Below are 87316 nucleotides of genomic sequence, written 5' to 3'. Positions count from 1 at the left end.
TCCTGGATCAGCTACAGATACAGCAATATTTTCCTTTGACACGTCTAAGCCTACGTATTTTATGGTATCCTTCATAGTACAGACTCTCCTTTGCAATTTAGCTCTGATTTTGGTTTTGGTTTAGCTTCTGCTACACCATTATTCCCAAAATTAACCTAAGATGTTGCAATTACGGGGAGTCTGTCTCGTTCATGATAACTGTTGCCCCCAGATTTCCTTTGAATCACGATATTACATCGTTGAAATCCGGGGGCAAAGGCGACCACTTTCGTTTCTCCAGAACAATTCCGCCTGCTCCGTTGGAGCATTTCTTGTAAGCCATGAATAGAACTTTATAACTTGTACCGTCCGACGGCTCCATAGGGAGCGTTACCCCCTACGGAGTTGCATCTTATTGTTCCGTCAAGATCACCGGGCCATCCTTTGTGATGGCGAGCGTATGCTCATACTGCGCGGACCATTTGCCGTCCACGGTTCTCGCGGTCCATCCGTCTGAATCGATCTTGCATTGATATGTGCCAAGATTCAGCATCGGTTCAATAGTGATGACCATGCCCTCTTTAAGTCGTGTCCCGCGATTAGGCGGGCCGTAATGGGGTACTTGCGGCTCCTCATGCATATTTTCGCCGATGGCGTGCCCCACGAAGTGGCGGACGACCGATAAATTTTGGGATTCCGCATAGGTTTGAATCGCATGGGAGATGTCTCCGATTCGATTGCCGATCACCGCTTGCTCAATGCCGAGATACAGGGATTTCTTCGTTACGTCCAGCAGATGCTGCGCTTCCTCGGACACGTTTCCGACCGGATAGGACCAGGCGGAATCGGCGAGCCAGCCATCATACTTCACCACCATATCAATGGTAACGATATCCCCGTCCTTCAATGGCTCATGGCTCGGAAAACCATGGCAAATTACGTCATTAACCGACGCGCAGGTGGCAAATGGATATCCGTGATAGCCCTTCTGCTCCGGTGTCGCGCCGCGCTCTGCCAGAAACCGCTCGACAAATTGATCAATCTCCAGTGTCGTCACGCCCGGTTTAATCATCTTGGCAATCTGCCGGTGGCATTCGGCGAGAATGTCCCCCGCCTTATTCATCTTGGCGATTTGTTCTTGTGTTTTGAGGATTATCAATCCTGCTCACTCCTTCTCAATTGGCTGTTATCTCCTATTCAAATCAAAAAGCCTTAGCTGATCGAAGATTCTTGGGGACAGGCATCTGCCTCTCCCCACTCCCCGGCCAATAAGGCTGATTCACAATCACAAGGTGTATCTGCTTTCTTCTTGTCTTGTATCCCAAAAAAAGGAAAGCTAAAAGCGCCCTACATCATCTTATTCTACTCCTAAGCCAAGGGAACCTCAATCATTTCCGTTAGGAATGTCTGCCTTCTGTTTATACGCGGGCGCGCACGGGAACGGTAGCGTATGCTTGCTGTATCCTCGGAGGCAGCTTCAGCTCGGCTGTAACCCAGAAAGTCATATGACTCTCCATAACCATAAACAGAATCAGGGCAGGCAGCATTTTATCTAACTTCGAACTTCATTTATTCAATGACAATCGTTTCTCCTCGTATCATAAATTATAATGTAAGGTTGCACAGAAACGATAATTTTACACGCGAGATCACAATTCCTCTCTTTTTTCCTATGTTCATTATTCGCCGTCCATGTCCCCGATATTCGTGAGGCCTGGTTCCGGCAGCGTGAGAACAAGGGCAACGGCAGCCAAAATCACCTCAACCGCAACCGCAAACGCAATATTGCAAGCTCTACCATACATACGTATCAAAAGACCAAAGGAAACAAAAAAACTTTACCCCGACAATCGGCGATAAAGTTTCAACTCGGGAAATAGGTTAAAGGAGTAAATATTTTACATTCTCTTTATATTTCTCTTATTCTTCCTCCAAAAATAAAGCCATACCCCCGCTACCAGCAGCACTACTGCGGCTCCCCACAAGGTGGGCTTCTGTAAGAATGGAGATTGACCTGCATTCTCGCCTTCAGTTGGAGGTACGCCCTCGGCAAGCGTATCGGGCCCTGATTCACCCGGAGCAGATGCATCTTCTGGAGGATATCCATCTCCAAGCTCGGTTAGCTCTTTGCCTGCGGTGGAGAGGAGCTTCGTACCATCACACATCCCTGTTCTCAGCTCACCCGATTCTGCAGACGCGAACACCAGGAATTCGCTTCCTACGGCAAACTGATCATAACCGCAGCTGGCTGATGACATAGCCGTTGTAAGCTCCGTCATTCCAGCTAATCCGCCCTTCCATACTTCCGTTACCTCTAACATAACATGGACCGGATCTGCGGATGACATCACCAGTTTCGGCTTCGGGCCAATCAGCTTGGTCACTTTGCCTGCAAATACCGCTGCACTCCGTTCCAAGCTTTCCTCAACCGTAAGCGACCCCGCACAGGAACAAGCAAATACGTCGGCTGGTTTGACCTTGTACAGGCTCACGAGCAGCAACAAGCAGCTAAGCAGGATCATAACCATGGATTTTCTCATCAATGAATCACCTCATTCCTTAGACGGCCCTCCCCCCCAAAATGTTCCAGCTGTATCAATAAATGCACCGATCTGGGATCTACCTCCACAAAACGTGGTGAGGCAGAACTGGATGGCGGTCGATCAAGGGGGAGAGGGATCCCAGCAAGAGGCTTCATCGTCATTGGCTATTTACTGACGATGATCAGATAATGACGCTCTGTAGGATACTCGATGCCTTCCACATGCAGCCCTGCTTGCTCCAACAAAACCTTCATCACATGCGGATCAACCCGGTTCGGGCGGGGAACCCGCTTCTCAGCCGGATCCTCTTGCCACTCCAGACACAAGCATCGTCCCCCTGGTCGCAGCACTCTTGCCATCTGGCGGATGGACTCTTCCAACTGATCGGTGATATGAAGGATCAGGGAAGCGATGACTCGATCCACAGCTTCTTGCTGAAAAGGAAGCTTTTCCAACTTCCCTTCCATCACCTTAATATTCGTGAGTCCCTGTTCCTGTGCACGCCCCCGCATCATGTCCAGCATGGCTGGCTCGGTATCCAGCGCGTAAACCGTGCCTGTCGTTAACTCGGCTGCCGGTATGGAAAAATAGCCGGTGCCTGCCCCGATGTCAAGGACATCCACCCCGCCGCTCACTTGGAGCTTCTCTAGCAGCGAAGATGCCGGTAACTCCTTCTTCCTTTCCGGACTTTCCAATCGGTCTATGAGTGACGGATCAAAGCTCTCTTTCATGGTATCGCTCTCCTCCTCGCATGATTGCATTTTTGCTTATACGTACTAATGTGAACCCAGTGAGGGAGAACTCCCCTCATCGGTCTACCATACCTTTGATAGGAACCGATGTAAACCGGTTCGTTGCCTTATATCACTGTATCGTATCCATCCTTATATCACTTTACCGATCCCTATATCACTATATCGATCCTTATATCATAGTACTGATAAGATTAATGCTGGTTCGGAACCATTATATATAATAAATGGCCGCAACAGACACCCTGAATTATGATAATCAGGCTAAAAAGGGCATCCCCACGATCATAATGACCATGAAGTTGCCCCAATTTGTACAATTAGTCACGCTTATCCTCAATCAGCACCTGCTCAGCCAGAAAATCCACAAGATGAACGGCCTCTACGCCATTTTGTTTACCGGCACGCTCGATCCCCCACTTCATCTGCAGCAGGCATCCCGGGTTCGAAGTCACGATGACCTTGGCTCCGGTAGCCTCCACATGTTCCATCTTGTGATCCAGAAGCGTGGTCGACATTTCCGTCTGGGTCAAATTATAAATGCCGGCGGAACCGCAGCATACCTCGGCCCCCTGAAGCTCGCACATCTGTACAGCCGGAAGCAGCTCCATCAGCTGTCGCGGCTCGCCTTGCACCCTCATCACATTGCGCAAGTGGCAAGAGTCCTGATAGGTGACGGTTATGGCCTCGTTCTGCGGGTTTTCCGCCTGAATCGGCGTAAGCGGCCGACCGAGGCTGTGCAGCAGCTCGGAGATGTCCTTCACCTGATCTGCAAAACGAATCGCCGCTTGCTGAAGCCGCTCATCCGGTTCTGCATGCATCAGATGATCGTATTCCTTCAGCAGTGCGCCACAGCCTCCTGCATTGCTTGCAATGTAATCCACGTCCGCTTCCCCGAAAGCCCATATGTTCTGACCGGCCAGCTGCTTGGCATCGCCCATCTCACCAGCATGCGCATGCAGCGCTCCGCAGCATACCTGCTCCTCCGGAATGACAATTTCGAACCCGGCCTGCCGCAGCAGCCGTACGGTGTTCACGTTCGTGGATGCAAACATGACATCCATAATGCAGCCACGGAACATGCCGACCCGGCCGACCTTAGAGCCGGTCGCAGGGATGACCATAAGCCTTGAACCGCTATCTGTCGTCTCGTGGCGGTGGGGCAAGCCAGCCTTGCTCCACAGTTCTTCCAGGCCATCACCCGTTACAGGAGGCAGCGCCTTCTCCAGCTGCTGAAGATGGTCGGGAAACAGCTTCATGGCTCCGGAACTCCGCGCAAACTTTTGAAGGCCGGATTTCTGATAGAAGGAAAGTGTCTTGCCGATCAGCTTCAGTCTTCCGCGATGCGGGAATATCCCTTGCAGGAACGTCTTACGGACGACTCGTACCGGCATCGAATAAGGCTTCTCGGCCGCAATCGCCGCACGGGTCTGCTCGATCAGCTGGCCGTATTTTACATCGGAAGGACAAGCAGGCTCACAGGCTCTGCAGCCCAGACAGAGATCCATCTGGCTTCGAAAGCTCTCATCCGGCTCCATCAAACCATCCACAACCGCTTTCATAAGCGCGATCCGCCCGCGGGGGGAGGCAGCTTCGAGCCCTGTCTCGAGGAAGGTCGGACAGGCGGTCTGGCAAAACCCGCAGCGCATACAGTTCGTCAATTGATCCTCATCCAGCGTCAGCTTCAGCGATTGTGCAAGCTTCTCATGGGTTGAATTCATGCGCGTTCGCCTCCTCTCACGATGTTTCGATCTTCTGATCCTGATCCGAAGCTGAGTCCCGCTCTGCCTGCTCTGTCCGCTCCTGGAAGACAATTCGCTTCCGGGTTTCCGCAAACAACTTGCCGGGATTCATGATCTGGTGCGGATCAATCGCATCCTTAATGGATTTCATCATCTTGATGCCGGCTTCGCCCACCTTCCATTCCAGGTAAGGAGCCTTCACGATACCGACGCCATGCTCACCGGTAATGGTGCCCCCCATGGCAATCGCCACCTCAAAGATTTCGGCGAATGCCTGCTCCACGCGGTGAATCTCTTCCGGGTCACGGGCATCCGTCATCGCGGTCGGATGCAGATTGCCATCCCCGGCATGGCCGAATGTGCAAATCTGCACATCATATTTCTGGGCGATACGCTGAACTTCAAGCACCATGTCCGCAATTTTGGAACGCGGAACCGTCGCGTCCTCCAAGATCGTGGTTGGCCGCAATCGGGATAGCGCGGCAAGCGCGCTCCGTCTCGCCTCCATAACCTTCGCCCCTTCTTCCGGTGTCTTGGCGATGTTAAGCTGAACCGCGCCAGAAGCGAGACATATCTCCTCCAGCTTCTTCAGATCCCGCTCCACATCATCGACGTTGCCGTCCTGCTCGATCGCCAGCATCGCTTTGGCGTGAACCGGCAGTCCGATTTTGGCAAATTCCTCAACCACCTGGAGGGTCGGCTGATCCATGAATTCCAAGGTACACGGGAAAATATGATTCGCTATAATATTCGAAACCGTTCGGGCCGCCGCGTTAAGATCGTCGTAGACAGCAACCATCGCCTTCCTGTATGAAGGCTTAGGAATCAACTTAACCGTGGCCTCGGTCAGAACGGCTAGCGTACCACCCGACCCTACCAACAGTCGGGTCAAATCATACCCTGCCGCGTCCTTCACCAGCTTGCCGCCCGTGCGCAGGATGCTGCCATCCGGCAATACGGCTTCCAGGCCAAGGACATAATCCTTGGTCGTTCCATACTTCAAGCCGCGCAGCCCGCCAGCTCCCAGAGCGATATTACCGCCCATCGTGCAGATGATCATGCTGCTTGGATCCGGAGGATAGAACAGTCCTGTCTGTTCAACCGCCAGATGAAACTGCTTTGTATTCAGACCGGTCTGGAAGGTCGCGGTCAGGTTATCCGCATCGATCTCCAGCAGCTTATTCATTCGGGTCATGACCACGATCAGACCGCCCTGAAGCGGAATGGTTCCGCCGCACAGATTGCTGCCAGCCCCCCGCGTAATAACGGGTATGCGGTGTTTTGAGCAAATTTTGACGATGTCGGATACTTCCTGCGTGCTTCCAGGAAAGATAACCCCGTCCGGCATCGCTTGATATAGCGGCGTAGCATCATAACTGTAAGAGACGAGATTTTCCGGATCGTCCTTGAACCACTTCCCGCCAACCACGGCGGCCAGCTGCTCGCGAATAACAGATTCCAGCACGTTGTTTCCCCCTCCCCTATTACGGGTTTGACTACAATAAAGATAATCATTACTTACCTAATCGGTCTTTAACATTATTTGGCACTACCGTCCCGCGGTCTTTTATGCACGGTTTATGCTCGAGCTAAGCACAGGTTTATGCACGGTTTATGCTTACTCCGCTATGGCAGGGCTAGCTTCCCCATAACGGTTGGGCGATCGGCTCCCATGCTGCAGGCAAATTGTTAGGAACACCGAGCATGTTATGCACGTTTGCTTCCTCCGCTATGGCAGGGCCAGCTTCCCCATAACGGTTGGGCGATCGGCTCCCGTCGCCGCAGGCAAATTGTTAGGAACACCGAGCATGAAGTCATTGCCTAAGAGTGCAAAAATGACGGCTTCTTTGGCATCGTCATCAAAGCCCAGTGCCTTGGAGGTCATGACTTTCTGTTCCGGCAGCAGCTCGCTTAACATGGAGAGCAGCGTCTTGTTGTGGGCTCCTCCGCCAGTCACGATCACTTCATCGATCTTGTAACGAGGAAACACATATCTCACATAGCTGTCCGCAATAGTATGCGCGGTGAACGCCGTAGCCGTTGCCATCACGTCCTCATCTGAAAGCTTCCTGAGCCTGGCTTGTTCCAGAAATGAAACCGCATAATTATGACCAAACCATTCCCTTCCCGTTGATTTGGGCGGCTCCGCGTGAAAATAAGGATGTTCCATCATCTCGCTTAACAAGGCCTGATCCGGGTTACCTCGGGCAGCCCATGTTCCGCTGTCGTCATACGAAAGCTGCCCTCCGGACAGCATGTGGGCTACGGCATCCATGATCATATTGCCGGGCCCGGTATCAAAGGCCAGCACATCCGCAGGATCCGCCCCTGCGGGCAGCGCCGTGCAATTGCCGATCCCGCCGATGTTCTGCAGCAGCCTTCCCCGCTGCGGGTGCCGAAACAGGATCAAATCTCCGTAAGGAGCAAACGGGGCCCCTTGCCCCCCAACCGCCATATCCGCGGGACGGAAGTCTCCTACCGCAAGTTTGCCGGTGTGCTTGGCGATAACGGAAATATCACCGATCTGTAGAGTCGAAGCGACAGCATAGGGATCACCTTGTTCGGGTACAGGCTGATGCCAGATCGTCTGTCCATGTGAGCTTACCAAATCCACCTCATCGATTCGCATGCCAGCATCGGCAACCGCTTCCAGGACAGCCACCCCAAACTGATGCCCCAGGTATGCATTCATACTGCATACAGCAGCGCTATTGGAATTCTCTTCACTGCACAAATCGCGCAGCCGCTGACGGAGCTCCGGTTCGTATGGCTTACTATAGTAATGCAGCAGTTCAACCGATGCCTCGAGGCCGCTTCCGTGTATGCGGACGATGGCCGCATCGATGCCGTCAAGCGAAGTGCCCGACATCAGGCCGACCACAACGGTCGGCCCTCCATCCTTCCATGGTGAGAACATCATACTTTACACCTCCCCATACAGCAGATAAGGGGTCCGCATCGTTCTCCACAACTCCGCATCCTTGCCCCACTCGGCAACAATGCGCTGGAGTCCGGCTTCTTCGTGGATGTGCCGCCGGACATCTTCGCTGCCCGTTAGCAAATCAATAAAATACCGGTTGCGTCCCTTCGGTGGGGTAAGCCACTGGAACTGATCCGGGTACATTCGGCTGACCAGGTGCAACAGCACAAGCCCTGTACGCACAGCTTCCACTTTTGCCGGATTCGTTACAAACAACATCACCCCGCCGCATCCTTCGCCCTGATGCTTCGAGAAGGTGGGTGTCATGTACATGGAATGGGCAAACACACCCGGCAGTCCGTACGCGTTGAATGCCTTCGCCAGCTCTTCGCCATCGACCCATGGAGCACCGATCCATTCGAATGGCCGGGTCGTTCCCCTTCCTTCCGAAAGATTGGTCCCTTCGAAGAAACAAGTCCCGCTGTACAGCCGAACCGTATCCATCGTGGGAATGTTCGGCGAAGGCAGCACCCACGGAAGACCCGTGTCGTTATAAACCATGTCGCGCGTCCATCCTTCGAGCTGAATCACATCCAGATCACATCCGATCCCCCGCAAGTCATTGGCCATGCGCGCGAATTCTCCAATGGTCATCCCGGTGCTAATCGGAATCTGCCATCCGCCCACCATGGATTCATATCCCGGCTGCAGCAAACCGCCTTCACAGCGCTCACCGCCAAGCGGATTCGGCCGGTCCAGAACAAGCAAGCTCTTGCCTTGCTCAGCGCATGCCTCCATGACATAGAGGAGCGTGGTCAAATACGTGTAAAAACGGACACCGAGGTCTTGAATATCGAAGATGACCGTGTCCACGTTCTTCAGCATATCGGCATCCGGTTTACGCCGCGAACCATACAGGCTGTACACCGGCACGCCGAATACCGGGTCCACTTCATCATCAACGTGCTTGCCTGCCTGCAGCTGACCTCGCAGCCCATGCTCGCAAGCAAACAAAGCCGTCAATTCGGATTCGGGTAAACCTGCAATCACCTCGATAGATGAACGAAAATCCGACGTGAGCCCCGTCGGATTCGTGATGACGCCAAGGCGACGACCCGTAATTTTCTCATGCTTGATGTTCGGCAGCATATCAATTCCACTCCGCACGTTGCTTCTCGTCATATGCTTACACCTCTCGCTTCCGAGGCTACCACACCGTCTTCCACCGGTTTGGCCTCTTCCGGATTCAGTACATTATACGTAACCTTATGCTGGTATATAGCCCACATGCCATTAAACAAAAATCCAAAGCCAACAACCGTAACCATCAGCGGAATCGCGACGCAGAAGGCTTGAAAGCATGCGCCCAGTGTATAGGCCGGAAACTTCAGGAACAGCTTGACACTGTGGGCCATGGCCTTGAAGATGCCCATCCCTTCCTGAATGACAAGCTGAAAGGTGTAGAATTGGGAGATGAGCGCCATGACAACAAAATAGGTTTGGAACACGCCAATCGCAAGATAGCCGATCCCCTCTTTGCCTCCGTAATACCACCAGGTGGACCATAGAATCAATGTCATCACCACGAAGAAGAAGCCCATGACAACGGCGGGTCCAAGCCCTTTAAGCGCACCTTGAAACACGTCTTTCAGCCTGGACTTGCCCCGCTCCGTTTTGCGGTGATAGGCATAACAAACACCATAGAACAGCGGCATATACAGAACCGGCAGCACCACCAGCGCTACCCATAGCGGAACAAACATGACCACCGTTACGAGCACCAGCGAGGTAATCATGCTGTATAAGGCCACCGCCGTAATCTCACGGTAAATCTCAACCCCGGTCTTCTTTAACACATCATTCAGCTTGCGCATAGCTTTCCTCTCCTCTTCGTCGTTGTTTACCAATCGATACGCTGCTCCGTCTCAGGATCGAAGAAATGTACTTTATCGAAATTGAAAATGAAGGTTTTGTCCATGCCCGGATAACCCGTCGTTTCCGGATGAACCTTCGCAGTAACGGTCCGGTTTCCTACGCGGAAGTACACCAGGTTCTCAGAACCGAGATGTTCAACGACCTGAACCTTGGTGGAATACTTGTAATCCAGATTGGTTGTGCCTGGCATATCCTCGCCAGTAATATGCTCAGGGCGAATCCCTAGAATAAGATGCCCATTGTCGTATTTGCTCAACGCACCCGCCATCGCGTCCGGAATGGTAAATGCCCCGCCTTCCATGCGGAGGACATTTCCTTCCTTCTGCACATCGATGAAGTTCATCGGCGGGGAGCCGATAAAGCCAGCCACGAACATATTCTGCGGATTCGCATACAGCTCGGTTGGTGATGCGATCTGCTGGATAATGCCGTTGTTCATCACGACGATCCGCTCACCGAGCGTCATCGCTTCAACCTGATCATGCGTTACATATACAATGGTGGCTTCCAGACGCTTGTGCAGCTCGGACAGCTCTACCCGCATCTGCACGCGAAGCTTCGCATCCAGGTTCGACAGCGGCTCATCAAACAGGAACACCTGCGGGTCGCGCACGATGGCCCGCCCTACCGCCACACGCTGACGCTGTCCACCGGACAGCTCGCGCGGCTTCCGGTCAATCATCGACTCCAGGCCGAGAATGGATGCCGCCTGCGCTACCTTTTGCTCAATATAAGCCTTGGGCTTCTTCAGGTTCTTCAAGCCGAAGGAGAGATTCTCGCGAATCGTCATATGGGGATACAGCGCATAATCCTGAAACACCATCGCGATATCCCGATCTTTCGGGTGAAGATTGTTCACCACCCTGTCGCCGATGACGATATCGCCAGACGTCTGACGCTCAAGGCCTGCAATCATGCGCAGCGAGGTGGTTTTGCCGCAGCCGGAAGGACCGACAAATACCACGAACTCTTTATCATTGATCACAAAGTCCGACCCCGCTACAGCGGTAAAGGTCCCTTTGTTGTCGTCTACAAATTCTTTTCGTATATTACGGAATTCTACGCGTGCCATAACTTTGCCTCCTTCTAGCCTTTAACGGCTCCAATGGTGATGCCTTGCAGGAAATAGCGCTGAAGCGAGAAGAACAGGATCATCATCGGCAATGCCGCGACGGTTGCTCCAGCCATAAGTGCGCCGAAATCGGTTGTGTCCGCATAAACGAAGGAAGCCAGACCGACTTGAATGGTCCTCATTTCCGTCGAATTCGTCACGAGGAAGGGCCAGAAGAAATCGTTCCAGGATGCAACGAACGTGAAAATCGCCAGCACGGCAAGACCCGGTTTAGCCATCGGAAGAATGACCTTCCAGAAGATGCCGAATTCCCCGCAAGCGTCGATACGTGCTGCATGAATCAGAGAGGTGGGCAGCGATGACATGTACTGCTTCATCAAGAAAATGTTGCCCACGCTTACGATGCCGGGAAGAAGAATAGCCGTGTATGTATTCCCGAGATCAAATACGTCAATCATCAAAATATAGAGCGGAATCAGCGTCACTTGCGCCGGAATCATCATCGTGCTGAGCAAAACCCAGAATACCGCTTTGTTCCCCGGGAACTTCAGCTTCGCAAAGGCATACCCTGCGAGTGAGGCCAGGAAAACGTTGGTCACCGTCAGGATGGACGAGATCAATAAGGAGTTAAAGAGCCATCTCATGACGTTGGTTTTGCCAAAAAAACGCTCGTACGGGGCCACGGAAAATACGTCCGGAATCATTTTCGGGATAAACGAAGCTGCTGATTTGGTGTCCTGCACAGAGCCAATCAACATCCAGTACATCGGAATGATCGTCAGAACGCTCCATACCACCAGGATGACCGAAGCCACAATCAGCATGATCAATTTTGATCTTGATTTCATAGGTGCACCCCCTTTTAGCTTCAGAAATATGCATTAATACTCCACGTCGGACGAGAAGTATTTGAACTGAATGATGGAAATGACAATAATCAATGCGGCCAAGACAAAAGATTGCGCTGCTGCGAGTCCAAATTCATAGAAGTTGAAGGCGGTGCTGTAAATCAGGTAGGCGATGGTAGTCGTCGCGAAGTTCGGACCGCCCTGCGTCATCAGATACACCGAGATAAACACCTGGAAGGACGTAATGACGCCCGTCACCAGCAAATACAACGTGGTTGGTTTCATTAGCGGCCACGTAATGCGCCAGAATTTGGACCAACCGCTGGCATGGTCAATATCCGCAGCTTCATAGAGCGATTTGGGAATCCCGCCCATGGCAGCCAAATAGAGAATAATGCCCGCGCCATGCGAACCGAGCCAGTTCATCAAGATGAGCGAAAAGAGTGCGGTATTCGATTTCCCTAGCCATATGACCGGGTCAAATCCGAACAATCCAATGAAACGATTCAACAGCCCCGCTTGGGTCGGATCGTAAATCGCAAGCCATACGACCGAGATGGTGACGCCGGAAGCAACGGCCGGCAAATACATTGTAGCCTTGAAGAACGTCTGCCATTTATTCTTCATCTGAAAAATAAAAAAGGATAACGCATACGTGATGACAATGTTAACCGGAACGGTACCGATCGTAAATAAAACCGTATTCCTCATGGATTTCCAGAACACTTCATCCTGTACCATCCGTGTGTAATTGTCCGTTCCAATCCATTCGGAGCCCATCACGCTATATTCCTGGAAGCTCATCAGAAAGGCGGAGGCGACCGGGTAAAGCGTAAATATCAAGAACAACAGTACGGGAGCCAAAATGAATAAATACGCCCATCCATATTCGCGTAGATAACCCTTCATTGGGGGACGCGAGGGCCGGATTTGCGCCGGGGCAGTCTGCATTTGATTTCCTCCTTTGCGCACAAGTGAAGTATTTTCATGAAGCCTCTTGAAGCCTGGAGTGGTTGGTTTAAAAAGGGAGTGACCCGTTTTGTTCCTGCTAAGGACAACGGGACACCCCCTTATAACTTCAATTACTGTCCTAAAATTTGTTTGCCTTTATCCTTGAAGTCCTGCGCGATCTGCTCCGGTGTCTTCTCTCCCGAGAACAGCGCCTGAATGTTTGGCTTCACGACTTGCTCCTTGAACTTCTTCTGGTTGCCTGAGGCATCTGCATCGAGGTTCAGGGTCACCGGAATTTCTTTGAAGTTTGCGAAAATTTCCGCTGCTTTGATTGTGGATTCCGTACCCAGTCCTTTGCCTTCATAAAACTCCGCTTGGGATTTACGAACGAAAGGCAACACCAGTTCATTCGCGGAATTGCCGGCTTTCGCGCCGCTCAGTCCTTCCATGATCAGGAACGTGTTCTTCGCATGCTCTTCGCCTTTATCCTTCTTCTGTTTGAAAGCGACATAGCCTTCACCAAACATGGATGTCTTGCGCTCCGCCCCGTCATTATGCGGAACCGGCAGCAGGACGAACTCGATTTTCGCGCCTTGGACTGTACCGCTGTCAATATCCTTCGCGCGGTTCTGGAGCATCACATCGTAGTAAGGAATCGCTTTGGACACAACCGCGGCTTCCTCTGCATAGAACAGATCCATCCGTTTCGCCGGCGTAAGCGCGGCAGTCTCGGCAGGCAAATGCCCGGCTTTCATCAGATCGGACACAAATGTCATCGTATCCAGAATCCGTTCGTCGTTCCATTGGAACTCGCCTTTATCGTTCAGAACGTCCGGCATCCCGTTGCTGCGTGTCAGCATTTCCATGAAGTCCAGGGAAGTACCGTCCGTCACCAGCGCATACTGCATATTTCCGTTCGGAAGCTTCTTGGTCAGCTTCTCGGCAGCTGCCTTAAATTCGGTCCAAGTCCAGCCGTTCTCTTGAATAGCCTTCCAGTCGATGCCTGCTTCTTCAAGAATCTTCTTGTTTCCGCCCCAAGCCCAGAGGGATTGGTACAGCGGAAGTCCATATTGTTTGCCCTGGATTTGGCCCAGCTCAAGCGTTCCCGGCAGGTAGTCGTTTTTGATCTCGTCTGTAATATAAGGGGAAAGCTCCAGTGCAAGGCCCGTATCCACATAAGCTCCATCCACCGCGTGGAAATAGAGGTCAGGCGGGTTACCGGCATTCAAGGCCACGTCGAACTTCTTCGGACCTTCAGCCCAGGAGAGCACTTCGGTTTGGACCGTAATGTGCGGATATTTTTCTTTCAGATCCGCTACATGCTCTTTCAACTCATCTTCGTATTTACCATGAACCGGATAAGTCCAGACGACAACCGTATCCTGCTTCGGTGCGGCCTCACCGTTTCCTTCCGAAGTGGTCCCGGATCCGCCTTCCGGAGTCTTCGCCCCGCCGGATCCGCCGCAAGCTGCGGTAAACACGAGCATCAAAGAAGCCAACAATGTAAGCCAACCTTTTTTCTTCATGTACTACTCCCCTTATCATTTATATATTTGTGGTTTTCGCTATCAACTACAACCGCTTGATCGCTTGCCGGCTCTCATCCAGGTATTTCACTGAATTCTCGTAATTCCGGCTGGCGACGCCAAGATATAAAATATCGATAAGATTAAGCTGCGTAATACGAGAGGACATCGCGCCACTGCGAATCTCGTTCTCCGTGGAGGAGGTGTACAAGGGAATGTCCACCGATCGGCTCAAGGTAGAATCACCATATTTGGTAATGCCAATTGTCTTGCATCCCTTCTCCTTCGCAATAGCTGCTGCGCGGATCACTTCATCCGTTTCACCGGAGTAGGAAATGCATACGGCCGCATCATCTGGAGTCAGCAGCACCGCCGAGGTGAGCTGAACATGAGGGTCCGGAAACGATATGCATACCTTATTAATCCGCAAAAATTTCTGCTGGGCATCCATCCCGATCAGATTGGAAGCCCCTACCCCGAACATGAAAATGCGCTTCGACTGATCAAGGGCCAGAACGGCTTCTTCCACCTTCCCTTCCTCCATAATCTTCATCGTATCCCGAATCGATTGAATGTTGTTGTTCGAGACGTTCTGTATAATTGCAGAAATGCTGTCATTGGGCCGGATATCCTGATACCCGGTGGCTAATGGCTCCTGCAAGTCTCCGGCTACCTTCAGCTTCAGATCCTGATAGCCTTTGAAACCCATCGTTTTGCACAGGCGTACTATGGCAGCCTGACTGGAACCGCTTCGGACTGCAAGATCCGCGACCGACATCTGTATCATCTCTGCCGGTTCCTGCAAAATGAAGGCTGCAACTTTGCGCTCGGACGGATTTAATGAATCATAGACCTCACGCAATCGAACCAATCCGCCGTTCATTTCTTGCCCCCCTTTACCAATAATCCTCTGATGATCACTTCTATGTAACATTAATTTACACAACTTGAATGAAAGCATGACTGGTATCGCTTTCAATATCAGTGGATTGAGTTCATTATAAATTGTATGAAATTATATTTCAATACATAATTCATGATTTAAAATTTTATTTTACAACACTTCTGTTTTCTCCTATACTGGTTATAGAAAGCGAAGTGGTTCAATATGGAAATTTTTATCGGTGTGGATGGTGGCGGTACCAAGACCGAAGCAACCGCTATCAACAGCGCTAGAGAAGTGTTGTCCCGGTTTACCGGAGGTTCCACCAATCCTTACATTGTAACCTTTGATAAAGCGATGGAGGAACTCCGAACGGTGTTGGATGGGCTTCTGGCACCTCTTTTTAATAAGTCATTATCATTCACATCAATATGTCTTGGGATGTCAGGTATAAGCTCTGCAGAAGAACGACGTCGTGTTCAGTCCTTCCTTCATTCCTATTTCCAGCAGCGGCCGCTCTCGATGCGTATTTACATGCGCTCGGAAGCCGAAATTTCATTAATGGCCGTACTGGAACGTCAGTATGGAATACTGGCGATCTCGGGAACCGGATCCAATACCTACGCTATAACCAAATCGGGAGACATCCACCGCGTCGGTGGCTGGGGACATCTTCTCGGAGACGAAGGCAGCGGCTATCAGATCGGACTTCAGGCTCTGAAATCTGTCATTAAGAGCCACGAGGGCATTTTGCCACCCACCATCATGAGCAGCCTGATTGTTGCAGCCTATCCTCTCCAGCATATCACTGATCTCAAATCTTACATTTACCAGCCCGCTATAACGAAACAGGATATCGCTTCCTTCGCCCGCTGCTGCATAGAAGCAGCCGAAGCCGGTGATGAAGCGGCAAACCGTATCATCCGGCAGCAGGCAGAAGAACTGGCCGATACAACAAGTGCTCTCATCAGGCAGCAAGCTGAATTCGCAGAGAGTGAACTCGTACGGATCGGCTCGATCTTCAAACATTCGCCATTGTTTCGGGAAACGTACACTAGCATTCTGCTAACGCGTTATCCCCGCCTCCGGTTCCCCGAAGGAAATCGCGAACGTACACCCGCCCATGGTGCGGCCCTGTTAGCCTGCAAGCTATTTACAGACGGCGTCTCTGACTTGCTGTAGCTTTACATCAGTACCCGTCCATATTCCAAGGCAAAAAAGGAGACCTGTCTCATGACGAATATTCTAAGTCAATTGACAACCGAACAGCCTCATGAAAATACGCAGAACATTGATCAGTTGAGCTCAGAACAAATTATGATCCTCATCAATAACGAGGATAGCCTGATCACCGATGCGATCCGCGAGCTTATTCCTCTTATAGCCAGAGCGGCAGATCTGGTCGTGGAGGCTTTCCAGAAGGGCGGCAGATTATTCTATATAGGTGCCGGGACCAGCGGTCGAATCGGGATTCTGGATGCATCCGAGTGTCCGCCTACCTACGGGACAGACCCTTCCATGGTGCAGGGATTGATCGCCGGTGGCTTTAGAGCCGTGAAGGAAGCTATCGAAGGTGCCGAGGACAGCGAGGAGTTAGGTGAACAGGATATCCATGAAAACGGGATCAACGAGAAGGATGTTGTCATCGGCATCGCTGCAAGCGGCCGCACACCCTATGTTCTTGGAGCAATGAGACGCGCCAAGGAGCTTGGAGCCGTTGTCATCGGACTCTGTAATAACTACGAATCGCCGATGCATCAGTACGCGGATTTTGTAATCGAAGCTGTTGTCGGACCGGAAGTGATTATGGGCTCCACGCGGATGAAGGCGGGTACTTCGCAAAAGCTGATTCTGAACATGCTGACAACGACCGCCATGATTCGAATCGGCAAGGTGTACAAAAACCTGATGGTCGACCTCAACCCGTCCAATAACAAGCTTGTGCATCGCGCCAAACGCATCATCACCCTGGCAACGGGAGCATCTGAGGATGCTGTGGAGAAGGCGTACCATGAATCCGGCGCCCATGTCAAAACCGCCATCGTGATGCTGCTGGCTAATGTGAGTGCCGCAGAAGCGTCCAAACTCCTTGACGGTACCAGCGGATTTGTTCGCAGCGCGATCGATATGAAAACGACGAAGTAGCATAACGTGTGCCCTTCTATGTCCTATCATATACATCGATCGTAAAATGAAACGGGATATCCCAAGATCATGTTGATCTGGAGATATCCCGTTTATTTGTTAGCCAGCATGGACCTTCATTTACTGTTAGTCGTCACCATGCTGATGGGCCGATTGGTCTCGTCGTTCCTTGTTGTCCGATCATGCCCTTATCGGAATCATTCAGCTTTAGCCCCACTCCTAGAATCGAGCCTTCTTGAAACGCATAAGTTCATCAACCCTTGTCCGACTCCCAGCCTACCTGTTGTTCACTCCATGCCCACAGACGAGCGGCAAGTTTCGGATCCCTTGCCTTCTCGGTGGTCTTGGCCGGTTTGCATTTGACGTAATATTCCCCTGTCACATGCTCTACTTCAGGGCTTGAAGCCAAATAAATCGCTGTCCGTGCACCTTCCTGAGCAGTTAAGAAGAACGGACCAAGCAGCTTGTGGACCGCTTTGCCAAAGCCTGTATCCCGGTTCACGCCAATGCTGGTACTCACTGCACCGGGATGGAGCGTATTGACCGTCACCCTTGTCGACTGCAGCCGATGGGCCAGCTCTTTCGTGAATAAAATATTCGCCAATTTGGACTGCGCATAACCTTTGACCACATTGAATCCTTTACCGAGATTAGGGTCATCCAAGTGGAGGCTGCCCACTTTGTGTGCGCCAGAGGATACGTTCACGACCCTCCCCTGGTGGGCGCGTTGAAGAGGCTCCAGGAGCTTGTTCGTCAGTAAAAAATGCCCCAGATGATTGACCCCCATCATGGCTTCATATCCGTCCTGCGTCAATTCCCGCTTGAGAGTGACCACACCCGCGTTATTCACCAAAACATCGAGCCTGTCATATTTGGCCTTAAAGTCGGAAGCAAAAACTCTGATGCTATCAAAAGATCCCAAATCCAATGTCATCAGCTCGATTTTCGAGCTGCCGCTCTCTTGCAACGCTTGCCGAAGAGCCGCTTCTCCTCTGGCTTGGCTCCGACAAGCCATGACGACGTGCGCTCCCCCTTTGGCAAGCTCCACGGTTGTCGCCAGGCCCATTCCGGAGTTCGCTCCAGTTACGATGATGATTTTCCCTGTCATGTCATTCATCCACAGACCTCCTGTTTCGTACCTTCTACCATTGTAATAAGAAAAACGACTATCGACGTACTTTCTTAGAAGACAGACCACATTTAGCGGAAGTTTTTCTTGCGAGATAAGGATGGTAAGCCTCTGAAGTTTATACTTTCTTATCTCTAAAAAAAAAGTCCCGCCACCAACATCCATTTGGAGACGAGACTTAAGTTAACGTACTGGATAAAGCTTATGTCAGGCTTAAACGCCTCAGGCGCCGCCATTCATCGCAAGTATGATGGCAGCCAGACCGAAACAGAGATTGAGCAAGCACAGAAATACTAGTGTCTGCTTCTGATTGAGTCCCGTTGCCAGCAAACGATAATGCGCCTGGGATGCATCGGCCTGATAGATCGGCTTGGACTGAAGCATTCTGCGGATGACCACGATGATGTTATCGAAGATCGGCACGCCCAGCGCGAAGATTGGAACGAATAAGGACGCAAGGGTTGCACCTTTAAACGCACCATCCAGAGCAATAATCCCAAGTATGAACCCAAGGAAGGTAGCTCCAGCATCCCCCATAAACACTCTGGCCGGCGGCTTGTTGTACTTTAGATATCCTAGCGCGGCACCTACAAGAATGACGGCGAGCAGCGCGGATTCGCCTCTGCCCAGCGTAATCGCCACAACAAATAGCGTACCTCCGGATATGGCAGAGAGCCCTCCAGCGAGGCCATCGATGCCATCGGAGAAGTTAATGACTGTCGTTACACCGAAAATCCACAGAATCGTTAAGATCAGCTGCAGCCATTCCGGCAGGTTAATATAGTGACCCGTAAACGGATTGTTGAATCCTTCGAATGCGATACCATAGCTGTATACGACAACGGCTGCGCTGACCTGTACAATAAGCTTCGGCAGCGAAGCCAGCTCCTTGCCCTGGGACTTATACCAATCGTCCACGAGGCCAATCCCGAGAATCAAGGCGCTACCGATAAAGATACCTACCGCTTCCCTTGAAATGACGCCGGTAAGTGCAAAATAAGTGATGAAAAATCCGATAAATATGGCGATTCCCGCCGTCAGTGGTATCGGCTCGCGGTGTATTTTCCGCTCGCTGTCCGGCCTTGGCTTGTCCACAAAATCAAGCTTGATCGCAAGTTTACGAAATGGTGGAATTAGTACCAATACCAGCACCATAGATATGACAAACGCTGCAAAATATAGCATAGTTTCCTCCCAATAAATGATGAATAATGGAGAACATTGCAATCTAAGTATATGACTTATATCGAACTCTATCAACCTATTAAAAGAAAAAGACTGCTGCATCAGTAGAATTTCTACTTAGCAGCAGCCCTCCCGGACTTTACAGGTTAGGACTCCTTCTTCACCGCAAGTCCGATGATCATAACGATAAGTGCCAGCAAAGCAATCAACTGATCGATGGTCATGGCCAAAAGCCTCCTTCAAGCAGGATGACTCTTGCCCGGGCTGCACATCTCCCTCTCCCGTTAAATGCCTTACGTTTTCCCCACTACCATCTTATGAGGGCTTCCACCCGTTTTATGACGGGGACCGCCAAAAAAACCTGCCCCCGTTCATAAAACACGCCGAAGGCAGGTTTCATCAGCTTAGCTTGAGAATGAGGCACTGGTATAGGGATGAGCGATTCGCACGAGCAGTGGGTGCTCACCCGGTGGTCCCCAGTACTCGTTTATGACTCGCTTGGGGTTAAGGCTTCACCTTACTCCGTCACAATGTCATAAATCAATACAGGCGCATCCGCATGATCTGCAATCCGAATGCTCTCATACAGCTTCTGCTTCACGTCATCTACGTTCTCGCGGTTAGCATGAATGGTTACAAGGGAATCGCCCTTCTTCACGGCATCGCCGACCTTCTTGTTCAGCATCAGGCCTACAGCCAAGTCAATCTCGGATTCCTTCGTTGCACGACCGGCTCCAAGCAGCATCGCTGCGGTACCGATCTCATCCGCTACCAGCTCCGCGACAACACCATCCTGCTGTGCAGGAAGCTCAATCAGATATTGCGCCTTCGGCAGTCGGTCGGGGTGATCCACCACGGACGGATCTCCGCCCTGGTTCTGGATGAATTCCTTGAATTTCTCCAATGCCTTGCCGTTGCGGATAACCTCTCTTAACATCTCTTCGGCATCTTCAAGCGAATCTGCCTTTTGAGCAAGGAAAACCATCTGCCGGCCTAGAGCCAGGCACAGCTCCTCCAGATCCTTCGGACCCTCGCCGCGAAGCGCATCGATTGCTTCCTGTACTTCCAGCGAATTGCCGATCGCAACCCCTAGCGGCTGACTCATATCGGAAATGACGGCCATCGTTTTGCGGCCGACATTGTTGCCAATGCTAACCATGGCGTGTGCCAATTCCCTGGCATCCTCCACGGTTTTCATGAACGCGCCTGCTCCGGTTTTAACATCCAGTACAATCGCATCCGAGCCTGCAGCAATCTTCTTGCTCATAATGGAGCTGGCAATCAGCGGAATGGAATTGACGGTAGCCGTGACATCCCGAAGCGCATACAGTTTTTTGTCCGCCGGGGTGAGGTTCCCGGTTTGGCCGATGACGGCGATTTTATGTTGATTCACTAGGTTCACAAATTCGTCTTTGCTGATCTCCACATGAAATCCTTCAATGGACTCCAGCTTGTCAATCGTTCCTCCGGTATGGCCGAGGCCGCGTCCGGACATCTTCGCTACGGGAATATCCAGTGCCGCTACAAGCGGAGCCAGAACGAGTGTCGTGGTGTCGCCTACGCCCCCGGTGGAGTGCTTATCAACCTTGATTCCCTCAATTGCGGACAGATCAATCGTTTCTCCGGAGTTTACCATTGCCATCGTCAGGTCCGCCCGCTCCCGGTCGGTCATGTCCTGGAAATAAATCGCCATGTTCATGGCGCTCACCTGATAGTCGGGAATATCTCCCTTGGTATATCCGTCGATGAAGAAATTGATCTCTTCTGTTGTCAGTTCCTTGCCGTCTCGTTTCTTCGCAATTAAATCAACCATTCTCATCGTACATTCTCCTCACTGTTTGCGATGATTGTATTCCTTCCACGGGCATCACTACAAATGCGGATTGTTCTTCCGATCGCTGTTGCCCCGCTTCACTTCTCCAAAACAATTCCGCCTTCTTCGTTGGGACAGTTTCCTTACAACGAAATCGCCGTATCCAACGCGACTTCCATCATCTCGTTAAACGTTGTTTGGCGCTCCTCGGACGAAGTCTCTTCCCCTGTCAGCAAGTGGTCACTTACAGTCAGGATCGTCAGGGCATTTACGCCGAATCGTGCGGCAATCGTGTAGAGGGCCGTTGTCTCCATCTCCACGCCCAGCACGCCATGCTGCATCAGCTTCTCAACCACTGATTTGTCCTCACGGTAGAATACATCGGACGTGAACACGTTACCGACATGCATCTGTAGGCCCTTCTCCTTGCCGCGCTCATACGCGCCGAGCAGCAGCGGGAAGCTGGCGATCGGGGAGAAATCATAACCGTTAAAGTGGTGACGGTTCATGCCGGAATCCGAGCAAGCCGCCTGGGCCAGTATGACGTCACGTACACGAACATGCTCCTGCATCGCACCGCAAGTTCCGACACGGAACAAATTTTTGACGCCATAATCCCGGATGAGTTCATTGACATAAATCCCGATGGAAGGCACGCCCATGCCCGAACCTTGCACGGAGATGCGTTTTCCTTTGTAGGTTCCCGTAAATCCTAGCATGCCCCGCACTTCGTTGTAGCAGGTCACATCCTCCAGATACGTCTCGGCAATAAATTTAGCCCGCAGCGGGTCGCCTGGCAGCAGAATCGACTCCGCAATATCTCCTGGTTTCGCTCCAATATGTGTACTCATGTCCTATTCCTCCACGTTTTCGATTATTTCAAATCATTCAAAAAGCTTGTTCCGTGCTCTGGCAGCTTCACGCCGAAGTTGTCGGCAACCGTGGCGCCCAGGTCAGCAAAGGTCTTGCGAAGCGGCAGTTCCTTACCCTCCGCAAAACGTGGAGAATAAACAAGCAGCGGTACGTATTCACGCGTATGGTCCGTTCCTTTGTAAGTCGGGTCATTCCCGTGGTCGGCCGTGATGATCAGTAGATCCTTTTCCGTCATTTTCTCAAATACCTCGGGCAGGCGCTGATCGTAATCCTCCAACGCTTGGCCATATCCTTTTGGATCGCGCCGGTGTCCGTATACCGCATCGAAATCCACGAGGTTCAGGAAGCTCAGTCCCTTGAAGGATTCACCCAGGGTTTGCACCATTTTATCCATGCCGTCCATATTCGATACGGTTCTGACTGCCTTCGTAATGCCTTCGCCATCATAAATATCGGAGATTTTACCAAGGGCAATGACGTCTAGACCAGCATCTTTCATTTCGTTCATCGTGGTACGTCCGAAAGGCTTCAAGGCATAGTCATGCCGATTCGCCGTACGCTTGAAGCTCCCCACCTCGCCAATGAACGGACGGGCGATGATCCGGCCGAGCATATAAGGATCTTCCAGCGTAATTTCGCGGCAGAACTCACAGATTTCATACAGCTCTTTCAGTGGAACGATATCTTCATGCGCAGCGATTTGAAGCACGGAATCCGCCGAAGTATAGATGATCAAAGCCCCCGTTTTTACGTGCTCTTCGCCAAGCTCTTCGATAATCTCCGTTCCGCTGGCAGGCTTGTTGCCGATGACCTTACGTCCGGTCTTCTCTTCAATGCGCTGGATCAGCTCGTCCGGGAACCCGTCCGGGAACACGCGGAAAGGCGTATCGATATACAAGCCCATGATCTCCCAGTGACCCGTCATGGTGTCTTTCCCATTCGAAGCTTCCTGCATCTTCGTATAGTACGCCCGCGGTTTATCCGCTGCAGGGACTCCTTCGATCTGCCGAATGTTGGACAGCCCGAGCGCTGCCATATTCGGCATGTTGAGCCCGCCGCATTCGCGGGCGATATGGCCTAGCGTGTCGGATCCGATATCGTCAAAATCAGCCGCATCCGGTGCTTCACCGATACCTACAGAGTCCAATACGATTAAGTGAATTCGGTCAAAACGTTCCATATCCAAGTGTTCCCCCTCATATATGAGTTTTTCATTTAAACTATCCATAAGGCTCGCTTGTAGTAGTCCTTCAAACCTGGCTTACAGGAACAGTCCGGTAATCGTGGCCGACAGCACGCTCACCAGCGTTGCGCCGTACAACAGCTTGAGACCGAAACGTGCAACCACGTTCCCCTGCTTCTCGTTCAGGCCTTTGACCGCACCGGCAATGATGCCAATCGAGGAGAAGTTGGCGAAGGACACCAGGAATACCGATACGATACCCACGGTGCGTTCGGACATATTCGTGAAGTTAGCCAGATCGAGCATCGCTACGAACTCATTCGATACCAGCTTGGTAGCCATGATGCTGCCTGCATCCACTGCCTCTTTCCAAGGCACGCCCATGACAAAGGCAAATGGAGCAAAAATGAATCCTAACAGCTCCTGGAAGGTGATTCCGAAAATAATATCAAAAATGCCGTTGATCATCGCGATTAAAGCAACGAAACCAAGGAGCATCGCTGCAACGGTAATCGCTACCTTGAAACCGTCCATGATGTACTCGCCCAGCATCTCGAAGAAGGATTGCTTCTCCTCTTCTTGCACCTCCAGGATATCCTCTTCCTTATCCACCTTGTAAGGATTGACGATGGAAGCAATGATAAATCCGCCAAACAGGTTCAGTACAAGCGCGGTCACCACGTACCGTGGCTCGATCATGCTCATGTAAGCACCGACGATCGACATCGATACCGTGGACATCGCGGAAGCACAGAGCGTATACATACGGTGCTTCGGAATTAACGCGATCTGTTTTTTTACCGAAATAAACACTTCGGATTGCCCCAGGATCGCTGAAGCTACCGCGTTGTAAGACTCCAGCTTACCCATCCCGTTGACTTTACTCAAGACGAGACCGATATATCTTACGATAAACGGCAGTACCTTAATATATTGAAGTATACCAATCAACGCGGAAATAAACACGATTGGCAGCAGGACATTCAAGAAGAACGGACCATCACCTTCAATGGCAAAGCCGCCAAATACAAACCCGATTCCGGCTCCGGCGTAGTCAAGCAGCGCTTTAAACGTATTCGCTATCCCTTTAACAAGATACTCGCCGACATTGGTGTTCAGCAGTATAAATCCAAGGATCAACTGCAGCCCAATCATAACAGCCAACGGACGATAACGAATTTTGCGCTTATTGTTACTGATAAGGAACGCAAGACCGAATACGACCAGCAAACCTAGTATGGCGATTAAATATTTCATCGTCGTTGTTCCCCCATAGGTGAATTTTTTTGATATTAATCGGCTACCGAATCATCGACAATCGAAAATGGCCAAGACATTAGTAGGATGAGCTGGATTGGCCGCCCTCCATGATTTTCACGCCGCAGCTCGCACCGATACGCGTTGCACCCGCTTCAATCATGCGGTCCATATCTTCCTTGCTGCGTACGCCGCCGGAAGCCTTCACACCGGTGTTCTCGCCAACGGTCTTGCGCATTAGGGCAACGTCTTCCGGCGTCGCTCCGCCCGTGGAGAACCCTGTTGACGTTTTCACGAAATCGGCTCCCGCTTGCACAGACAGCTTGCTTGCACGCACCTTTTCTTCCTCCGTCAGAAGGCTTGTCTCAATGATGACTTTAACCAGAGCTTTGCCTTTCGCCGCGTCCACTACAGCCTGAATATCGTTCAGTACAAACTCATCGTTACGATCTTTAAGCGCTCCAATGTTGATTACCATATCAACCTCTTTGGCCCCGTTAGCGATAGCGTCCTTCGCTTCAAAAGCTTTTACCGCGGATGTCGCAGCTCCCAGTGGGAAACCGATGACCGTGCATACTTTGACGTTGGTGTCCGCTAGCTGCTCAGCACAGTAAGATACCCAAGTCGGGTTCACACAAACCGAAGCAAATCCGTACTTTTTGGCCTCATCCGTAATTTTCGTAATCTCGGCTTGGGTTGCATCCGCCTTCAAGAGCGTGTGGTCGATCATTCCTGCTATATTCATCTGGTTAAAACACTCCTTAATCTGTTTTTTTTGCAATCTTGTAAAAGCGCTATCATAACGCTTAATCCTTTAGACGGGACCATCATATCACAGACCTGAACATATGTAAAATGCATATTGAAAATATGTTCATTTCCATTTATTGCAATGATATATATCATTGTTCGCTGATCGACAATTCATCATTCAGGAATAATCTAACAATCCACTCCGTTTACTATGCTCTATACCCGATCAGGGTAAACATAAACAGAAAATAAGCCCCTCCTCCTGTACAGAGAGCTAATTTCAACGCATTAAAAAACACCTCATCCAGGCGAGCGCGAAGCTGTAATGGCTTCAAATCTCCCTAAAACGAGGTGTCTATTTCATTATCCACATCAAGTTGAGCATTTCATGATAACAAGGCTTGCGCCGTGAACTGGTCCGTCACCAGAATGTTTGCATATTTACCGACCAGCGCAGCTCGAATGGCATCTACCTTTCGCTGCCCGCCTGCGACGAGAATGGATTTTTCCTTGTGCCGAAGATCATCCAAATCGATGCCCACCGTTCGATTGTTAATATTCTCGCTGCACACCCTGCCCTCCGCATCAAAAAACCGGGAGCAAATATCGCCCGCGCCGATCTTCTGCAGAAGTTTCTGTTCTTCCTTGCTAAGATAGCCGAGCCTAAACAGAAGCGCGTCCTCATGAACAGTACCGACCGTGAACATGGCGATGTTGGCTTGTTTGCCTAATTGGATAATCCGCTGGATATGCCGGTCCCGCTCCACCATTTCTTTCAGCTCGGTGGTGTCAAAGATGACGGGCAGCGGCAAATATCTCGCCATCGTGTGGTACGCCTCGGCAAACAGATTGACAATCTCTGCGGCATACGTGTTCACATGCGAGTGGCTGACGCCGCCCTTCAACTGCACGACCTCAACGCCCCGAACGGGCTTCTGCTGCAGCTGAAGTGCCACGGCATGCATGGTCGTTCCCCAGGTCACGCCGATAATATCGGCATCCTGAACTGTTTCATGCAGGTAATCGGCTGCCCTTTTGCTGATATGCTTCTGGATTTCGCGGTATTCATTGATGGGGGAATAACTCACCAGCACCTGTTCCAGTTCGTACTTCTTCTTCACTCCTTCGCCCAAAGCGTCCAGGTCCTCGAGAGGGTCAACAATGCTGATCTGCACATAGCCCTGCTCCTTGGCGTGCTGAAGCAGCCTGGAGACCGTAGGACGTGAAACGCCGAGTCTTGTCGCGATATCCTGCTGGCTGTAATCCGACATATAATACAATCTTGCCGCCTCAATGCTAAGGCGCTGTTTATCCTGATCCATGATCCAACCTACTTTTATTTATGTCGTAACCGAATTGGGTACATTATAACGTGATCTGACACAAAATTCGATAGCGAGTTGGAGCTGGCATGAACTAAGGTTACCCCAGTCTGATCAAAACCGCCGATTTATCGTCAGACAATTTAAATCGTGGATAGGTAATACATTCCGGATCGCTATGTTCCAACCCCACCAGCCAATCGGCATACTCTTTCAGTCCCCGAGACTTAATATTGCGGAACAAAATTTCCTCGGAGGTCCGTCTGCCCCCATTCACCAATTTTTCAGGATAATAGAGTCCGTCGGTATGCAGCAGCAGCTCCTCAAGCTGAATCCGGTTAATCTTGCCGTACTCAATAAAATCCTCCGCGTCCGAGCGTCCATTCAGGACGGAGTAGCCTCTGGCCGTATTCATTTTTTCTTTATTCTTGAGAATGCGGGGCTTCACCAACTCCCATAACTGATCCTTCGACTGGACTCCGGCCAGGACGGCCTGTTCCCAGATTAGCTTGGATTCATAATCAATATGCGCCACATGGTCCCGTGTCACCATGCGCACAGACCCGTCAGCATAGGCACCCATAATCATGCAGTCGCCTGATTGAGCATATTCGATATAATGGTCAGTAATCCGGATCACTGCAATTCCCGCCGTCCATAACTGATCCTTGGAATCGGTCGGTATATCGTGCGCCTGCATTTCCACTCCCAATATGCGATTGGCCTCACGGGTCAACTGCTCCAGATTACGCTTTTCTTCCGGTGAAATCTGCTCAAAGTATCGCTTTAACAACTGCGAGGCAATCCGTCCGCCAGTCTCCCCCTCTGAGCCTCGAAACGGCACCAACGAAGTGGCACCGTCTATAACGCCGTATATCTGCAGCTGATCGTTGATAATAAGCGCATCCTCGTTCCAGATACCGCTCCCCTGTATCGACAAATTTTGCACTTTCATCATGTTTTCATATCCCTCCCACGGAGCTCTCCCGCATATGATCTCGTTCTCCAATATCTGTATGACAGATCAGGGAAGAAGGGGCAGCAGATCGGCCGCCTTCTGCTCCAGATCCGGTCTACGCTCTATCTCCAAGGCTTTCAGTGTTTCATCGATTCGGTTCCAACGTCTGTAATCGTCAGACATTGGTGCAATCCCGTCATCATTCCCGACCAGCCGTAACAATATGTTATAACGGGTCCCCTCCGCTGTTTGCCGCGCCAGCGAGTCCAGGCTGTCTTGACGGACCGGCATATAGCCTGTCGCATCCAGCAAAGTGTCCTGTATATACGGGGAAGCGATGTGGTTAACAAGCTCCTGCGCCAGTTCTCTGTTGCCTCCCCCGGCAAGCACGGCGAAAGCGCTAAAGCCCGGCGAGACCCCTTGGTCCACTGCTCCCGGCAGAGGAACTACGCCATAATTGAACTTGCCTGCAATATACTTATCCATCCACTGCATATGTTGCGAGCTTGATACCAGAAGCAGAATCTGTCCGTCCATGAATTCACTCAGAGCCAGTCGGTGCTCCAGAGGAAACATCACACCGGAATCAAACACCAGCCTGTTCCATGCCCCGAGAAGTTCAAGCAGCCGCTCCCCCCTCTCCTCTTCTGCCGGATGGCCCCACATATTCAAAAAAACAAAGGCCAAATTCTCATCCACCGCCATTACCTGCTTCCACTTGATGGACGCATTGCGATGGTTCAGACCTCTCACCCAGCCTGAAATCTCTTCATTTAATTGCTCAAGATCCGCAAATTCCAGTTCTCTCTGAAAACTTGCGTTCCGAAGCTTGTCTTGATTATAGTAAAGTACCGGAATCGATGCACCGGCAGGCATCGCCCACAGCTTACCTTGAAACGTGAACGCATTGCGGGCTGAAGCCGTTAGGTCCGTTGTCTCACCTGGCAGTTTGATGGGCACGAGCGCCCCGTCTTCTGCCCATTCCGCCAGACCGTAGGCATTGTTCAATTCCGCAATTTGCGGAGCACGTCCTGCAGAGATGGCAGCTGACAATTCCGAATGCAGCGCCTCATACGATTGGAAGGTGCGCACATTCATCTCCACTTCATGATAACGAGCCTGCAAGGACTTAAGTATCGGTTCCCATTCACTGCTGTAAATCCAGCATTCCATTCGCTCGATTTCCTTGATCCTCTGCTCCGGCGGATGCCCGAGCCGCCGGAAATAAGTCGAGTAAACGACCAGACTTCCGGCAATAATCAGTACAAAGACAATCCAGATCAGCCCATTCTTGCTCCAAATCCGATTTTTCCGCTCCAGCATGCACCCCTCCTTTTTTTACATTATAAAAGGAAGCAATATTGAAGGAGAACTACCAAATCGAGCATCGCAAGCATAAGTTACAAGGACAACCCCTTGCTGCCTGACAACTTGTTCGCAATCAGCAGCGATATAAGCGTAGTCACCGTAAGAATAGAGGCAAGTGCGGCGCCGGTGCCGTAATTGGAGGTAAAAACCTCACTGTAGATCGTGACGGATATGGTCGCCGTTGCTCCATAATACAGAACAAGCGTGGAGCTTAATTCATTAATCGTTGTAATCCAGCTGAGGATGGCTCCGGATATAACGCCTGGCGCCATCAGCCGGCCCGTCGTTTTGAAGAAAGTTTTCATCGGCGGCACGCCAAGGCTGATCGAAGCCTCTTCCACGCTTCGGTCCAGCTGGTGAAGAACCGCCGTACTCGACCTGATCGTGTATGGGATTTTTCGTATCACGTAGGCAATGACAAGGATGATCCATGTTCCGGTCAGCACTATCGGCGGCTTGTTAAAGGCAATGATCAGACTTATACCAAGCACGGTGCCCGGCATGATATAGGGAATCATAATGATGCCGTCGATAAAAGCCGTGAATTTGGACCTTCGCCGCACGAGAATATAAGCGATGAGCATGCCCGCAATAACCATGACGATGATGGACAACACAGAGTAAGAGTACGTATTCATGATCGCTTTGGGCACACGGAAGAACACTTCTTTATAGCTGTCTAGACTGAATCCGCTATGGAACACCGGTCCCTTTTTCGCAAGGAAGGAGGTCACAAGCACGGTCAGCTGGGGCATAATGGATATACAGGCTGGAATAAATGCCAGCACGGTCAACAGAACCTTCGGCATCCGCTTCAGCTTCTTCACGGTCGGCGTTCGCATCCCGGTCATGGAATAATTTTTCCGGGATACAAAATACCGCTGACCAAACAAAACGGCCGTTGAGAAAAAGATCATGACCACACTCAGCGTGCTGGCCATTGCGGGATTACCGCCCATCTCACTGATAAATTGCTCGTAGGCCAGAATCGGCAGCACTTTATAGCCCTGCCCAAGCAGCATTGGCGTGCCGAAATCGGCAAATGAAGCCATAAATACCATCAGTGCCCCTGCCGACAGCGTAGGAAATATGAGCGGCAGCGTCACGGTTCGCAAACGATTCCATGCTGTCATTCCCAGACTCTCGGATGCTTCTTCCAACGAAGTATCGATCGTCTTGAGTGCACCGGATACATACAGGAAAATATGAGGGTAGAATTGCAGGGCAAATACAATGACAATCCCGTGCCAGCCGTAGATGGAAGGAATATCAATCCCCAACTCCCGGATGAACCTCGTAACAAAGCCGTTATTGCCCATCAATAAAATCCATGAATACGCTCCGATAAATGGCGGAGATAGCAGAGACATAATAACCATCATCTGCATCAAGCCTTTGCATTTGATGTCGTATCTTGTTGCGATGTAGGCTAGCGGGGTGCCGATCAGAATCGCCAGCACGGTTGCCAACGCGGATACAAGAAAGCTGTTCAGCAGAGCCTGATGGTAATACTTGAGCTGAAAGAAATCCAGGTAGTTCTGCAGGGTTATGCTCCCGTCCTTGCCGATAAAGCTGTTTAACAGCAGGGACACCAGCGGGTAAATAATGAACACCAGCATGAAGATATACACACATACGGTTACAAACGTCCAGAAATCCCATCTTCTGAGCAGCAGACGCTGTCCAACGGTCGGAGACCCGACGGGCTTAAGCTTCGCCTGCACGATAGATCACCTCCAGGCCAACGCTGTCATACATAACGGACCGTTGAAGCTGAAAATCCAGAAACAACCGTTGCTTCTCCTGAAACAGACTTAGGGTTTTGCCCGGATAATCATGTACATCGATAAAGGTCCCGTCCTCAAGCTTCATTAAGTAACTCACCTTATCGCCCAAGAAGCTGACAGCTTGAACGATTCCTTCAAAGGCAAAAGTGGGACTTGGTTCCGCGCTGATCTGCACCCGCTCGGGACGAATTGAAAAAATCACTTTGCCTGAATAAGATTGTTTGATTGGCAGCTGCGTCTCTTTGCCGAGCAATCGTATTGTTCCGATCCCGTCGTCACCGCCCGATTCAGACGTGCAGGTTCCTTCCAGAAAGTTGGAAGTACCGATAAAATTGGCCACGAACTGATTCCGGGGGTATTGATAGATGTCCCTCGGGGAAGCGATCTGCTGAATGACTCCCTCGCTCAGGACTGCGATCCGGTCCGAAACGGCGAGCGCCTCTTCCTGGTCATGCGTCACATAAATAGTGGTGATATTAAGCTCCTTTTGCAATTGACGGATATCGGTCCGCATTTTCACCCGGAGCTTGGCATCCAAATTGGACAGCGGCTCATCCATTAGCAGCAGTGCGGGACGGATGACAATTGCTCTTGCCAGAGCAATCCGTTGCTGCTGTCCCCCGCTCATGTTACCGGGTATCCTGTCTCGGAGATCGGCCAGCTCCACCATCTCCAGCGCTTCCATCACCCGGCTCTCGATGTCCCGTTTCGAAATTTTCCGGGCGCGAAGCCCGTAGGCCACATTGTCAAACACACTCAAATGGGGGAAGATCGCGTAATTCTGAAACACCATCCCGATATTGCGCTCATGGGTAGGCACGTCATTAATGACTCGGCTGCCAAAGTAGATATCCCCTTCCTCCTGTTTATAGAAGCCGGCAATCGTTCGGAGAAGAGTGGTTTTCCCACAGCCGCTCGGTCCCAGCAGGGTAAAAAACTCCCCTTCGTTTATTGAAAAATGCGCATCATTAACCGCCTTGTTCTCTCCAAAGTATTTTGTAACATGATCGAATACCACTTGACTCATGAATGCCTCCATATCCGAGAGGACGACTGCCCACGGATCAGCCAGCCATCCCCCACCTTTGTGCTCTATTCCTTGCCCATCATAATATCGTTGAATCTACTGATAACGGCTTCTTTGTTATCTGAAGCCCAGCTAAAGTCGTAATCAACCAGTTCGATGTCCGCAGTCTGAGGCAAGCCTTCCACCGGTTCTACATCATCTCGAACCGAGCGGCGCTTAAACTCCTTTTGCACCAGTTCCTGCACATCCTTGCTGACAATAAAATCAATAAACTGCTTCGCTTCATCCGGATTTTTGGTTCCTTTGATGATTGCAGCCCCATCAGGTACAGCCGAAGTGCCTTCGCTCGGATAAATAATGCCGATCTGCGAGCCGCCTTCCATGTACCGCAGCGCAGCATCCTCCAGTGTGATGCCGAGAGCAAACTCACCGTCAGGTACGGCGCGTTGGACCAGACTGGAGCCCGACAAAATTTTGCCGTCCATATTGGCCACAAGTTTCTTGACATACTCCCACCCCTGCTCATTGTCCTTACCAAAAGCCGTCAGCATGGTCACCAATTGCGTATAGGAGGAGCCCGACTTGCCTGGATCGGCAAATGCAATCTGCCCCTTCCACTTGGGATCCAGCAGATCCTCCCAAGATGCAGGCAGCTCATCCTCGGATACCAGCTCTTTGTTGTAAGTGATTACCATCGGGAGAGCGTTAAACGGTGTCCAATAGTTGGACGGATCCAGATAGCCCGGGAAAATATCCCCCTTCTCGTTTGTTTGATACGGCTCGAAATATTCGCTAAATGATGCCAAGGAATCGGCTCCTCCTGCCCAAAAAATATCCCCGAGCGGATTGCTTGCCTCAGCCTGCACCCGCTTCAGCAATTCCCCTGTACCGCCGGAGATCAGATCGACGGATATACCTGTCCGATCCTGAAACTCTTTGATAATCGGGTTGTTGATTTCGGCTGCATTCGGCGAATAAATGGTCAGCTTTCCCGTACCCGCACTGGAATTCGAATTGGAATTCGAGGAATCGGACTCCCCCTTGCCTTCGGTTGCAGGAGCGCCACAAGCTGTAATAACACCTAACAAAATGATCACACTAGCGATTGCGGTAAGCCATCTTTTCACCATTTTTTTGTATCCCCCTTATTTTTGTGTTATTTTCCCTTCCACGAATTTACTATACCTGTCAGGCTTCCACCTCTCAACGAGACAAAATTGCATAAATGTTTAATTTTTTGCTTAATTGCGTGAATGTAAGCGTTTAAAAGAGAAGACCTTTAGCTTTCAAAGGCCTTCTTCATCCAATTTTCTTACACAAATATTACATTCCATGTGATTCCAGCATTCTTTTACGATATTCCGTCGGCGTTTCTCCAGTATATTTACGAAAAATTTGACTGAAATAACGGGAATCCTGATACCCCACGGCAAGCGAAACCTCATAAATCCTCACATTCTCGTCCCCCAGCAATCTCTTTGCCTGCTCCATTCTTAACCGGGTTAAATATTCTATAAAGCTTACACCAAGCCGTTTGCGGAACAGACGGCTGAAATGCGCCTCGCTCAAGTGAAACCGGGCAGCCAGCTGTTGCAGGCTGATATCTTCGTTAAAATTATGCTGGACATACGCCTCCACTTGCCGGAACCCTTCGGCAAAATGCACGGCAGCATTATCCAGATGTTCGATGTCACCGTATACGGACACCCCGCTCTGTTTACTTGCTGCTCTATGCCTGACAACCTCTAACGCTTCCTGATATGCTCGGTCTAGCTGCTCAAGCCCCCCATATGAGAGACTTACCCCGACATAGACCAGTGCTTTGCCAAATTCGGTGACGGTTTCCTTCAACATGCCCACTGCCCCTTCTTCATCGGGAATAATGCACGCTCTTTGCAGTTCATCTATCATAATCAAGGGACCGTAAATGCGGGCATACAACCGTTCCTTTATATGCAGCCACCGCTCATGCCGCCGCTCCTCGCCTTCTTCCTCCATCTGTACCACGGCAACCCGTATCTTCTGTAAGCCGGCAGTCTCCTCCAGCCATTCCTTCAGCATCTCCAAGGAGGCCGTATCCGTGATTCCGAGCATGCTGTCATGAATCAGCTTCTGAACAACGAGTGATTCCCTGTCCCTTTTCCAACTCTGCAGCTGCTCCATCACGCTGGCATGCTGCCTCGTCCGGACAAGCTCCTTACATACCTTGTCAATTGCCTTTACCAACGTATCGGGATCTGTCGGCTTTAACACAAAATCGGAGGCTTTGAGTTTGATCGCCTGCTGGGCATAAACAAAGTCATCAAATCCGGTAAGAAAAATCACCTTCAGCTCTGGACAGAACTCCTGGGCGGACCATGCCAACTCAAGACCGTCCATGCCGGGCATTCGAATGTCAGAGATGAGAATATCCGGTTGAAACGCCTGAATTTGCTGCACAGCCTGTTCTCCGTCCGCCGCTTCACCGACCAGAACACAATTCAGTGCCTCCCAATTGATCGTCTGCTTCAATCCTTCGCGGATCATCCATTCATCATCGGCAATCAGAATTTTAAACATCGCTTACCGCCTCCCGTATAATCGGTATACTTAGACTGACCTTCGTCCCTTGACCCGGCAAGCTATCAATATGCAGAACGTAGGCATGTCCAAAATGCAGTTCCAGCCTCCGCAAGAGATTATGAAGTCCGATTCCGGTCGTGCTGGTCTCCTCACCGGAAACGTACTCTCCCCGCAGGATGCGCTGCAGTTTATCCGGAGCTATCCCGAGTCCGTTATCCTCCACCACGAACTGCACCCGCTCTCCCGCCAATCGGCCGGAGATAAGCAGACTACCCTGACCGGCTTTCATCTCGAGTCCATGGTTGATCGCATTCTCCACCAGCGGCTGAATTAGCAATTTGGGGATGCATAAATCCAGAATGCCTTCATCGATCTCCACCGAAATCGTAATTTTATCCCGATAACGAATTTCTTGGATTGTCAGATAATTGCGAATTTGCTGCATATCCTCACGAATGGGGATAACGGTATTTCCTCGCCGGATGCTGAAGCGCAGCAGGCTGCCCAGCGAAACCGCGATGCTGCTGATCACCTCGATCCTGTGAATCCGAGCCATCCAATTAATGGAATCCAGCGCATTGTACAAAAAATGGGGGGTGAACTGGGCATGAATCGCTTTGATCTCCGCCTCCTGCACCTTTAGCTGCTTCTCGTACACCTGGTTAATCAATTCCTTGATCCTCTGAAGCATCCGGTTAAAGCTTCCGCCCAGATGACCAACCTCATCCCGGTACTTCGAATCGAAGGCGACCTCAAGGTCTCCCTTCTCAACCTGCCTCATTAGTCGACGCAGCTTGTGGAGCGGTCGGGTAATGTAATCGGACAGCAAGAAGGCCGTGCAGTAAGAGATCAACACTCCGAATATGACAATGAATATCGTGAAATTGCGAATGCTGGCGCTCTCACCGGTTAAAGCGCTTACAGGAACCACATTGATCAATTTAAAACCATGAGTATCGGATGTATCATAAATGACCATATGTTCAATATCCTGTTCCTTTATTCGGAAGAATCCCTTTCTTTCTTGCAGAATGGTGGAAAGGTAAGGTTTCTCGAGGCGCGTGCCGACCTCCAGTTTGGAGAGATGGCTGGAAATGATATATCCTTTGTCATCCAAAAGATACACTTCTCCCCCGTCATACCGGTAAGCCCTTTCATATTTATCCGCGAGGGCAGGCTCCATAATGTCCACGATGAAATACCCCAGCGGTTTGCCGGTATCAATCTGCTTAAGCAATCGGCCAGAGCTGAGGACCGTCCCGTAATCCTCGAATTTTTTCAAGGAATAATGGCTATCCCAGACCACATCGCCACCTGCCAGCCTTGCTTTACGAAAAAGCCCCCAATCCGCGTTATAACGTAGATAGGAGCTTGGTATGAATTTTCCCGTAAAGTAACGGTCTCCGTTCTCTCCGAGCACATACAGCTGGATATCCCATGATTTAAAACCGAGGAAGCTGTTCAAAATGGCAGCGACCGTCTGCTGGTCGCGGTATTTCTCTTCCACGCTTCGAGCAGCCGGCTTGGACAGAATCTCCTGAATGTCTTTGTTGCTGTACAGATACATGGACAGCTGTTCTATATCTTCGACGAAGTAATTAAGGCTGTAGTTGATTTGAGATAGGTTTTCCAGAATGATTTCATTGGCTTTGGTCTGGATTTCACTAGAGGCTTTACGAATGGAGAAAATACCTAACACTGCGAGAGGGATGACCGCAATCAGAAGAAACAGCAGCATCAGCTTAGTCTTTAGTTCCATGGCATGCAAACGATCCATCCAATAGTTCATGACTGGCTCACCCATTTTCACTCGAATTTCAGATTAATATAGCATAAAATGTCGGATGCACCAATCCTCTGGCACCTATATACTGAACGGATAAGCTCTATGCCTTCAGCCAATAAAAATACACCCCTAAGAATTTCATCGGTTAAACCCAAGGTTTAATCCAATCTCCATTCCAAGGGGTGTACTTCAACCCTCATACGGATGTCGTCTAGCGAGGCAAAACTTTAGATCAATGCTTTGTACTCCAGCGGAGATACCCGGCCATAAGAAGCTTTTGCCCCTTGGATGGGTGCCGCCCAGGCAACGGCATTGGTAATTACCTGCTGAATTTCAGGTTGGTGGTAGGTCGGGAATGCTTCATGACCCGGTCTAAAATAGAACAGCTTGCCGCGTCCGCGCTTGTAACAGCAGCCACTGCGGAATACCTCGCCACCTTCGAACCAAGAGACAAACACCAGTTCATCCGGTGCCGGGATCTCAAAACGCTCACCGTACATTTCCTCCTGCGGAACCTCGATATATTCTCCAAGTCCGCTAACGATCGGATGGCTGGGATCGATGACCCACAACCGCTCCTTCTCACCGTCATCGCGCCATTTCAGTGCGCCTGTATTCGTGCCGAGAAGGCGCTGAAAAATCTTCGAGCCGTGACCGGAATGCAGAACGATAATCCCCATGCCGTCCAGTACGCGCTGACGCACTTTTTCCACGATATCATCCCGCACTTCGCCGTGAGCCACATGCCCCCACCAGATCAGAACATCCGTTGAAGCGAGCACCTCATCGGTCAAGCCGTGTTCCGGATCATCCAGTACGGCGGTGCGTACGACGAACTGTGCATCCTTTCCCAGAAAATCGGCAATTGTACGGTGGATGCCTTCAGGGTAAATCTTAGCGATCTGTTCATTATGTCTCTCGTGCCGGTATTCATTCCATACCGTTACATTGATATTAGCCAAGGGTAATGGCCTCCTTTAATATTGAAATAAAGCGACCTCTTATACATTCATCCCAAGTATAGGCTGTGTTACAATGAACGGGAATGTGTGAAAGTTACTCTTTTTGTACAAAAGCGACTTCGCGTTTTTTTGGGAGAGAGGGTGGAATTCGTGCTATCGATGAACGCTGACTATGTGCCAAGGATCAAACTGATGGGATTTGTCTCCTACAAGAACCCCTGGATTCATTTCAAGCGGAACACACACGAGTATATTCTGTATTTCGTGAAGAACGGCGAGCTTCATATGCGGGAGAACGGCGTTTCCCATGTGCTCAAGAAAGGCGACTTACTGGTCCTTGAACCGCATCTGGACCACGAGGGAACACAGAAACATCCCTGCGACTACTACTATATTCATTTTGAACACCCCGATATTCATCATGCGCCCGAGCGGCCCTTGTCATTGCTAGCCAAGCAATGGATCATGGGGGAGAACCAAACGGCAGGCAAAGATGACAGCAGGCAGCTATATTTCCCCAAGACCTGCACGCTAACCCAGAAAAAAAGCCTTCATCACATGTACCATGCCCTCGGCGAAATGCTGCAGCTGTACAGACGGAAGCATTTTAACCGCAGTTTGACTGCGCTCAAATTCATGGAAATGCTGATCGAGCTGTCCCGTGAGAGTCTGTTCGATGAGCTGGAGAAGAACAGCCCGCACACCAAGTCCTATATGAAGGTGCATGCGCTGCTCGAGTACATCCATGAACATTACGCCGAGAAAATCATCAGCTCGGAGATCGAACAGCGCTTCGAATGCAATTATGATTACATCAATCGGGTGTTCGCCAAGCTTACCGGCCATACGATCATGCGCTATGTGAATCAGGTTCGAATCCATCATGCCAAGGAGTTAATCGAGGCCACCCACCTCAGCTTTGGGGAGATTGGGTATCTGACCGGCCTGGAGGATCCGTTCTATTTCAGCAAGGTGTTCAAAAAATATGTCGGTATGTCCCCCAATCAATACTATAAGCAGGTCCGCGAGAAGGAATAAGTGAAGTGTACTCGTGGCTAAGCTCCCGGTATAAAGGTTGTGGATAGATCCACTGCAAGCGTAACGGCTAACCTCCGGTTTTGGGGATAACCGGTCTCCTCCCACCAGTTAATAGGGAGTTATGCTTGCACTTCTCCACATTTGTTCACAAACGCTGGATAACTACCATGAAATATATAATCGAAATTCGATTTGTGCAGAACGAACATGGATAATGTTTATAACTCTGTGTATAACGAAGCCATTCATAATGTTATACACAGTCCTTCCGGTGTGAAGTAAGTCCTTAGTTTGAATTATCCACATGTGTTGATTTGGATTTTTTTGCACTTGAATCCTAGAGTCAATGGCATATCAAAAAAGCGAAGACAAGGAAGCCTCCTCCCTGTCTTCGCTTTTTAATAGTAATGTGCCAAGTCCAGCCGCGATAAAGACGTCGATATCTAAAAACTACGGCTTTGTACAACTTCGAACGTTTCCCTTCTGTGATCCCTCTTTATTTCCGCCCGTAATCGGCCTTTATCTCTCCCCAGCTCTTCGTCTGCCATTTCAGCACCTTGTTCTCATATGTATTGGTTCGAAGCCAGTGCTCGGCCCGGTCCACCAGATCCCAGATCTCTTGGGTTGACGCGTCGCGCGGAAGCGTGGTGGCCACCTTCTTCTGCTTCAGCCATTTGAGTGCATTCATGGAATCGCTGTACACCGTTTTGGTGCTGCCAATTTTCTTCAGGTAAGCCAGTGCGTGGACGATGGCCAGAAACTCGCCGAGATTGTTCGTTCCCTTCGAAATCGGTCCGCACGAGAACAGAATATCTCCCGTTTGCGTATCCACGCCTTTGTACTCAACGGGTCCAGGGTTTCCCCGCGTCCCCACATCTACAGAGATGCTGTCATAATCGATCTCGCCCGGTTCTTCGGCGGCAGATGCGCTGCTTCGCTTATAGCTCTTGGAGCCTGAGCTGCCCGACTTGCTTCCGGACTGCTGCCCCCAGTAATTTTTATAGCCTGCCGCATAAGCCTGTTCCGCTTCACTTCGGGATTCAAACGCCTTGAACTTCGCACCTGTAAACTGATTGACCTGCTGTTGGCATTCGCCCCAGCTTGTATAAATTCCGGGTACTTTACCTACCCAGACTACATAATATTTTTGCTTCGCCATCATAAACCTCCATCCTGAACTAACCTCTCTAGCGTACTATATCATATCCTCCGAAACCAACAAAAAAAGCGCCATCGTCTCCGATCCGCTTTCTGTGCTTGATCTTATTCAATTGTTCCTGTTTCGTCGGCTTCACTCTCACATGCTGTGATAGCGCACTGTAATCTTCGTTGGTCTTTCTCATCGAGACGGCTGACCATGTTCCGGCACGTTCCGCTTTGCGGAGCGATTTTTGCGTTTTGGTACGGGCCATGAGGCTCACACTCCTTGTATTATGGGATTCCCTATATTGTACGGCAAAATGGGTGGGAATGGAACAACAGCCGGTCAGGTTCCGGCCACTCCGAACGAACTATCGACTGCAGTATATTCATAAAACCTATGATATAATACGGAATCATTGGAGAATAGATCCCAAACAGACAGGAGGAGTTGAACCGATATGAAACTCGAGCGGCTCATATCCATGATTTACATGCTGCTGAACAACGAGATCCTGTCCGCGTCTGCCCTGGCAGAGAAATATAACGTGTCCCAGAGAACCATATACCGCGACATCGATGCGATCTGCGCAGCCGGCATTCCGGTTGTATCGTATCAGGGGGTGAACGGCGGGTATGGCATTATGGAGCAATACAAGATGGACAAAAGCTTGCTCGGCTCCTACGATGTCAGCGCCCTGATCACCATCCTGCACAGCATGTCAACGGTGTTTGAGGATGAACGGGCCATGGATACCATTCAGCGTCTGCAAACGATAGACCGTTCCGGCAACTCCGCATCGCAGGGATTGTCCATGGATATCGGGAGCTGGCGCTCTTACAACGAAAGCCTCCGTCTCCTTCGCCGCGCCATTACCGACAAGCATGTGATCTCCTTTCAATACATAAGCGCCAAGAATGAACGCATTCACCGTAAAGTCGAGCCCTTACGACTCATGTATAAATTCGGATCCTGGTATTTGTACGGCTTCTGCAGAACCAGGGCCGATTACCGCGAATTCCGGATTTCGAGAATGTCGGAGCTGTCCCCATCCGCCGAGCCCTTTCAGCACCAGCATTCAGAGGAGCACACGCACGGGCCCCATCTTCAAGAGCAGAATCCATACCACCGAGGGGAGCAGCATACCTGGGAGCCTTCACCCGATGCGATAGAAGTCATCCTTCACGTATCCCCCCGGGCCTTGGCCAAAGCGATGGATCGTTTCTATGATGTGCAGCGGGAATTTCATGAGGACGGATCGCTCCGTCTCACGTTCAAGGTTGAACATCCAGATTCGTGGTGGTTCTGGTCTACCCTGCTGAGCTTTGGCGAGGATATCGAGATCATTGAGCCGGCGGACTTAAGGATGCGCATGCAATCCAAATTAGAAACCATGCTGCAGGTTTACGCAAAAGTATGACAGTCCGCTGTCATACTTTTTTATTTACAATGTTCCCAAGAAAGCAAAAACGAAGAAGCCAAAGGGGACGATCACGATGAACTATCCTGTCAAAATGTATGAGTACCATGTATGGGCCAACCAAGCGATATTCAACCGTCTGCTGGAGCTGCCGGGCGAATTGTACAATCGGAAAATAACGAGCATTTTCCCAACTGTATCCGAAGCGTTGATTCACATCTACACGGCGGATCTCGGGTGGATGAACATTTTGTCCGGAATGGACATGAACCACGCTTTAGCAGAGGCCTTCCAGCTTCGGGACGAGCTTGAGGCCATTTCAGTGGAGGACCTAAACCTCCGGTTTATCGAACTGTCAGAGCGATTTACGGCTTTTCTCAGTCAAAACCCTGACCTGGAACGGATCATCCGATTGGATAATCCTTATGCCGGGATCCGGGATACCCGTCTGTCCGAGATTATGCTTCATGTCGTGAACCACGGCACGTACCATCGTGGAAATATTGCCGCCATGATGCGCCAGCTCGGAAGCTCCTCCGCGATGACCGACTACGCCTTTTTTTGGTACCAGAATGAGCAGGAGTTGATTCTTACCTGAATGACTCGAAGTATAGCGGCAATCGCCCCTCGCCCCTGATCCAGAAATTCCATGCCGGGTATTAGGCCGGCAAATACTGCATCCCAAAAAACCTGCTTCAGAATCGGGTTCCAAAGCAGGCTTTCCTATTAAATGTGTTCTACAATTTCAGTTTGCGTCCTTCCGTCAATCGTACCCAGAAGCCGCCTTTGAAACTCTTTGGTTCATGGGAGATAATGAACGCCTGCGGCGACATTTTGGATAGTGACTCCATCAACCGCCGCTCGTTCTTCCGTTTCACGAGCACTTGAAGCACGAGCCGTTTGCCATCCTTGCCGTCCGCTTCCCAGGCGGTCACGCCATATCCCTTCTCCCGCAGGCTCATCGCCAGGTTCGTCTCAACGGAATTGACAATGACCTGTACCACGATGTACCCGAGGGCCAGATATTCCTCAATCCGGCTGCCGGCATACACACCAAGGCCAAAGCCGAGGCAATAGGCCGCCATATTAAAGGGATTGTCCAGATTTTGCAGGACGAGATTGAGGCCGAGCAGGTAAACGAATACCTCCAGCATGGCCAGAAGGGAGGCAATCCCCCTTCTGCCTTTGATCATCAGAATCAGCCGCAGCGAAAAGATCGAGACATAGACTACGTTGATGCCGATGATGGAACCGATAAGTGTCAGCGAGATCATAGAGAATCACGGGTGGCGATATACTCCGGTCTTGGCTTCTGGCCCGAATACGGCTGCTTGACCTTGTTCTCCACGCTGTTATAAACCATGAAAATATTGCTGCGCGGCATCGGCGTAATGTTACTGTTGGAACCGTGCATAATGTTGCAGTCAAAAATCACGATTGAGCCCGCTTTGCCAACCGGCGTGTCGATACCGTCTTTCTTCACCATGCGTGTCAGGCTGTCATGATCCGGAACACCGTATTCCTGCTTGCGCAGGGAATCCTTGAAGTGATCCTCCGGCGTTTGGCCGATGCAGGCCACGAATTCCTTATGCGAGCCAGGCACAACCATAAGCGGTCCGTTATAAGGATAGTTATCCTCCAGGGCAATGGAGCAGCTCAAGGCTCTCATGCGCGGCATGCCATCCTCTACATGCCACGTTTCGAAATCGGAGTGCCAATAGAACTCTTTGCCCGTGAAGCCCGGCTTGTAATTAATTCGGGATTGATGGATATACGTCTCGCCTCCCAAGAGGTATTCCATAATCGCCAGGAGTCTCGGATGCTGGGACAGCTTCTTGAACACTTCATGGCTCTCATGCACCGCGAATACCGACCGAACTTCGTTCCCGCCCGGCTCCCGGATCACTTCATCCTTGTCCGCTTCTCTTGCCGTTACCTGCAAACTGCGGGCTTCCGCCTGATATTTCGACAGCTCCTCTCGACCAAAGAAGTCTTCCAGAAATAAATATCCGTTGCGCTCATAGAAGTCGGATTGCTCCTGCGTTAACGCAGCATCCGGACTCCATTCGGAATGAACGACAGGATCCTGTCTCTTTAGGATTCGGGGCTCCGCATGCACTCTTGAAGGATAAACGTCCAGTTCTTTTTCCTGAAGGGCCGACACATGATTATTACTCATCGCATATCATCTCCTTAGTCTGAAATTGGGGCGAGCAGCGGGTAGGTTCCTTCCTCATCGTGAACTTCAGCACCGGTAAGCGGCGGATTGAATACACAGACCATCCGCATCTGCGAACGGGCTCTCAAATAATGCTTCTCATGACCGTCCAGTGCATACATCATCCCAGGGGATATCGGGTAGGTTTCACCCCCGATAACCTCGATTTCCCCCTCCCCTTCGATGCAGTACACAGCTTCGACGTGGTTTTTGTACCAGATCAGCGTCTCCGTTCCGGCCTTGATGAGCGTATCATTGAGAGAGAAACCCATGCCGTCCTTGGTGAGCAGCAGCCTTCTCGAATTCCATGTCTTGGTATCGATATCGTCCTTGGTATCTACGATCTCTTCCAAATGTTTAACAATCATGACAACCTCTCCTCTGCAGCTAATTGTTTCATACTGTTCTCAAATATCCCCAATCCCTGTGTCAGTGTGTTCATTTCAATCGTCAGCGGCGGCATCAGCTTTGCCACTTCGCTGTGCGGACCCGACGTTTCCATGATCAATCCTTGCTCGAAGGCGATCTCGGACAGCCTGCCTGCGAGCTCCGGCTTAGCAAAAGCAACCCCCTGAATCATGCCTCTGCCGCGAATTTCGCCGACGAGCTGGGGGTAATCCTTCACAACACCTTCCAATGATTGGCGAATCCGATTCTCCCTAATGCCGATATCGAGCTGAAAATCTTTCGTTTTCCAATAATTCAGCGCTTCGGCCGCGGCAACGAATCCGAGATTATTGCCCCGGAAGGTGCCGTTATGCTCCCCCGGCTCCCATATATCGATCTCCGGCTTGATCAGCGTAATCGCCATCGGCAAGCCAAAGCCGCCAATCGATTTCGAGAGACATACGATATCCGGCTCAATGTCGGCATCATCAAAACTAAAGAACGGCCCGGTTCTGCCGCAGCCCATCTGGATATCATCCAAAATAAGCAGCATCCCCTTATCCTTGCAGATGCGCGTCAGCTTCTGCAGCCATTCCCAGCTGGCGGCGTTCAATCCACCTTCCCCCTGCACCGCCTCGACGATAACCGCAGCCGGAAGCGGAATGCCGCTTCCCGGATCATCCAGAAGCTTCTCCATATATGCCATCGTATCCACGTCGTCGCCAAAGTAACCGTCATAAGGCATAAATACCGAATGGCTCAGATCCACGCCGGCGCCTTGGCGTTTGAAGGCATTGCCGGTAACCGCCAGCGATCCCAGCGACATGCCATGAAAGGCATTCGTGAAGCACAGAACGGTGCTGCGCCCCGTCACTTTGCGGGCGATTTTGAGCGCTGCCTCTACGGCATTCGTTCCGGTCGGACCGGGAAACATCACCTTATGATCCCACCCGCGCGGCTGCAGAATGACCTCCTGAAATCGGGTCAGAAACGTTTCCTTTGCATCCGTAGCCATATCCAGACTATGCGTGACGCCGTCCTTCAGAATGTAGTCGACCAGTTTCTCGCGAATCTTCTCATTGTTATGTCCATAATTTAAAGCGCCGGCTCCCGCAAAAAAATCAATGTATTCATTGCCCTGCGTATCCCACAGCTTCGCATTCCGGGCCTTGTCAAAAACGGTCTGAAAGCTCCGGCAATAACTTCTTACTTCCGATTCCAGCTTGTTAAACACAGTAAGCTTTGGTTTCTCCATGACTTGGTTGTCCATAGTTCCCTCCATTTGTTTAAATGTCATTGAAAAAGGGGCCAATCACGAATAACGGCTCATCTTCATGAGATGTCCCATCGGGGAACATCTCTGCTCCATAACCTACGGTTACGGTGCTGGGAATGGATTTCTCCTCGGCATATCCGAGAAACAAACGACGGGACGCCATGTTGCTCGGCGATACCGTAGCTTCAATATAACGAACACCATGGCATGCCTTCTGATTCATGAGACCTGTCAGCATCGCCTTGGCAATGCCTTGCCTCCGATGCGAATTAGCAACGGCCACTTGCCATACGAACAGCGTCTCCGGATTACGAGGAGAACGGAAGGCAGAAATAAAACCGATGATATCTCCTTCATGCTCGGCGATCATGCAGGTATCATGGAAGTAATCTCCAAGCAGCATGTAGCAGTAAGGGGAGTTCAGATCAAGCGATCCGGTGTCGCGTATCAGCTCCCACACCCGGGTGCCATCCCGTGCTTCCGGTCTTCGGTAAACAATTTCGGTTTCGGTATCCACAGCCATTCTATACAATCACCTCTTTCCAGAACTAATTTCCGTTGGAACGGAATCGTTGCAGGAAGCTCTGCAGCCGCTCGCTCTGGGGATTATCGAATATCTCCTCCGGCGGGCCCTGCTCAACGATCCTTCCGTCGGCCCCGAAGATGACCCGGTCCGCAATTTCCTTCGCAAAATCCATCTCATGTGTAATTAGCATCATAGCCATTTCGCCTTCATCCGCGATTTCCCGAATGACCTCCAGCACCTCGCCGACCAGCTCCGGATCAAGAGCCGAGGTAACCTCGTCAAACACCATCACCTTCGGCCGCATGACCAGCGCTCTGGCAATGGCAACCCGCTGCTTCTGACCCCCGGACAGATTGGACGGATACATCTTCAGCTTGTCGGCCAAACCGACCTTGCCCAGCATGGAGACGGCCCGCTCCTCCGCCTCCTCCTTGGATAAACCCAGCACCTTGCGCGGGGCCTCCGTCACATTGCGAAGCACATTCATGTGCGGGAACAGATTAAAATGCTGGAAGATCATGCCGACGTTGCAGCGCATACGGTGCAAATGCTTTTCGCTGGCCCGAACCAGCTTCCCTTTCTCTTCCATATGCCAGAGCAGCTCGCCATCGACCTCGATGGTTCCTTCGGTGGGTTCTTCCAGCGTCATCAGCATCCGGCCCATCGTCGTTTTGCCCGATCCGCTCGGACCGATCACAGCCACCTTTTCTCCCGGCTGTATCTCCAGATCGATGCCCTTAAGCACCTGGAGATCACCAAACGACTTGGTCACGCCCGTATATTTCACAATCGGCTTGGTACCCGTAGCGGCAGCGAGATTGTTCTCCTGCTGCGGCACCTTCGACGCTTCCGCTTGCTCATCGATCACAACGGCATTCAATAGACTCCCTCCTTTATTTTCCACGCTGCAGATTCAAACGTTTTTCCAGCCTTTGCACAAGCAAAGATGCGATATAACTGATGATCAGGAACAGAATCCCGACCAGCGTATACGGCTCAAATGCACGGAACGACTGCGACACGATATTTTTGGCCGTCAGCATCATCTCCACCAGCGTGATGGCGCATAGAATCGGCGTTTCTTTAAACATGACAATTAAATAATTGCCCAGTACCGGTATGATCGGCGGCACCGCTTGTGGCAGGATAATACTTCGCCAGGTTTGGGCTTTCGTGTAATTCAGTGCTGTGGCAGCCTCCCATTGCCCCTTCGGCACTCCCTCGATTCCGGAACGATACACCTCGGACAGATAGGTGCTGTAATGCAGCCCGAGACCGATGACCCCGGCATAGAAGGCTGGAATGGAAATTCCCGTTAGGAGCGGCAGACTGTAATACAGGAAGAAGACCTGAACCAGCAGCGGTGTATTCCGAATAAATTCAATTATTCCTTTGGTTATAAGCGACAACAGCTTAAATCGGCTCCGCGTCGCGAAGGCAAGCAGCAATCCGATGATTAATGCCACCACGAAAGCGCAGATCGTCACCCATACCGTCATCTTTAACGCACTCAAGAGCTGCGGCAGGATATCCCACACATAGTTCCAGTCCCACATGACTATAACCTCCCCGCTGTCCATTTACGCTCCAGCAGTCGAACTGCCAGCGAGACGACCGTAGCAATGACAAAATACATGAGGAGCAGCAGTACCAGAATCTCGGTCGTCCAGGAGATGTAATTGTTGCGAAGCACCATCGCCTGATACGTCAAATCCGCCATGGTGATGAAATAAACCAATGAGGTGGATTTGATGAGTTCCACAAGCTGATTCCCGAAAGGGGGAAGCATTCGTAAGGAAGCTTGAGGCAATATAACATTCCACAGCCTTTGCCAAGGCTTCAGATTAAGCGCTAAAGCGGCTTCCCACTGTCCTTTCGGAACGGCCAGCACGGCGCTTCGGACGATCTCCGAGCCGTATGCGCCGAAGTTTAGCCCGATCGCGAGGATGGCCGCCAACATTTTTGGAAGCTCGATGCCGATGAACGGAAGAGCGAAATACAACCAAAACAGCTGCACCAGCAAGGAGGTTCCCCGAAAGACTTCCACGTACACGGCTGTCAATGTGCGAATGATCCACAGCTTCGACAGTCGGCATAACCCGGCTGCAAAGGACATCACGACCGCAAGGATGGCTGAAAAGAAAGCAACCACAATCGTGATCTCCGCCCCTTCTAGCAGCGTAGGGAGAAAATCAATCCACGAATTCGGCATGCTATTCCCCGCAAAGCGCAGCAGCCGTCATTTCACCCGGAAGCTCTTCTTCTGTGAATCCGAACTTCTGCAGAATGTCCAGCAGCTCGCCCGATTCCTTCATTTTTTGCAGCTCTGCATTATAAGCCTCCTGGAACTCGGTATCCGCTTGGCGGAACGTTGTAGCTCCATAACCCCGAACGCTTTCTCCATCGATGACCGGCTGCTCGAAATCAGTTACACGTTCGATGTTGTCATCACTAGCCGAATCCAGCATCGCCTGCAGAGAGGGGCCCGTCATGGTAATCGCCTGTACCCGGTCTGCCTGCAGAGCGCTAATAGCCGAGGCCTGATCGGGGACCTGTATGATCCGGTCCGAAGGAATACCGGACTTCTCCATATAGCCGATTTCAACCGCGCCTGTCATGACGGCGACCTTAGCCTGGTCATGATTAGCAATATCCTCATAACTTCCGAGTCCCATCGGATTCCCTTGCTTCACCGCAATGGCTTCCCCGATGCTGTACTCCGGATTGGCAAACAATACGGCAGAGCAGCGGTCCGGATTAATAAACATGCCTGCGGTGATTAGATCAAACCGCTCGGCCTGCAGTCCGGCAACCAGTGAACCGAATTCCGTAAGCTCTCCCCTCATTTCCTTGATGCCAAGCCGCTCCAGAATAACCCGGGCAATCTCAACGGCTTCTCCCGTCAGCTCCCCGTTGGCCTCTTTATAGGCATAAGGCTTCTCATTCGCAAAACCCACGGTGATATACCCCTGCTCCATGGCGCGATCCAGCGTACTCCCTTTGTCGCCGCAAGCCGCAAGCAATACCACCATAATCACTGACAACATCAGTACAACCACTCTCTTCAAAACCTTCCACAACCTTTCGTTATGACTTTGCAATTCTTACAAAATGGCATGATGAAATTACCTTTGTTAACACATATGTTAACTTGGATATAAGAACACTCAGACACCTTGCACGGGTCGGGGCTTCAGGGAAGATGATTCATCCATCTTCTTGCACGCTTAAACCCAATGCGATCTGACCGATTCAATTGGTTAAACATTTGCTGGCCTTGCCCCTCCTCTTTAACAGAATACAAAAAGACCACCAAACAGGGGATTTAGACATAGCTCCGCCAGCAGGGGGTCAAAAAATAAAGAAGAGGCCCCTAAGAGAATCAAGGGCCTTTGTTATGAACATCCATTATGTATAAAAGACCCATCCACTGCTGACGAGGTTAGCTGACGGACTCGGGTAAGATGGTACCCTACACTCGTGATTCCAAGTGACTCGCCCCTGGTGAAACTGGTTCCCCCGCTTTCCGGAAAATGTATGCCGGAAACTAAGCGTGTGTCCATGATAAAGGGAAGTTCAGGAAAAGTCAAACCCCTTTAACCGCTTTTTTTGGAAATTCAGACGCAGAAATGCCATTCTTCCAGGGTGTATGACAAGCTAGAAAAATGCCTCATTCAAGCCTGTCCACTTACCACATAGAAATTTTATTCCATGCTCATTTTCCGCAATATAGCAGGCGTTTGACATGCCTCCCTTACTCATTCATGTGTTGGATAGTTTATGCCATGAATTAGACCAAAACAGTGGAAAGCTTCTACACTCCATCTGAACCAAAAAAAATTTTGATTATCCATTAAAAACCCATTATGACTCATTTACTTCTAGTTACGGGAGCGCTGGTGCCAGCATCATATATTAACCGCTTTATGAAGCAATGAATGCACACCAAAAACCCCGATAAGTGTCGGGATTTTTGGTCCATGGATTATACGGCTGTATATCCGCCATCCACCAGCAAGCTTGTGCCTGTAATGAAGGACGCATCTTCACTGGCAAGGAACAACACGGCTTTGGCTACTTCCTCCGGCTGTCCCAATCGGCCCATCGGATGAAGACCAACCAGGTGCTCGGTGATCGCTTCCGTTCTTCCCTTAATAAGCGGAGTATCGATATATCCCGGACACACGGCATTGACCCGGATCCCTTTTGGAGCATAATCCGCGCCCATCGACTGGGTTAACAGCTTAACGCCTCCCTTAGCGGAAGCATAGGCGGTAACACCCGCTTTTCCGACATGGCTATGGATCGAGCCGCAGTTTACGATCGCCCCTCCGGTTCCTTGGGATAGCATTTGTTGGATTACATATTTATCACACAGGAACACCCCTGTAAGATTAATATCAATCGTTTTTTGCCAGTTGTCCATCGACAACTGATCAGCAGGGGCATCATGAGCAATGCCTGCATTGGCGAACAATACATCGACACGGCCAAAATGCTCAACCGTCTGCTTCACCATATTCGCAACTTCCTGTTCTTGGGTTACATCCGTCTTAACGAACAGCGTTTCAAAGCCTGATCCTCTTAATTCATCGGAAACGGCCTGTCCCCGGTCCGAATAATCCGCAATAACAACCTTGGCTCCCTCTTCTACAAAAAGCCTTACTGCTGCTTCGCCGATCCCGCTGGCGCCTCCCGTCACAATGACAACCTTGGATTCAAATTTCATTTGTCGACCACTCCTATATTAGGAATTTATCATATCGCTTCCACATTCATGTAGAATTAACATATTCCAGGCATGATATTCCACAAGCCCCGTTTCTTTCATGAACAACATAACTATCGAATAACGGCATATGGACGCTCACAACTTGATATTCTTCCTAACCTTTATCCAGCCCGTCCAAGTGTTATACAGGCCGCTCGATCGTAAACATCTCTCCCAGTGAAGCATAGATATTACCAGCCATACGGCTCACAGGCTTTAACTTGGCAGCGTCAATCCGGCCTTGCTCGTAAAGCTCCTCCGCAACATGGAAGCGGACTACGCGGGCAATCAGCAGATCGGCACCAGGCAGCTGATCCGCTCCATTCAACGTGACGACCTGCTCCAGCACGCATTCCATGCGAATCTTGCTCTCCAGAACGCCGGGAACTTTAACGACCTCGCTAACGACCGGGGTTAAATGGGCTCGGTCAAGTTCACTCTCATGCGGGGGCAGGTTCGCCGCCGTTTCGTTCACGGCTTCAACGTTGTCTTCGTCCACGATGTGGATGACAAGCTCGCCGCTTTGCATGGCATTTCTCGCTGTATCCTTAGCCGTACCGTTCTTCCGCTGAACGGAAACGGACAGCAAGGGCGGATTGCTGGACAGAATGGAGAAATAACTGAACGGTGCCGCATTCAGCACACTGTCCTCCGATAATGTCGTGACAAAAGCGATCGGCCGCGGAACAACGCTCCCGATCAGCAGCTTGTAGGTGTCCCGTTCGCTTTGGGTATTCGGGTCAATGGATATCACTTCAGTTGCCCCTCTCTTGTATTTTGACTTGTATAGGCTCCAGACCTTCCTCAATACGGGCTCGCTCCGGTTCATACCAGGCAGGAAGTTTCAATTGTTCCCCCAGTGAGTCCAGATCTTCATCCACCGTAAACCCGGGCGGATCAGTTGCGATCTCAAACAAGATCCCCCCTCGTTCCCTGAAATATAACGATCTGAAATAGTTGCGGTTCTTAATATCCGTTGGCAAAAAGCCATGTTGTTTCACCCACTCTTGCCATGTAACATGCTCACCATCATCTTGGGCCCGCCATGCGATATGATGGGTTGTTCCGGCACCTCCGGCGCCCCACGGGATATCCCGCATCGGTAAATCAATCACGTTGCCGAAGGGCCCTGCTGACTGAAACCGCGCATAGTTAACGTCCTCTCCCATGAAGGTCAGTCCCATTACCTGCTCCAGCGCTATCTTCGTTTCCTTCCACTTGCTGCTGAACAGGACCGCACCGCCAAACCCCTTAATCGCTGTGTCTGGCGTTACATCGTCCACAGACCAACTGCTCTTCGGTCCGTCTTCCCGCTCGACCAGCTCCAGAGAAAGTCCATCGGAATCGGAGAACTGAAGATAATGTTCGTTAAACCGAAAAGCTTTCATGACAGGAACGCCGAAGCTCCGTAAACGCTGTTCCCAATAAGGCAAAGCACCCGCAGGGACAACAAAGGTTGTATACCCAACCTGCCCTCCTCCACGTCTCCCTCTTCGCGAAGCAGGAGACGGAAAGAAGGTGATAATAGTCCCCGGGTGTCCCTCTTCATCCCCGAAATACAAATGGTACACCTCAGGCGCATCGAAATTCACCGTCTTCTTCACCAATCTGAGCCCCAGCACACCCGTATAAAAATCAACGTTCTTCTGCGGGTCCTGTGCATAAGCGGTAATATGATGAATGCCTGCCGTTTGTAATGCCATATTCATCGCCTCCTCATTGTTTCCGTGTCCAACCCGATGTTTCCATACATGATTTCTGGTTCGTATAATTAAAATATACAATCTTTAAATTTAATATCTTTAATTAAAGATTATATATTTTTCCTCTCATTGTCAAGCACCCCTTCAAACCTCGGGCATACAAAAAGCCGCCAAGAACGCTTCCACGCTCTTAGGCGGCTTCAGTATGCAGCTGCGACCGCATGCCTATCACCCGTCTATGCTTTTTGCCATTTTTCCTTAAAGAATAGCTGATAAACTCTTGTTACCACTATCTTAATGATCATGTAGACTGGTACCACCAGAAGGACTCCGATAATTCCGCCGAGATCCTGTCCCACCAAAACAAGGATAATGATCGTAATGGGATGGATAGCCAGCTGTTTGCCAAAGATATATGGTCCAATCAGGTTATCCTGAATCTGCTGAGCTGCCAGAATGACAACAAGCGACCAGATCGCCGTACCGGGGGACTGGATGAATCCTATGATAACGATCGGGATAGAGGATAGGATGGCTCCGATAAATGGAATAAAATTCGCAATAACCGCCACGGCCGTCAGCAGCAATGCATAAGGCAGACCAATAATCATGAAGCCAATATACATCAAGACACCCAGCGCCAGATTGACGAGCACTCGTCCAACGATGAACCCTTTGAGGGCATTGTTGATTTCATCCAGTACCGAAGCTCCCACTTCCTTGAAGCGGTTAGGCATAAAGCTTACAACCATCTTCCCGAACTTCCCGCCTTCCTTCAGCATGTAATACAGCAGGATCGGGAACGTAAATAGGACGATGGCAAAGTTCGATACGAACGAGAACAGGTTCATAATATAATTTGTCAGGAACGTGAAGCCTTGATTCAAATAATCGGTTAATTGGGTAAGTGGATTAGAATCCTCCGGAAATATCTCCTTAAAGAGCCCGTTATTTTCCCACTCCTGCAGTTGTTCACCTAAGGCAGCAAATAATGCAGGCGCATTCTCCACAAGAGCAATGATCTGATCACGCAGGGATGGCCATACTCCGATAATGAATCCCGTGAGTAAACCCGCAAAAACGACATAGATCAGCAAGATGGCCAGCGAGCGGTTTAGCTTGCGCTTTTCGAGAAGATCAACCAGCGGTCTGAGCAGGTAATAGAAGAATCCTGACAGCATCAACGGCACGAGGATAATAGTGAAGAACGAAAGTACAGGTCTAAATATAAAATCCACCAGTGATCCCAAATAAATAATAATGAGGACCAGAATCACGGCGAGACACAATTTGAAAAACTTATTCATTTTCAGCAAAAAGCATGCCCCTTCTCCTATTTTTTCACCATCGTATCATGACAAAGTGTGCATATACAAATCGCTTGCGTCTGCACTGATATAGGATGTCGGATCGTAGCGCCATCGCTTATATAACCATTCCGTTCACTTCATCCTGCGGATATATACTTCTCCTAACGCCTCACGTATAATATGAAGGATTGCAAGGGCAAGGATATAGTTTAGGAGGATATTATAAACATGCATGTTACATCCATCACTCTTGGTCTGATCATCGTACTGAATATCGTGTTCTCCATGTTCGTGGTTTTTAGGGAACGGCGGGATGCCGGCTCCACCTGGGCATGGCTGTTGGTGCTGTCCTTCATCCCGATTCTGGGCTTTGCGCTGTACCTGTTGTTCGCCCAAAATTTAAGAAGAATCCGTCTCTTTCATTGGGATGATCTGCAGAAAACCGGCATCGAGAAGGTATTGCTGTCTCAAATGGAAGGGATGACTAACGGGGAATACCCGTTCAGCAATCAAGCCGCGGCGGATAGCAGCGATCTGATCCATATGCATATCAATGAGAATCAGGCGATCCTTACGGACGACAACCACGTTGAAATTTTCACGGATGGACGCAAGAAATTTGAACGGTTGTTTCAGGATATTGAGGAAGCCAAAGTCTACATACATATTCAATACTACATCATCCGTCGCGACGAACTGGGCAAGAAGCTGATGTCCCTGTTGACCAAAAAAGCAAAAGAAGGCGTGAAGGTCCGGGTTCTGTACGACGAGCTGGGCTCGCGTCAATTAACCAAGGGCTTCTTCAAAGCATTTCGCGAAGCTGGCGGAGAAGCCGAGGCCTTCTTCCCGTCCAAGCTCCGCTTCATTAATCTGCGCTTGAATTACCGTAATCACCGGAAGCTGGCTATCATTGACGGCGACATCGGGTATGTCGGCGGTTTTAACGTTGGGGATGAGTACCTGGGTCTGAATTCCAGGTTCGGATATTGGCGGGACACCCATCTGCGCATTCAAGGTGAAGCTGTTTATGCGATGCAGGTTCGCTTTATTCTCGACTGGAATCAGGCTTCGCACCATAACGATATTTCTTATGAATCGAATCTGTTTCCCAAGATCGATTCGCCTGGCAATGTCGGGATTCAGATTGTGACCAGCGGTCCGGATTCCAGGTATGAACACATCAAGAACGGTTATATCAAAATGATTTCGTCCGCCAAGAAATCGATTCATATTCAGACGCCCTATTTTATCCCCGATGCCAGCCTCCTGGATGCGCTCCGCATTGCGGCGCTGTCCGGCGTCGAGGTTAACCTGATGATTCCCGATAAACCGGACCATCCCTTTGTCTATTGGGCAACCTTATCCTATATCGGGGAAATGCTAAGAACCGGGGCCAACGTGTATCTCTACAATAATGGCTTCATTCATGCCAAGACCATCATCATTGACGAGAAGATTTCTTCCGTCGGCACGGCGAATATCGATGTTCGAAGCTTCAAGCTGAATTTTGAAGTGAATGCGTTCCTGTACGATGAGGATTTATCAAAACAATTGACTCACATCTTTCATCAGGATTTGCAGGTATCCAGCCAGCTTACGATGAAGCAGTATCTGGAGCGATCAAGGTGGATCAAGTTTAAGGAATCCATCTCACGCTTACTGTCGCCTATTCTGTAAAACAAACCTTTAGCGCTGCCGCAACATTTAGCAATCCAGAAGAAATGCGGGAGACTCAGGCCGTCTATACTAAAGCCAAGGAAAACGAATCCATCATTTTAAAACTGGGAAGGATGTTGAACGTGGCTAAACTGACACCGTATATTTTCTCTGAGGATGCAAAAGCGCAGGCTGAGTTTTATACCCAAGCATTAGGCGGGGAGATCTTGTCCGTGCAAACCCATGGCGAAATTCCTGGAACCAAGGAAGAGCTTAAAGACAAGGTCATGCATCTTAGTCTGGTAGCAGGAGGAATTCCAATCTTTATGTCGGACTCCATATTCCAAACCCTGGAGCGCGGGAACGGAATTCATCTGAGCCTGTCGTTTGAAAGCGATGCTGAAGCACATGAAGCTTTTGACCGCTTGGCCGAGGGCGGTAAGGTGCTTGATCCGCTGAAGACTCAATTCTGGGGAGCGCTGTTCGGGTTGCTGGAAGACAAGTTCGGCGTATTGTGGCAGGTAACGACCGAAGTCCAAGTCAATTAATGGTAGAAGGCCCTTCAAGTTTCACTTGGAGGGCTTTTTTTGCGTGATTTATTTGGAGCTCCAACGTTCCACGACTTCCCCTGCGGCCAATCGACTTGTGTCCAAAAAGACCTCAGTCCTTATTTTCCAACTGATCACTTACCTCGTATAGACGCAGCGATAATTCATCACCTTCGGCATGACCTAATATAGCGCCGTAACGACTGCGCAAATTCATCCAGCACTCGTGAATCACTTTCTCCAAAGCCTTCCCTTTATCGGTTGTATAGATCAGTGACATCCTTCCTTCCACCCGATTATAAACCAGCCCTTTAACGGCCAGCTTCTCAACCAGTCGGGTTACGGTAGAAGGCTGAAGATGAAGAATTTCGCCTAATTCTTTCTGCGAGATCCCTTCCTTCTCATATACAGCCATAAGCAAATAAGCATATGTGGGTGACAATCCGCTTGCGGCAAACTCGTCTTCGGCCATCTTGGTAATGACCCGGCTAAGACGATTGGCAGTGAAGTAAAGGCATTCCTTGATATACGTGTTTAACATAACGGCTACCTCTTTCGCTGAGTTCATCCTGTTGAATCACCATTTATTGTTTGCACATACAAATATAATGGATTTCCAAATAAAAGTAAAGCGGCAGATTTCCCCCCATAACCCCCGGAGACTCTGCCGCTTCATTTTATTGGGTGTATGCTTCTTCATGTTGAAGATCCTGCATCTGCTTACTTCAATGCTTCTATTCGACCTGGCTCTGATCCATGTACATGACTTCCCACAGGTGGCCATCCGGATCCTGGAAGCTCCAACCATACATAAAGCCATGATCCACAGGATCATTGGAAGGAGACCCTCCTGCGGAAAGCGCGGCATTGACGATTTCGTCCACCTGCTCCCGGCTTTCAGCGGATAATGCCAGAATTACTTCCGTTGTATTTGTGGCATTCGACAGATCTTTCTTGGTGAACGTCTTGAAATAATCCTCGGTGAGCAGCATGGCAAAGATGTTATCGCCGATGACCAGGCAAGCCGCGTTTTTGTCCGTAAATTGGGCGTTAAATTCAAAGCCGATTTTTGAGAAAAAGTCCTTCGTTCTCTCCAAGTCCTTAACAGGTAAGTTCACAAAAATATTGTCGCTTTTCAAAGCCATTTCGAATCACCTCGTCGATTTGATAGATTCATCTTAGCATGAGCAGCAGCGCGGCATTTCTCTTCAATTGCTATGTTCAACCCAAGCCTCGGGAATTCAGCTTGCGAAGCATATTCAACCTCTCGATCCCGTCCATTCAGATTCAGTTGCTAAAAAACACAGCAGCGATTCAGCCGGCTATAGCATATAACCCCTAATTGAATAAAGGATGCCTCCAGGCAGTGTAAAAACTCGCCTGTAAGACATCCCATTGTATTACGAATCCATGTTTAGTTAGACAAACCCACTGCCCGCAGCAATCTCATGACGGTTACCACCGTCTGAGCTTTGGTTACATGAGATTGTGGATCCAGCTTGGAGGCGGATACGCCTTGCATAATCTTCTGCTCCACTACGAAGGCGACGGACGACTTCGCATAAGACGAAACCTTGGCGTGGTCTTTAAATTTGTTTAACAATCCTTGGTTGGCTTCGTTCTTATTGCCGGCATAATTCAGCACATTACTCAGCATGACGGCCAATTCCTCACGCGTAATCAAGCTGTTTGGATCAAAGATATCACCTGAGCGTCCCTTCACTAACCCTGCCGCTTTCGCAGCTGCAATCTCTCTAGCATACTGGGATTTCGGATCTACATCCTTAAAGTTGGCATAACTGTCGTCAGGCAAAATACCCAGCGCTTTCACCACAATGGATATAATCTCGGCACGGGTAATTTGTTTATTACCGCCGAAAGATCCGTTACTTTCTCCAGATACGATCAGCTTGGCAGCAGCCTGCGCCACGTCTTCTCGTGCCCAAGAAGGGATCGCGTCACTAAACCGGATATCTTGCTGAACCAGAGTATAAATCCCGCTGCCGGTTTTCTTGATTTCAACAGTTACCGTACCATCCGCGTTAACTTTAAACAAGGTCGGAACGGATCGAAGCTCCTGGGTACCTGGTATATAAACCACTCCGGTAGCACGTTTTACATTTATCTTTTTCGCATCGACGGTCATAAATTCGCTGACATGGGTTTTGCCGAAGTGCTTCAGTTCGGTCGTTGTCTTATCCGCGTTTATTTGCTCAAGCTTGAACAACAGCGGAGTAGCTAGTACTTCTCTTCCCTTAATCAGTTTCTCCACATTTGCTGCATCGGCAGCCCCTGGAGAAACAATCGAGACTTTTACAGGACCGGGAACCGTAATCAGCGAAGCCGGAATCCGGTATTCTGTCCCGTTCACGATAATGGAGAGACTGGCCTTGGCTCCTTTTTTCGCAACGGCTGCGATGATTTCTTGCGGAATCTCAACCTCAGCCTGCTTCGCACCTGCACCCGCATGGATCTGGAAGTTGGAGGAATCCGAAAGGTTAATGCTGTTAACAGCTGCAGCCGTTGGTATGGTCACCACAGCCTTATCGCCATGAAGCGTGACGTTTGCCCCTAGCTGATCTTTGGCTTTAGGCGGTTGTGGTGTCGAAGGCGTTGGTGAGCCAGAGCCTCCCGATCCTCCTGATCCGCCGGAACCGTCAGATCCACCAGAACCGCTACTTGAAGTCGTTACGCTAAGCAGATTCGAAGCGCTGGAGACGCGGTTAATCTCATCTCCCGTTCGATCTACCGCAAGTATATGAATCTTGTAATTAGTTAGAGCATTAAGGCCATGAATCGTATAACTATTCTCTGTAATTGAACCTGACAAAGCATTATTTACATATACTTCATATCCCGTAGCGCCTGCCACAGCATCCCATTTCACCTGAATGGAGCTTGCGCTGGCACTTACCCTTGAGAGATTCGCCGGAGCCGGGAGTGCTGAAGCATTGACTTTGCCGTCGATCGGCAAGTCGTAAATGAGCTCAGTCGTCAGAGTTTTGTTGCGGTCGCCGCTGATATCCCAGCTCATAACGCCTGCAATATCCAGCGACTTCACGATAGAAGCGGTGTACTTCATGGTGTTCTTATCGTTGTAGGTGATGAATACTTTATTTTGATCGTTGTACAGGTAAGGAACCTTGGCGGATTCATTCCAATATCTCTTATAGCCATTTTTGTTGATGTAGTTATTCTCGAGGTCGCTGAAGTCGAAAATGGCAGGCTCCCATGTTCCAAAACTAGATCCATCCTTATTGCATGCCTGATATTGACCAAGTGGACCACAACCATCCCAGCCCTTGCCGTAGTAAGGAACGCCCGCGATCAACTTATGTGTCGGCACCCCGCCATTCAAATGGCCTAACAAACCGCCAAGCACATGATTTCTTGGAGCGGATGATGTTGGAAGAGCTTTATCATAAAATAATGGTGCATTATGATGACCAAATGAATCAGATTTACCGCTGTAATCATAGGTCATAATATTGACAAAATCGAGATACTGCACAGAGTTAGTAAAGTCTGCGTTTACGGTAAAATTGTCTCCCTGCCCTGAAGCAATCGTCAGCAAATAATATTTCCCGTCCTCTGAACCGGCTGCATCCAACGCCTCGCGAACGGTTTTCATTAACAATGTGAAGTTTTCTTTATCCTCCGGTGCTCTGGAATTCGACTCTTCCCCGCCTTCGACCGGGTATTCCCAATCGATATCCAAACCATCAAACTTGTAGTCTCGGAGGAACTTCACAGCAGAGTTAGCAAACGTACGACGAGTTTCTTCCGTCATGGCTACATTAGAAAAATGATCAGACCAGGACCAGCCGCCTACTGAAACCATAAGCTTCAATTGAGGGTTCGATGCCTTGACGGATTCGAAAGCTGCGAAATTCTGAAAATCAAATGTCGGATCTCCAATCACAATTTCTCCGTCATGGACGTATCGATCCTGTGCAGGAATATTAGGATCTTCGCAGGCTCTCGGCCCGCTTCCGTATTTTTTCCAACATATATCGGCAAAGGCATAGTTAATGTGGGTGATCTGTGATACATCCAAGTCACCAGGATGAAAATTACGTCCTTCGGTACTAGCTGACCAAGAAGTGTAGTACGTAATATTGTTATAATTGCTGCCAGGCACTACCGACACTGATTCGCTTTCTGGCGAAGTCCATAGGCTGTTATGGCCCACTACCTTATACGAATAGGTCTTTCCTTCTTCCAGTCCAGCAGCTACATACCGACTCCCGCTACTCGAACCAACCTTTACTCCATCCTGATAAATATCATAGCTTGTGGCCCCAGGCACCGGTGCCCAGCCCAGTGAAACCGTAGATCGTGTAGCCGTCACTACCTGTAACCCTTGAGGTTGAGCCAGTTCCCCCCACTTAAGGGTAACGGCATTACTATTGGCGGATGCTTCCAAAGCTCCATTTACGCTTCTCTGCGCGCCTACTTTAAAAGTATAAGTCTCTCCTGCTTCCAGAGGTCCATAAGTAGCGGTAGTAACGGAGTTTTCCCAAGTGCCACCTTTCCAGGCTCCATTAATATAAATGTCATAAGCTTCGGCTCCGGGACTCGAACCCCAACTCAGCGTAACCGTATCTTCCGTCACATCGTCAATTTTAAGATGGCTTGGAGGAGTTAACGGTGCATCTTTATATTCAGCTTCGTCTTTGGATGTGGTGAATTCCAATACATTACTTTTATGTTCTTTTTTCACGTCGCCGTCCCACGTAATATAGATCCTGTAGGTCGTTTCAGGTGTCAATCCGGTCACGGCACGGGTCCAATAATTGCCCCATGCCAGCCACTTGCCTGAATCCGCGTCCCACACCTGTATATTATTTTCACCTTCCACGGGTTTGAAATCCCATTTAAAAATCGCTATATTATGGGATACACTTTCAATTTCGAGATTCTGTGGAGCCAGCGGATCTTGGGCTTCATTGGACTGGGCTTTATACGTTGAGTTCGTTACTGTCGCGGGCTCTTGGCCGAAGTTAACTGTGGAAATGTCATTAGAAATGTCTGTAGGAGGAGCGCTTTCTGCTGCATAGGATGCAGGCGCATGAAGCAGTGGTGTAAAAATGAGAATAAGGGCCAAAAAACACATCACCCATTTCGGGTGCTTTTTCGTTATAAATGATGTCACCGTTTTCACCTCTGTTGATTAAATTTCGATTGCAAATGATACAGCATTTCAATGAATGTCTGTCCCTCGGTGTCATCGAGTGTTTCTTTGATGACTTGCCTAATTTCGCACATCGCTCAAATCCAACTTGTATTGAAAGCGGTTACTATTTTTTCCAGCTCAACTATGTAGAGTTCAGTCCCCCCTCTCTCTACTCATGATTGAATCACTTTCCGTACGCTCTACTACAGCCTCCTTTCTTGAATTCATTATTATTCAATAAATATTCATATATTTGTATCATGGAACCTACACCATCGATTGAGAAGGGATACATTTCCATAAACATGGGATAAATTCTTGTAATTTTATATTCTGTTAATAAATTCAACATGGATCGAATCTACCGGTGAAAGTAACACGCATAATGCCTTCAAATAAATATCTCTATTACGTTAGAATTAATAAATTCTGATATACTATTGTTAATTGAGGTACTGTGTTGTACGATGTATGTGCGGAAGGTAGGTGTGAAAGACGGAACGAATATGACGTATATATGGAAAACAACCAGTTAACAAGGGTATTTCGAGAAAAACAATTCATTTAGGGGGTTAACATACATGTGAAAAAAGAGGAACTTACTGCTTGTTAGGACAGAATCGCGTTGGTAAACCATACAATATTAATAGAGAAGAGGAATGCCTTATGAAAATACGTAATCAAATTACATTTGCAAGTCTGGCCCTTTTAATAACTGGAAGTGCCCTGCTATACACATCGCCAACCTCAATTGTAAAAGCAAAGCCCACTCAAAATGTATCTAGTTCGTTACAAACAAGCACTCAACGAGATCATAATTCCGTCAAGCAAGCCATGCGGGATACGTTGCAACTTGGATTCCCGGGGATACTTGCTAAAACTTTTGAGGGTGGAAAAACGTGGGGTTATGCGGCTGGGGTAGCGAATCTGAGCACCAAGAAACCAATGGAAACAGATTTTCGTTTTCGCATTGGCAGCGTGACGAAGACGTTCACCGCAACGGTTGTACTTCAATTAGCTGGAGAGAACCGCTTGAATCTAGACGACTCCATCGAAAAATGGTTGCCTGGTGTCATTCAAGGAAACGGATATAATGGTAAACAGATTACCATCCGGCAGATATTGAACCATACAAGTGGTATCGCTGAATACTCAAGGTCAAAAGACGTTGATTTTATGGATACAAAAAAATCGTATTCGGCTGAAGAGATAGTGAAGATGGGGATTTCTCTGCCCCCAGACTTTGCCCCAGGAAAGGGCTGGTCTTATTCAAACACAGGATACGTATTACTGGGTATTCTTATTGAAAAAGTAACCGGAAACAGCTACGCGGAAGAGATTGAAAATCGGATTATTGAACCGCTTGAATTGTCAGATACATTCCTACCTGGCAATTCAAGCGTTATTCCAGGCACCAAGCATGCTCGGGGATATTCCCAACCAGACGAAGCAAGTGAGATAAAAGACGTTACTTATTATAACCCAAGTGCAGGTAGCTCGGCTGGAGATATGATTTCTACTGCTGATGACTTAAATAAATTCTTCTCTTCCTTACTCGGTGGCAAATTACTGAAGGAACAGCAACTAAAACAAATGCTTACTACAGTTCCTACAGGAAGAGCAGGAATGGATGGATATGGTCTTGGAATCTTTGAATTTAAGCTTCCAAACGATGTCTCGATGTGGGGACACACAGGTGGCATTCTAGGGTTTTCTACGATTGCTGGAGGTACACTTGGAGGCAAGCATACGTTGGTCGTCAGTTTGAACAGCTTGGGTAGAGATAACAGTCCTAATCCTTTTAAAAATATTTTACTTGCTGAATTTAGCAAGTAAGCAAAAAGGAAAAACGTAGCAAGCGCTTCCCTCTATTACGTTGAATAAAAATAACTGATGTACTATTGATATTTGATGTACTGTGTTGTACGATGTATTCGCAGGAGGTAAAATATCATGAATATCGAAGATTGGAAATCACAAATTAAGCGAGGAACACTCGAATTTTGTATTCTATTGCTAATAAAGCAGCGACCCTATTATGGGTATGAAATCATAAGTAAGTTAGAGCAGTATCCTATTGTTGCTGCAAAAGAAAATACAATTTATCCCCTGCTTAGAAGATTATTGAAAGAAGAATATGTATCTTCATCTTGGCAAGAAAGTACAGAGGGTTTGCCACCGAGAAAATATTATTCCATTACAGAAAAAGGAAACGAGTACTTAAACGCTATGTCCTTAGAATGGGATAATTTATTAATTGCTATAGCAGAAATTAAAGGAGTGTGAAATTTTGGATAACATTACGAATGACTATCTTGAAAAAATTGAAAAGTATTTGAAATCTATGTCCGATTCCGAGCGTATGGACATTGTAAAAGAAATCAAAAGTGTAATGCTTGAATTGCAAAATAATGGTGTATCTTCTGAGCAAATCATCGAGCGGTTAGGAAACCCAAAAGAATTAGCGAAAGCATACTTAGGTGAAGCCATTTCAAAGAACAATAAATTTAGTTGGCGTAAATTCGGCGCTGTATTTGCATTTTGTAGCAGCTTTGCAGGCGTCAGCGGTATGTTTCTTCTGCCTCTTCTCAGTACTCTTTCCATTGCTTTAATGATTAGTGGAGTTATTACACCAATAGGCGGAATTATTAAATTTGTTGGGTATCTTATGGGATATGATATTGCCGGAATAACAATCGAAATGGGAGCATATACACCAAGCCCAATGCTGTTCTTACCCATTTCTATTGTGATTGGTGTGTTGATGTTTTGGCTCGGGAAAGTATTATGGAAACTTACAATTAAATACATACACGCCATTAGTCAGAATAAGAAAACATTGTATTAATAAAAAAGAACGGGACCCGGCGGTCATTCATAGACCAACCGCACCCCGTGTTTACTATGATGGAAAAAGAGCCCTTCAAGAGCTCTTTTTCTTTTATTTATGCAATGATATCAAACCGATTCATCGAATCGAACTTAAATGCTCATGCCTTAATTTCCATAAGCCATCGGCATCGCAAACGAACACATTCGTTGCTCTCCCGCTTCCGGCCGTAAATGTCCCCTGATGATAACCCTCAAAGTGGTAGGTATAAATACATACCGCCGAATAAGCATCACTCGCTATCCACTCTATATCCTCCGCCCGGTATACCTCATCCTGAATAACATGCCAAGCGTGTTCGAAATATGCTCGAATCTCATTCAGCGTATGACAGCTCCGGTCCGAAAACCAATAGACCGCTTCTTCGTCGAGCAGCCGGGCTACATTGTCAAAATCATGCGTATTCGTAGCCGCTATGTATGCCTCAAGTGCCTTTTGATATGACATCGTTCCGCCCCTTCCACCCCTCAACTAGGCATATGTTCAATGACGATCTTTCCTGGTTAACTTTCATATATCTTTGTTTATGTTAATTGTCCTTAACACTTTGTTTGAAAATTTGCCTTTCCTTCCAAGACTGCATTCAAGAATTTCTTTGACTTTTTCAATCGCTTCTGGATCTCTTCAATTTCTTTGATTTTTTGTTCAACCATTTTTGTCTTTGCCTCGTATGATAAATTAAGTTGTTGATTTACTAGCAAACTTAATTCTTCTATAGAAAAGTCTACGGATAAAAGTGCCTTCACATCATCTAGAAACTCAACAACCTCTTCAGAATAAACACGATAATTATTAACATCTCTTTTAATATAACTGTCTGGAATTAGGTTTTTACGTTCATAGAATCTTAATGTTGATATGGGCAGACCCGTTAATTTTGAAACATCGTTTATTTTCATAATAGGACCTCTTAATTTCTTGCTATAAACCTAGGTTCATAGTTCATAATACGAAATATGATAACGAACGACATACACAATGTCAAAAAAATCTAATGTTATCAAGAGGAGAGGTTGTATGTTTAACCATATTCAAAACAATGATTTCGCCAATATCGTTATGGGCCGACGTTCTGTCCGTAATTATGATGAGAATTTTAAAATATCGAAGGAAGAGATAAGCGAAATGATTTCGGAAGCCAGTCTGGCTCCATCCTCTGCAAATATGCAGCCTTGGCGTGTAATTGTGGTCGATACTCCAGAAGGAAAAGAAAAGCTAAGACCTCTTGTGCGTTTCAATACATTACAAAATGATACTTCATCAGCCATGTTATTAATTTTTGGTGACACCCAAAGCTATTTATATGCTGAAGAAATTTACAATACAGCCGTGGAACAAGGAAAAATGCCAGCTGAAGTACGAGATCGTCAACTCGAAACCATTCTATCCATGTTTCCGACCCTATCAAGAGAAATGAAAGTTGAAATTGCAAAAGTCGATAGCAGCCTCTTTGCCATGCAGTTCATGTTAGTAGCTCGTGCACATGGGTACGATACGAATCCAATGGCAGGGTTTGAAGTTGATCAGTTAGCAAAAGCATTTGATTTAGATGAAGAACGCTATGTTCCAGTCATGATGATTTCAATAGGAAAAGCCAAGGAGGATGGGCATGAGTCTGTTCGATTAGGTTCTGACAAGATTACATTTTGGAGGTAACCATTCTTTCTTCAAAATAACATTAGGCTCAAACTGCAGGTTTATATAGAAGCTTACTGTTTAATGGATCAATAATCGAAAACTCTAAAGCTTGTTAAACTTATGAAAAACTCAATCAAAAAAAGGCAGCCGGTCATAGTGATCGGCTGCCTTGGTTTCAGTAATGCTCGCGTAGGCTACTATTCCGAGGGAGATTTCTTCGAACTCATTCCGTCATGGCTGAACTCAAGAGCCGTGTTAACATCGGCGGTCCTTATTCGTAATATCCTTGCACAGCAGGAAGGCGCTTGTATTCCTCACGCTCTTCTACCGTACCGATGATGTCTTCAACCAGCCGGGTCATTCGTTTACCGTCTTCGCTCTTATCACACTCGCTCCACGCATAGTGGTAACTCTCATTCGCTACCTTTACCGTAAGGTCAAAGCTTTCATGTGGCTTTTTATTGCATGCGGTTGTCAAGGTTTTGTTCTCTTGATAATCGGCGAGCACCAACGTCTTATAGATGCTCTGACGTTCCTTATCGGTGAGTTCGAAATCACGGAGCACCGCAGTCTCTCCATTCTGAAGTTCCTTTACTACGGTTCGTTCCTTTGTATTGATCTCGTTCTTCTGATTAACGCCGAACCTCAGTTCCAGGTCGAACGTTACCTTCGGCCTAAGCTCATACTCCATTCGCAGAATCACGTCCTGCGTCTCATCAATGATCGGAGCTACCGCTTCCTTCTCGAAGCAGCCTACCACGAACCAAATCGCTATAAGTGCTGCAGCAACCAGGCCTTTTCTCATCCTTCTAGTCCCTCCTAATAGAAATACGCAGGAGACAGCATAACTATTAGACGGTTGTTAATGCCATTTTGTTCCACCCACTGCATGTACAAACAAGCAAATTAATATTTCATTCCATGAATTATATTTTGTTTTTATAAATGATTTTGTCCACATCGTGTCTAACGGTTTTATGACCTTGTTTAATTCCTTTCCCAATGGCTATCAGCATCACATCTTCATACCTGTCAGAAATCTGTAAGGCCGACTTTAATTGTTCGGAATCATACCCGGACATGGTAATCGTATGAAGACCCGCCTCGTTCGCCAGTAAAACTAACGACATAGACGCCAGGCTTGCGTCTCTTACTAATTCGAGCTTTAAATCTTCTTTGGATTTATTTAGATAATACTGGATGGCCGCGTTGGCTAAATAGTCTCTTAATGATGCGTCAAAATAACCCTTTTGGAATCCATCTTCATGGATATTGATAATATTTTCTTTTTCAAATGCTTGATAATCGCCTAGTACAACGATTAGTACGGATGCTTCTATTACCTGTTGCTGATGAAAGGCGATGGGGAGTAACATGTTCTTTAAATCCGGTTCGTCTATAACCAGGTACCGTGTTGCTTGAATATTGTTTCCGTTGGGCGATTTACTGGCTCCTTCAATCAAAGCCGCCAACGTTTCCGATTCCACTTTATAATGGGGATCATAATGCCTGACGGAACGTCTTTGCTCTAATATCTCTCTCACACTCATTTGTGCTCACTCCAAATGTTTTATTTACTCCATATTCCGATTATAATGGACCGTAAAGTGGCAGAAAATAACGCACAATAAAGTGGGTTAGCCACCTTTATGTGCCTAATCAGGAGGAATACATAATGAACAGTCTCAATACGGGAATCAATATTTTTATGAATACGGTAGGAGGAAAGTGGAAATGCTTAATCCTCTTTTTCCTGAGTCAAAAACCAAGGAGAACAAAGGAGTTCTATCAGCTCATGCCGACCATAACGCAGAAAGTCTTAACCGATCAATTAAAGCAGCTGGAAAAAGATGAGCTTGTCCGAAGAGAAGTATTTAAAGAAGTACCGCCTAAGGTAGAATACAGTTTAACTGAGCTGGGCCAATCCTTCGTCCCTGTATTAAATACAATGTGTGAATGGGGCAACACCTATGCAGACGCACAACACCTCGAAAGAGAAGAACAAATCTGTAGCCAGCATAAATAGGTGGTGCATAAGAGGCGCGAAAAAAAAACGAGCAGACGAATGATCGTCTGCTCGTTATCTATTTTGTTAAACTCCTTCATCCGTCTCATTCTCCGGAGCCTGCTCTTGCTCTTCCGAAAGCACGCTTTCGTCGGACAGCTCATAGGAGACGCCATCTACAACAACCTTCTCGACAAGGGATACGTCAAGCGGTTGATCCAACTTCACGACGACCCGACTCGTGTAAGTCTGGTTTTCCTGAGTGTCACCAGCACCTTCAGATGACGGAACGTCTTCGTCCTTGACTGTATCAGACGAGCCTTCCCCTTCTGTTGTCCCGGTATTCGGCTCCGCTTGATTCCCGGTTGAGTCAGGCTCTGTCCCTGACGGGTCGGTATCCGCTTCGCCCGTTGTGTCATCAGCGCACACCCACGATAATTCAGGGCTAGCTACCTCAACCAGTGTGCTTGCATCCTTGCCTACAACCTGTAGCTTGTCCACACTGAAATCCTGGCAAGCCGCCGGCTGTTTAAAATGGAAAGTCAGTTCGGTCTTGCCCTCCTGCTCGCCTTCCTCCACCACCGTCGCCGTCAATAACGGCTTTTCAGGGACGATATCAGAAGAAGCCGGAGGTGCGGTAACCGGGGGCGTAATGACCGGATTCGGATCAGCATTACCGTCCGCAGGTCCTTTGCCGTTTTGGATCATCATGAAGGCAGCACCAGCAATAACGATTACCACAAGCAAGGAAGAAGTGATTTTTACGAACCGCGAATGCTGTCGAAACCATCGCACTAACGGCGAAGCCAATTCGGCCCTGACCTTCATATAAACCGGTTTGAGGATGGGCGCAGGCGAATTGAAATACGTTTTCACATAATCCTTATTCTTGAAGGCTTCACGGTCATAGGTTTTGAAATAATGAACGATAGCGGCGGCATAAGCCGGAACAAGTCCCCGCGGTCTAACGAATACCGGCTGCTCGGCAGACCACTTAATATACTGGTATACCACTTCTGGACTCTGACCGTATCTGTGCAAATAATCAAGCAAGCCCCGGTAGTCTACGGCACTGGAACGAATCTCCGTGCAGAAGGCCAAGGTAATGCTATCAAATCTGGATGGCACCACATGGTTCTGCAACCACTTTCGCATGATTTGTTGGGTTCGTTCCCGCTCCTCGGCTGACAGATCTGCCAGCACCTCCGCTTGAACCTCTTCACGGCTGGACCACTGGTAAAGGGCGAGCATGACTTCGGCCTTGGACCGAATCCGGGAGTCAAAACGCTCTACCCAACCCTTGAACTCCTTCGGCATTTGCAGAAACCCGATATCCAGCAGCTGTTTCTGGCTTAATTGCTCGGGTTCCAACTCACGCAAAAGAAAGAGATTTGCCGCATAAATCAACCGGTCTGCAAATGCAGTGCCGCCTTGGTAACGCCCCATTCCCTTCTGAGGATGGTGCTCCAGCGAATCCAATTGATCCAGCACGGCGTTGACTGCTCTCACCGGATCCGGATCATGCTTAAGCTTATCGACAAGCTGGGCTTCCGCTAACCTGATATAATTCTCCTGCTCCAGCAGGAGAGGGTGATTCCGAACCCACAAGCCGATCAGATCTACCAAATCCGTAGGCGACGCCGCTTGCTGCATGCGCGTTTTCATGTACGGATCGAACATCAACGCCGGCAGACCCGGACTGGTCAACACCCTGGCATAGAAGGCTCGGCTTAAGGCCGGGCTGCCCTCCAGCAAGTCGTAAATCGCCTCGGTCACATCCTGACGCTGCTTGGATAAGGCATTATTTAATGAGCGGATAAAATATTCCACAATCAGATCCTGATGCTGCCGGGGATTGATGCTGTGATAATCCTTAACGAATCCGGCAATCGCTGCATCCGGAACCTGTCCTCCTTTGACAAGCTCGAATTCCTGGGCAAACAGGGCGTGGAACAGCTGATCCAGCCGTCCCTTAGAATCCAGGGCGCCTGCCGGCTTCAAATAAAGCAGCAAAGCACGCAGCACAGCATGTTTATGCTCATGGTACAAGCCCTCTTGGCCTTCTTCAATCTGGAACAGCACACATAAATCGTCGTAGCTATCCAGCAAGATCCCAAGACCCGGCTCCATATCCGCAAGCATCTGCTCGGCGAAGGCAAAAAAGCGCTCAGAGCGATCGGGGTCCAATAGCGTCTCCCATGCAAAATCAAGATAAGGCTGCTCGGACCATTTCAGATCGACATTGATGACCCTGCCGGCAGCGAGCTCAAACAAATAGTCCTTCTCAATGCTGCGGTCGCCTAGGCGCAGGCTGCCCTTCTCCACGAACATGAGGTGAAGTCCCTTCTTGCTCTGCGGCTCTTTGGCATAGGTTACGAACCCAAGCACCCGGCGCAGCGCATAGGGCAATCGGCCAAACAACACAAAGAGCAGCTGCTCCGCCTTCGCGGACAACTGTTCCACCGGGACATCCAGAACGATATATACCTTTTTCTTCCCAGCAGCCGCGGATATGCATGCATAGAGCAGCTGCTTGAATATCTTCTCGTCGATCCCAAGCTCCTGCAAAAAGGCTGGCGTCTCCTTGGATGAGATGGCGGCTTGAGAGTCCGCCTGAACCGGAATGGCAGGAAGCTGCGGAAGATCTACGCCTTCTTCGATATCGTAATGATCGGCAAACGAGGCCTGGAGCCAAGTCTGATAAGCGGAATGCTCATCTTCAAGAAAACCATCAGGAATGACATAATGATGCGTAAAAAAGGCACTGCGAAGTCCCGTAAAGTCCGCAGGCTGGAACACGCTTCGCCCCAGCACCGTTTCCCCTGTTTCCGTATGGAACAGATGAAGGGCGGCCGGATAAGCCGCAGCTTCCCTCTCGCTGCGTGCTGTCAGCTCGGCAGGAGCTTCGTATTGGCAAAAGGGATGCAGCACCTTTTTGATAAAGGAAGCCTCCAATCCGGACGAACGAGCCACCGTATCAAAGCCTTCGGCTGAACGGAATATGCCCCGGCGCTCCCGCGTGTACATTTGCTGCTGTATGGTTCGGGATGGGAAATCCGGCACTAGTCTTCCCTCCCCTGAATATACTTCAGCTTGTACAGAAGCCAGATGAACGGCTCATCGACCCGAATCGGACTGACGACGCTTTGCAGCTTCTGATCGACAGGGTTGCTGCCTAGAGCCGACACGGCAAAATACGCTGTATTGGAAAAGTATACATCCATCGTTCCCTTGAACGGACGGTCGACCTTCTCGATAAAACGACGGATCTCGCCGTCAATATTTTCAAATTCGGTCAAATTCATAAACTTGCGGTGTACCACATTGTTAAAAATGTTGCTGTTCAGCTTCACGTATTCGCCATCCTCATCCTTAAGCGCATGAAGCATGTCGCTCTTGGTTAAGACGACGGCTGTCGGAATATCCGTCTTACCCTTGTCCTCATAAGCGATGAAATCGCCGAACATCGTCAGCACGACATCCCGCGGCTCATCATACTGGGACACCCATTCACCGGGCTGGTCACCGAATTTCAGGCGAATTTTCTCCCGAATAGAGCGGATTTGGAGCGGATCCACCATAAACAAAATACCCGCGGAATTCTTGATATGCTGTCCGTGAAGTCCCAAGTAATCCTCGTCCACCATGCCCTCACCCGCTACGTCAAAAAATACGAGGGTTAAAGGCGGCTTGGACTCATCCTTGAACACGAATTGGAAAATGAAAGGCTCCTGCATCTTCTCCTTCTGCGTGGACGCCAGCAAATCTCCGCGCTCAAATAACGGCTCCTCATAGCCCGTACGGAACTTGCGGCTGATCTCGGCATTCAGCGGCATGCAGGCCGCATCGAAATGATCCGCCGTTGTATGCTGCAGCGTATGAATGAGCGAAGTCATATAGACCGACTTGCCCACTTGCGAAGCACCGATAATCGAGATAATGTTGCTCGGCACCTTTCCTGCGGTCACCGGAAGCTCATTATGGCATTTCGGGCATAACCGTCTGCGCGTCACGACACCGTAACGGTCATTCAATCCAACCAGCACGTGATCGGAATAAATGTGCTGCTCCTCCGGTATATCGCTCGGCCGGATAATCGCTTCAATATCATAAACGGAATCCAGCCCAAAGCGTTCACGGTACCGATTCAGCTCATCATCTTCCCCAAGCGCATAGTCCTCGTCATCCTCTCGGTCGTGGGCAGCCCTGAAGACAACCTCCTTCGGAGCAAACTTACTGAAACAGTAAGGGCACACAATATCATAGAACAGCGGCTTTGGCTCCGGCTCCGGTTTTTTCTTGAATATATCAAAAATGCCCATCCTTAGTACCTCCCTCTGAACCCTATGAATTACACACTGATGCGTTCATCGTGGTTACAGTGTGTTCTCTCTCTATCTATAAACGAGCTCATACCGTTGTCCATACTTCTTACCATCCGTAAAAAACAGGCGAATATAATCGTTCTTGCCTACCTCAATCGCAGGCAATTCGTTGCGTCCCGCTGCAAAATCCGTAACGAAAGGGTACAAGATGCCGTCTTCCTTGTTGACCGGATAAGCCCCCTGCTTCTTCACGTAGCATAAAACGTCCTTGGGTACCGGCACTTCCGCCGTCATCTGAATTTCAATCGTCTTATAAGGCTGCAGCCAGCGGCTCTTTTCACGAATGGAATATACCAGCATGGCTTTGCCCGTGCTGAACTGAATGCTGTTCGCTTCATCCGGCTGCCTGATTAAGGCCATCTCTCCGTCTTCGGAAGACATGGCGTACACCGTATACGTGATCTGACCAATTCCGTCCACCCGGTCCCGATACCCATTGTTCGCCTTGTACTCGTCTCGGGTATACAGGCGCAGGCTGCCAGGCTCTATAGCTCCAGCGGGCGGACCAAATCCATCATCCATCGCGCGGTGAATATATACCGCCTGAAGATCTGGCGGCCAGCTCCATCGGAGCGTACAGTAGCCCTCGTCTAATTGATAGCTTAATCCCTGAATGACCCATTCTCCGGGCTCCGCATTTTTAAAACGCATATCGAACGCCCCCTGCTTTAAAATCCTCGGCTTGTTGAATCATTCGGCCGTTGCCCCCGTCCCGTTCGGCCTGGCCGCAGCTCGTTACGAATGATCTTGCTGTTCTCCTTAACCGGAATCACCAACGTGAACAAGGCGATGATCCCTGCGAGGATGAAGCAGGCCAGCAGACGAACGAAGGCATCCCTGACTTCTCCCCCGGATAGGCCATATTCCAGAACAACGCCTGCGAGCACGCCGGATACCGCGCCGCCGATGCTGAAGCTGAGCGCGAGATGACGGTTATCAAACACAATGCCGAGGGCCAGGCCCGTGGCAGCGCCAATGAGCAGCATCGCAACGACTCTTACAATCTGATAATAAACGCTATCTTCCATAGCGCCCGTACGTTTCGTCAACAGCGAACGGTCCCCAACGTCATCATAGATTTTCTGGAAAACAAAAGACAAATCTGCCGCATTCTGCACGTCGTAATATTGCCCGCCCGTTTCGGCCGCAATCGTCTGAAGCAGTTGGGCACCGTCCGAGTTAACAAGGCTGAGGCCAATCGTATTTACTGCGATTTGCTGCTGCTTGTAATCCGCAAGCACACGATCATGGTCGGTTTCGCTAAACCCGTCCGACAACATAATGACCATGGCGCTTCGGCGGGCATCATGGCTCTCTTGGATATGCGTCATGGTATCCTCCAGCGCGAGACTAATGTCCGTGCCGCCATCATTCGTTTCCAAACTGTCGATCTCAGCGATGATCTCATCCTTGGCTTCCTGGTTCTTCACACGCGTAAAAGGCTGCAGCAACGTTGTCGCATGATCAAACACCATCACCGATACACGGTTATCCTCGTCCATGCGGTTGATCAGATTTTTGGCCGCCGTATATCGGTCCTGATTCGGGTCCGTGTCTTTCATGCTGCCCGAATTGTCAATGACCAGCACGATATCCTTCACCGGCTTGGCGCTCCCCGGGTTCAACTGGTACACCCACTCAAACAGCATGCCAAGCAAGAACAGTGCCACCAACGTGGATGGAATCAGCAGCTTCCATGATGTGCCTGTGTATCGCTGTCTCCATGAGCTCCCGTTCAAACGAGGGGAGATCAGTTCTGCGATTAAGCAGGCCAATCCGATGCACAAGGCCAAAATTCCGAAATAGATCCCTGTAACTACGATGACGGGAAGCCCTGTCCCCCATTGGCGGAGCAAAAATTCCCCAATGGTAAATCCGATTCCCCCACCGACTAGACTAAACAGCAGCAGGAGAGGGTTTATTTTTCGTTGCACAATACACGCCTACTCTCTGTATCAGAATTTAAGAACGCTAGCGCAGCTCAGGAAGTTGCGCCGGTTCCATTCCATGAAATTCATAACCGTTTGCCGTATAGGTCTCGTAGTAGGTTCTGCCATTCCGGTAGTACATCAGATCCTCCAAATGGAAACCTCCCATCAGGTTCAGCTTCTCGACTCCGCTGGAGCGCTTCTCGTGCACGATGCCAAGCTTGTACACCCGTAAAGCTTCATCGGCATGGATCGCATAGCGGACAAATTCGCTGTCGGCATCGCCGAAGAAGTATTTCTCCTCATATCGATGCTCCTGCGTATAATCAAGCAGCCTGACTAACGTAACGGAGTTCTCCTCCAGCATCCGGTAAAGCACCTTAAACAGATCTTCCTTGGCAAGCACCTGCTTATTATTGTAGTCGATGGTTACGTTCGCCCGCCGCAGCAGTTCTTCCTCGAAGGTCTGCACAAACGGCTCTGCCGTCAATAAATCCCTTAGACAGACGCGGATCATGTTCGACAAGATCGGTTCTGTTCCTTCATGCGTAACGATGGAGAGATTACCGACATACCGTTCCTCGAAGAATACTCCCTGGCCGCGCTTACTCTCCAATTCCAGCATCAGCTCTTCCGTTACAAGGCCATAATACTCCATCAGGTTCTGGCCGATATAATCGTCTGCGGTACGGATGCTCGACTGGGCTGCTTCCAGCAATTCCGTTTCAAGCTGGTCCAGCATGTTCGCCTGCTGTTTATAATGACGGTGAATCTGTTCGAGCTCCGCCTCATAGAGCCTGTACAGCGCAAGCTCCGTTTCCAGCAATAAAAGCTCATACTTGCGTCGATAAACCTCGCCCACGAAATATCGAATGAAATGGCGCACATTCTGTTTATCACGAAAAGGAAGCTTCTTGAACGGCTGGCTTTCTACGCCTTCCTCATAATAGCGGTTTAGTCCGTCCTGCTCGGTCTTCAGGAGGCTGCCGAGGTCCCGGATTCGAGAACGAACCGCTTCAAGCAGGATCCCCTCTCCCGCCTTGTCACTCGTCCACTCCACGATTTGATAACAACCGATTTGCGGATGATCCGCCAAAGTGCGACGAAGCGCACTATGAAGCTCTTCAGCGGTGCTCATATCGCTAAGTCTCTTTTGGACCTCCAGCTCGTAATTGCTATAAAAAAATTGCCGGCAGCCATCCCCAAACAATGCCTCTTCAGCTTCACGAATGTTCATCCGCTTCAGCCCGGCATAACTGACGGGGTGTGACATCATCCCCTTTAGCCCGTCCAGATGCTCCGGATTCGGCAGCATTCGGTCCGCTCTTGCCGATACGGCCTCCGAATCGAGACCGAAATAGGTCAGGCACTCATGAACCTCCGGTTCCGTCCCACGCTTCATGCGAAGCAGCAGTCCGCGGCACAGATGATAGAGGACCGTTAGTGCAATCGGCTCGCCCGGCCTCTTCACCCGGGCAAAGCCAGCGGAGACAAAGCCTTGGCGGCCGGATTCGGTCATAATATTGCTTTTAAAAGACGTATTGTTGTAAATGCCCCGGATGCCGTCATAGGTTTCATCCTTCTGCTTCCGATTCTTAAGCAAACCCAGATGGCAGATGATATCATAGATATCCTGCATCCCGGCGTAACCCGATATGCCGCGTTCATTCTTATCGGACAGCACATAGACGAGATCAAACAACGGCGAGGCCGGGTGAACGACCGGAATGGTCAGCCCATCCTCCGTTACCTGCAGCGGTGCGGAGAAGCTGTATTCCCGGCTCTGCATCAGCTCCAGCTCCCGCAAGAAGGCAACTCCCACGGAGCTCGCATAGCCATAAGATTCAATCTGCTCCCTTTCATTAATGAGCGCATACAAATCCATTTGCACCGACTTGAATGACTGCTGGAAAATCGATTCAGCCAGTAATGAAATTTCCGGTATGAACACATTACACGGGTCGTCGACCCGTGTAATGACAGACAGATGAATCCGGTCAAAAGATGAATAGCTGCGTCCATAGTCTGAGATGTGGTGGCTCAGCTTCCGAATCGCTTTATTCAACCCAGCCAGGTGGTGCGGGTCCCGATAGAAGCCCTGGTGCAGCTCCTTGCGTACGGACTTGGATGTGCCGTCTGACTCCGGTAAATGAAGATGATACCGGTGAAGGCGACCGGAGGAATCGGAGCCTTTCGGCTCCCCCCCTCCATCCTGGCCCGTTCCCACATGCAAATAGATGACACTTGCGCTGTTGTCCCATTTGCGGTCATGTATCTCCATGATCGGTTCGATTGCGGACGAAGTCTTATCACCGATGAACAAGTATACCTCCGGGTAGTGGATGCTGCTCTGATCATCCTCCATCAAGGTAAGCTGCTCTTCCGATTTGGCATAGCCGGCAGCATACTGGCGAAGAATTTCCCTCATCGTCTATTTCAACCTTCTTCGGATGTCATTTAATTTCGAAGAGACCTGTCTGTAGAACTGATAACGCTCTTCACCGTCCGCAAGCTCTACCTTCTCGTATTCAAGCCGGTCGCGCGTTTCCAGGAACCGCTCAGCCAATTCTTCCAGCTTCGTGAGCAGTGGCGTAATATCCTCGGAAGCGGTCAGCTCCTGATCGCGGCGGGAGGATTTGCGAAGCAGCGTGCTCCGGCTTTTCTCATCCAGCTGACGGAAATGCTTGTAGACTTCATACTCCACGTCATTCACGCTTTTCAGCAGATTGGCAAACGGCTCCCAGGAGTCCTCTTCCGGATCGCGATCATAAACGAAGAGCGCACCCTTCTTCGTGATGGTTCCGGTATACAACGCCTCAATAAATTGATCGAGCCATTTCTCCTCATTCTGATTATCGCTGATCAGGAGCTCGAACTCCGTGACTTTGGCCGCGATGGCGGCATATTTCTTCAGCTCTTCCCTCACGCTGCGGATCATTTCCGGCGAACGAATCAGATTTTCCTTGGCCATTTCCTCATTGATGCTGTTGAAAATATCCTTGGAGCCCGCCGGCTCCAACCCCTCGTTCAGTAGACGCTTCAGCTCGGTCCATGCCCGCTTCACTTCCCCAAGGTTAGGTTTGGGACTATCCAGCTGCAGGTCATAAGCACGAAGCAGCTCATTCAAATCAAATGGCTTCGTAAACACGACCGCATAGCGGCTGCTCGTGTTCTGGTCAACATCCTTCTGGACGATGACCTTAAAATCAAGCGCCTGGTTAAATTCGGCGCGAACCCGGACGTTGTAATCCTGAACCCGCGGGTTGACGTAGGTATCCCCCCAGGATTTTTCGGGAATCGGCGATGGCAGGTACGTCCAATTGTTACGATCCGTCTGCACCAAGTGACGTCCAACGCCTTCCTTGTCCATGATCGTGCGTTCGTAACTCTCTTCATAAACCTTAAGCGGCGTATAGACGAACAGCGGCACGCCGTTCTTCGTATTCAGCCAGAAGATTCGGTTTTTCACTTCGCTCTCCTTCACGGTGAAGTGAGACTTCCCGACCGAATTATTCTGATAATTGCGAATTCCCTTCAGAATGCTTGGCGCCTGTACAGGCACGGACACAAAGCCCCAGGAAGGGAAGTACAAATTGCCTGCGCTATTGCTCAGATGGAAGACCGGGACGGCTTCATCATCCAGCTTGCTGGCGATATTGCGCTCGACAAATTTTTCGATGGAATCCTCTTGCCCGAATTTCATGACGAGGAAATCCTCCATTGAGCGGGTAATCAAATCGCCGAATTTATCGGTAAGAAACTCCGAAATGGATCGGACGATATCAATCTCCTGCTCACGCGTCCAACGATTAGCATGGCTCAACAGTTCCTGCGCGAAATCGCGGATGAGGTCGTCCACATCCTTCTGGTCCATGATTTTGTTGATCACGTCGGATATATCAGGCACGCTGACCAGGTTCCAGTAATACGTCTTATTCCCTTTATGATCCTGCTGTTCTTCTCCGTTGACGAGAATGTCCCCGTTCTTGGCGAAGATCGAATTCAGGGCATTTAGTATTTCCGTATACACGCTATAAATCCGGTTATTCTCCTGGTTCAGCAGATCATATAAATCCTCATAGAATTCAATCATCTGCTCGGTGCGTTCCACATCCGCTTCCAGCCAATATTCGTTGATTTTGGCTTCAATATAGATGTTTTTCTTCTTGTCCTTCGAGACAAAAGCGCTCTTCGCATCACCCAGACGATCGATCGCCTGTTCTCTGGCCGACTCGATGTCACGAGGAATGCGGGTCAGATTCTCGCGCAGCGCTTCGATGTAGGACAGCAGCATTTTCAGCAGGCTGAAACCCTTCTCCGTATAGATCAACCGGGACACATAGAACGGTCCTTGCTGTGGATGCAGGAACATGCGGCGGATTTGATCGCTGAACTGAGCGACGATCTCGCCCGGCAGCTGCTTCTTCGCTTTAATATACTCCTCGCGGGCTCTCGCCAGGAAATTCTGCTCCAGCTCCGTGTCCATATTGATGACCTGGTTCTTCACGACATTCGCGTAGCTGAGCCGTTCGCTATTCTGGTATCCGGGCAGCGGCTCCGGTACGCGGGACTCGAAGTTCTTCGTCATCGAGTCCAGGTCGATGCCCAGCTTGCTTGCGAATTTCTCGACGTCCTCCTGGCTTGGCGCCTTCTCAAACATGGTTTGCATTTTGCCGAAAACGCGGTATGCCAGATATGTGGTCATCTCTTCAATGGGCAGCACAGCTGAAGATGCGCCGATGATGTTGTAGTCGTAATTGGCAGGATACGCCTTGTTCATCTGCGCGATATTGGTGCGGATGTTGCTGATATAGTCATGGATCGCAAACTCTTCGCCGGACTGTTTTTCCTCGCTGGCCATGAAGTTCGTAATGTTCTCCGCGGTCACGTTCATGCAGTAATCATAGGCATTCTCCAGCAGTTTGCCTTCCGTATTCGTAGCGGAAATCAGGTGACATAGATTAAACGGAGGCAGCGGAGAGTTCACGTTCAGAATGTTGCCGTACTGCTGCTTGAACCGCTCGCCTCTGGCATCCACGTTCATCCAGTAATCGAGCTCTTTGAGCGCGGCGTAACCGTTCTTCTTGATGTATTCGCGCGTATGTTCGCTCAAGCTTTTGTTCGCCAGATTGATATCCGGCGTAAACAGATAGCCAAGCGTGTTCACGCGGTCGATCCCGGCAGAGCCGTGGTCGCGTTCGATAATGCCGCGAACGATATAAGCAATGTCCAAGAAGCAGCCGCTGCCTGTACCGCCGGACAGCCCCGTCAGCAGGAAGACCATCAGCTTCTTGTTCGTTCCGACTGAGAGCGTCTTGATCTTCTTGTCGATAGCCTGCACCACCTGCGTAATCTTCGTGAACAGGAGCAAGCGACCCGCTTGACGTACGCCTGCTGCTCCGTTCATGCCATCGGTAATGCTCAGCTCAGGCGACAGCCAATCTGTAATGTACGGCTCCAGGATGCTCCGGTTTTGAAGGAGGCCACCAATCTCGGCATTAGACAGAAGCACGAATTCATTGATCGGATCAAGCCCGATGCCTTTATAACGTTTATTCTTATCCTGCTCGTTGGTCTCAAAAGCCAGAAATTCCACATTATCCGGCTTGTCCATTCTCTTCTTGGACAACGGATCCTCCGGCAGCTTGAAACGGCGGTTAATCTGATATTTCAAGCGCAGCAGCGCATCGATCCCCGTCCCGCCAAGTCCAATGATAAGGATCGGATTGTCGATGGTATCCACCCGTATTTTCTCGCTGACAATCCCGCCTCCGAGTGAAACGTCAAGCTGTTGTATATGTTCTCTAACTACCGGTTTCATAACTTCCCCTCCTGATGGGTCATGGCTTTAAGCCAAATATTCAAATAGTATCGTTTTGTCCGCCTGCTGCAGGGAAACTCTCAGCCGGTCTCCGTTCTTCAGCTCCGTCCCGTTCGTTGCATCCAGAGCGCGGCCGGATTTCTCAATCACGGCTGAAGAATTGTTCTTTAGTATGATGCGGTCATTCTTGCCTGGCATGAACAGGATTTTCTCGGTCTCCTTCAGTTCCGGAGCAAGCTGCAGAAGCTGATGCAGATTGAACTTCCCTTTGAACGAAGCCAGTTTCTTGTATTGTGGGAAGGTCTTCTCGCCGGTGTTCTCATCCCTGATCTCGATCACGATCTGACCAACAAACCCTTTGTTCGCTTTCTTAATCGCGCCGAGTATGAAATATGCAGCCGCTCCAACAATGAGCAGCGCCGCGATGCCAATGATTACGGGCCATAATGGAAAAGGTTTCGCATCCTCGCCCGCGGTCATTTCCTTCCCGCCATTACCGGAGCCGGAGGCTGCCGCCTTCGCACTAACTTTCACAGGCGCACTTTCGCGGTAGAAGCTCTGTTCCTCCGCCCGCACCTTCAGCTCGTAGTCGTGCTTCTGCGGAATCTTGTAATTCCCTTCAAAGCTGCCGCCTTTATTCTCAAGCTCGACCTCTGACTCGTCCCCGGTGTCCAGATCCTTAACCAACAACTTAGCCGTCATATTACCATACTGTTCTTGGTCCTGCAGCTTCTGTCCATTGCTGACGAGATATGCCTTAATATCGATCGTGTCTCCAGCCTTTACCTTTGAAGGTGGCGGAGGATCCATGGCCAGCTCCAGGTCGTAATTGAATACGAGGTTAATGTCAATTTTGTCTTTCGATACGCCTTTCACCTGCAGCTTCCAATCGCCTTGCTGCGGCTTCAGCAGCTTGAGCAGCGAATAGGAATTGGAAGTGGATCGCAGTACATTGGCCGAAGGAATGGTCTGCTCAGCGCCGGCAGGATCGACCAGCTTCACGTCGACGGGGCTAGAGGACATAATGGAAACGTTCGCCTCCAGCACATTCGCATTCGGCACATGAACCGTAACCTCCTGATAGCTTCCGTTGCCGGTAATCGATTGTACCGGAACGATCTTAAGCTGCTGGTGGCTGGCAAAAATCTCGCTTAATATTTGCGGAAGGTCATCCGCCGAACTGGTGGTAAAGGATTTGCCCCCCGTTTGGTTTGCCAATTCAGCCAACGTTTCTTTATTCAGCTTCCCGTCGGCATTCAGTCCAATCGTATAAATCGGGATGCCGCTTCCCTTGGCCTCCTTGACCGCTTGGGCTAAATCGTCTGAAGCTTCCTGGCTCGTCTTGCCCGTGTTCGGATCCAGGTCATTGTTACCGTCGGCCAAAACAACGATCATCGGCGCATGCGCCGGGTTCATTCCCTGCTTCAGCACTTTTACAGCTTCATCGAGGCCTACGGACATATCCGTGTACGGACCGCGATCCAGCTGATCGATAAATTCCTTCAGCGCAGTCTTGTCCGCCTCCGACTGAATTTCAAGCAGCGCTTTCTCCCGCTGAATCCGATCGGTATAGGAAACGACGCCGACCTTGTCGCCTGTGGTGGCCAGCATGTCGATAAACATCTTCATCGCTTCGCTGCTGATCCTCTCCGGATCACTGTTTTTCATCGAGTTGCTGGCATCCATCACCAGTACGGCATCAATCTTTGAGCCTTGCGAAGCAGCCATTGCCTGAGGCATGGTTCCTCCGCTCCAGGATAGGATCAGCAGCACCGCTGCCATCAAAGAGAGCAGCCATTTATTTATACGTAACATTGAATTACTCCTTCATCCATTTAGTCTAGCATCAGGTGGATGCCTCGGTTCAATTGTCAGACCATTAGTCTAACTGTAGGCAATAAGTCTTAAAATTACATGAAAGAAAGCTTAAAAAACAGTAACGGGAACATCCATTTCTCTGGTGTATTTATATAGAAAATACCATGCTAATCACTAAAATATACCAGCACTATGTCCATATGATATAATTATACCTGCCAAAGTTCAACATAATCAGTCGTACCACCCGGACTTAGGACACAAGGCTCACCCACCATTTTCGAACAAATATGATGCCGAAAGGAATAGATATATGATTACATACGGATGTCTTGGGATTTTGTTTCTTTTTGTCATCATCAAGATCACGGCCTACTTCAAGCGTAAGAAGAACGCCCCGACACCGGAGCAGCTGCATCAGACCCTGCTTGAAGTTGCCAACTCAGAGAGGGAACAGCATGGATAAGAAAAAGCCCGTACAACTTCGTCCCTATAATAAAACGAGATATGTCTACCAAAAGTTAAGGGTTTGCAAACATTGCCACAATTTTACGATTCTTTGGGAAGATAGCTGCGCTTTCTGTAAACGGAGCGCCCTTGTCCCCGTTATCGAACTTGCAGAGAAAATGGCCAAGCGTTCTATGCAGAGTGACCGACTTCTCTTCTACATTATAGGGCTCTCTGCCGTACTTCTTAGTCAGACCTTCTTGCAGATCGTGATCTCCTTTGCTTGCATGATGGTCCTGCTTGTATGGTTATGGCTGATGCAGCGCCGGATGCTGCAAACGGAGACCCTGCATGCTCTGAACAAGCTTATAAGATCTCATCAAAAACAGATTCATGAGGGCCTGGATCTGAACAAAGCAACGGCTTCTGCCGCCATAAAGGAAGATGCCCAACTAGGGTATGAAATCGTCAGGGAAATTGCCTCCTTGGTCCGGAATGACCGCATCCGTCTGCAGCAGATCGTTCTCCTGCAAAGCTTCAGCTTGCGCAAGGATATGGAGCTTGAACTCGAACCGCTATTGCTGGATGAGTTTGAACCGGACCTGGCCGCCTATATCGGTGAAATCGCCAAAATTAAACGCGAGTTGATTAACAGCAAAGCGATCCAATACCTGCTCGACCATGAATCCAGCATTTTACGGATGGAGCAAGGCAGGCAGATTATGATCGACGCCGCCGGGGCAGCGGTACGGAAGAAAAAATATATCGATACGTTTCCTGATTTTATTAGCCGCTATGCGGATGGATTGCCGAGATATCGCTTCCTCCGCTTGTATCAGATCGTACGCCGCAATCCCGGATTGTCGTGGAATGGCCTGCGGGACCGGGTATCGGCCATTTATAATGAACACTACCGCTCGGACCCTGATTTTCAAAAATGGGATTAGAGGGGCTATACCGTTATGACGATGAAAAACACGCTAACCCTGCGTAATTTGTATCTTTTTTTATGTATAGTCCTTCTGCTGCTGATCGGATATAAGGGAATTCATATCTATCAGAAAATCGAATCGATGGCACAAGCAGAGTTATTGTATGCTCAGAAGAAGCTTGTTCAGGCAGAAGAATGGTATAAGAAGGCGCGAAATAACCGTTCCCTTCTATATAAAGAAGAGCTGCTTGCCTCAAGATTGCAAGAGCTTGAACCCATTACTTCCATGAAGCAGAGCCTTTCCTCACTTGATCATCGATTGAGCCGGGTCGGGGAAGCAGGCGATTTTTCCGGCTTTATGAACGTATATACTGAATTGCTTGATACAGAGCAGAAGCTGGCGGGGCAACAAGGAGCTTACGCTTCCTACTACGATGAAATTGCTGCGTTCTACGGAATCCCCGACGATGTGAAACGGATATTCCTGCAGTTCATTGGTATGTTTAACCGCCAGGCCGACGAGTTACTTAAAGAGTTGCAGTATGACGACAACAGCTTCAAATGGAATTTACTCCGCATTCCGGATTCATTCTACGGCGGGGAGAAGCAGAAGAATGACAAGCTGCTCCGTCTGTTCCAGCGTTATGACGAAATGGTTCTAACCCGTCTGGCAGGAGCCGGCCAGTATACGGATCTACTGAATTGGTCGCATGCCATGAGCTCCGAATATGCCAGCCGATCGCTGCCGGCTGCCTGGTTGAATAGCAAGACCGATGAACTTGTGTATACTATGCTGCAAAAGGATGTCCAGCGAGAGCGGCCCTCCGATTTTATTTCGCACGCCATGGAGTATAGAGACTTCCTGAACCGGAGCGGCCTGAAGAACGCTACTATCATGGGTTATATTCAGAATCAGATGAACCGGTGGATCGCAGCTGCAGATGCAATGGTACAAGATCAGAACTACGAGGAAGCGGTAGCACTCTATGAAGCACTATCGGGATACCAGGATATGAATAGTAAATTGCAAGCTGCTAAACTGGCTTGGACCATTCACGATCCGATTCGTTTGTTCCAAACGGCTGGTCTGAAAGGCAACTTCAGCTATGTGAGCGGAGGCGGGAATCGTTTCGGAGGCTTGGCGTATGCCATTGGAGTCGATAAGGGGAATATCATCTACTTCGCGGTCTTGAATGCCGATGAATCGCTGCAATTATTCCAAAACCGTGATTACCCGTCCGACATCGCCATCCAACAGGTTTCAGTCGAGGAATCGCTTAGCACCGCGAAGAATCCAGTTATCCTAGTGGAGGGCGATGCGGGGACCGGTTTGGTATTGTATTCTGGCTATGAAGCCAGAGATGCCAACCTGTTGCCGCTGTTTCAGTTCACGGCCGAAGGCTACCAGGTCCAGCCGGATAAGTCTATACTGGTCACCAATCTGGAAGGAGTAAGCCCGGAAGAGACCGCCATTTTCGAGCGTCAGGGAGGCCAATATGGATTCACAGGGTATCAGGTCCATTATACCGACATCGATATTGCTAATATCGAGAGATATCCGAATGAGAAGGTGCGCTTCTCTGTCCATATCCCGGAAGGTGGCTATGGTGAGGTCTTAGCTGAACGCAATGGATACCATGTCATCTTAAAAGGAGACCTGGATCTCCCTGCTGGGAGCGCGACCCTAATCGGAACATTCAGCGGCGAGTATCAGCAGCTGGAGATACCGGGAAGCAGCCAGCCTCCTGCGGCTCCAGACCCTGCCGAACCGGAGACCGGACAAGTTGATGGAGATATCATGGATGAGACAGACAACCCAAGCGAACCCGTGACTGGCAATGAACTCAATCCTGAGGATGCCCAACAAGACAATAGCGAGAAAAGCGACAGTAGCGGACCCAGTCAGCTCACGCAGGTGCCAGTTGTTCAGGTGGAATCGATAGAGTAAGTAAATAAAAAGGCTTCGCCCCTTATTACCATGGGCGAAGCCTTTTTGCTTATAGTTTCATGAACTCATGCGTTATGAAATTTGAATTTCAATAAATTTGAACAATCAGTTGTTTGGTAAAAATACTATTTAGCGACACCGCATAGTTGTTTTTTATTACGCTCCAGTTCCCATAATCCGAATTATACGATGACTTCTATTTTATTTTTAATAAGTGATATTCTGCATGATTCAGTTCAAATTCTTCTCTTGTCATCCATAACAAATACCATCATAATAGGCACCTTTAGTGATATTGCCTCTATACGATTCAAATACAGCCAAACAATAATCAAAGGTACCATTTTCCCGATCACAATCAAATGTTTCAATTATACCAACAATATTATGATCTCTATCCACTGCAATAAAAAGGAATTCATCTTCTTCCAATTGTTCTTCTATCCATTCTCTCATCTTACCAACTGTTTTAGACTCACCCCAAATTTAAAGCAGCCGCTGACTAGGACTTGAAAAATATAGTCTTAGGCTACGGCTGCTATTATTACGGTTTAGTTCTTTATTTTCAGTAACTTCATTTCATCGAACATCAACAGATCTTTTGCATTTCTCCGCCCCATGCGTTACTATCTTTATATCGACAAATTTGCAGGTCTATACAAGGAGGTTCTTACGCCCATGTGCCCGCGTACCAAAGAACAAAATGAGCTCATACGTGTACAGCGCAGAGAACAGATCCTGGATGTCGCCGCGCGCTCCTACTTTCGCACGGGCGGCAGCTTTGATATTCGTGACGTCGCCCGCGAGGCAGGGCTTGGTTACGGCACAGTATACCATTATTACCCCAACCGGCATTTGTTAATAGAAGATGTGTTGGGAAGCGGATTCGAGCAATGCGAGCAAGTTATCGCAAAATGGTCGAACATCAGTGGCAATCCCCCGGAAGACAGGCAGTTGTTGACGTATTGTAAAGGGCTGCTCCAGCTGTGGCAGTCGGACGCCCGCGCATATCTCGTCTACAAAATGGCGGCTGAACATTATGCAGGCTTGCCTGAGAGGGATCGACACCACGCCAAGAGACGATTTATGGAACGGCTGTACGTTCCACTCCAATCGATCGCCCAGTGCGAAGACGACAGCGTCGACCATATGCTTGTCGTGCTGGTCGGCTGCTGTGGGCTGCACTACTACGCGGGCAATTCCGACTTGGACGTCGATCGAATCGCCCGACTTGCTATGCAAGCTATTACGAAGGAGTCTTGATAAGAACATGATCATCTTAAAAAGCAAGCATGAAATCGAATCCATCCGCAAGGCATGCCAAGTAGTGGCTGAATGCCATCGTACAATTGCCCCGCTCATCAAACCGGGCATCACAACGAACGAGATTGAGCGCATATTTGAGGAAATTATTTTGAAGCACGGCGCCAAGCCATACGAGAAGGGCTACAAGGGCTATCCATATGCGACCTGTGCCTCCGTCAACGACGTGATCGCACATGGCTTCCCTAGCAATAAGCCACTTGAAGAAGGCGATATCGTGACGATCGACACGGTCGCGGAGCTCGACGGCTGGCTCGGCGATTCGGCTTGGAGCTATGCGGTCGGGCAGATCTCGCCGACGGCCGAGAAGTTGATGCGCGTCACGAAGGAATGTCTTGACCTGGGCATCGAGCAGGCGCAGCCCGGCAATCGACTCGGCGACGTGACGAGCGCGATTCAGCGGCATGCGGAATCACACGGCTTCGGCGTCGTGCGCGAGCTTCTCGCCCATGGCATCGGCCGCGACCTGCACGAGGAGCCGACTTATATGCATGTCGGCAAGCCCGGAAAAGGACTCCGTATCAAGGAAGGTATGGTGTTCACGATTGAGCCTATGATCACCGAAGGCACCTACTTTATGACAATCGATCCAGACGGCTGGACCACACGGACGATGGACAACAAGCTCGCCGCCCAATACGAGCATACGATCGCCATCACGGCTGAAGGTCCACAAATTCTGACCGCGCAATAGAATAATTAAAGGCCGACCAACGAAATGGTCCACTTCTTTTTTTCGTATTTGGCATAGTATCTTTCTTTATTCGTTACCGGTGATCGAGAAAGCGATATCCCGCTCCCATCTTCAAGTCGAAGCAGGTTCGCGGACAGCGTGTCCACAGATCGTGATGAAGCTGCCCGCTTGGACGCGATCATATTCAGTGCGAACAATTCATCTCAGGTGAACCGCGCAACAAATTCGGAAACACCGAGTGACTCGAACAATAAGCAGATCGGATGACGCATTACTGTTTTCCGCAGATACCACGGGTGTCGAGTGTCGTTAATCGAGCAATTTTTTGTCCTTTATTTCGACTGCGGTCCCATTTTGTTAGCCTGCCCGTTAGTTCAACGAATTAGAACAGTCCAAAGTTAGATACTTATCTAATCAGAAAGACACAATGTTCTTGTCTCTATTTTTTCGCAAATAAACCGGAATCACGCTGGTAGTACTCTTTCATATGTATAGAAAATATATTTGAAATTGATCCATTAAATAAATGGTCAGAAAACAACCAGGAGCTATCCCCAGCTCCTGCATCGACTCCTGCACTGCCATATTCGCTGGCAGTGCCTTTTTCTATTTTCACAGTATAAACTCCATAATCATACCACTTCCACTTAGGTCACCATCTAGGGCGTGTACGCAAACCTAAGCGAGCCAGATCCTAATTGATGCCAGCGTTAAAAAAGCCTTGAATGAGCTTGCTAACTTATCAAAGCGAGTCGCCAACCGGCAGCTGTCATTACGACAGGTGAGAAAAATGATGGCAAGCAATTGCAGATACTGATCGAAAAAAGCCAAACCGCCGGGATGCAGGTGAAAACGGTAATTGGGGATACGGCGTATTCTGAGAAGGATAACCTGATCTACACGAAACAAAACGAGATTGAACTTGTAGCGAAACTCAATCCACTCATTACACAAGGTGCCCGCAAGAAAGAGCACGAGTTTCTGTTCAACAAAGATGCCGGCATGTACGTTTGTCCAGCCGGACACATGGCGATCCGAAAAGCACGACAGGGGAAAA

Annotated in this window: 79 protein-coding genes, 1 pseudogene and 1 riboswitch; of the genes and pseudogenes, 18 read left to right on the top strand and 62 right to left on the bottom strand. The window is 49.5% G+C overall.

Annotation, left to right across the window (positions count from 1 at the left end; all coding sequences use genetic code 11):
• Positions 1-223: 223 nt before the first annotated feature.
• From J7E85_RS23155 to J7E85_RS23090, 15 genes are all read right to left on the bottom strand, one after another.
• Positions 224-361, bottom strand: coding sequence for a hypothetical protein (locus tag J7E85_RS23155; RefSeq protein ID WP_215161937.1), 138 nt, complete (start codon positions 359-361; stop codon positions 224-226).
• A gap of 30 nt (positions 362-391) precedes the next feature.
• Complete coding sequence (gene map, locus J7E85_RS23150; protein ID WP_076325344.1) at positions 392-1138, bottom strand: type I methionyl aminopeptidase; 747 nt, start codon at positions 1136-1138, stop codon at positions 392-394.
• Positions 1139-1658: 520 nt separating this feature from the next.
• On the bottom strand, positions 1659-1784 hold the full coding sequence (locus J7E85_RS34645) for a hypothetical protein (RefSeq protein WP_285228842.1): 126 nt from the start codon (positions 1782-1784) through the stop codon (positions 1659-1661).
• Between the two features lie 93 nt (positions 1785-1877).
• On the bottom strand, positions 1878-2519 hold the full coding sequence (locus J7E85_RS23145) for a hypothetical protein (protein ID WP_251035973.1): 642 nt from the start codon (positions 2517-2519) through the stop codon (positions 1878-1880).
• Between the two features lie 167 nt (positions 2520-2686).
• Positions 2687-3253 (bottom strand): class I SAM-dependent methyltransferase, encoded by a 567-nt coding sequence (locus tag J7E85_RS23140; RefSeq protein ID WP_215161933.1) that lies wholly within the window; start codon positions 3251-3253, stop codon positions 2687-2689.
• A gap of 341 nt (positions 3254-3594) precedes the next feature.
• Positions 3595-4995: a (Fe-S)-binding protein gene (locus J7E85_RS23135; protein WP_215161931.1), complete on the bottom strand. Its 1401-nt coding sequence runs from the start codon at positions 4993-4995 to the stop codon at positions 3595-3597.
• Between the two features lie 16 nt (positions 4996-5011).
• Positions 5012-6481, bottom strand: a complete 1470-nt coding sequence (locus tag J7E85_RS23130) for an FAD-linked oxidase C-terminal domain-containing protein (RefSeq protein ID WP_215161929.1) — start codon at positions 6479-6481, stop codon at positions 5012-5014.
• 264 nt (positions 6482-6745) lie between these two features.
• Entirely contained in the window at positions 6746-7936 is a 1191-nt protein-coding gene (locus J7E85_RS23125) for an anhydro-N-acetylmuramic acid kinase (protein ID WP_215161927.1), read from the bottom strand.
• 3 nt (positions 7937-7939) lie between these two features.
• Positions 7940-9118, bottom strand: a complete 1179-nt coding sequence (locus tag J7E85_RS23120) for a DUF1343 domain-containing protein (RefSeq protein ID WP_215161925.1) — start codon at positions 9116-9118, stop codon at positions 7940-7942.
• The gene (locus J7E85_RS23115; RefSeq protein WP_215161918.1) at positions 9115-9810 is read right to left on the bottom strand and encodes a hypothetical protein; all 696 of its coding nucleotides are present in this window, start codon (positions 9808-9810) and stop codon (positions 9115-9117) included. Before J7E85_RS23115 ends, J7E85_RS23120 begins: the two co-directional genes overlap by 4 nt.
• Before the next feature lie 26 nt (positions 9811-9836).
• Positions 9837-10943: an ABC transporter ATP-binding protein gene (locus tag J7E85_RS23110; RefSeq protein WP_215161917.1), complete on the bottom strand. Its 1107-nt coding sequence runs from the start codon at positions 10941-10943 to the stop codon at positions 9837-9839.
• Between the two features lie 14 nt (positions 10944-10957).
• A complete protein-coding gene (locus J7E85_RS23105; RefSeq protein WP_076325335.1) occupies positions 10958-11791 on the bottom strand; it encodes a carbohydrate ABC transporter permease in 834 nt (277 codons plus the stop codon).
• A gap of 33 nt (positions 11792-11824) precedes the next feature.
• Positions 11825-12742, bottom strand: a complete 918-nt coding sequence (locus J7E85_RS23100) for a carbohydrate ABC transporter permease (protein WP_215161915.1) — start codon at positions 12740-12742, stop codon at positions 11825-11827.
• Between the two features lie 131 nt (positions 12743-12873).
• Complete coding sequence (locus J7E85_RS23095) at positions 12874-14268, bottom strand: ABC transporter substrate-binding protein (protein WP_215161913.1); 1395 nt, start codon at positions 14266-14268, stop codon at positions 12874-12876.
• Positions 14269-14314: 46 nt separating this feature from the next.
• Positions 14315-15151, bottom strand: coding sequence for a MurR/RpiR family transcriptional regulator (locus tag J7E85_RS23090; protein WP_036643553.1), 837 nt, complete (start codon positions 15149-15151; stop codon positions 14315-14317).
• Between the two features lie 225 nt (positions 15152-15376).
• Here J7E85_RS23090 and J7E85_RS23085 point away from each other — a divergent pair, with 225 nt between their 5' ends.
• Both J7E85_RS23085 and murQ read left to right on the top strand, forming a co-directional pair.
• Positions 15377-16333 carry a BadF/BadG/BcrA/BcrD ATPase family protein gene (locus J7E85_RS23085; RefSeq protein WP_215161910.1) on the top strand — a complete coding sequence of 319 codons (957 nt, stop codon included), beginning with the start codon at positions 15377-15379 and terminating at the stop codon, positions 16331-16333.
• Positions 16334-16384: 51 nt separating this feature from the next.
• Positions 16385-17296 (top strand): N-acetylmuramic acid 6-phosphate etherase, encoded by a 912-nt coding sequence (gene murQ / locus J7E85_RS23080; protein WP_215161908.1) that lies wholly within the window; start codon positions 16385-16387, stop codon positions 17294-17296.
• Positions 17297-17549: 253 nt separating this feature from the next.
• On the opposite strand, the gene J7E85_RS23075 is transcribed toward murQ, so the two are convergent.
• The 16 genes from J7E85_RS23075 to J7E85_RS23000 form a co-directional block, all read right to left on the bottom strand.
• Positions 17550-18413, bottom strand: a complete 864-nt coding sequence (locus tag J7E85_RS23075; RefSeq protein ID WP_215161906.1) for an SDR family oxidoreductase — start codon at positions 18411-18413, stop codon at positions 17550-17552.
• Positions 18414-18647: 234 nt separating this feature from the next.
• Positions 18648-19610: an MraY family glycosyltransferase gene (locus J7E85_RS23070; RefSeq protein ID WP_215161904.1), complete on the bottom strand. Its 963-nt coding sequence runs from the start codon at positions 19608-19610 to the stop codon at positions 18648-18650.
• Positions 19611-20127: 517 nt separating this feature from the next.
• Positions 20128-21429: a pyrimidine-nucleoside phosphorylase gene (locus J7E85_RS23065; protein WP_076325328.1), complete on the bottom strand. Its 1302-nt coding sequence runs from the start codon at positions 21427-21429 to the stop codon at positions 20128-20130.
• Between the two features lie 137 nt (positions 21430-21566).
• Positions 21567-22274: a purine-nucleoside phosphorylase gene (deoD, locus tag J7E85_RS23060; protein WP_098749032.1), complete on the bottom strand. Its 708-nt coding sequence runs from the start codon at positions 22272-22274 to the stop codon at positions 21567-21569.
• A 23-nt stretch (positions 22275-22297) separates the two neighbouring features.
• Positions 22298-23476 (bottom strand): phosphopentomutase, encoded by a 1179-nt coding sequence (gene deoB / locus J7E85_RS23055; protein WP_215161902.1) that lies wholly within the window; start codon positions 23474-23476, stop codon positions 22298-22300.
• 81 nt (positions 23477-23557) lie between these two features.
• Positions 23558-24736 carry a NupC/NupG family nucleoside CNT transporter gene (locus J7E85_RS23050; protein ID WP_215161900.1) on the bottom strand — a complete coding sequence of 393 codons (1179 nt, stop codon included), beginning with the start codon at positions 24734-24736 and terminating at the stop codon, positions 23558-23560.
• 79 nt (positions 24737-24815) lie between these two features.
• The gene (deoC, locus tag J7E85_RS23045; protein ID WP_076325324.1) at positions 24816-25481 is read right to left on the bottom strand and encodes a deoxyribose-phosphate aldolase; all 666 of its coding nucleotides are present in this window, start codon (positions 25479-25481) and stop codon (positions 24816-24818) included.
• A gap of 394 nt (positions 25482-25875) precedes the next feature.
• The gene (locus J7E85_RS23040) at positions 25876-26811 is read right to left on the bottom strand and encodes a DNA-binding transcriptional repressor DeoR (RefSeq protein WP_076325323.1); all 936 of its coding nucleotides are present in this window, start codon (positions 26809-26811) and stop codon (positions 25876-25878) included.
• Positions 26812-26911: 100 nt separating this feature from the next.
• A complete protein-coding gene (locus J7E85_RS23035; protein ID WP_215161898.1) occupies positions 26912-27769 on the bottom strand; it encodes a protein phosphatase 2C domain-containing protein in 858 nt (285 codons plus the stop codon).
• 66 nt (positions 27770-27835) lie between these two features.
• The gene (locus J7E85_RS23030) at positions 27836-29092 is read right to left on the bottom strand and encodes an extracellular solute-binding protein (RefSeq protein WP_215161896.1); all 1257 of its coding nucleotides are present in this window, start codon (positions 29090-29092) and stop codon (positions 27836-27838) included.
• A 77-nt stretch (positions 29093-29169) separates the two neighbouring features.
• On the bottom strand, positions 29170-30861 hold the full coding sequence (locus J7E85_RS23025; protein ID WP_254778282.1) for an ABC transporter permease: 1692 nt from the start codon (positions 30859-30861) through the stop codon (positions 29170-29172).
• Positions 30845-31951 carry an ABC transporter ATP-binding protein gene (locus tag J7E85_RS23020; RefSeq protein WP_215161894.1) on the bottom strand — a complete coding sequence of 369 codons (1107 nt, stop codon included), beginning with the start codon at positions 31949-31951 and terminating at the stop codon, positions 30845-30847. The genes J7E85_RS23025 and J7E85_RS23020 overlap by 17 nt, the downstream gene beginning before the upstream one ends.
• A gap of 65 nt (positions 31952-32016) precedes the next feature.
• On the bottom strand, positions 32017-33081 hold the full coding sequence (locus J7E85_RS23015; protein ID WP_215161892.1) for an ABC transporter substrate-binding protein: 1065 nt from the start codon (positions 33079-33081) through the stop codon (positions 32017-32019).
• A 193-nt stretch (positions 33082-33274) separates the two neighbouring features.
• The gene (locus tag J7E85_RS23010; protein ID WP_215161890.1) at positions 33275-34510 is read right to left on the bottom strand and encodes a response regulator; all 1236 of its coding nucleotides are present in this window, start codon (positions 34508-34510) and stop codon (positions 33275-33277) included.
• Positions 34503-36302 (bottom strand): cache domain-containing sensor histidine kinase, encoded by a 1800-nt coding sequence (locus J7E85_RS23005; protein ID WP_215161888.1) that lies wholly within the window; start codon positions 36300-36302, stop codon positions 34503-34505. Before J7E85_RS23005 ends, J7E85_RS23010 begins: the two co-directional genes overlap by 8 nt.
• Positions 36303-36526: 224 nt before the next feature.
• Positions 36527-37261 carry a ThuA domain-containing protein gene (locus J7E85_RS23000; protein ID WP_215161887.1) on the bottom strand — a complete coding sequence of 245 codons (735 nt, stop codon included), beginning with the start codon at positions 37259-37261 and terminating at the stop codon, positions 36527-36529.
• Positions 37262-37420: 159 nt separating this feature from the next.
• Between J7E85_RS23000 and J7E85_RS22995 the strand changes: the two genes are divergently transcribed.
• Entirely contained in the window at positions 37421-38299 is an 879-nt protein-coding gene (locus J7E85_RS22995; protein ID WP_215161941.1) for an AraC family transcriptional regulator, read from the top strand.
• A gap of 496 nt (positions 38300-38795) precedes the next feature.
• On the opposite strand, the gene rnhA is transcribed toward J7E85_RS22995, so the two are convergent.
• On the bottom strand, positions 38796-39458 hold the full coding sequence (gene rnhA, locus J7E85_RS22990) for a ribonuclease H (protein WP_215161885.1): 663 nt from the start codon (positions 39456-39458) through the stop codon (positions 38796-38798).
• Positions 39459-39486: 28 nt separating this feature from the next.
• On the bottom strand, positions 39487-39711 hold the full coding sequence (locus tag J7E85_RS22985; RefSeq protein WP_215161883.1) for a hypothetical protein: 225 nt from the start codon (positions 39709-39711) through the stop codon (positions 39487-39489).
• 189 nt (positions 39712-39900) lie between these two features.
• Between J7E85_RS22985 and J7E85_RS22980 the strand changes: the two genes are divergently transcribed.
• Both J7E85_RS22980 and J7E85_RS22975 read left to right on the top strand, forming a co-directional pair.
• Complete coding sequence (locus tag J7E85_RS22980; RefSeq protein ID WP_213647679.1) at positions 39901-40860, top strand: helix-turn-helix transcriptional regulator; 960 nt, start codon at positions 39901-39903, stop codon at positions 40858-40860.
• A 76-nt stretch (positions 40861-40936) separates the two neighbouring features.
• Positions 40937-41458, top strand: a complete 522-nt coding sequence (locus tag J7E85_RS22975; protein WP_215161881.1) for a DinB family protein — start codon at positions 40937-40939, stop codon at positions 41456-41458.
• A gap of 139 nt (positions 41459-41597) precedes the next feature.
• On the opposite strand, the gene J7E85_RS22970 is transcribed toward J7E85_RS22975, so the two are convergent.
• The 13 genes from J7E85_RS22970 to J7E85_RS22910 all read right to left on the bottom strand — a co-directional run bounded on the left by J7E85_RS22970 (position 41598) and on the right by J7E85_RS22910 (position 53057).
• The gene (locus tag J7E85_RS22970) at positions 41598-42134 is read right to left on the bottom strand and encodes a DUF2179 domain-containing protein (RefSeq protein WP_215161879.1); all 537 of its coding nucleotides are present in this window, start codon (positions 42132-42134) and stop codon (positions 41598-41600) included.
• Positions 42131-43039 carry an ectoine hydroxylase gene (gene thpD, locus J7E85_RS22965; protein WP_215161877.1) on the bottom strand — a complete coding sequence of 303 codons (909 nt, stop codon included), beginning with the start codon at positions 43037-43039 and terminating at the stop codon, positions 42131-42133. Before thpD ends, J7E85_RS22970 begins: the two co-directional genes overlap by 4 nt.
• A gap of 14 nt (positions 43040-43053) precedes the next feature.
• The gene (locus J7E85_RS22960; protein WP_076325310.1) at positions 43054-43446 is read right to left on the bottom strand and encodes an ectoine synthase; all 393 of its coding nucleotides are present in this window, start codon (positions 43444-43446) and stop codon (positions 43054-43056) included.
• Positions 43443-44735 carry a diaminobutyrate--2-oxoglutarate transaminase gene (ectB, locus tag J7E85_RS22955; RefSeq protein ID WP_215161875.1) on the bottom strand — a complete coding sequence of 431 codons (1293 nt, stop codon included), beginning with the start codon at positions 44733-44735 and terminating at the stop codon, positions 43443-43445. Before ectB ends, J7E85_RS22960 begins: the two co-directional genes overlap by 4 nt.
• 16 nt (positions 44736-44751) lie before the next feature.
• Positions 44752-45264 carry a diaminobutyrate acetyltransferase gene (gene ectA, locus J7E85_RS22950; RefSeq protein ID WP_215161873.1) on the bottom strand — a complete coding sequence of 171 codons (513 nt, stop codon included), beginning with the start codon at positions 45262-45264 and terminating at the stop codon, positions 44752-44754.
• 25 nt (positions 45265-45289) lie between these two features.
• A complete protein-coding gene (gene ehuA, locus J7E85_RS22945; RefSeq protein ID WP_251035972.1) occupies positions 45290-46147 on the bottom strand; it encodes an ectoine/hydroxyectoine ABC transporter ATP-binding protein EhuA in 858 nt (285 codons plus the stop codon).
• Positions 46148-46160: 13 nt separating this feature from the next.
• Positions 46161-46823 (bottom strand): ectoine/hydroxyectoine ABC transporter permease subunit EhuD, encoded by a 663-nt coding sequence (ehuD, locus tag J7E85_RS22940; protein ID WP_215161867.1) that lies wholly within the window; start codon positions 46821-46823, stop codon positions 46161-46163.
• A gap of 2 nt (positions 46824-46825) precedes the next feature.
• The gene (ehuC, locus tag J7E85_RS22935) at positions 46826-47479 is read right to left on the bottom strand and encodes an ectoine/hydroxyectoine ABC transporter permease subunit EhuC (protein WP_215161859.1); all 654 of its coding nucleotides are present in this window, start codon (positions 47477-47479) and stop codon (positions 46826-46828) included.
• A gap of 1 nt (position 47480) precedes the next feature.
• Positions 47481-48314: an ectoine/hydroxyectoine ABC transporter substrate-binding protein EhuB gene (ehuB, locus tag J7E85_RS22930; protein WP_215161851.1), complete on the bottom strand. Its 834-nt coding sequence runs from the start codon at positions 48312-48314 to the stop codon at positions 47481-47483.
• Positions 48315-48683: 369 nt separating this feature from the next.
• Positions 48684-48831, bottom strand: a riboswitch (cyclic di-AMP (ydaO/yuaA leader).
• 421 nt (positions 48832-49252) lie between these two features.
• On the bottom strand, positions 49253-49996 hold the full coding sequence (locus J7E85_RS22925; RefSeq protein WP_215161849.1) for an SDR family NAD(P)-dependent oxidoreductase: 744 nt from the start codon (positions 49994-49996) through the stop codon (positions 49253-49255).
• Positions 49997-50180: 184 nt separating this feature from the next.
• The gene (locus J7E85_RS22920; RefSeq protein ID WP_215161847.1) at positions 50181-50792 is read right to left on the bottom strand and encodes a flavin reductase family protein; all 612 of its coding nucleotides are present in this window, start codon (positions 50790-50792) and stop codon (positions 50181-50183) included.
• Position 50793: 1 nt separating this feature from the next.
• Positions 50794-51741 (bottom strand): ring-cleaving dioxygenase, encoded by a 948-nt coding sequence (locus J7E85_RS22915; RefSeq protein WP_215161845.1) that lies wholly within the window; start codon positions 51739-51741, stop codon positions 50794-50796.
• Positions 51742-51977: 236 nt separating this feature from the next.
• Positions 51978-53057: an AI-2E family transporter gene (locus J7E85_RS22910; protein ID WP_215161843.1), complete on the bottom strand. Its 1080-nt coding sequence runs from the start codon at positions 53055-53057 to the stop codon at positions 51978-51980.
• Positions 53058-53279: 222 nt separating this feature from the next.
• Here J7E85_RS22910 and cls point away from each other — a divergent pair, with 222 nt between their 5' ends.
• Together cls and J7E85_RS22900 are read left to right on the top strand one after the other, a co-directional pair.
• Positions 53280-54728, top strand: a complete 1449-nt coding sequence (gene cls, locus J7E85_RS22905) for a cardiolipin synthase (RefSeq protein WP_215161841.1) — start codon at positions 53280-53282, stop codon at positions 54726-54728.
• 122 nt (positions 54729-54850) lie between these two features.
• Entirely contained in the window at positions 54851-55255 is a 405-nt protein-coding gene (locus J7E85_RS22900) for a VOC family protein (protein WP_076325301.1), read from the top strand.
• A gap of 112 nt (positions 55256-55367) precedes the next feature.
• Here J7E85_RS22900 and J7E85_RS22895 read toward each other — a convergent pair whose 3' ends face one another.
• The 3 genes from J7E85_RS22895 to J7E85_RS22885 all read right to left on the bottom strand — a co-directional run bounded on the left by J7E85_RS22895 (position 55368) and on the right by J7E85_RS22885 (position 60371).
• Entirely contained in the window at positions 55368-55796 is a 429-nt protein-coding gene (locus J7E85_RS22895) for a MarR family winged helix-turn-helix transcriptional regulator (RefSeq protein WP_100541396.1), read from the bottom strand.
• 193 nt (positions 55797-55989) lie between these two features.
• Positions 55990-56400 carry a VOC family protein gene (locus tag J7E85_RS22890; protein ID WP_215161839.1) on the bottom strand — a complete coding sequence of 137 codons (411 nt, stop codon included), beginning with the start codon at positions 56398-56400 and terminating at the stop codon, positions 55990-55992.
• Positions 56401-56669: 269 nt separating this feature from the next.
• Positions 56670-60371, bottom strand: a complete 3702-nt coding sequence (locus J7E85_RS22885; protein ID WP_251035976.1) for a glycosyl hydrolase family 18 protein — start codon at positions 60369-60371, stop codon at positions 56670-56672.
• Between the two features lie 726 nt (positions 60372-61097).
• Between J7E85_RS22885 and J7E85_RS22880 the strand changes: the two genes are divergently transcribed.
• The 3 genes from J7E85_RS22880 to J7E85_RS22870 all read left to right on the top strand — a co-directional run bounded on the left by J7E85_RS22880 (position 61098) and on the right by J7E85_RS22870 (position 63279).
• A complete protein-coding gene (locus tag J7E85_RS22880; RefSeq protein ID WP_215161835.1) occupies positions 61098-62267 on the top strand; it encodes a serine hydrolase domain-containing protein in 1170 nt (389 codons plus the stop codon).
• A 117-nt stretch (positions 62268-62384) separates the two neighbouring features.
• Positions 62385-62717 (top strand): PadR family transcriptional regulator, encoded by a 333-nt coding sequence (locus J7E85_RS22875; RefSeq protein ID WP_215161833.1) that lies wholly within the window; start codon positions 62385-62387, stop codon positions 62715-62717.
• A gap of 4 nt (positions 62718-62721) precedes the next feature.
• Complete coding sequence (locus tag J7E85_RS22870; protein ID WP_215161831.1) at positions 62722-63279, top strand: DUF1700 domain-containing protein; 558 nt, start codon at positions 62722-62724, stop codon at positions 63277-63279.
• A gap of 120 nt (positions 63280-63399) precedes the next feature.
• Here the strand turns inward: J7E85_RS22870 and J7E85_RS22865 are convergent, their stop codons facing one another.
• Complete coding sequence (locus tag J7E85_RS22865) at positions 63400-63768, bottom strand: YybH family protein (protein WP_215161829.1); 369 nt, start codon at positions 63766-63768, stop codon at positions 63400-63402.
• A gap of 92 nt (positions 63769-63860) precedes the next feature.
• Positions 63861-64220 (bottom strand): MerR family transcriptional regulator, encoded by a 360-nt coding sequence (locus tag J7E85_RS22860; protein WP_215161827.1) that lies wholly within the window; start codon positions 64218-64220, stop codon positions 63861-63863.
• A 118-nt stretch (positions 64221-64338) separates the two neighbouring features.
• Here J7E85_RS22860 and J7E85_RS22855 point away from each other — a divergent pair, with 118 nt between their 5' ends.
• A complete protein-coding gene (locus tag J7E85_RS22855; protein WP_215161825.1) occupies positions 64339-64977 on the top strand; it encodes a nitroreductase family protein in 639 nt (212 codons plus the stop codon).
• Positions 64978-65230: 253 nt separating this feature from the next.
• Here J7E85_RS22855 and J7E85_RS22850 read toward each other — a convergent pair whose 3' ends face one another.
• Both J7E85_RS22850 and J7E85_RS22845 read right to left on the bottom strand, forming a co-directional pair.
• Positions 65231-65764, bottom strand: coding sequence for a hypothetical protein (locus tag J7E85_RS22850; protein ID WP_215161823.1), 534 nt, complete (start codon positions 65762-65764; stop codon positions 65231-65233).
• Positions 65765-65885: 121 nt separating this feature from the next.
• The gene (locus J7E85_RS22845; RefSeq protein ID WP_215161821.1) at positions 65886-66509 is read right to left on the bottom strand and encodes a nitroreductase family protein; all 624 of its coding nucleotides are present in this window, start codon (positions 66507-66509) and stop codon (positions 65886-65888) included.
• Between the two features lie 125 nt (positions 66510-66634).
• Here J7E85_RS22845 and J7E85_RS22840 point away from each other — a divergent pair, with 125 nt between their 5' ends.
• Complete coding sequence (locus J7E85_RS22840) at positions 66635-66985, top strand: winged helix-turn-helix transcriptional regulator (protein WP_215161813.1); 351 nt, start codon at positions 66635-66637, stop codon at positions 66983-66985.
• Between the two features lie 66 nt (positions 66986-67051).
• On the opposite strand, the gene J7E85_RS22835 is transcribed toward J7E85_RS22840, so the two are convergent.
• The 7 genes from J7E85_RS22835 to J7E85_RS22805 form a co-directional block, all read right to left on the bottom strand.
• Positions 67052-70027, bottom strand: a complete 2976-nt coding sequence (locus tag J7E85_RS22835; RefSeq protein ID WP_215161811.1) for a GAP1-N2 domain-containing protein — start codon at positions 70025-70027, stop codon at positions 67052-67054.
• The gene (locus tag J7E85_RS22830) at positions 70027-71286 is read right to left on the bottom strand and encodes a hypothetical protein (protein WP_215161809.1); all 1260 of its coding nucleotides are present in this window, start codon (positions 71284-71286) and stop codon (positions 70027-70029) included. Before J7E85_RS22830 ends, J7E85_RS22835 begins: the two co-directional genes overlap by 1 nt.
• 72 nt (positions 71287-71358) lie before the next feature.
• The gene (locus tag J7E85_RS22825; RefSeq protein WP_215161807.1) at positions 71359-72000 is read right to left on the bottom strand and encodes a beta-mannanase; all 642 of its coding nucleotides are present in this window, start codon (positions 71998-72000) and stop codon (positions 71359-71361) included.
• Positions 72001-72017: 17 nt separating this feature from the next.
• Complete coding sequence (locus J7E85_RS22820; protein ID WP_215161805.1) at positions 72018-73283, bottom strand: vWA domain-containing protein; 1266 nt, start codon at positions 73281-73283, stop codon at positions 72018-72020.
• Between the two features lie 37 nt (positions 73284-73320).
• On the bottom strand, positions 73321-75705 hold the full coding sequence (locus J7E85_RS22815) for a transcription initiation factor TFIID (protein WP_215161803.1): 2385 nt from the start codon (positions 75703-75705) through the stop codon (positions 73321-73323).
• A gap of 3 nt (positions 75706-75708) precedes the next feature.
• A complete protein-coding gene (locus tag J7E85_RS22810; protein WP_215161801.1) occupies positions 75709-79098 on the bottom strand; it encodes a tubulin-like doman-containing protein in 3390 nt (1129 codons plus the stop codon).
• Between the two features lie 27 nt (positions 79099-79125).
• Positions 79126-80913 carry a vWA domain-containing protein gene (locus J7E85_RS22805; protein ID WP_215161799.1) on the bottom strand — a complete coding sequence of 596 codons (1788 nt, stop codon included), beginning with the start codon at positions 80911-80913 and terminating at the stop codon, positions 79126-79128.
• Between the two features lie 316 nt (positions 80914-81229).
• Between J7E85_RS22805 and J7E85_RS22800 the strand changes: the two genes are divergently transcribed.
• The 3 genes from J7E85_RS22800 (at position 81230) to J7E85_RS22790 (ending at position 84242) form a co-directional block, all read left to right on the top strand.
• Positions 81230-81382 carry a hypothetical protein gene (locus J7E85_RS22800; RefSeq protein ID WP_179090714.1) on the top strand — a complete coding sequence of 51 codons (153 nt, stop codon included), beginning with the start codon at positions 81230-81232 and terminating at the stop codon, positions 81380-81382.
• A gap of 160 nt (positions 81383-81542) precedes the next feature.
• The gene (locus J7E85_RS22795) at positions 81543-82310 is read left to right on the top strand and encodes a hypothetical protein (protein ID WP_251035970.1); all 768 of its coding nucleotides are present in this window, start codon (positions 81543-81545) and stop codon (positions 82308-82310) included.
• 15 nt (positions 82311-82325) lie between these two features.
• A complete protein-coding gene (locus J7E85_RS22790) occupies positions 82326-84242 on the top strand; it encodes a hypothetical protein (protein ID WP_215161795.1) in 1917 nt (638 codons plus the stop codon).
• Between the two features lie 252 nt (positions 84243-84494).
• Here the strand turns inward: J7E85_RS22790 and J7E85_RS22785 are convergent, their stop codons facing one another.
• Positions 84495-84698 carry a hypothetical protein gene (locus J7E85_RS22785; RefSeq protein ID WP_483311338.1) on the bottom strand — a complete coding sequence of 68 codons (204 nt, stop codon included), beginning with the start codon at positions 84696-84698 and terminating at the stop codon, positions 84495-84497.
• A gap of 222 nt (positions 84699-84920) precedes the next feature.
• Between J7E85_RS22785 and J7E85_RS22780 the strand changes: the two genes are divergently transcribed.
• Both J7E85_RS22780 and map (J7E85_RS22775) read left to right on the top strand, forming a co-directional pair.
• The gene (locus J7E85_RS22780; protein WP_215161793.1) at positions 84921-85505 is read left to right on the top strand and encodes a TetR/AcrR family transcriptional regulator; all 585 of its coding nucleotides are present in this window, start codon (positions 84921-84923) and stop codon (positions 85503-85505) included.
• Between the two features lie 7 nt (positions 85506-85512).
• On the top strand, positions 85513-86259 hold the full coding sequence (gene map / locus J7E85_RS22775) for a type I methionyl aminopeptidase (protein ID WP_215161791.1): 747 nt from the start codon (positions 85513-85515) through the stop codon (positions 86257-86259).
• A gap of 439 nt (positions 86260-86698) precedes the next feature.
• Here map (J7E85_RS22775) and J7E85_RS22770 read toward each other — a convergent pair whose 3' ends face one another.
• Positions 86699-86875, bottom strand: a complete 177-nt coding sequence (locus tag J7E85_RS22770; protein ID WP_215161789.1) for a hypothetical protein — start codon at positions 86873-86875, stop codon at positions 86699-86701.
• 146 nt (positions 86876-87021) lie between these two features.
• Here J7E85_RS22770 and J7E85_RS22765 point away from each other — a divergent pair.
• Positions 87022-87316 (top strand): annotated as a pseudogene (locus J7E85_RS22765) (IS5/IS1182 family transposase); the annotation flags it as partial.

Origin of the sequence: Paenibacillus sp. ISL-20 (genome assembly GCF_018613005.1) — a bacterium.
Classification (GTDB): Bacteria; Bacillota; Bacilli; order Paenibacillales; family Paenibacillaceae; genus Paenibacillus_AQ.
Note: the sequence above shows the minus strand (reverse complement) of the source record. Positions and strands in the feature narration are given on the sequence as shown.

Excerpts from the sequence above, each read along its gene's own strand:
- J7E85_RS23070 (WP_215161904.1), bottom strand. The coding sequence starts at position 19,610 with ATGCTATATTTTGCAGCGTTTGTCATATCTATGGTGCTGGTATTGGTA.
- deoB (WP_215161902.1), bottom strand. The coding sequence starts at position 23,476 with ATGGAACGTTTTGACCGAATTCACTTAATCGTATTGGACTCTGTAGGT.
- J7E85_RS22840 (WP_215161813.1), top strand. The coding sequence starts at position 66,635 with ATGAACAGTCTCAATACGGGAATCAATATTTTTATGAATACGGTAGGA.
- J7E85_RS23090 (WP_036643553.1), bottom strand. The coding sequence starts at position 15,151 with ATGAACGGCGGATTGGTTCGATTGCGTGAGGTCTATGATTCATTAAAT.
- J7E85_RS23005 (WP_215161888.1), bottom strand. The coding sequence starts at position 36,302 with ATGAACTATTGGATGGATCGTTTGCATGCCATGGAACTAAAGACTAAG.
- J7E85_RS23100 (WP_215161915.1), bottom strand. The coding sequence starts at position 12,742 with ATGCAGACTGCCCCGGCGCAAATCCGGCCCTCGCGTCCCCCAATGAAG.
- J7E85_RS22805 (WP_215161799.1), bottom strand. The coding sequence starts at position 80,913 with ATGTTACGTATAAATAAATGGCTGCTCTCTTTGATGGCAGCGGTGCTG.
- thpD (WP_215161877.1), bottom strand. The coding sequence starts at position 43,039 with ATGAGTAATAATCATGTGTCGGCCCTTCAGGAAAAAGAACTGGACGTT.
- J7E85_RS22875 (WP_215161833.1), top strand. The coding sequence starts at position 62,385 with ATGAATATCGAAGATTGGAAATCACAAATTAAGCGAGGAACACTCGAA.
- J7E85_RS22970 (WP_215161879.1), bottom strand. The coding sequence starts at position 42,134 with ATGATCTCGCTGACACTTATCGGTTCCATCATCGGCATCAACGTAGTC.
- J7E85_RS22885 (WP_251035976.1), bottom strand. The coding sequence starts at position 60,371 with ATGTGTTTTTTGGCCCTTATTCTCATTTTTACACCACTGCTTCATGCG.
- ehuD (WP_215161867.1), bottom strand. The coding sequence starts at position 46,823 with ATGTGGGACTGGAACTATGTGTGGGATATCCTGCCGCAGCTCTTGAGT.
- J7E85_RS22960 (WP_076325310.1), bottom strand. The coding sequence starts at position 43,446 with ATGATTGTTAAACATTTGGAAGAGATCGTAGATACCAAGGACGATATC.
- J7E85_RS22795 (WP_251035970.1), top strand. The coding sequence starts at position 81,543 with ATGGCCAAGCGTTCTATGCAGAGTGACCGACTTCTCTTCTACATTATA.
- J7E85_RS22845 (WP_215161821.1), bottom strand. The coding sequence starts at position 66,509 with ATGAGTGTGAGAGAGATATTAGAGCAAAGACGTTCCGTCAGGCATTAT.
- J7E85_RS22810 (WP_215161801.1), bottom strand. The coding sequence starts at position 79,098 with ATGAAACCGGTAGTTAGAGAACATATACAACAGCTTGACGTTTCACTC.
- J7E85_RS23030 (WP_215161896.1), bottom strand. The coding sequence starts at position 29,092 with ATGCTGGAGCGGAAAAATCGGATTTGGAGCAAGAATGGGCTGATCTGG.
- deoC (WP_076325324.1), bottom strand. The coding sequence starts at position 25,481 with ATGAATATAGCAGGAATGATCGACCACACGCTCTTGAAGGCGGATGCA.
- J7E85_RS23015 (WP_215161892.1), bottom strand. The coding sequence starts at position 33,081 with ATGGTGAAAAGATGGCTTACCGCAATCGCTAGTGTGATCATTTTGTTA.
- J7E85_RS22980 (WP_213647679.1), top strand. The coding sequence starts at position 39,901 with ATGAAACTCGAGCGGCTCATATCCATGATTTACATGCTGCTGAACAAC.
- J7E85_RS22860 (WP_215161827.1), bottom strand. The coding sequence starts at position 64,220 with ATGAAAATAAACGATGTTTCAAAATTAACGGGTCTGCCCATATCAACA.
- J7E85_RS34645 (WP_285228842.1), bottom strand. The coding sequence starts at position 1,784 with ATGTATGGTAGAGCTTGCAATATTGCGTTTGCGGTTGCGGTTGAGGTG.
- J7E85_RS23145 (WP_251035973.1), bottom strand. The coding sequence starts at position 2,519 with ATGAGAAAATCCATGGTTATGATCCTGCTTAGCTGCTTGTTGCTGCTC.
- J7E85_RS22890 (WP_215161839.1), bottom strand. The coding sequence starts at position 56,400 with ATGGCTTTGAAAAGCGACAATATTTTTGTGAACTTACCTGTTAAGGAC.
- J7E85_RS23065 (WP_076325328.1), bottom strand. The coding sequence starts at position 21,429 with ATGAGAATGGTTGATTTAATTGCGAAGAAACGAGACGGCAAGGAACTG.
- J7E85_RS22975 (WP_215161881.1), top strand. The coding sequence starts at position 40,937 with ATGAACTATCCTGTCAAAATGTATGAGTACCATGTATGGGCCAACCAA.
- J7E85_RS22855 (WP_215161825.1), top strand. The coding sequence starts at position 64,339 with ATGTTTAACCATATTCAAAACAATGATTTCGCCAATATCGTTATGGGC.
- ectA (WP_215161873.1), bottom strand. The coding sequence starts at position 45,264 with ATGGCTGTGGATACCGAAACCGAAATTGTTTACCGAAGACCGGAAGCA.
- J7E85_RS22825 (WP_215161807.1), bottom strand. The coding sequence starts at position 72,000 with ATGCGTTTTAAAAATGCGGAGCCCGGAGAATGGGTCATTCAGGGATTA.
- J7E85_RS23155 (WP_215161937.1), bottom strand. The coding sequence starts at position 361 with ATGGAGCCGTCGGACGGTACAAGTTATAAAGTTCTATTCATGGCTTAC.
- J7E85_RS23035 (WP_215161898.1), bottom strand. The coding sequence starts at position 27,769 with ATGATGAAAGTGCAAAATTTGTCGATACAGGGGAGCGGTATCTGGAAC.
- J7E85_RS22850 (WP_215161823.1), bottom strand. The coding sequence starts at position 65,764 with ATGAGAAAAGGCCTGGTTGCTGCAGCACTTATAGCGATTTGGTTCGTG.
- J7E85_RS22985 (WP_215161883.1), bottom strand. The coding sequence starts at position 39,711 with ATGGCCCGTACCAAAACGCAAAAATCGCTCCGCAAAGCGGAACGTGCC.
- J7E85_RS22915 (WP_215161845.1), bottom strand. The coding sequence starts at position 51,741 with ATGGCATTACAAACGGCAGGCATTCATCATATTACCGCTTATGCACAG.
- cls (WP_215161841.1), top strand. The coding sequence starts at position 53,280 with ATGCATGTTACATCCATCACTCTTGGTCTGATCATCGTACTGAATATC.
- J7E85_RS23050 (WP_215161900.1), bottom strand. The coding sequence starts at position 24,736 with ATGAAATATTTAATCGCCATACTAGGTTTGCTGGTCGTATTCGGTCTT.
- J7E85_RS22790 (WP_215161795.1), top strand. The coding sequence starts at position 82,326 with ATGACGATGAAAAACACGCTAACCCTGCGTAATTTGTATCTTTTTTTA.
- J7E85_RS23125 (WP_215161927.1), bottom strand. The coding sequence starts at position 7,936 with ATGATGTTCTCACCATGGAAGGATGGAGGGCCGACCGTTGTGGTCGGC.
- rnhA (WP_215161885.1), bottom strand. The coding sequence starts at position 39,458 with ATGGCGAAGCAAAAATATTATGTAGTCTGGGTAGGTAAAGTACCCGGA.
- J7E85_RS22895 (WP_100541396.1), bottom strand. The coding sequence starts at position 55,796 with ATGTTAAACACGTATATCAAGGAATGCCTTTACTTCACTGCCAATCGT.
- J7E85_RS22880 (WP_215161835.1), top strand. The coding sequence starts at position 61,098 with ATGAAAATACGTAATCAAATTACATTTGCAAGTCTGGCCCTTTTAATA.
- J7E85_RS23115 (WP_215161918.1), bottom strand. The coding sequence starts at position 9,810 with ATGCGCAAGCTGAATGATGTGTTAAAGAAGACCGGGGTTGAGATTTAC.
- J7E85_RS22815 (WP_215161803.1), bottom strand. The coding sequence starts at position 75,705 with ATGAGGGAAATTCTTCGCCAGTATGCTGCCGGCTATGCCAAATCGGAA.
- murQ (WP_215161908.1), top strand. The coding sequence starts at position 16,385 with ATGACGAATATTCTAAGTCAATTGACAACCGAACAGCCTCATGAAAAT.
- J7E85_RS22865 (WP_215161829.1), bottom strand. The coding sequence starts at position 63,768 with ATGTCATATCAAAAGGCACTTGAGGCATACATAGCGGCTACGAATACG.
- J7E85_RS22800 (WP_179090714.1), top strand. The coding sequence starts at position 81,230 with ATGATTACATACGGATGTCTTGGGATTTTGTTTCTTTTTGTCATCATC.
- J7E85_RS23120 (WP_215161925.1), bottom strand. The coding sequence starts at position 9,118 with ATGACGAGAAGCAACGTGCGGAGTGGAATTGATATGCTGCCGAACATC.
- J7E85_RS23095 (WP_215161913.1), bottom strand. The coding sequence starts at position 14,268 with ATGAAGAAAAAAGGTTGGCTTACATTGTTGGCTTCTTTGATGCTCGTG.
- J7E85_RS23085 (WP_215161910.1), top strand. The coding sequence starts at position 15,377 with ATGGAAATTTTTATCGGTGTGGATGGTGGCGGTACCAAGACCGAAGCA.
- J7E85_RS22830 (WP_215161809.1), bottom strand. The coding sequence starts at position 71,286 with ATGGGCATTTTTGATATATTCAAGAAAAAACCGGAGCCGGAGCCAAAG.
- deoD (WP_098749032.1), bottom strand. The coding sequence starts at position 22,274 with ATGAGTACACATATTGGAGCGAAACCAGGAGATATTGCGGAGTCGATT.
- J7E85_RS23110 (WP_215161917.1), bottom strand. The coding sequence starts at position 10,943 with ATGGCACGCGTAGAATTCCGTAATATACGAAAAGAATTTGTAGACGAC.
- ehuC (WP_215161859.1), bottom strand. The coding sequence starts at position 47,479 with ATGCCGAATTCGTGGATTGATTTTCTCCCTACGCTGCTAGAAGGGGCG.
- J7E85_RS22785 (WP_483311338.1), bottom strand. The coding sequence starts at position 84,698 with ATGAGAGAATGGATAGAAGAACAATTGGAAGAAGATGAATTCCTTTTT.
- map (WP_215161791.1), top strand. The coding sequence starts at position 85,513 with ATGATCATCTTAAAAAGCAAGCATGAAATCGAATCCATCCGCAAGGCA.
- J7E85_RS22995 (WP_215161941.1), top strand. The coding sequence starts at position 37,421 with ATGAACGCTGACTATGTGCCAAGGATCAAACTGATGGGATTTGTCTCC.
- J7E85_RS23010 (WP_215161890.1), bottom strand. The coding sequence starts at position 34,510 with ATGTTTAAAATTCTGATTGCCGATGATGAATGGATGATCCGCGAAGGA.
- J7E85_RS23040 (WP_076325323.1), bottom strand. The coding sequence starts at position 26,811 with ATGGATCAGGATAAACAGCGCCTTAGCATTGAGGCGGCAAGATTGTAT.
- J7E85_RS22780 (WP_215161793.1), top strand. The coding sequence starts at position 84,921 with ATGTGCCCGCGTACCAAAGAACAAAATGAGCTCATACGTGTACAGCGC.
- J7E85_RS23075 (WP_215161906.1), bottom strand. The coding sequence starts at position 18,413 with ATGAATGACATGACAGGGAAAATCATCATCGTAACTGGAGCGAACTCC.
- J7E85_RS23135 (WP_215161931.1), bottom strand. The coding sequence starts at position 4,995 with ATGAATTCAACCCATGAGAAGCTTGCACAATCGCTGAAGCTGACGCTG.
- J7E85_RS23105 (WP_076325335.1), bottom strand. The coding sequence starts at position 11,791 with ATGAAATCAAGATCAAAATTGATCATGCTGATTGTGGCTTCGGTCATC.
- J7E85_RS23140 (WP_215161933.1), bottom strand. The coding sequence starts at position 3,253 with ATGAAAGAGAGCTTTGATCCGTCACTCATAGACCGATTGGAAAGTCCG.
- ectB (WP_215161875.1), bottom strand. The coding sequence starts at position 44,735 with ATGGACAACCAAGTCATGGAGAAACCAAAGCTTACTGTGTTTAACAAG.
- J7E85_RS23020 (WP_215161894.1), bottom strand. The coding sequence starts at position 31,951 with ATGAGTCAAGTGGTATTCGATCATGTTACAAAATACTTTGGAGAGAAC.
- J7E85_RS22925 (WP_215161849.1), bottom strand. The coding sequence starts at position 49,996 with ATGAAATTTGAATCCAAGGTTGTCATTGTGACGGGAGGCGCCAGCGGG.
- ehuB (WP_215161851.1), bottom strand. The coding sequence starts at position 48,314 with ATGTTGTCAGTGATTATGGTGGTATTGCTTGCGGCTTGCGGCGACAAA.